Below are 115,343 nucleotides of genomic sequence, written 5' to 3' on the forward strand. Positions count from 1 at the left end.
ATAAAATTGGACATTTCGGTGTTCGAGGCCTAGGAAAAATATTGAAAGCTATTAATTAAAAAAACAAAATGAAGAAAATGAAATCGTGGATATTGGCTGTCAGTTTATTGATCACCAATATGGCAATGGGACAAACTATCGCAGAAGGATTACACTTTATTGATCGCGATCAACCTACAAGAGCTAAGCAAGTTTTTGAAGGTTTAGTGACTGCTTCTCCTACTGGTGAAAACTACTATTATTTAGGGTATTATTATTTATCTCGTAGAGATTGGGCTGGTGCAGAAGATGCATTCAAAAAAGGCTTAGCAGCAGATCCGAAGAACTATTTGAATCAAGTAGGGTTGGCTGCGATTAAAGTAGGTCAAAACAAGGTAAATGAAGCGAAAGTAGATTTCGATCGTATTTTATCTGAAACGAAATACAAAAATGGGGATGTTATTCACCGTATTGCTGAAGCGTATGAGATGTTCTACAAATTAGGACGCGATCCAGAATTCAATGCAAATAATAATGATCCTGCAGAGGCGATTCGTTTGATCGATTTAATGTTAGAGAAAACGAAGAAAGGTCCTAACGCAGAGCAAATGATCGTTCGTGGAGATGCCTTCTTAATCAAGAATGATGGTGGTAATGCAGTTTCTTCTTACGAGCAAGCATTAATGCAAGATCCTAAGAATGTAAAAGCGAAAGTGAAAATTGGAACGGTATTCTTGCGTGGTAAAAACTACCGTGAAACACAATCTCGTTACAAAGAAGCGATTGACCTGGATTCAAACTATGCACCTGCACACAAACGTTATGGTGAGTATTTGATCGTGGGTAGCCAATACAAAAATGCATCTCGTTACTTCAGAAAGTATTTAGAGAAAGCGGAAGCAACTCCAGAAGTAACTTTGGAAACTGCTAAATTATTATTCTTATCTCAAGACTATGAGGGTGCGATGAAGTACACAGATGAGGCGGATAAGAAAGGGGTGAAAGACAACGATATCTTCCGTATGCGTGGGTATTCAAACGTAGAAATGAAGAACTACCAACAAGGTATTGATAACTTAGAAGGTATGGTTCGTTCTGGTGTGAAACCATACTACATGGATGATTTGTACTTTGGAAAAGGATACCAAGGCTTAGGTAAAGATTCAGTTGCTTTAACTTATTTAGAGCGCGCTGCACCTTTAGATACAAACAATAACGTCTATAACATTATTCACGATATTCGTTACAAGCAAAAGCGTTACAATGATGCGGCGACCGCAGCTTTGAAAGGAATCGAGTGGAAGCAAAAGAAAAACCAAGCGGTGGGTTCTGGAGATTACTTTAAGGCAGCAATGGATTACTATTTTGTAGCAGCCTTCACTCCTAAAGCAGATACATTGAATCGTCCATTAATTGCAATGAAAGCTGATACCTTATTTGGAAAGGCAATTTCTGTGAACGAAAAATGGCCTCCATTCTATATTAACCGTGCTCGTGCGAACAACCTAGTGGACTATACAGGGACGAAGTGGTTAGGGGTTCCTCATTACGAGAAGTTCTTAGAGACGGTGATGAAGTTGAGAGAAGAAAAATCAACGACGTTAAAAGAGGATAAGAATCAATTATTTGAAGCTTATAAATATTTAGGAGGTTATCATTTAACTGTAACGAAGGATGAAGCCAAAGTGAGAGATTATTTTACCAAAGCACAGGAGATAAAGGCGGATGACAAAGAAGTCAACGATTATTTGAATCCTGCTCCAGCCGCGGCTCCTAAGAAATAATTAGTTATTAATCATCGAAAAAAGCTGCTCTACGGGCGGCTTTTTTCATTTACACAAGCTTATGTCATACGCAATCATTACCGGAGGAAGTAAAGGAATAGGCAAGGAAATTGCCTTGCAATTAGCAGAGAGAGGGTATAACCTATTACTAGTTGCTCGTAATTCGTATGAGCTTCAGCAGGTAAAAGAAGAGATTCAGAAAAAGTATTCGCTGGACGTTGATTACCTAGTGGCGGATTTAGCAGATTCATCTGCTGTTAACACCTTGTATGAGTGGGTGCTGGCAAAGCAGATTGATTTACGTATTTTGGTGAACAACGCGGGTTATGGCTTAGTGGGAGAATTTGAAAAATATTCTTTTGAGGAGACCCAAAAGATGATGCAAGTAAACATGAATGCATTAGTGGAATTGTGTTACCGTTTCTATCCGATGCTTTCAGGTAAAGGCCAAGCCTACGTATTGAATATTGCAAGTTCTACGGCCTACCAGGCGATTCCTTTGATGAGTGTTTATGCTGCTTCTAAAGTATTTGTCTTGAACTTCTCTCGTGGCTTATTCCACGAGTGGAAGGAGAAAGGAATTAGCGTTACGGCCGTTAGCCCGGGTGCTACTACTACAAACTTTAATGACCGAGCGAACTTGCCAGCTAAGGCTAGTAAGGCGGCAGAGAAAGTAACGATGACTCCCGCTGTTGTGGCAAAGTTAGCCGTGGATGGTATGTTTGCTAAAAAGCAAGAAGTGATAACGGGTCTCATCAATAAGCTAGGAGCTTTCTTGGCTTGGATAGCCCCTAAAGCGATTTCAGAGAAAGTGGCTAAAGGTATTTACGAATAGTTTTTTCTTGGCTGATTCCATCAAAGATCAGTCTGACTACATAGGTTCCAGCAGGTAAACGGGAAATATCCCAGTCGATTCTCCTGCTGGAACTTTTTATTTTCATAGAGTCAAGTAATTTGCCCTTCAAATCGAACAAGTGGACTTCTGCGTCTGCTATTTCATACGCGATTTCGATGGACAGTTGCCCTTGGTTTGGATTAGGGTATACAGCGAATTCGTAGGTCGCGGGTTTATCTACGTAATACACATTGGAATAGGTAGAAAAGCAGGAAAGACTTTTATACATCCATTTAGCGCGGACGTAGAATTCGCGTCCTTCGGTGATCTTTCGAAAAGAGGTTGTGTCAGTTGATCGGGTTTGATCGATGAGCCATTCGGGGATGCCGATTGACAAAGATCTCACACTCACAAAATAGGCTCCCATTTTTTCTAAACGAGGAGCTGGGGGATTGGCTTTTCTTGCTAGATTGATTTTCTCCGAGCGGTAGAAACAGCCATTTTCTTCAAAAACGGATTGGTATTCTCCAGAGGGAAGTAAGCCATTTATTGTTTTTTCAGTGGCAAATAGATGGCCGTTCATTTCCCAACCAACGAAATGAATGCTAGGGTCCAATGTAAGGCTGAAGCTTGCGCTGTCCGCTTCACAAATGGGTCCTGTGAAGGATTTGCGAACCAGAGCGCTTGGTTGCTTTAAAACAGGCAAATTTAGCATTAGCGTGTCTGTCTCCCCATCGTTGCAGAGGAATGTGTAATTTCCTCCTGTTAGGATAAAATCTGCTAATGCGGATTCATAGCGTTTGGAAGTACCTAATGCTGATGTTTTCAATGGACAGCCATTGATTCGAATACGGTAGTTATTTGTTAGGCAATTCGTTTCAGAGCGAGCTGTTAATCGATGAATAATGGGGCCGTTTCGCACATAATTTACTCCTGTCGTGTCTTTCGTACTACAGCCCAGCGAATCTGTTGCAGTTCTCAATAGGAATCCATTGCCAGTAAAAGGACCGAAAGTGCTTTTTGCTGAGGAGCTATAAGTGACTTGGTAGGGTGGTGTTCCATTCAACGGTAGTGTTTCAGGTACACTTATTGTTCTTTCGCCGGTAAGTGAAATAGGATTTAATGAGCGTATAATGAGTCGTGGCTTGATCCGAATCGTTACTGGAATTCGTGTGCTTTCGCAATCGTTTATTTTGACAGAAGCAAATCGGACGAATAGAGAATCTTCATTGCTTGTATTTCGAATAGCTTTCATAGCTAAGGCTGTTGCGGTGCTTAGGCTAGACTTAGCTGACTCCGATTCATACCAGATGTTGTTTAGCCCTCCGCTGGCTTGTAAAGAAAAGGCAACATCTGAGCAAAAGTAATTGGAGGAGGTATTCAGCGGCGGCGCTGGAATAGGGTAAATAGCCGTTTTTACCCCTGATGATAAAGGTCCCTCGCAACCAGATTTAACACAAGTTGCCCGAAAAATGGCGCTGTCGGAGGCGATCAGTGGTAATCGACTACCTTCGCCTATTTTGCGGCCATCGGAATTATACCAAAAAGTAAGGGAAGGCGAACAGCCTGTCGCATTGAGCGAAAAGGGTAGGCCTTCGCAGGCTTTGACGAGTTTTACGGAATGGGAGGGAGCAGCAGGGAGCGTGGTGATGCTCAGTGATACCTCATTGGAGGCCATCACGCAAGTGCCAGCTGGAAGAGTGGAGTATCGGGCGAATGCCTTTATTTTTGCTCCATTCAGTGTGGGTGTAGCAATAATAGAATCCACAGCTTGACCATTGAGTGTCCAGGAATAAGGGAAAGAAATAAGCGCCTTTTCGCAAACCGTAACACTTGAAATCACAGGCGCTTTTCGGAGCACCACTAAAACAGAATCAGAATAGCTGTTGCATTTGCCAGACGTGATTTTTAATCGATAATAAGATCCCGCGGGATGCGTGGCTCCGCCGGAAAGAAAACTGTAGCGCGCTGCGCGCGCGTTTGTAATGCTCGTGAATTTCGTGTCCGAGGGTCTGCGCTTTTCCCATTGAAAAGTGCCGCTCGAACTGACAACAATGAGTCGAATGGAATCTCCCTCACAGGTAATTTGTGAGAGAGGTTGTGTGCTGATGGTAGCGCATTGTGTGAAGGCAACGAAACTATAGAAGAGAAAAAAGAGCGTTTTCATGACTCGAATTAGAGCAGAAAACGAAGGCTAAACAAGCTGAAAAAAATCAATATTGAGAACCTGATAAATAAAAAACGCAAACGACTCGAAGCGAGCTGTTTGCGTTTTTATCAAGCTGTTGGTATTCTTAAATATCGCAGATTTTTACCGCTTGTTCTAAGGACGCCATTTTGTCTTTACGAGCTGGAATGAATTCCTGTCCGATAAAGCCTTTATATCCTGTATCGTAGATAGCACGAATGATAGCCGCATAATTTAATTCTTGCGTCTCGTCGATCTCGTTACGACCTGGAACACCACCTGTGTGGTAGTGAGAGATGTATTGGTGGTATTTTTTGATGGTAGCGATTACGTCCCCTTCCATGATTTGCATGTGGTAGATATCGTAAAGCAATTTGAATTTATCAGAACCCACCATCTCACAAAGTGCAGCACCCCATTCAGTTGTGTCAGCTTGGTAGTCTTTGTGGTTTACTTTGGAATTCAATAACTCCATGGAGATCGTTACATCGTAACGTTCTGCGGTTTTCATGATACGTTGTAAGCCCTTTTTGCAGTTGATTAGTCCGTCTTCATCGCTCATACCATCTCTGTTTCCGGAGAAGGTGATGATATTTTTAACGCCGGCTTTCGCTGCTTTAGGGATGATATCTTCGTAGAAACCGACTAAAGCGTCGTGGTTTTTCGTACGGTTAAAGAAGTTCGGGATGTTCATGCCGTCTGGGTATTTTCCCCAGCCAATTGCCGCAGTCATATCGTGTTTTTTCAGGATTTCCCACTCATCGGGACCTGTTAATTCGATGGATTGCAAGCCGATTTTTTTGGCGTTAATGACTAATTCCTCAAACGGGATATCGTTATAGCACCAGCGACAGGCTGAGTGATGTACCTTTCCTTTTAAGTCAAGGCCCGCTTGGATGTCTGCTTCCTGAAAACGATGTCCCATCATTCCAAGGCCTGCGAACCCAGCAGAGCTTTTTAGAATGTCTCTTCGGCTGAATTTGTTTTCCATAGGTTTATATGTTAATAGGTTTATTTTAGTAATCCGGTGACGAATTTTTCACTGAGCTCAAATAGTAAGCCCGGATAAACGCCTAGCAATATACTGATAATTCCTAGACCAAAAAGGCTTAGCAATTCTAATTTATTCAAATCAGGTAAAGACCAATGGGCATTTTTTTGGTAGTGTTTTCCCAAATAGATTTTTTGGAAAGTCCATAATAGGTATCCAGCGCCTAATAATAAGCCCAAAGCGCCAAAAACCGCTATCCCTGGATGCACAAAGGGACTCGTGAATGCGCCCATCAAGCTGAAGAATTCTCCGATAAATCCAGAGAATCCGGGAAGGCCTAAAGAGGCAAAAATGGCGATGCCTGAGATAACCGTAAACCGTGGCATCAAGGTAACTAAACCGGAATACGAATCGATTTCGCGATTTCCCGTTCGGGAATACAATACACCTACTAGTAAGAATAACAAGGCTGATAAAACACCGTGGGAGATGGTTTGGAAGATGGCTCCTTGCCATCCTTCAGCCGTAAAGGCTGCGATTCCGATCAGCACGAAACCCATATGTGAAACGGAAGAATAGGCCACTAATTTCTTTAAATCCGTCATCGCTAGTGCATTGTAGGCGCCGTAAACGATAGATAAAGCTCCTAAGCCTGCCAAGATATTCGCCGCTTCAATTGCCTCTGCTTGGAAGAATGGAATGGTGATTCGCAACCAGCCGTATGCTCCGATTTTCAACAAGACACCTGCTAATAAAACGGAGATTGGTGTAGGTGCTTCTACGTGTGCATCGGGTAACCAAGTGTGCAAAGGAACCATCGGTAATTTGATGGCGAAACCGATGAATAATAACCAAAAGCCCCATTCACGCGCGCTCATTCCCGCTAATTGACAGCCTGAGCTGATGTGTAGGATGCTGGTGATTTGGCAATTATTATAGTCTTCTAAAGCCTGCATATCAAAGCTATGCACTAAAGAAGACGTAGCTAATTCTTGTGACTGTATTAGTTGCTGTACTGTTTTCAAGGCCTCTAGGTTGAAGCCTTGTTCTGGGCGAATCAAGCCATTTAATAAAGCTGTTTCATAAGGATCCACATAAGCAACTCCCATTCCTAGCATCACGATCAGGATCAAAAGGGAGCCAACTAGCGTGTAAATAAAGAACTTCAACGATGCGTAATTTCTGCGCGGTCCACCCCAAATTCCAATCAAGAAATACATAGGGAGCAACATAAACTCGAAGAAGACGTAGAAGAGGAAGAGGTCTTTGGCCATAAAACAGCCCATAATCGAGGCGTTCAAGAGCAAGACCAAGGCATAGTAGCCACCCATTTTTTCTTTAATGTCTGTCGAATTCCACAGCGCCACCCAGGTAATTAATCCAGTTAACAGAATCAGGGAAATGCTCAAACCATCAACTCCTAACGTGTATTTAGACATAAATTGTCCCATCGATCCGAGTGAAATGGAGAACCAATTGTGCGTTTCGTTGAATTGAAATAAGCCGGAAGTTTTATCGAATGCGCCATAGATATAGCCCAAAAGCGCTAATTGGAGTGTCGAAAGACCGATGGCAATGCTTCTCGCTTGTTTTTTCAATTGACCCAAACCAAGCGCTAATGCACCAAGCAAGGGCAATCCAATTAAGAGCGATAAAAGAGGTAAATTCGTCATTTAATAAATAGCGCGTAAAGTAAAAATAAGGCAAATGTCACAATAATCATAGCCCAATAGCTTTGGACTTTAGCTGATTGCCAGCGACTTAAAATTTTTCCAGTGCCTGCACTTAGGCTGGCACTTCCACCTACAAATATGCCATCGATGATGTGTCTATCAAACCAAGCGGATAGATGGGCAATAATCACTTGCAAAGCGGCAATCCCATTCACGAATCGGTCAATGAATTGCGTTTCGAAAACCTGAGCAGATCTGCTCTTCCATCGAATAAAGCGGAATAAGGATGGCCATAAGCCAGGTAATAATTGGTAGTTCCCAGCTGGAATCCAGTTTCTTGTTAAATAAGCTCCCGCCATTCCCAGCACCCAGGTGGCAGCCGTGATATACAACCAGAATGATGGAATGTGGTAAATGGTGACCTCGAAACGCTCTAACAAGGCAGAATCGTGGATTTCGATGGGATTCCAAGAAATCCAAATGAAAAAGCTCGCTATAATTAATAGCCTGATCGGGGTTTCTAAACTGAAATCCTTATTAGGGGAACCTTCTTTCACAGGCCCCATAAAGATCAAATAAAATTGGCGGCTGATATAGAAACTGGTTAACACCATACCTACACCTAGGACGCCTAGGAGTTCGAATTGTTCGTTTGAGTACAAATATCCGGCGATATTCTCCTTGCTTAAAAAACCGCCCGTAAGTGGCAATCCTATCAATCCAGACCCGAATACGAGGTAGGCCAAAGCCGCTATTGGCGCTTTTTTGCGAAGCCCACCCATGTCGTTTAGGCTTTGGGAATGGACGGTATGAATAACAGCGCCAGCCGCTAAAAATAGACCAGCTTTAAAAATCCCATGGGTTAGTAAATGAAATAATGAAGCGTCAGAACCCATTCCCATCCACATTAAACCCAGCTGGGAAATGGTGGAATAGGCCAGTGTTTTTTTGATGTCGTTTTGGAAAATGGCGAATACTGCTCCTGTTAAAAAGGAGATTGCACCAATGATTCCCATAAAAAGATGGGTCTCTGGTCCCGTGATATCGAAAACGCGAACGCCCACAAATACACCCGCGGCCACCATCGTAGCGGCGTGAATCAATGCGGAGGCTGGCGTAGGACCCTCCATCGCATCAGGTAACCAAGACATTAACGGGAATTGGGCAGATTTAGCTATTCCGCCCGCGATTATTGTGATTCCGATAAGGGCAGGGGCGATGCCATGCATCGCTGAAAATTGCCAGGTATTGAAGTGCAAACCGAGGGAAATTAAACCAAACAGTAAGGCAATATCCCCTAAGCGATTAATTAAAAAGGCTTTTTTAGCGGCTTGAATGGCGGCCGTTTTTTGATGCCAAAAACTGATCAATAAATACGAACAAGCCCCCACTAATTCCCAAGCCCCATAAAAAACAAGGATAGAATCGGTCAGTAGCAAAAGCGTCATCGAACCCACAAACAGGTGCAAATACAGGTAATATCGACCGATGGAGGGGTCTTCTTTCAGATATGATTTGGAAAACAGTTGTACACAAAAAGATACTATCGCCACTAATCCTAGGACCAATTGCGCCGAGGCATTCGCCCAAAAACTTAGATTCAGCTGCTGCCCACCCAGATTAAACCAAGGATAAGCGATTTTGAAATCAAGGGGTGCGGTGTTACAAAAATATAACGCGGCAATACTGAATACAGCCGAAAGGGAAATCGAAAAAAGAGGTTTGGGAAAAAGAGCCACCAACAGCGCGGACGCCCAAGGCAACAAAAGCACTCCAAGAAACAGGAGATTTAATCCCATATAATTGTGTAGATTTAAAAACAAATATACGGATTATCCGCCACTCACGGGTGGAATTAAGGCAATTTCCATCGTTTCAGAGAGGATAAAATCAGGTTCTTGGAAGCGATGTTCCGCCGCGAGTCGCAGCGAAGGTAGATTTTCCAAAGCCGGATGCTTCGAACGCAAGGTCTGCAACATCTCCTGCACGGTTACTGAGCCCTCTTTTTCGATCGAAATGGTGGACGATTTTAATAAATCTCGGCAAATACCGAACAGCAAGATGTGGTAGGTTGACATCGTTTTTTGTACCTTTGGTAACTATTGAACAAATATATTGGATAATCCTCAGCTTTTAGATAATCACGGCCGCGAATTGACGTATTTACGTCTCGCGGTGACGGATCGTTGTAATCTGCGCTGCACCTATTGCATGCCGGCGGAGGGGATTAACTATATGCCTGAGCGCGAGTTGTTGAGCTGGGAGGAGATGTTTCGCTTAACCCGGATTTTGCACGAAATGGGGATTAAAAAGGTGCGCATCACGGGAGGAGAGCCCTTTGTTCGGAATGGTTTGCTGGATTTCTTAACGAATTTAGCGGGCTTGAAAGACCTCGAAATTTGTTTGACGACGAATGGCGTTTTCGTTGGGGATTACATAGATGCGCTAAAAAAGCTAGGTGTGCGCCACATTAATTTAAGTTTGGACTCCCTCAATCGGGATCGCTTTCAGCAGATCACGCGTCGGGATGATTTTGCCAAAGTCTATGAAAACCTCCTTCGCTTAATAGACGCCGGTTTTCAAGTCAAAATGAATGCGGTGGTGATGCAGGGCAAAAATGAAGACGATATTATTGCTTTGACGGAGTTCGCTCGTGAACATCCGGTATCGGTGAGATTCATCGAAGAAATGCCGTTTAATGGTTCCGGACTGGTAGAAGAAAAGCTATTTTGGGATCACGCCCGTATTTTAGAACGTATCCGTTCGCAATTTCCGGATCTAAAAGCGAGACCCTTTTTGTTCGGGGAAACGGCAAATACCTATGATATTCCAGGGTTCAAAGGGAATGTAGGAGTTATCGCGGCATTTACGCGGACCTTTTGTGGAAGTTGCAATCGCATTCGTTTGACTGCCAAAGGTCAAGTCAAGACTTGTCTGTACGATGATGGCGTTTTTGATATGAAGCCGTATCTTCGTAGCGAAGTGAGCGATGAGGAGGTGAAAGCACAATTTTTGAAACTATTTAAATCGCGTCCGTTGGATGGATTTGAAGCAGAAAATAAACGAAAAGGAGTCATCACCGAATCGATGACGACTATTGGAGGTTAAATATTAGCATCTTTATGAATCCATTATCTACCCTGATTGAGAAATTTTCTAGCCTACGCGTTCTCGTGATTGGCGATTTAATGGTGGATGCCTATACCTGGGGAAAGGTGAATCGCATTTCACCAGAAGCACCAGTTCCGGTAGTGAACGTGATAAAGCGTGAATCTCGCTTAGGCGGTGCTGGAAATGTAGTTTTGAACATCGCGAGCCTTGGTGCAAAACCCTATGTTTGCTCGGTTATCGGTGACGATGCCACAGGCGAAACCTTACAAGGAATTCTACAAGCAGCTGGTCTTTCTACTTCAGGGATTATCACTGAAAAAGGTCGTCCTACTACGGTTAAAGAACGTGTTATCGCCGGATCTCAACAATTGATTCGCGTGGATTCGGAAACGGAGGCACCTATTTCAGCAGCTTCGTCTAAAGCCTTATTGGAACAAGTCAAAGCTTGGTTACCAGAGGTCGATGTGATCCTTTTTGAAGATTATGACAAAGGGGTTTTGAGTGCTGAATTGATTCAAGAAATTATTACGCTGGCGAAAGCACGTCAAATTCCAACTGTCGTTGATCCGAAGAAAAAGAACTTCTTCGCATACAGCGGCGCTACTTTGTTCAAGCCTAATTTGAATGAGTTACGTGATGGTTTAGGTTTAGAGGCTGCAGCAATTGCACCCGACGCCATCGCAAAAACAGTCGCTGATTTTAAGGCAGCACAATCCTTCACGGGGTTATTTGTAACGATGTCAGAACGCGGTGTGTATATGGATTTCGCAGCAGACCAAATTCAAATCCCTGCTCACATTCGCCAAATCGCCGATGTTTCAGGAGCCGGAGATACCGTTATTTCGATTGCTGCTTGCGCGCTTGCCGCTGGTGGATCCGCCGCACAAATTGCTGAGCTTGCTAACTTAGGCGGAGGCTTAGTCTGCGAATTTTTAGGGGTTGTTCCGATTGATGTTAACCTACTGAAAAAAGAAGCTGCAAAAATATAAAAAAAGCCCCGAACGAAAATTCGGGGCTTTTTTATGCATTCAGATTTCTTATCCAACCCAAGCCGTAAACTCAATCTCCACTTTATATTGCGGAGCGATCAAGGCTGAGATTTCGTAAATTCCTGTCGTTGGTTTAACATCGCCAAAGAAATGAGCATGTGCACGAGCAATGTCTAAATTCTTTGAAATATCCGTCGTGAAAATACGGGTACGGACCACATCCTTTAACGAAGAGCCAGCCTCTTCTAAAACCACCGCGATTCGTTCGATGATGTTATAGGTTTGGGCATATAAATCGTCAGCCGTTATTTTTTCGCCATCCACCAAGGCAACTGTGCCCGAGATTTCTAACAAATTTCCTGTCTTTACCGCGCGGCAGTAGCCGAAAGTATCTTCGAAGGGAGAACCGCTGGAGATATTAATTCTATTGCTCATTTTCTTTACTGATTTTCGTGATTTTTTGCCATAATTCCGGCTTTGCGTGACGCACCACTTCGCCGATGACGATGACTGCCGGATTAGTCAAGCCCTCTTTGGAAGCCATGGAGGCTAATTCTGCTGCCGAAGATACGCCAATGCGTTGATTTTTCATCGTGCCGTTTTGAATAATAGCTGCTGAGATATCGCCTTTACCGTATTTTTGGCATATGGTAGCGATCTCCTCTAACTTATTCATTCCCATGAGAATAACCAAAGTCGCAGAAGATTGTAAGCCTAAGGCTAAGTCTGCCGTCAAAGAGCCGTCCGATTTCGTGCCCGTCATCACCCAAAAGCTTTCGTTCACTCCACGAATCGTCAACGGAATCTCAGCTGAGCCCGCCGCCGCATAAGACGACGAAATGCCCGGAATGTAATCCGTCAATAAGCCGAACCCGCGCGCGTATTCGATTTCTTCTTGGCCACGGCCAAAGACAAAGGGATCTCCACCTTTCAAGCGGACCACGTGTCCTAAAGCATAAGCTTTTTCTACGATTAATTTATTGATCGCCTCTTGGGAATGGCTTTCACCCGCACGCTTACCCACATAAATCTGCTCGCAGGTAGGGGAGCAATGTGCTAACAAGCTTTGGTTAACTAAAGCATCGTATAAAACGGCCTGCGCAGACGCAATGGCTTTAATGGCTTTCAAGGTGATCAACTCCGGATCGCCTGGGCCAGCACCCACCACCGATAATTTCGGATGGGGCTCTAAAGATCTGAAATGGCTTAAGTTCTTCATACGATTAAGAGCGGGCTACTTTGGCTGATTGTAAAAAGGCATAGGCTTGCGCTGTATAGCGAGTTGCAAACTCGGCAGATGGCTCGTTTTGGTTAATCTGCAACACTAATTCAGCGAATGAAGGTGCTTCCACGGTAAAATCGCCGGTTGCCACAAAGTTTTCATCGAACTTCGTAATCACCGAATGTTGCGTAGGAACTGAAATCGATTTATCTAATAAAAGGGCTTTTGCTGCCGAAATAAACACGCTGTAGGCGTGGTAGATCGCATCCGCATAGCGTTTGTCTTCTAGCGCAGCCGCTGTCCATTCGTATTTCTCGTCTGATTCAAATAACAAAGTCGCCACTAAGTCGATCACGACACCTGCACATTCTCCCACGCCGATTTCGGTAGCGAAGTTTTCTGAAGCGCCCCAGTCGATGAAATCATCGTCCACTAGCGTGCTTAAATCTGCTATGGGCTTCAATAAATCATAGAAATATTTCTCGCCTTGGCGATCGTAATAGCTGTGGAAATATTCTCCCGCTTGTGCGTTTTCTTCGAAGTTATTCAATAAGGTGCGCAAGACTTGTGGACCTCTTTTCGACGGAACTTTGATTACTTTGTCTGCGATTTTTCCTTCGCCATTGCCTAATGTCGCGCCGCCTAATAAGACTTGCAAGGCTGGTAAAACGCGTTTGTCCGCGGCCTTTAACGAAGATCCGTGGAAACCGATCGATGCCATACTATGTTGTCCGCAAGCGTTCATACAGCCGGAGATTTTGATCTTCATCGCACTATCGTGGATCAAAGACGGAAATTCTTCCGTGATGACCGCCTCTAATTTTGAGGTGATATTCGTCGAATCAGAGATCGCTAAATTACACGTGTCTGTTCCCGGGCAAGCCGTGATATTTGCGATGGAATTCGCTCCCGGAGCCGCTAATCCGTGTGCGTCTAATACGGAGTAGACGTAGGCCAAATTCGCCGTAGGAACATATTTTAGCATCAAACCTTGGTTGATCGTGATGCGAATATCATCGCCTATGTAACCAGTTAATGCCTCGATTAAAGAACGAGAAGTAGTACTTGAAATATTACCGTTCAGAATCCGAACATAGACCGCGTGGAATCCTTTTTGCTTTTGTTCAAAGGTATTGGTTGCTAACCAAGTGGCGTAAGCCTCTGAGTTAGGAGTTACCGTCGAAGCCACTAAAGTAGGCGGAGTAACCTCCCAAGCTGTTGCCGGTGGAATTTCGAAAGAGTGATTTTTTAACGCTTTCGATTCCGCTTTTACTAAATCCATAAAGGCCTCGAAGCCGATCTTTTGGATCAAGAATTTCATACGTGCCTTGTGGCGAGAATTGCGTTCGCCGTGGCGATCAAAAACACGCAAAATAGCTTCGATGAATGGAATAACTAGGTTTTCTGCTAGGAATTCGTGAGCTACGTGAGCCAGCATCGGTTGGGCGCCTAAACCACCACCCACGACTACTTTGAAGCCGCGTTTGCCGTCCACGATTTTGGGAATAAAACCTACATCGTGTAAATAGGCTAAAGAAGTATCTTCATCTGTGTTCGAGAAAGACATCTTAATTTTACGACCCATTTCTTGGCAGATAGGGTTGCGCAAAAAGTAACGGAAAGCTGCATCTGCGTGCGGGCTTACATCAAATAATTCTTTCGGATCAATCCCAGAAGTAGGGGAGGCCGTAATGTTACGCACCGTGTTTCCACAAGCCTCGCGCAAGGTGATATCGTCCTGCTCTAATTTTGCCCAAAGTTCTGGCGTACGGTCCAGCGACACGTAGTGAATTTGGATATCTTGACGTGTTGTTAAATGCAGGTTTCCGGTAGAGTATTCGTCTGAAATGTCTGAAATTCGCTTCCATTGGTGGAATTGAATCTTGCCATACGGCAATTTAATGCGGATCATTTGCACCCCCTGTTGGCGTTGACCGTAGACACCGCGCGCCAGGCGAAGACTTCTGAATTTTTCCTCGTGAATCTCTCCAGCCTTGAATTGAGCGATTTTTTTCGCTAAATCCAGGATGTCTTTTTCGACTACGGGGTTTTCTATTTCAGAGCGGAAACTTTGCATAATAAAATCTTGAAATGTTTATAAAGTCTATATAATATATAGATTAGGTGCAAATCTACGAAATAACCTTTTATTGCCAAAGAATTTTTATATTCGTTTTCATAAATCTTCAAACGATGAAAAAACTATTGACGATTCTTTTTTGTGCACTTACGCTTAGCTTGAACGCGCAAACAATTGCGCAAATCGGGAAAGACCCGGCTGGCGTGCAAGTCGTTAAGACGAAACACTCCATTACGATCGCCGGCAAGGTGATTAATTACACGGCGACCACCGGTTATATGCATATGAAGGCAGATACGGGTAAGGTTTTGGCCAAAATCTTCTTCACCTACTACTCCAAAGACGACGAAGAAGGCGCCAAACGCCCAGTCACTTTCACCTTCAACGGTGGCCCAGGCTCTGCCTCTTTATGGTTACACATGGGCGGCGTAGGCCCTAAACGCGTAGTCTTGAAAGACGACGGAACCGCCACTGCAGCCCCTTATTCTTACGTTCCCAATGAATTTTCTTGGTTAGACAAAACGGATTTAGTCTTCATCGACCCCGTTTCCACCGGCTATTCCCGCGCTGTGGGCGAGTCCGCAAGCAAATACCACGGTTACGTAGAGGACATCAAATCCGTAGGCGATTTCGTGCGCAACTTCTTGAGCCGCTACGATCGCTGGGCTTCTCCTAAATTCCTAGCCGGCGAAAGCTACGGAACCACGCGTGCCGCAGGATTATCGAAATTCTTGCAAGACGAACACCGCATCTATATCAATGGTGTTATTTTAATCTCGGCGGTATTAAACTTTGGCACAAACGATTACAACATCGGAAACGATCTACCTCGCGCGCTTTACATTCCATCGTACACCGCTGCCGCTTGGTATCACAAAAAATTAGCCCCAGCCTTACAAGCGAGACCTATCGCAGACGTATTGAAGGAATCCGAGCAATGGGCGATCGGACCCTATGCTACCGCATTAATCAAAGGCGGCTGGATGTCTGACGCAGAAAAATCGACTATCGCTGAAAAGATGGCCTATTATACTGGCCTTTCCAAAGAGCTTTGCCTGCAAGCCAATTTACGTCTAGAGGAAAACCGTTTCTACAAAGCCCTACGCCGTGCAGACGGACTTTCGATCGGTCGTTTAGACGCTCGTTTCACAGGTCGTAACCTAGACGACGCTGGCGAATACGTGGATTTCGATCCATCATTCACAAACATCGATGGACCTTTCACCGCCACGATTAACGATTATTTATCCAAAGAATTGAAGTTCACAGAGGAGAAAGGCTACAACGTCTTCGGCGAAGTATACCCTTGGTCCTATAAAAACGTCCAAAACAAATACTTGAACGTTGCAGAAAGTCTTCGTGATGCGATGGCCAAAAACCCGAACCTGAAAGTCTACCTCGGCTGCGGCTACTACGATTTCGCGACCCCGTACTTCACGGCGGTCTACGACATCGAGCATATGTTCTTGCGTCCCGAACAACGCTCTCGCGTAGACATTAAATACTACGAATCTGGACATATGTATTATATCCACAAACCATCCTTGATCCAATTCAAGAAGGATATCGATTCGTTTTTCGATTCGTCGAAATAATTTGCTATTTTTGCAACCCCACGGGCGCTTATAGAGGGGTGTCCGAGTGGTTTAAGGAGCACGCTTGGAAAGCGTGTGTAGGTCTCAAGCTTACCGAGGGTTCGAATCCCTTCCCCTCTACGAAGCCTCTCAGCGTTAGCTGAGGGGCTTTTTTATTTTCAATTGCGAGTCAAGCTTGCTTGGGCGAGCAAGGGAAAATGAAAAAGCTTCATCCTGAGCGCAGCGCAGGATGTCAGGCTTTGTGCTAGATGCCCTGCGGGCTGACAGCGGAATGAAATGGAGCTGTCACTCCCATTTAAATTCAATTAAGTAACTCTCAATTTTTTTTACGGTTTTATTCTTTAATATCAAAATCTCCATCTATTGATAATATTGATTCGATGTGTGCAAGTCTATTGCATATATAGTTCTGAAATTTGTATCAACAAACAAAGGCAGCAATTATGGTAATCAATACAAACATGTTAAAAAGTAGCCCTCAAGAAATTGTATTTCAAACTGAGAGCGATGGTAAATTTTTAGAATATGAATTGCATCATTCAAGACATTCCCTTCAGCGTTCAAAACAGAGAGGGATATCTAATGAGCAAATTGCTATAGTAACAGAATATGGAAGTTGTATTTATGGTCAGGGTTTGACTTACTACATACTGGGAAAAAAAGATGTTCCCGCCAATCTAAAAAAACAGGCGAGTAAGTTTGAAAATACTATAGTAATAATTGGAGCAAATGGTGACCAAATTGTTACATGTTACAGGAATCGAAATCCGTATCAATGGATTAAGCATAAGCCAAAAGAATTATCACGAAGACAAGCAGCTTAGGTATAAAATATGATAAATACGAAAAAATATAGGATTGCGAAACTAATTATGTTTTTACAATCAAATGGATGGCAGCCCGTTTCAAAACGGAGAATATGCTTGCATTTAAAAATTTCAGAAAGAACGCTCTATCGATATGTTTCATCTGAAATACTTTCTGTTCAAATTAACAATGGTTTTGTTTCTATAATAACTTCTAAATAAATTATGAAAAACTACGAATTAAATTCAATTTTTACTTTTGGTAAATATAAAGGATCGTCACTTCAGCAAGTTTATGGTCAGAATCCTAGTTATATAGAATGGTGTATTCTAAACTTAGAACACTTTAATATTGAAGAGGATGTGTTTTATGAACTTCAAAGTTTAAATTCGTCATACCAATTTTCAGATGATTCTTTGAATAAACTACAAAGTAATTGGCAAGCAGAACTAGATGAGGTTGACTTTGACGATTATGAAGAACCAGATTACGACCCTTATTCCGATTGGGAAAGAGATTCATTTGATGCATTAACTGATGGTCAATGTGGAAGCTATGATGATTTTAATGAAAATGGGGGGGATTGGGATACTATGATGGCTGGAATGGGACATTAATATTTATTCTAAATAATTTTGATTATGCTGAAATTGACAAAAAATAGTGCTTTTGATAAAAACAACGTGCCTTTTGGATTATTTTTGGAGGAAGTTGCTGGAGTAGATTGGGGTATCACTACGGAAAGAGGATTTCGGGAGTTACTAATTTTTAATAGTTTTGAGCAAGTAGTTGCAGCGATAACTGTTCCCCGGAAAATTGATGAAAACTTAAATTTGGAATTACTCAACAAAACTACTGTTATAGGTAAGCATAACGTTGATGTCGGAGGTGATATCACTTTAACTTATGTGGTGCACAAGCATAAAGAAGGAGGTTTTAGTCTTTGGGAGCAGGAGGTAATGATTTTTTCATTTGATGATCTGAAAAAGTATTAGAGAGTTAAATTTATGAACAAATTTATTTTTCAATTTAAAATTGAATTATTTCAATTTGTGAATAAATTTCATTTAATCTCTTTCTAAGCGATTCATTATTATTTTTAAGTTCAGTTCTTGTATTTTCATTTGAGTTTTGAATTTCTAAAATATTTTTTAACGCTTTATCAGAATCTGAAATTGTATTAAATTTTGTTTCATTTAATTTTTTAAAATTTCTTGTATCGGTTTCATATAATTCTATTATTCTACTGTTGTTCTTATATATCATTCGTAGTGTTTCATCTTTTTCTATAATAATATTTGAAAATTTTATTACATTTTCTTTTTGGTTAGATATGTAAATTATTTTGTTGACTTCTTTATTATTCCATTTTCCGCCAGTCCAAACTTCTTTTACAAACAAAATGTAAGAGGGGTTTCTATCTATTATTTTTTTGAATTGAATTTTCAATTGTTTGACTAAACTATTTATAGCAAAATATTCATTGTTTAATTCATCGTAAGCTAATATACTTCCAGTTTGGAGTTTTCTCGCCTTGCAGACTGTTGTTATAAACATCTTATCCGTTCCGTTCATTTGAGATTTTATTTTGAAGTCAAGAGTTGATTAACTTTTTCAGCCAAGTTCTTTACAATTGATTGTATTGAATCAAATGTTGCTTCAGCAATAAATTTGTGAAGACGAGGATTTTCATTTTCAATTTTTGAAATTCGAGTGCATCTGTGCAATCCTTCATTTCGAATTAAACGTAAACTATCTATATTAAAGCCCTGTGATCCATTTTTTGAATTATAAAAAGTCCGATTGAAAGTAAATATTTTAGTAGCAATCGAAATATCATTTATATTTCGATGGTTATCTGTTCTTTTGAAATGGGTACCTTCAATCGACTCAAAATGGTATAGTAAATCTTCGATTTTCTGATATTTTTCGAAGTAATAATAGTTTAAAAGATTTTCAATTTGGTAAAATGCATTTACACTAAAATCAAATAATCTTTTGATGTGATCTTTTTCTTTGAGATCGTATCTTACATTTTCCATTCTCAAGTTATCTAATTCGAGGCGAGTTCTAAGGAGTTTATGAGGAATAAATGAATAGTCAATACTGCATTCTGGGCTAATTTCTAATAATTCAATAACTTTATTTGTGTCTTTTTTTATGTCTACAATCAATGAACTACCACCATTTGAGGTTTCTATTGTGGTTGGATTATTAAATTTTTCGTTTAACGATCTCCTTACCCATTCATTCCCAGGTTGATTAGCGATTTCAGTAACCAATTTGATTAATGATTCAATTTGTTCTTTTGTTGCCATACTAATTATTGCGGTTGATAGAATGCCATGGCATCATTAATTCCATTATTTAAAAGTAACTCTAAAGTTTTTTCGATGTGAGCTGAACGATCTTCCGTATGTATTTTGATAGTGGGTTTTAGTGTACGAAATCGATTATTCAACTTTACGTAGGTAATGTTATTTAGACCTTTCACCATACTTAAATAGTTTAATTTCCCTTCTAGCGTATTTCGTAATTCTGCTTTTTTTATTTTCGCTGTGGTATTGAGTAGTGGGCCATTTTCATTAAGGAAAATGTTATTTGCTTTCTCGTACCCGTATCGTTCCCATAAATTCAACCACATACGCAAATCTTTGATAAAACTTTTTTGAACGTTAACTTGGCCATGAACCAAAAGTCCTGTTACTTCTTTTTTATAACCATCTTTTTGTAATCGTGTCTTTTTTTCATTAATTCTGAAACCTTGATCTAATATAATTCTATATAGCTCTTTTTTGAATTCACTGTCAACTTGAAATACATTATGAAGCGAACTAAATGTGATATCATCAGCATATCGGCTATATAGTAATCCAAATCGCTTTGCCACTCCAGCGAGACGAAGATCTAGTTTTTGGCAAACAACATTACTCAATATCGGTGAGGTAGGTGCACCTTGTGGCAGTACATTTTTCTTTATTTTTTCAACCGAACCATCTGCAAGAATACTCTCTACTTCCATTTCTGTGCAACAGATTGCCGCCAACATATTGGCTAACTCTAATCTTGCAGCTTTTGGTATTCGATTAGTCGCTTTGAAATAATTAGAATCTATATCACTGATTACAAATTTCTTGTTTGGGTGTATTTTTTTTGATTGTTCAGGATATTTAATTTTGAACTCATCTATAGCAAATGTTTCAAATACCTTTGAGGTTGCTTGATTTAAATTAAATGGGGCTTGCTGCAAACATTTCCATACGCGTGCTTGGTCGACACTTGGAAAAAAGTCTTTTAAATCAATATTTAATACATAATACGAATTAATATGTAATTGCGCATTATGTACAATTGATCTTTCTTTTGTGAATCCCATGGTTGATTTGTGTGGCTCGAAAATGCATTGGAATACGAACGCAATTGAACGCTGAACAGCTTTCAATCCTTTCTTGGGAGCATAAATTGTTCTTGTTCCTCCAGATTTTTTTGCAATGGTAAACTCTTGATATTGATGGAAAAATTTCCACTTATGATCAATCGTTCTTTTGGGGTTACAGTAAAATGTGATGTCTTTTAACTTGAAAGGAATTACTTTTTCTCCGTAAATTATGGACTTTGAGAAATTCAATAAATCGAGCAAATCTTCAGTTGTTTGCATTGCTGAAAATTTTGTTTTGATCGAATCGATTTGCTCTTTAGTAGGCTTCATAGTTGAGAATAGCCTTTGAAGTCTGCCGTGAAATTCTTTGTATATGATCTAAATATTATTTTCCCAAATAATATTAAAATAATAAAAATAATAATATTCTTAATTTTTAAATATTATATAAAAACCAAGAAACATTCATCCTGAAATATCCAGAATACCATCCGATTTGAGATTTATACAATCTCCAAATGGCGAATTTCAATTTGTTACGGCAGACATTCAAAGAACTTATTTAAATTAATTTTTTTTTGATTGCTTTCCAAATTGCTTGTGAGGCAAAAAGCATTTGTCTCTTTCGACGATGTAAAATTGCGATGTATGTGTGCAGCTTATTTGCATAGATAAAATTATTTTTTAGATTGCTGAAAATATATTGAACATGGTTAAAAATCAGTATCAACGTTATCAAGTATTAGACAAATGTTTTTCAAATCGGATTATCAAATATACTTTCAAGGATTTGGTCAAAAAGGTTAATCAAGAATTGGTTGACTTTGGCTCAATAAGTGTTCGAACAGTACGTGCTGACATTAAGTACATGGTTGAAAACTATGAAGTGGAGTTTGATGAAGATTTACAACAAGGCAAACAGTATTATTATCGATATAAGGATCTTGATTTTTCAATTAATAAGGTTTCCATCAATGATCGAGAAATTGAAAAGTTAAAGGAAACATTTCTTGTCCTTCAACGAATACAAGGTCTTGATGATTTTGGATGGGTGAAGGATGCTTTGCCCAAATTTCAAAATTTGCTTGGCGACCAAAAACCAGTAGTTGAGTTTAGTAGAAATGAACAAGATTGCAAAGTGCAAGATTTGTTTTTGAAATTATATGATGCGATTGTCAATCAAAAAGTATTGCAGGTGGAATATAAAGATTTTAAAGTGGAAGAGTCTTATACCATTCTATTCCATCCATATTATATTAAAGAATACAATCGGCGATGGTTTGTATTCGGCTTAAATCAGGAATTAGGGATCGAAACATGGAATCTTGCATTTGATCGGATTCAAGGACTTGAAGTTTTTAAATCTGGAAAATACGTTGCTTCTAATATCGAATGGCAAATGGATTATTTTGCGGATGTGATCGGTGTAACTCGGTTCGTAGATGCTGAATCTCAAATTATAAAAATAGAAACGGATTCCTTGACCTATAAATACATAGCATCCAAGCCCATGCATCCGAGTCATAAGCGGATTAAGGAAGAAGAAGGCAAGGTTATTTTTCAAATGGATGTAATTTTAAACAGAGAGTTGAAAAATCAAATTCTTTCTTTTGGTGCGAATCTGAAGGTTTTGGAGCCTATAACATTTGCTGAGGAATTAAGGCAAGAATTTCAAAAAGCGAGTTTATTGTATTTGTAACATAAAGTATGCAGATGTCTTGCATATATAGGTATTTACTTTGACCATTGAAATTAAATCAAATTATGATGACGGTAGAAGAAATGTTAATAGCAGAAAATTTGGAAATTCTTACAATTGTGGCTGGCAGATTTAGTGCTGCGGGTAACTATTTGGGAATTTGCAAAGAGAAGGAAAATGGACACGACCCTCTACATATCTACAAGGCACAAATGGCTTATTTAGACTGGACAATAGATCTAGATAATGTAGAATTGCCATTTGCCGCATTAGGTAGGTGGCAGGAAGTTGCAAATCGACCAGGTAATATACGGTTTACAGCAACCGCTATATTTAAAACTATGGGTGAATTAAATAGGATTTTGCAAATTGAAGTCAATTTGCAAAATCAGATCAATGCAATTAATAGCGGGGTCATTAATGACAAATTGAAAGACTAAAATCCCCCTTGGTTTAGAGTGTCAAAGCTTTAAATATCGGGTTAATTAGCATCTGGAATAATAATTTATAACCTACTTAAGCCTTAAAAATATTATATATAATTTGATTGCTCTTTGCAATTTTAATTAAAATTTGCTTTTCAATCACTAGATTCTGAAGGTCTTTAATTAGGCTTTCTTGCCACCATAGGAATTGATGAAATGTAACTATAATTGCTTTAGGAAAATATGTAATTGTTCTGTGTTTATTGTAGGTGGGTTTTGATTTTTTCAATCAACTGAACAAATGTCATTCCATTTGTATTTAGCTCATTTTTTGAGATGTTTAACCTAATAGCCTCTCTTAAATTTAAATACAAATTATTGTCATTTGTAATCTGATTATATTTTTCAAAATCAGCTAAACCTTTTGATAATATTTCAGTAATATTTGTTTTAGCCTTTAAATTAATTTTAATATAGTCTTCAGTTACATCTTCAATAAATAAAGGTCTTTCAATAGCAGCTAGGCAGTAATTTAAAGGACGGGAATAAGCAAATTTAGCTTGACTAGGAGCCACATGGAGTGGCCCTATTGATAATTTACTGTATGATTTTAATTCAATGTAAAATTGTTTGCCATTAATCAAATTACGGATTTCAAAATCATGAGAACCTATGCCATTGTGATCAATTTTAGTGCAATCAGTGTTTAGTCCAGAATTAATTAGAGCCTCTTTTAAGACATGTTCGACTTTTTCTCCAATTTCTAATTTGAACTTAAAATCTTCATCGTCTTTTTGTAATTGTTCAGCATATTGAATTAATATATTCAACCCACCTGGAATATTTTCGAGTATACTTGCCAAATGAACAACACCCTCAACATTGGCTGTTATCATATTTAGTTCTTCTTTTGAAATATTGGATTCTGCTAGCTTAGACAAAGAATTTAATTTTCCACTTTGTGCTATTGATAAAACTTTATCCCTATCATAATCCGGAATCGTTTCTAGAAATAATTGTGGTTTTTTTTGTGAAAACCATTTGAATAGTTCTTTAAGTTCTTTCTCATCTTTACCACAATCTGCTAACCATTTAAAAATTAACTGTAGACCTACATGGAATTTTGAACTGGTCCTCTCGTTTTCTGGAAATGCACTAAAGCAATCATCAATTGCTTTACAAAGGATACTTTCATTTTTTATTCTTTCTTTTGGTAATAAACTAATTAAACCCTCTAAAGATTTATGAAGTAAATAAGTCTTATACGATTTATCATTTATAGCATCAAATATTTCAATAAGTTTAGGTTCTAGGTCCTGATCATAAAAAATTTCATCTTTTCTAAATAGAAAATTGCCGACTTGATTTGGTATAATTGCATACTGATCTAATAAATTTTCATCTACATTTAAAACTAGGGAAATCAATGAATTCAACCATAATATTGGTTCTGCGATAGTACGACTTAAGTTTTCTAAACTGTTTAAATTATGTATTTCGGACAATAGATCTTTTAACTCATACTTTGTTTGAGCAAACACAGTAAAATCAATGTTGTTATACCAATGAGGAAAATCTATTTCTTGTGGAATATAATCTGGATTATGAATAGATGCTATTTCATAAAAGTCATTTAAATATTTGAGGCTTTTATCATCATTTGGAAAATAAGGGATTTTAACATCATCGAACTTAATTTTAATTCCACTTTTAGAAATGACAATTTTTTGTTCTAATAAAAATTCTTTCAGTGGTAATAAAATTGTAGAACTGTACCATTTTCGTTCATTTTCGTCATCTGAATTATGTCTTTGCCACTTAATTAAATTATAAAAATCAAAGTAATTTTCTTGAATCAATTTGGAAATAAGAATTTTATATGCGTCTACTGCAAAAATTAATATTTCCCTATTTGACTCTTCAACAGGAGATAGTCGAATTCCATCGCGTTCAGTTTTAGGATTAAATTTTAGACTATTAATTACAACTGAAAAGGCAAAATTTTCAGTGCCTATCATTGGTAGTGAACAGAATAATTTCGTCAATTGATTCGGGTATGGCAATATTTTTTTATCATTTACACTTACAATTACGGTAGTGTTATTTATAGATGATAATATGAATTCCTTAGTTTCAACTTCATGAATCCCGCAATTATTGACATCTGTAACAATCGAGACGTAAAATTTATCACCTGTTTTTTGGGTATATTCTCGCTTATAAAATTTTAAATGTTTTGTGTTGTGATTTAAGATGGTTACCTTTTTTATTTTGGGCATAAATGCCAATGTGTAGGGAAGTACCTCATTAACATACTCAAGGCCAGAATTAATAACTTCATCAATATTGATTCCAGGTAATGGTCTTGTAATATCATAACTGAAAATTGTATTAAAATTATTTGAATGATATACCACAAGGCTTTTTTCTTCTTTAAGCTGTTTACTTGCATTACTTAAAGAAGATTTTAATAATTCTTTGTCATTATACCCTGTTCTATCTAAATCAAATTTAAATGGCGCATATTGATTGTTAACTTTAACAATACCTTCTACAGTAATAATTGAAGACAATACATGAGTGGAAATAAAACCTGTCCCAAATTGTCCTATAGTATCTTCTGATCTCAAATCTGTGTTATCTTTGCCTGAATCTGGTGCAATTAAATTTCTTGCATCCATTGGTGAAAAAGGGAGGCCATTATGTTTAAATATAATTTTATCGGAATAGAGCTCTAAAATCACATGTACCTCCTCATTGTAATCAGAGGCATTTTGTAATAACTCCCAAAACCATCTTCTTTTTAATTTATTTGCGTCAGATGGAATATCTTTTGTCTTTTCTAAAATACGTTTTGCTGGGATATTTAGCAGTTGTTCCTCTTCTGCTTGTTGAAAAGCATTTTGAATGTTGTTATGTTCAGACATAATTAAAGTTGTTACATTTAATGAAAAGCTTAGTGAGTTCAGCATTTTTATAATCTACACTAAGTCCCCAAACTTGTACAAAATTGATATTTGGGTATTGAAAATTATTATTGCCGTTTTTGTGTTATTTACATTCGTCCAAAATAGCAAGTAGTTCGTCTTTTATCTCCTTCGGTAATTTTCTTAATAATTCTTTTTTCATATAAAATCTGTCTGAAGCTATGGAATATGTTAGAGTAGGTTGCACAGTTGTGAAAATATGTTCGTACCCGTTTAAAAGATTCCATATCTTTTCTTCTGTCTCAAGTTTTTGCTTTTCTGTCATTTTTTTGAATAATTAATTTTCATTCCCGCTACTCTTTTACCTTAAAATATTTTTTTGGAGAGATAACTCTAAATCTAGTTGTTTGGTTTATACTTAAATTACCGTTTTAAAATACAATTTAAATAATATAAATTGTGACTCGTATTTATTTAGTTAAACTTATCTAACGGTCAACCACCCTTACCCACATCTTCATCGGATACTCCCCAAACACATACTCCGTTACCGGGCACAACCACAAGGGATGCGAAAAGTTCTTCCCATCTAATTCATTGACCTCATAATACGCACCATATTCCACTGGCTCGTGCCCCATAGCATCCAATAATTCTTGATTTTTCCCCATCACTACCTTTTCCAATTTGGCATAATACCCTTCGAACTCCACTAGACTAATATCAAGTGTAATCCTATCCCCGCCTCTACTCAATAAATCCAAAAACGTATCAGCCCCATCTACCATCAATAAATTATTCTTCGTCCCTAAGCCTTGCTCTAGAAACTCAGGGAGATCGGCATACCATAAGCCGATCTCCTTTATAAAACTAATCCTCTTCATTCTTAAATATTTCTAATAAACTCTTCAACGCCATCGTCGATCTCCCAAAAGCATCCTTGTCCATATTCTTCTTTTCAAACGCAAAACTATTCTCTTCCTTAATGTTCATACTCCTTGCAATCTCCACCGCATCCAGCGTAGCCCCTAAATAAGTAAATGACCATTTACCCGTCGCCTCTTTAGCCTGAATTAAATTCTTAATCTTCTCGTGAGTATATTCTTTCGAAGCATTCTCATACCCGTCTGTTAAAATAATCATCACAGCAGAATCTTCATTTCCCATCAAACGCTGTGTATCTGCCACGCTCATCCCGATGGCATCTAATAAAGCAGTCTGACCATTCGGTCTGTACTCAAAACCATCCATCTTTGATAATTCCATGACAGATAAATTGCGGTATTTAATGTTAATATGATGGTCAAAAACAGTCAAACCCACTCGAATTTCTTGCTCGGGAAACTCATTCGCAAGTGCTAAAATTTCTTTCCGCTGATTCGCCAAACCGCTAAGTGTTTGATTGACGCAATCTGACATAGATCCGCTTTGATCTAAAATAATGTGGTAAAATGTCTTTGACTTTTTCATAAGAATTGGATTAAATTTTTTAGATGTTTTATTCGTTAATACCACAATTTTCAAAACGTCACCCAAAATTTTTTCTTGATGAAAAATAATCTAATTTCGATTCTAATACGATCCCTCAATGCCCGATAGATTACCTGAAACAGACAATGAAATTTTAGCGCTCTTCCACATAGATAGGGAAGGAGCCTGGCGAATCATTTATGAGCAATGCCATTCCAATGCGATCCGCTTTATGCGAACTCATTTTCGAGCTGGTTTCGATCTAGAAGATGTATTCCAAGATGCCTGTTTGGTCTTATTAAATCGAATGGAAAACCCTGCCTTCATTTTGACCTGTTCTATACAAACCTTTTTAAATGCGATCTGTAGGAATATTTTATTAAGACAGTACAGGCGGCAACCCATTAATACTTCGATCAGCTCAGAATTCGAACTAGACCTAGCCATTGAAGTCGAGATAGACGAGGACGAACACGCAAATCGACAAACCATCTTTTTAGAAGTGGTAGAATTAATGCGAACGCAAGCAAACCGTTGCTACGAAATTTTTCAACTCTTCTATTTCCGAGAAATAGGCATGCAACAAATCGCTGACCGCTTAGGCTACACCTCTGCAGCGAATGTTCGGAATCAAAAATACCGTTGTTTAGTCAATGCCCGCAGAGAAATAGAAAGACGTTTAAACCTTAATTCTTCTAGACGATGATATACCAAGAAATGTATGGGTATCTAACAATAGAGGACCCAAGAGAACGCGATAAAGTGTGGCAATCACTTTCGCCACAAGTACGTGACTATCTCAACGTTTTTTTAGACTTGATGAATCAAGCTCAAGAAAATGTCTATTATGAGAAATCTAAATTCTACCGATTAATCACTGAGGACGAGTTTGAAAATTTAAGACTTGTCTATCTCAAGATACAGTCGAAAGATATGGTCATCGACGCCGCTTTCGAGGAAGAATTCAAACAAGCCTTCATCACCTTTGAAAAGAAGGCTGAAATGAAGGCGAAAATGAATGAATGGCGGGCCGATATGGAGACTAATCTTATTTCAGCGCCCACCTCCGTGCAAGAAAACGTATTCTACAGTAAGCAACGTAAAATGGTGGATTCTGACGAAATGCTGTATACTGCACAACATAGTCCCCCAAAACATTCTATAATTCAAAATGAAGGTGCGGCTTTTGGTTGCATCATCGCCATCGTCGCTAGTATTTTAATCACGATCGCACTTTATTTCTTGTTAAGATGATAGACCTAACCTTCGATCGTACCATCGACCCGTTCGAATGGCTTCCAGGCTTAGACGCCGCACCAGATTTTATTCCCGATGCAGAATATACTGATCTACTCCAACGATGTGATGCGGCTTATGCTGACATTCTATCAGGAGAAGTACTGAACTATCGAATGGTAGAATTAAAAGCCGTAGTAAATCAATACACCGAGCTCTTCCATGAAGTAGAAAAAGAACTCAAATATTACGAAGGATTTGATCGATTCTTCTACCTATTCGATGCCGTCTTCACTGCTTATCTTTTCATGGACCAAGAAGGCTGGAACGCCTTCTTCGCACTAGACGATTACAGCAAGTTTGATATGAGCGAAGAACGCAATTTAACTAACTGGCTATTCTCGTATCAAGCCCTAAATGAAAAAATAGCGGAGCACCTTTTTTACAATTCTGATTGCGATTGCAACAGTCAAGAGTACTACCGCATTAGCCATTTGGGAATTCACATTCACAAAGAAGACCTCACGAAAATCTTTGAATTCTCTACGCTGTATACCGAACACTATGCTCAATTATTAAAGCAATATATGGACATCACTTGGGAGGATTTCTTCTCCTATACAGAGGAAGATCAGATGTATTACCTACGAGATAACCTGTTTTATTATATTTTAAAATCACGTAATAAGAACTGGTCGCCCATATTTGACTTATCATAACTACCCCCTTTTAACCCCCTCATGAAAAATACCCTACTCATCCTCCTTCTAGCACTAAGCTTCAACACCTTCTCCCAAACCTATAACCTGCAATCCGGGATCAATTATTACGGGGAAGAAAAATACGACGAAGCTTTGGCATTCCTAAAAAAAGAAATCGCCCAAAACCCGAAAGAAGGAAAAGCCTACTATTACCTCGCTTTAATCAACGTGGAAAAAGAGACCTACGCCCAAGGCTTATCCCAGGTCAACTTAGCCATCACACATCTTACTCCCTCGGACACCCTAGTCGCCTACGCCTGGAAATTAAAAGGGGATATCTATTTTCACCTGGATGATTTGGAAAAATTCGAAGCCAGCTATGCCAAAGCCATTGAATTAAACCCCTCAGAAATCTCCATTTACTATGGCCGTGCGTCCGATTACTATGGACTCGAGAAATACGATAAAGCCATCGCAGACTTAAATAAAGTGTTAGAATTAGACGAAGGAAATATCAAAGCTAGAGACTTGATGACAAGCGTGTATATGGCACAAGACAAATATACTGAAGTGATCAAAGTCTCGGACCGGATCATCAAATTAGACCCCGCCTTTGCCTCAGCCTATGACAATCGATCCTATGCAAACTTTAAATTAGGCAAATATGATTTAGCCATCATTGACTCCTACACCGCATTAAGCTTAGACGAAAAAAATTCCCGTATTAGAGGGAATTTCATCACCTTCTCGAAGAAAAATTTCACCCTAGGACTCGCGAAAATTGGCTCATTAATTAAAGAAAATCCCCAAAAGGACATTTGGGTTTACGTTCGCTCTCAACTCTATCGCTATAAAAAGGACTACAAAAATGCCCTAGCTGACTTTACTAGAATATTTGAAATGGTCCCCGATAACTACCGCAGTGCTATTTTAACATCCCGTGCAGAACTATATGGCGAAATGGGATTACACGATAAAGCCATCGCAGATTTCACTGAATCGATTGAATTAGACTCGAGCTCTGCCCTTGATTTTGGGAATAGGGGAGATGAATACCGCCTAATCGGAAATTATGCCGCCGCCATCAAGGATTTTGACAAAGCCATCGAAATGGATCCAGAACAACCTTGGTACTACTACCGCCGCGGATGGGTGAAGGATGAATTTTTGAAAGATCCTGAAGGCGGACTCGAAGACTATACTGCAGGCATTGAAATCGACCGCAATTACGCCTACACCTATTTGCATCGCGGAAGACTGTATGCAAAACACTTTAAAGACACATTACGCGCGAATGCCGATTTTAGGAAAGTAGTGGAATTAGATACCATTGTAGGCTCTGGCGGAAATTCGCGCCACTACGGCTATTTCGAATTAGGCAAATATGATCAAGCCAAAGCTTGGATGACCAAAACCCTCATTCAATTCCCAGAAGAAGGCAATTATTACGATGCTGCTTGCCTGTATTCCTTACTGAAACTTTATCCGCAATCCATCGCCTATTTAGATACCGCCTTTACAAATGGCTACCGTGATTTCGAACACCTAGCGAAAGACGATGATCTAGACAATGTCCGTAATCTTCCAGAATTCAAATCACTCATTACCCGTTGGAAGGCAAAATTTGCCTCCACGAAGCCTATAGGGGTTGCCGGCGAAAAATCAGCCAATATGATCGTGGGTACCTATATTATTCCTTTTAAACCCACCGGTGGAGGAACCTATGAAGTGCAAAGTAAAATCAATGGTTTGCCTTTAAGTATGCTATTCGATACTGGCGCCAGCGATATTTCTATCTCTCAAACAGAGGTTGACTTTATGATCAAAAACGGATTTCTAAGCGATCAGGATTACATAGGAACGGCCACGTATATATTGGCAAATGGCGAGAAAGAAAAGTCGCGTACCATTATGTTAAAACAAGTGGAAATAGGCGGATTGGTATTGAAAAACGTGCGCGCCTCTGTCACTAAAAACCGCACAGCTGGTATGCTTTTTGGCCAAAGTGCTATGAGCCGCTATGGTAAAATCACGATTGATAACCAGAAGAGACAAATTATTTTAACCGGAAATAATAAGTAACATGTTGACCATCCCCTCAAACCACAAAGTTCTCTTTCTAGGCCTAATACCCTTGCTCTCCTTTGCGCTTTGTTATTTCGTTTTCCCTATCATTTTAAAAGATTACTATGGAAACGCATTTCCCCCTTATGTATTATTAGATATGGAAATTGTGTCAAGAAACCTATTTTGGTTATTTCAAACAGCCGTGTTTTTCGTAAATCTATGGGTATTCTCATGGAAGATAAACACCTTTTTGCGCAACTCTTTAATGATTTTCATCTTCTTACTAGGCTGGCTGGCTACAATAGCTGATTTTCGGGCACCTTCTGCAGGGATTGTCTGGGGGACATTCAGTATGTGTGCGATTTATTATGTGTTAGTTCCTGTATTTAAATACTTTCTAAAAAATGATCTCAAAAATTAACTGGAAATTAGTGGGCCTATTTTGCTTGAAGTTATTTCTGTATCTCCTAGTCATTCCCATATCAGCATCTATCTTCCAAACAATTGCCTTTAGTATCGCCTTGCCTTTGCTTTTTAAAGTGAAACATATTACCGGGGGAACTTCCATTGGACTTCAAATTTGGGCAATATTGGCTGTTGTAATATATAGTGCATTATTTTATGTCTATGTATTGATTAACCGCTATATCAAATCAAAACGCCGTCGTCGCTGGATGTTATTTCTCTTTATTTTCATTCCCGCATTATTTGGTGGTGGGCAATTCACGATGGCTTTTTATTGGGCCATTTTGGGTAATTTAATCTACAACGGTTATTACTATGCGATGTATTATGTAGCAGAATATTTTCTTCCCTCTTTTCGCGGACAATTGAAATAAGACTTAAATGAATCCCAAAATGCTACCCTCCATCTTCCTTCTCTTTTTTGCCTGTATGGGTGCTTTAGTTTGGTCTCAGCTCAAAGATAAAAAAGCTGTTAATCCTTGGGCATTAGGCAATGCCTACGAGGTGCGCGGCATAGATTTGTCCCATCATAATGGAAGAATTAAATACGACGAATTAGACTCGCTAGATTTTGTGTTTCTGAAGGTGACAGAGGGAATTACTTTAACGGATAGAGACTTTTCAAAGCACTACTCCGCCTTTCGCGAAAAAGATATCGCCATAGGCGCGTACCATTTTTTCAGATTTGACTTAGACGGTAAATCACAGGCACGACATTTTTTAAACCATTTGGAAGGTAAAGAATTCCAAATTCCCTTAGTAGTAGATGTGGAGCACGAAAACAATCCAAGTGTGCCACGCGAAAAAGTGATTGATCGTCTGCGCGCTTTTGTAAAAGAAGTCAAACGCCAAACCGGTTTGAAGCCCATCATCTACACCAATGGGATTGGCTATTCAGATTTTATCAGTGACGACTTTGACGACCACACCCTTTGGTTAAGCTCGACTAATTCTTGGCGACCAGCCATGATGGACTGCACTTTTTGGCAGTTTAACATTAAGGCAGACTTATCCGCTATTACCCACGATGTCGACCTCAATGTCTTTCGCGGTTCACGCGAGGAATGGGAGGGGTATCTGAAGGAGCATAAGCCGTTTAAGGTATCAAGTAATTGATAATTCTCTCATAATATCATCTCTATTCTTGTAGTTAGCGATCTCATCAGCTACTTTCAAGACAGATTAATTTAATCTTTTAAACGAGCGTCTTTTTGAAAATTATACGTACAAATTAATTATATTTGCACGTATAAAATTTAAAAGCTATGGATGCTAAACTAACTTTAAAGCTAGATCAAGACATAATTGAGCAAGCAAAAAACTATGCTAAAATGAAAAATACAAGTCTTTCTCAGCTAATTGAGTCTTATCTAGGGATGTTAGTGGAGCCTCGACCTATTCACGAGGTCACCCCCTTTGTCAAAAGTTTATCAGGAATAGTCAATCTTCCTGAGAATTTTGATTCAAAAGAGGCATACAAAAAATACATACAAGACAAATATTCGAAATAGTATGACGAACGTATTTGTTGACTCGGATGTATGTATCGACCTCTTGTCTGGGCGGCAACCCTTTGCTAAACCGGCAGAAATTTTATTTTCACTTGCCGATTTAGGTAAGATAAAGTTACATGTATCCTCTCTTACTTTCTCCAATATTGATTATGTCTTAAGGTCTCAATATTCAAGTAGTCAGTCTCGACTCACTTTGTTGAAATTTAAAACACTTGTTCATGTTTTGCCGGTTGATAGCAAGACCATTGATTTAGCCATAGCCTCTGATTTTATTGATTTTGAAGACGCGATACAATATTGTTGTGCCTTGGATAATCACCTAACAATCATCGTGACTAGAAATTTGAAGGACTTTAAAAAGGCAAACATCCAGGTAGTAAATCCCGAAACATTTATCGCATTAGAATTATAATTTACCTTTCATTTTTAAACTTTTAAGTTAATATTTACCTCCATAAATTAAACCTATAAGTTAACATGAAAAACCTCTTCATTCTTCTACTCTTATTAAATTTCTCCGCCCGCGCCCAATGGGTCGAACTATTCAATGGCCGCGACTTAACAGGCTGGAAAGCCAGCGAAAATCCGAATTCGTTTCAAGTAAAGGACGGCGAATTACGCATCGAAGGCCCTCGCGGGCACCTGTTCTATGATGGATCAGTAGGAGATCATTCCTTTAAAAACTTTGAAGTAAAAGCTCTCATTAAAACGTATCAAGGTGCGAACTCCGGTTTATATGTTTGCACGGCATTTCAACCCAGCGACTGGCCATCCCAAGGCCACGAAATACAAGTCAACAATTCCCACACGGATTGGCGCAGAACGGCGAGTCTCTATGGCATTATCGACACGGCAGAAAAATTAGTGCACGACGAAGAATGGTTTGAATTATACGTAAAAGTGGAAGGGAAACACATCACTACGAAGATCAATGGTAGAACAGTAGTCGAATACGATGAACCAGCAGACAAGAAAAGAATTCAACCCGGAACCATCGCCATTCAGGCACACGATCCGAAGAGCAGGATTGCTTATAAAAGTGTTCAGGTAAAATTGAACTAAAAAAAAGAGGAGCCTTTTGAGCTCCTCTTTCTTTTTAAGTCAATCTGAAGATTACAAATCTACTGCTTCTCCATACGCCGCTTCTGTCGCGCCTTTGAAGGCTTCTGACATCGTCGGGTGAGGGTGAACCGTTTTCATAATCTCGTAAGCCGTGCTTTCTAACTTGCGAACCACCACCGCCTCAGCGATCAATTCCGTTACGTTGTAACCGATCATGTGCGCGCCTAATAATTCACCGTATTTGGCATCATAAATAACTTTCACGAAACCATCACGAGCACCTGCTGCCGTAGCTTTTCCAGAAGCCACGAATGGGAATTTACCCACTTTGATATCGTAGCCAGCCTCTTTTGCTTTTTTCTCTGTCATACCAACTGACGCGATTTCTGGTGAGCAATACGTACAGCCTGGGATGTTTGTGTAGTCCAAAGCTTCGGTCTTGTGACCAGCCATTTTCTCTGCACAAATAATCGCTTCTGCTGAGGCAACGTGTGCCAAAGCCGGACCCGGAGTCACATCGCCAATCGCGAAATAACCAGGGATATTCGTTTCGTACCAAGCATTCACCGGGATACGACCTTTGTCTACAATAATGCCTACTTCTTCTAAACCGATGTTCTCTAAATTACAGATCACACCCGCCGCTGAAAGAACGATATCGCATTGGATTTCTTGGTTACCCGTCGGCGTTTTGATGCTCACTTTGCAACCTTTTCCTTTCGTATCCACTGACTCCACGCTCGAAGACGTCAAGATGTCGATACCCATTTTCTTGTATTGCTTCGCTAATTCTTTGGAAACATCTTCGTCCTCTACAGGAACGATGTTTGGCATGAATTCTACGATCGTTACTTTCGTCCCCATCGCTGCGTAAACGTACGCAAATTCAACGCCGATAGCTCCTGAACCGATTACGACCATTGAATCTGGACGTTTCTCTAAGCTCATCGCCTTGCGGTATTCGATCACCTTTTCGCCATCGATAGGCACATTAGGCAATGCACGAGCGCGAGCACCCGTAGCAATCATGATATTTTTTCCTTCGTAAACGGTTTTCTTGCCGTCTGCATCAGTTACTTCGACTTTCTTACCAGGTTGGATTTTACCAAAACCCATAATCACGTCAATCTTATTTTTCTTCATCAAAAACTGAACGCCTTTGCTCATGCTATCTGCCACGCCACGAGAACGGGAAATAACTGCAGAGAAATCTGCTTCAGCACCTTTTACGGTAATTCCGTAATCAGCAGCGTGCTTGATGTATTCGAAAACTTGGGCAGATTTCAAAAGGGCTTTAGTAGGAATACATCCCCAGTTTAGGCAAATACCACCTAAGGATTCTTTCTCTACAATTGCACATTTTAAACCTAATTGAGAAGCTCGGATAGCTGCTACATAACCCCCTGGGCCTGAGCCTACCACGATCAAATCGTATTGTTGCGCCATTTTATTGCTTGATTTAAATGAATGAGGCCGCAATTTAGCACAAAATCGGGTATATTTGCACTTTATTAAGTAGAAAAACACATGACTAGAGACAGGTTCAATGACCTGAAAGCCAGAATAGAGGCTTTAAGGAGGTATCTTTGACTACGATCACAAGAAATATTTAATCTCTGAACTAGAGACGGTCACCTTGGATCCCGAATTTTGGAACAATCCTGACAAAGCCGAAGGCACGATGCGCGAAATGCGCGGGCTGAAGTTTTGGACGGATGGATTCGATAAACTCGCGAATACGCAAGGTGATTTAGAAACCATCTGGGAATTTTACGAAATGGGTGAAGCCACCGAGGCGGAAGTGGATGCAGAAGGCGAAAAGCTGGAGGCAAACCTGGAGGCTTTGGAATTCCGCAAAATGATGTCGGACGAAGGCGACAACATGAGCGCCGTATTAGAAATCAACGCCGGTGCTGGTGGAACCGAATCCCAAGACTGGGCCGCCATGTTATTGCGCATGTACCACATGTGGGCAGAAAAGAACGGCTTCAAAGTGCGTTTAGTGGATGAAAACCCTGGGGACGTAGCTGGAATCAAATCCGTGACCATCGAAGTTGACGGAGAATTTGCTTATGGTAATTTAAAATCAGAAAATGGAGTTCACCGCCTCGTGCGTATTTCTCCTTTTGACTCGAATGCACGCCGACATACCTCTTTTGCGTCTGTTTATATCTGCCCTTTGGCAGATGATACCATCGAAATTGAAATCAATCCAGCCGACATTGAATGGGATACCTTCCGTTCAGGTGGTGCTGGGGGCCAAAACGTGAACAAAGTGGAAACCGCCGTTCGTTTGACCCACAAACCTTCCGGAATTATTATCGCTTGCCAACAGGAGCGTTCACAATTAATGAACAAAGAGGTGGCATTACGCTTATTGAAGTCCAAATTATACCAAATCGAAATCGATAAACGCAACGCTGCTCGTGCCGAAGTGGAGGCAGGCAAGAAGAAAATCGAGTGGGGTTCGCAGATCCGTTCCTATGTATTAGATGATCGCCGCGTGAAAGATCACCGCACGAATTACCAAACATCGAATACCGATGCGGTCTTAGACGGGGAGATCAACGAGTTTATTAAGGCGTATTTGATGGAGAACTAGTAGTCAGTATCCAGTAGTCAGTAGACAGTGGACAGTAGTCAGTAATCAGGGGTTGACGGTGGAATCTTCCACTGTTACCGCGGTTTCGGTTTCCTCTTCTAATGACGCTAGGTAATCTAGTAATAAGTCTTTAGCATAAGAAAGTGCAAGCGCCAGGGCGTAAGATTTAATGGCATCGCTAACAAAAGAGCCTTTCTTCTTCGAGCCAGAGAACATGGAATAAAGCAAATATCCTCCCGCTACAATGCCTCCAGCTATCAGCATCTGATTGCCTATTTTTTTGTATTCAGTAACTGTCTCAGTTAATTGCTCTTGAATCTCTGCCGCTTGGCTTTCTAATTCAGCTCTCTTTTCTTTATTCTGACTCATTGTTCGTAGGCTTTAGGGATAAGAAAAGAAATAGGCTGGCTACACCGATGATGGCAGCCACAATGAAATAACCGATGAAGCGACTTTCTAATGCCTCGTTTATCCATTCTGATCCTCCCAAAAGAAGGAAAAATAGGGTTATCCCGAAACCTGTCGCGACAAGGAAAAGTTTGAAAATCCGGATAAAGATTTCTTCTAGTTTTTCCTGAATATCTAACTTGATTATCTCAAATTGAGTTTTGAGATAGTCTGTTATTAATTCAACTAGGCGATTGTTTTCGAAAAAACCCATGGTTTATTTTTGCTTTAACTTCGCTTCAATCGAGTGTTGTGTGTGCGGTACTAGACGCAAACGTTCTTTGGAAATTAACTTGCCTGAATCAATACAAACTCCGTATGTCCCATTCTTTATGCGCATTAAGGCATTTTCCAGGTTCTTAGCGAACTTTTGCTGACGAACAGCTAATTGATTTAAGTTTTCTTTCTCCGCGGTGTCAGCACCATCTTCCATCACTTTCGAGTTTCCGGAAGTTGCGTCTGTCCCTGTGTCGTTTTTCTTGCTTAATGATTCTCTTAAATACTTTAATTCAGCATTCGTATCATCTAATTTAGCACGGATAATTTCTTCAAACTCTTTTAATTCTTCGGCAGAGTATCTTTGTTTTTCTTCGTTTGCCATAAATCTATCTAAATTGTAGTCTTTTACCTTTATACAAATATAAAAAGGCTAAGCTTAATAAGGTAATGATTCGGATAAAATCTGTGACAAATTTTTAGTCTCTGTCTTTCAGGGGCTTAAGCCAATCTATATAGCCTTTTAGGGCCAAAACTATAAATACTCCGTAGAGCGCAGCCGTCCCATATAAGCCTTTGTTTAAGTACATGCCTACGTAAACGATGTCCACTCCAATCCAGACAATCCAGTTTTCGATTTTGCGTCTTGTTGCCAGCCAAGTCCCCAAAATACTTAGGCCGGTTAGGGTAGCATCTAGAAAGGGAAAACTCACAGAAGGGAAATACTGCAGATGCAAAAAGCCAGATCCTGCGCCGAAAAGCAAAGCCACCACTAATCCTACCAATAAGGCTTGTAGGTTCGATTTCTCTGGCATCCAATTTTGCTCCGAACGCGACCAAGTCCACCAGCCATAAAGGGCCATTAGGATGAAGAAGCCCTGTAATTCCATATCGGAATACAGACCATTTTGATAAAAAACGTACCCGTAAAGGCCTGAGGCAATGATGTTGCACGCCCAAGCCAGACTTTTCTTCGCCATACTGAGAAGTACGCCACTTAAAGAAGCGATGATGGCTAAAATTTCGACAGCGCTCATTTCTTCTGGTTTTTCTCGTAAAAGGCGCAGAAATGGGTGATATCGCATTTCGTACACTGTGGAGTTCTAGCTAAACAAACATAGCGACCATGCAAAATCAACCAATGGTGAGCCGCCGCGATCACTTCGTCTGGCAAATTTTTAATCAAAGCCATCTCCACTTTCAAAGGGGTGTTAGCTGTCTTAGGGACTAATCCCAGTCGCTGAGATACCCGAAAAACGTGGGTGTCCACCGCCATCGCGGGTTGGTTGTAGATGACGGAGGCAATGACGTTCGCGGTTTTTCTGCCTACGCCGGGTAAACTTTGCAAGTCTTCCATCGTTTCAGGTACTTCGCCGGCGAATTGGTCGGTAATTTTTTGGCCTAAACCTAGGAGGTGTTTTGCCTTATTATTCGGATAAGAAACTGAGCGGATGTAAGAGAAAATCTCTTCTACGCTCGAATCTGCGAGGGATTTAGCGTCAGGAAAACGTTTGAATAGGGCAGGAGTGACTTGGTTGATGCGTTTATCCGTGCATTGAGCAGAAAGAACGACCGCGACTAATAATTCAAAAGGGTTCGAATAATGTAATTCGGTTTCCGCCTCGGGAAAACGAGTGGAAAAATGTTCTACAAACGCCTTAAATCGTTCCTTCTTTACCATTATAAGCCTTTATATATCGTCCAAAACCAATTTAAAACTACCAAACCTATCAAAAAAGCGGCGACCATGGGCTGGCGACACTTTTTCTCCACCCAAAGATACAGTCTAAATACGCGATCGCCACGCGTCAATAGGTCTAAAATAACAATAATCGGCAATAACATGGCTGCACCTACGATGATTCCAAGAGGGTTTCCATGGTTGAAATCCCCTACTATAAAGCGCGTCGTTCCGCAAGCGGGACATGGAATGCCTGTGAGGGTTTTGAAGAAACAAGTAAACTCAAATCCGGTCCAAAGGTACAAATAGCCGGTAAGGCAAGCGAGTAAAATCGTAAAATAGAGCTTATTGCGGCTCATTAGGCAAGGTAAGGTTGCATTCGCTTGAAATTTCGATCACGTGTAGCATCCATGATTAAAAACCAATCGACGACTGTCCAAACTCCTAATCCACCACATGTAAGCAGTTTTGCAATCCCAAGACCAGTGTCACCAATCAAAAACCGATCAATTCCAAAATGGCCACCCACGATGGAAACGATCAATGAAACGGTTGGGTCTTTTAAGTTGACATTTAGTAACATACCCCAGTTGGAATCATCCAATGCGAGTAATTTTTCTCTAATGAATGACAAATGATGCGTTTCGAAACTCTTCGCATGAGTCATGATGAATAAGTCAACTTTAGCTGCGTCCATAGGATTTGATTTTTTTTAAAATTAGCGAGATTTTTCGAATAAAAAAGCCCCTAGTGCGCTAGGGGCTTTTTGCTTTTTCGAGCATGCTCGATAATTTTTTCTAAACTCCTTTCGGAGGGCTCAGTATAAGCCGAGTTCAGCAAGTTCTGGACCTGTTTTAAACGAGCAAGCTCTTGCTTCTCGTCTTCATTTAATGTTTGCTGGAACCCTATTTCAGGTTCATAAAGGTGTTTAATCAGGTCATTCGGGGTAGAGTTTTTTGTCATAGGCAAGGTTTTGTTTCTCTAACATTTTTCGCAGGTTAATGAGCGCATAACGCATGCGCCCTAGTGCGGTATTGATACTAACGTTGGTTAAATCGGCAATTTCTTGGAAGCTCAATTCTTCATAATGACGCATGACAAGCACTTCGCGCTGCTCAATGGGAAGTTTTTTTATCAAGTCCCTGATATTAACGATCAAATCTTCTTTTAATTGTTTATCCTCCGAACTTTCTTCTGCAAATTGAAAACTGTTCCACAAAGGCGAGCCATCGTCTAACACAATTTTGGGATAACGCTTCTCCTTTCGGAAGTGATCAATCGCCATATTGTGTGCAATGCGTACGATCCAAGGAAGGAATTTCCCCTCTTCGTTATACTTGCCTTGGTTGATGACGTCCAAAGCTTTGATATAGGTTTCTTGTAAAAGATCTTCCGCGATGTAGCGGTCCTTTACAATTAAATAAATAGTCGTGTATACTTTTGATTTACTACGATTTAGTAGCGTTTCGAATGCCTTAGAATCACCTTGTATGTAGGCAGAAATTAACGCTGCATCATTAACGGGTATTTTGCTCATAAAAAAGTAAAATGGTTAATGTAGAGGTTTATCTCATGCAGTAGGGTCTAAATGGGCGAATTGATTGTGACGCAATATGATAGAAATCTTTTTTACATCCAAAATTTTAATCGATTTTGAATAAAATTGAGTGACAAAATTTGGAAGCTCATTTTAATCCTTAATTTTGGATTCCTAAACTTTAAAGAAAAAATGAAAAATCTACGTTCTGTTGTGTCAGCTTTGGCCCTGACTTGTTTGGCCTTCGTTTCTAATGCTCAAAAAGCCGCTGATTATGCTGGTGAATACACCATGAGCGATAATCCTTACGTGAAAGTCTTGAAATTAGCAGACAAAGAAGGTAAGTTAATTATGTCCGCAGAAGGTTTTCCTGATACAGAATTAACGGCTGGTTCTAAGCCTGATGCCTTTGTATTAGGTGGAATGGGTGGCGATATCACTTTTACACGTGAAGGTGGTGCGGTAACTAAATTGAAAATTGAAGCCCAAGGTCAAACATTAGAAGGTGTAAAAGCAGGCGCTGCGGCAACTGGAGCATCTGAATATGCAGCGACTTTCAAAATGGCTGATAACGAATACGTGAAGAAAATGATTGTCGTTTCTAAAGATGGCAAATTATTGATCTCGTCTGATTCGAATCCATCTGAAGGAGCGGTTTTAACACCGGCATCTACACCAGATACGTTTGCTGCTACTTTGCAAGGTTATGAGGCGGAAATTACGTTTGGCCGTGCGGCTGGAAAAGTAAAAACCATCAAATTATCTGTAGCTGGTGGTGCAGTCGTATTAACTGGAGATGTAGAGTAATTTATTCTCCATTCATAAAAAAGGGCTTCGTTATGTAACGAAGCCCTTTTTTTATTTCAATTGTCTGCGGTAGAGTTGAATCGTATTCTCTAAGCCGTAATACAAGGCATCACAAATGAGTGCATGTCCGATGGAGACTTCGTCCAGTGGATTTACGTTTGCCTGGAAAAAGGCTAGATTCTCTAAACTTAAATCGTGGCCTGCATTAATGCCTAATCCTATTTGGTGGGCTTTAAAGGCTGCTTTTCTGTAAGCTGCAACGGCTTGCGTTGGATTGTTAGGAAAATCATTCGCATACGGTTCCGTATATAATTCGATGCGATCTGTGCCTGTCGTTGCAGCGGCCTCAACCATTTCCAAAACTGGGTCCACGAAAATGGAAGTGCGGATGCCGGCTTCCTTAAACGGCGCTATCAATCGTTTCAATAACTCTTGGTGTTGAATGGTGTCCCAGCCGTGGTTGGAGGTGATTTGGCCTAAAGCATCAGGAACTAAGGTCACTTGCTCCGGTTTAACCGCTAAAACCAATTCCACAAAAGAGGCTTCCATCGGATTTCCTTCTATGTTAAACTCCGTCGTCACCGCTTCTTTCAAGGCGTACACATCTGCATAGCGAATATGACGTTCATCTGGACGCGGATGCACCGTAATACCCTGTGCGCCAAAACGTTCGCAATCCAACGCCACCTGGATCAGATCCGGGTTATTACCACCTCGCGAGTTACGCAAGGTGGCAATTTTATTAATATTGACGCTGAGTCTAGTCATTAGATCAAATGGTGTGCCGCTAGGTATTCTGCGATCTGAACTGCATTCGTAGCCGCTCCTTTACGCAAGTTATCAGCAACGATCCAAAGATTCAAGGAGTTCTTTTGAGATTCATCGCGGCGAATACGTCCTACAAAAACCTCGTCTTTTCCGTGTGCCGTGATTGGCATCGGATACAATAAGTTTTTCGGGTCGTCTTGAACGATAATTCCCTCTTCTTTTTCTAAGATAGCACGAACTTCAGCTAAATCGAAATCGTTTTCGAACTCGATGTTTACTGCTTCTGAGTGTCCACCGATCGTAGGGATACGAACCGTTGTAGCTGTCACCTTGATGGAGTCGTCCATCATGATTTTGTTCGTTTCTAATATCATCTTCATCTCCTCTTTCGTGTAGCCATTATCTTGGAAAACATCGATGTGAGGAAGAACGTTCAAGTCAATTTTATGTGGATACACTTTCGCATAATCCGTTTTTCCAGCGCGCTCATCGAATAATTGATCGACCGCCGCTTTTCCTGTTCCCGTTACGGATTGGTAAGTGGAAACGACCACACGCTTGATTTTGTATTTTTTGTGCAAAGGATTTAACACGACTACCATTTGGATGGTCGAGCAATTCGGGTTTGCAATAATTTTATCTGCTGGAGTTAATGTGCTCGCATTGATTTCAGGGACGACTAATTTCTTAGTAGGGTCCATACGCCAAGCGGAGGAGTTATCCACTACGGTGATGCCGGCCGCCGCAAATTGCGGAGCTATCTCTAATGAACTGCTTCCACCTGCAGAGAAAATGGCCACGTTTGGTTTCATCGAAATCGCTGTTTCGTAACCTACCACCGTGAAGTCTTGGCCTTTAAAATTCACCTTTTTACCGATCGAACGCTCGGATGCTACCGGGATTAACTCCGTAACAGGAAAATTTCTTTCCGCTAATACTTTCAAAATTTCTCCGCCTACTAGTCCAGTGGCGCCTACAACTGCAACTTTCATTCTATTTATTTTATAATGGATATGTGATTCCTACTGATACTCCTGTTTGCCCCGAGGAGCTTAATTTTAGGCCCATTTGAGCCTTACTTAATTCATTATATCGTTTTAACGCTTTGTTGAAGTGTCTATTACTAACGGTTCCAATGTAGACGTTTGCTAAGGCCACGCCGCCCACCGCTGACCAGTAAAAGCCTTCTGATATGCTTCCTTTACTCAAATAAGTAGAAAAAGCGAACACAGTGGAGAAACCGGCTAACCAGCTAGAAAGTTTACGTTGACGTTTGAATTTCAAGAATTCGACGTTGACTTCTGGGTCTCTGGCCTCCATTAAAGGTATTTGTAAGGCCAAAGGATGGTCAACCAATTGCCTGTCATACATAAATCTCCTCGTCCAAATTCCTTGCACTTCTTCGATCGGGAGTAATTTCTTCTCCTGCGCCATAGCGCCGCTAAAGGCGAGTAGAAAAAAGAAAAGTAAGCTCCTGATTTTCAAAGCAAAGCTGGGATTTTAGCCTACAAAATTAGGGCTTAAAATGGGGAAACGAAAGGAAAATTAGCGAAAATCGTACAATTTCGCCGGGCAAATCGCAATATCCAAAGGAATGTCGTGGCTTTCCACCTCCTCAATCAGGTCCACAGGATCGAAAAGACTGATGCCTATTTTTAGGCAATCTGGCCTGCAATTCAAAAGGTATCGATCATAAAAGCCTTTCCCATAGCCCACCCGGTTGCCTTTTAAATCAAAGGCTAAAAGTGGTAAGAGAATGATATCGAAATCGGTCGGTTTTACTACTGCGCCACCCACTGGTTCCGGAATGCCCCAAGCCGAGTTAGCGAACGTTTTCGAAAACGCCATCTCCATCGAACCTTCCGTGGCTGAAATAACACGTGGAAAAGCGAATTTGCCTTCGAGTGAATCTAAACTAATTTCATTTCGGTGGGGGATGGCTTTGAAACTGGCGATGGTTTTGCCGGGAATCAATAAAGGAGTCAAGGTTTCGATGACGCGCTGGGAGCGCTCACGGAATTCTTTTTCTCCCAGTTGTGTGCGCTGCGCCAACACTATTTTTCGAATCTCGGCCTTCTTCATATTCAAACCTAGTTAATTGCGTTCGGAATACAAATCTTCACGTGAGATGTTCCGTATAATTTTGTATTTTTGCCTCAATTTTGCCAATTTTTTCATTTTAACCCCACACGTCTGTGAGCTTTAAGGAATACAAAAATTTAGATTACGCCGCTTTGGCAGATGAAATTCTAGATTTCTGGAACGCGAATAACATCTTTGAAAAATCTATCTCCACTAGAGAGGGACAGCCTACGTTTACGTTTTTTGAAGGACCTCCTTCTGCGAACGGAACACCGGGGATTCACCACGTGATGGCGCGGGCGATTAAGGATATTTTTTGCCGGTATCAAACCCTAAAAGGGAAACAGGTAAAGCGCAAAGGGGGCTGGGATACCCACGGTTTGCCAGTGGAATTGCAGGTGGAGAAAGAATTAGGCATTACAAAAGAAGATATTGGCAAGACGATTTCGGTCGAAGAATATAACAAGAAATGCCGCGAGACGGTGATGAAATTCACTGATCAATGGAATAGTTTGACGGAGAAAATGGGTTACTGGGTGGATCTTGAAAACCCCTATGTGACCTACCAGGCGAACTATATTGAGAGCGTTTGGAACTTATTGAAGCGTTTATACGATCAAGGTTTATTATACAAAGGCTACACGATTCAACCGTATTCGCCAGCGGCGGGAACGGGTCTTTCGTCCCACGAATTGAACCAGCCGGGTTGCTACCGCGATGTGAAGGATACGTCCTTGACGGCGCAATTTAAGGCGATCAAGAACGCGAAATCCGAGTTTTTATTTGAGGCGTCAGGCGATGCGCCAGTCTATTTATTAGCTTGGACGACTACGCCTTGGACCTTGCCATCTAACACTGCTTTGACGGCTGGAAAGAATATTTCCTACGTGTTAGTGAAGACTTTTAATCCGTACACCTACGTGCCGGTTTATGTGGTGTTGGCCAAAGACTTAGTCAAAAACTACTTCCAATCAGCCGCTGAAAACAGCGACTTTGCGGCTTACGAAGCAGCAGAGAAAAAGCCGCAGGCAATTCCATACGAGATCGTTGCAACTTGCAAAGGATCTGATTTAGAAGGAGTAGAATACGAGCAATTGATGCCGTATGTACAGCCATCGGCGCCAGCGTTCCGTGTGATTTTAGGAGATTTTGTGACGACAGAAGATGGAACGGGCATGGTGCATACCGCACCGACTTTTGGAGCAGATGACTTTAGAGTGGCTGCCCAAAACAACATTCCAGCGCTTTTAATTACCGACGAAAACGGCAAAGAAGTGCCATTAGTAAATCGCCAAGGCCGTTTTGTGGCTCAGGTGACGGACTATGCTTTGGAACCCGTAAAAGAAGCTTACTTAACGGACGAAGAGAAAGAAGCAGAGCGCGTGAAGCAAGGCCGCGACAAATATTTGTCAGTGGATGAGCGCATCGCGATACAGTTAAAGACCGAAAATAAAGCCTTTAACGTACAGAAATTTGATCACCCGTATCCACATTGCTGGAGAACGGACAAGCCGGTCTTGTATTATCCATTGGATTCCTGGTTCATCAAGACGACGGCGGTAAAAGATAAATTAATCGCCTTAAATAAGACGATTCAGTGGAAACCGGAGTCGACTGGAACGGGTCGTTTCGGGAACTGGTTAGAGAATTTAGTGGACTGGAATTTATCCCGTTCTCGCTATTGGGGAACGCCTTTACCTATTTGGCGGACGGAAGATGGTTCGGAGGAAATCTGTATCGGTTCTTTAGAGCAATTGAAAACGGAAATTGAGAAGGCGCAGGCTTCTGGGACTTTAACCTCGACGCAATCAGCAGGTAACGCAGCTTTTTTAAAGGCTTTAGCGGCTGGAGAGGCAGACTTGCACCGCCCATTTGTGGATGAGGTATTCTTGCTTTCAGCGACAGGAAATGTTTTAACAAGGGAATTGGATTTGATCGACGTTTGGTTCGATTCAGGTGCGATGCCGTTTGCGCAATGGCACTATCCATTCGAAAATCAAGACGTATTTAAGCAGAGTTATCCGGCGGATTTCATTTCGGAAGGAGTGGATCAAACGCGTGGTTGGTTCTTTACACTGCATGCGATTTCGAGTATGGTGGAAGATTCTGTGGCGTTCAAGAATGTCGTTTCGACTGGATTGGTTTTGGACAAAAACGGAAACAAGATGTCCAAACGCCTAGGCAACGCCATCGATCCATTCGAGACCTTGAAAGCCTACGGTGCGGATCCAACGCGCTGGTACATGATCACGAATGCGCAGCCTTGGGATAACTTGAAATTTGATTTAGCTGGGATTACGGAGGTGCGCAACAAGTTCTTTGGCACACTGACGAATACCTATAACTTCTTTGCTCTTTATGCTAATCTCGATGGATTCGTTCCGGCGGGCATTAAAGAAGAGGACTTAACAGAATTAGATCGTTGGATTCTATCTAAATTAATGAATTTGATCGCGGAGGTCGATGAGGCTTTTGAGACGTATGAGCCTACGAAAGCAGGTCGCGCGATTCAAGATTTCGTCTGTGATCACTTATCTAACTGGTATGTTCGTTTGTCACGCCGTCGCTTCTGGAATCCGGAAACGGCGAATCAGGCGATCAACGCGGATAAACAAGCGGCTTACGAGACTTTATACCATTGTTTAGAGACGGTGGCACAATTAATGTCGCCGATCGCGCCGTTCTATGGTGAGTGGTTATACAAGAATTTGACGGGTAAAGAATCGGTTCACTTGACGCATTTTGCCAAAGTAAACCCAAGCCTACAAAACCCAGCATTAGAAACGTCGATGGAATTAGCGCAAGGTATTTGTTCGCTGGTTCACTCGATTCGCAAGGTGCACCGCTTAAAAGTGCGTCAGCCCTTAGCGCAGGTATTAGTGCCGGTATTGCAAGAGTCGGTAAGAGACCAAATCCGTCGCGTGGAAGACCTGATTAAATCAGAGGTGAACGTGAAGGAAGTCAATTATTTGAATGACGCTTCTGGGGTATTGAACAAGAAAGTGAAGCCTAATTTCAAGGCTTTAGGTCCTAAGTTTGGAAAAGATATGAAAGTGGTCGCGGAGGCCATCACGGGAATGTCATCGGACGATTTAGCAGCAATCGAGTCAGCTGGATCTGCGAAGATTCAAGGATTTGAGATCGCAATAGCGGACATTGAAATCTTGACGGAAGATATGCCGGGTTATTTGACGGCGAGTGAGGGTGGATTGACAATCGCGTTAGATAATACGTTAACGCCAGAATTAGTTCGTGAAGGGAATGCACGTGAATTCGTGAACCGTATTCAAAACCTACGTAAAGATTCTGGTTTCGATGTGACGGACAAAATAAATATCCAAGTTCAGCGTTCGGACGAAGAATGGACGGCCAGCTTGAATGAATTCAAAGCCTATATCTCACAAGAGGTACAAGCCTTGAGTTTGGAATGGGTGGATTCGGCTTCGACTGAACTTACTTTTGAGGAGTCTAATTTGTTCGTGAATGTCACGGTAGCCTAAAAAGATGCGAAAACTCACTTATTTGATTTTACTTTTAGGTGGGTTTTTTTCTGTGGCTGCGCAGTCTGAAGAACTCATGGTGGACGGCATGCGCGCCTACATGAGGGAGGATTTTGGTGAGGCGATCTTGGTTTTCGAGAAACTCGCTAAAGTACAGACGCAGGAGCCGGCGGTCTTTTATTATTTGGCCAAAAGCTATCTTGCCGACAAACAACTCACCTCAGCAAGAACTAACGCAGAGAAAGCACACATCTTATCGCCTTATTCCTTCGATTATGGCCTTTTATACGGAGACCTTCTTTTAGCGAACAAGGAATACAAAAAGGCATTAGCCTGTTTCGAAAATCTGCTAGCCTACGATGATCACCGCTTTGATAACGAGCCTGATATGATTCGGGTAAAGCAATTTGTCTTTTTGTCGAAAGGCGATGAGGCGAAAGAGCTGGCCGATAAAAATGCTTATTATCTACAAGCGGCGAATCTAGGACCTGTTCAAGAGGAACTTTGGGTTCGAATTATCCAATTAGATTGGGAATTAAATCGAAAAGAGGCGGTGGTGGAACACGCCCTGGAAGCATTGGAAAATTACCCTCGCATGGCGCCATGGTGTTATCCGATTTTAGGGGATGCCTATCAGGCTTTAGGGAATAATTCTGCGTCGGATGCAGCCTTTGATAAGGCTTTGGAGGCGAATCCGAAGGATGATCACGTGCTGAACAATTACAGTTATTTCTTGTCGATCCGTAAAGAAAAATTAGCGTTAGCAGATTCTCTTTCCGCTCGATTAGTAGCAGATCATCCGAAAAATGGCACCTATTTAGATACCCGGGCATGGGTATTGTTCGAACTAAAACGCTATTCAGAGGCTCGAGTGGCGATGGAGGCCGCTCTAAAAGACAAGGAAAATGCATCTGCTACCTTGTGGGAACATTATGGCGACGTGCTTTTTCGATTGAAATTAGTGGATAAAGCGATGGAGGCTTGGAAAGAAGCGCTTCGCTTAGATCCGGCTCGCGAATCTGTAGATAAAAAGATTCGATTGCGTCAAATTCCCGAAAATTGAGCTATTTTTGTTACCAAAATTCCTCCTTATGCGGATTCTTTTCAGTCTTGTTATGCTTTCCATCTTAGGTGCCTGTGCTCCTAAGGCGACGGTAGCTCCGACGAATTCCGTACAAGTAGATACCATTCAGGTAGATTCTACTCCCGCAGTTGCCCCAGTGGCTCCTGTTGAAATAGCGGATCAACAGTCTGCTTCTGATGATTTGAATTTCACTTATCTGAAGGCGAAATCGAAAGTGATGTGGAAAACGCGCTCGAACACGGACAACTACATTGTGGACATTCGGATGAAAAAAGATAGTATCATCTGGGCGAACATTTCCGTATCGATGATTTCAGGCGCGGCGGTTTTATTCACCAAAGACCGTGTTCAATTTTACCACAAGATTAATAACGAATACACGAATCTAACCTACGATAGTCTGAGCACGAGTTTAGGCTTCAAAGTGAGCTATGATTTGATCCAAAACATGATTGTGGGGAACCAACCTTACAAGAAAAACAATACGCGTCGCGTAGTTCGCGAGAATGAAAATTTCTTGATAAAACAGCAAGAGGGGCACGTGGAGGTCAATAATTGGGTGGGACCTAACCGCAAACTGAAGAAATTGTCAGTTAGTGATTTGCCTTCTTCGAACAAAATGACCTTGGATTATGAGGATTTTGCGAACTTGAATTCAGCCATATTCCCTTTCTCGAGTTCGATCACGCTAGATGTGAAAAACAAAGAAAATCAGGTGAACCAGACCTTGATTACAATTAAATATTCTAAAGTGGAGTTGTTAGACACGCCCTTGGAGTTTCCTTTTAAAGTACCCGCCAAACTATTAAAGCATTGAAATACCTTTTCCTTCTATTCGCGTTCCTTTTAACAAGTTCATCTTTCGCACAGTCAGATAAGAAAGCTGCTTTAGAGCAGCAGAAGAAAGATAATTTGTCCAAAATCAAGGAACTTAATTCCATCATTTCCCGTACTTCGAAGAAGAAAAATGCGTCGATTGGAAAGTTAAACGTATTGAAAGAGCAGATTGGCGTTCAGAAAAAACAGATTAGCGTTCTTGAGCAAAACCAACAGATTCTTGCGGAAGAAGCACAAAAACTACGCGAGGAAGGGGATGTGCTAAAAGCAAAATTAGAGCGATTAAAGAAAGAATATGCTTTGATGATTTATGAAGCTCAAAAAACATCTTCAGTGTACAACAAGATGAGCTTTCTGTTGCTATCGAATGATATTGGTGAATTCGTACGCCGTTTTGACTACCTGCGTCATTATTCTGCCAATCGAAAGAAACAGGCTGACTTGATTTACAAGACCCGTCAAGATTTAATGACGCAAGAGCAGAAGGTCGTTTACAAAAAGCAAGAGGAGAAGAAAGTGTTAGTGGAGAAGGAAGGGGAGAAGAAGAAATTAGAGGTATTAAAGACCAAAGAAGATAAGGTCGTGACCGTGTTGACTCAGCAAGAGAAGAAGCAGAAAACGGAATTAGAGCGAAAGAAATTAGCCGTTCGCAAATTGGATAATTTGATTGCTGGTATCGTTCAAAGAGAGATCCAAAAAAGTATTGAGCGGGAGCGTAAACTTCGCCAAGCCCGCCAAGTTAAAAAGGTAGAAGTGGCTAAACCTGCGTTGCCTGAGTTGAAGAAAGGAGAAACGACTAAGATCTTAGCTGAAAAACAACCAGAGAAAAAAGAGTCACCTAAAGAAGAGAAAAAAGCGGCAGTTGCTGAAGCTAAGAAGCCTAAAGCAGAGCCAGCTCCTGCTCCTGTAGAAGAAAAAAAGATTGAAAGTAATACCTATTATATGAATGCGGATGAGGCGAAATTAGCGAGCTCTTTCGCTGCTTTGCGTGGTCGCATGCCATTTCCGGTTCCATCGGGATTTATTTCGGATCACTTTGGCGTACATAAACACCCTTTGTTAAAAGGGGTGATGATCAATAATAATGGGATTGATATCCAAACCTCACCGGGTTCACCTGTACATTCCGTTTATGATGGGGTTGTGCAATCGGTCGTGAATATTCCAGGTATTAATATGGTAGTAGCTATTCAGCACGGGGATTATTTCACTGTGTATAGTAAACTAGCGAATGTTTCTGTCAGTGTGGGAACTCGGGTACGAACGGGTCAACGCATTGGTTCTGTAGCCTCGGATGAGGATGGGACGGCGGAGATAAATTTCCAGGTTTGGAAGAATACGGTACGTCAAAACCCAGAATCCTGGCTTCGTCGCTAAATCGAATACGACACTTTTAGGCTAATGTTGCGACCTTGGTCGTCTGCATAATAACGGAAGCGATTCAAGTAATCGCGGTATGCCGCGTTCAATGCATTCGAGACGCGCAGGTTTACATCAAAACGACGCATTTTAATTCCCCAATTTAGGTTTACTAAAAAATAGCCGGCAGGCGGTTCTGCATAATCGGATCCTTTTTCCACCCGCTTCTGCTTGGATACTTGAGTAACACCTCCACTTATATAGGCATTATTTTTCTTGAAAGCATAGCGAACGAGATACTCAAATCGATCTGCCGGAATATTGACCATATACTGATCATTTTGGGTGTCAAATGCCCGGACTAAACTTGTCTTTTGTTGGATAGAAATGCGAGAGCTTACCGCATAGCTTGCTTGGAAGTCAACACCTTGGAATCGAGCGTCAATTTGCTGATAAGTAAAAATAGGGAAAACACCCCTAACGGTTGTGGCATAAACGGCGACGCCATTCACAACTTCAGGTCTCAGGTAAATGAAATTGTGAATATGATTCGAATATAACCCGAGTTCAATATCCCAACGTTCCGGTTTAAAATTAGTGCTTAGGCTGAAGTTTGTTCCCGTTTCTCCCTTTAAGTTAGGGTCTCCTATCTCGTAGGCCCCAGCTCCGTGGTGAACCCCGTTTGAGAATAACTCATTTCCACCAGGAGCTCGGAAAGCTCGAGAAATGGTTAATTGAGATTCAGTTAATGGATCCCAGTGGTATTTTAATCCAATACTGCCCGAAAATCCACTAAATATCTGTTTATTCCGTAAAATGGTAGGAGAAAAATTAGCTTTAGGGCGATGCGTTTCAATTTCTTTTGCATCAAATCGAAGCCCTGCTTCTAATTCCCATTTTTCAGTGGCTCTTCTTTCTATCGCAAAAAAGCCGATGTTTTGAAGGGAATAATTTGGTAAAAGACTGGTGGTTAAGGTAGGGTTAGGGACTCTATTGCCAGAGGTGATGTTTCCCTGGTCTAGGTAGGTGAACCCTATTTGGCCTTTCCAACTTTTATTTGAGTTCGTTTCATCATAGAGGAATTCACCACTATGGGTATTTAAATTGAAACGAAGGGTATTAATATTTTTTCCTGCTCTTAATACATCTAATTCCCAGCGTTCGTCTGACTGTGCTGCAGCCGTAGCGCGAAGGGTAGCGCCGTTTGGTAGGTGGTAGTAGGCTTTGATTTTGGCCATATCATGCCAGACATCCTGGTTAGGGCGATCAATTCTGCGGATAAATTCATCAGGCGTAAAAGCCTTTAAAGGTCTATCCCGCGCAATAGATCGTTCTAAATCTGATATATTACCGATATGAGACCCTTCATAGATACCTATAACCGTGTGGAAGCGACTTACAAAAGCTTCGGCTCCCCATAAATTCGATTTATAGCCTGCTGCAAGGGACACATTTTCCTCTTTTAAACCGGTATTACTTAAATAGTAATCTGCTGTATGTACATTTCCGCCATCTTTCAAGGTGCCTTGTACACGCCAGCCCCAGCCCTTTTTACGCGGGATACCGCCTTCTAAAAGACCAGATAAAACCCCTTGTCTGCCATTGCTGAAATAAATACTTTGCAAGGAACCGTGAATAGCGGAGCTGTCCGGAAGCGCATCAGGTTCTAACATCACGATGCCACCTATTGCATCGCCACCGTATCGAAGTCCACCTGGGCCTTTGATTACTTGGATGTTTTTAGAAACAAATGGGTCAATTTCTGGAGCGTGCTCACTACCCCAGTTTTGGCCTTCTTGTCTAACACCTTGATTTAAAATAATGACTCGACTCGAATGTAGTCCATGAATCACCGGTTTTGAAACGGAGCTGCCTGTTTGCAGACTTTGAACGCCTGTTAGGCCTTTTAACATTTCTCCCAGGGATAAACCGTCCTTCTGAGAGCGTTCCTCCACACTTAATGACGTTCTAGATTGTGAAGTAATTTCTTGCTTTCTTCCTTGTACGAATACCTCTTGTAAATGTTCATCATGTGTGCTTAAAAGGAAATCTTCCTCTTTTTCATCCTCCAGATTGATGATTGTCTCTATCGGATCAAAGCTAGCCATTTGACAAACTAGGGTGTAGGTACCTGGACAAAGATCGCTTAAAATGAATTGGCCTTTTGCGTCCGAAATAGTCGCTTTGTTTAATCCTTTAATGTAAACATAGGCGCCAGGAACTTTTTCTTTATTCTCTTTAGAGGCTACAATGCCCTTTAATGTACAGTGGCAATTCGTTTGTGCGAAGCCATTGAAAGAAAGGAATGCCAGAAGAATAAATAGGTGTTTCATGTAGTTAATAGGGTTTAAAGATAGGTTAAATCCCCCTTTTATGCGAATCTTCTTTTACCTAAACGATTAATCGTTTTTGTGTGGCGATGAACAGGGTTATTTTGACTATAAAATTTTTTGTTTAATCTTTTTTAATTTTTTTTGAACAAATTATTTGTTTTGTTTAATCTTTTTATAAATTTGTTGAACAAAATAGATGATCAATATGACAGCTCTTGAGTTTACTTACCAAATAGGCACTTTTTCGAAGTTTTTGCGCCCTTTCGCGTTGCGTTTGACCAAAGACGGAGATGATGCAAACGACTTAGTTCAAGATACCTTAGTAAAGGCTTTTACAAATCGGGATAAATACCAGGACGGAACAAACTTGAAGGCTTGGTTATTCACTATTATGAAGAACACGTTTATTACCCAATACCAACGAATGGTACGTCGTAATACGTTCATTGATACAACAGATAATTTACACTTCATCAACTCAATGGAATCACTGCAGGAAAACACTGCAGTGAACTCCTTTATCAGTGAGGATATTCATTCCGCCCTGGCAAAAATCGACTCTATGTACCGCGTACCTTTCATGATGTATTTTGAGGGGTTCAAATATCATGAAATCGCGGAAGAGTTAGATTTGCCAATAGGGACGGTTAAAAATAGAATTTTTATGGCAAGACGTGATTTGAAGAATCATCTTCACATGTATGCATAAGAGTTTATAATGGTTTTGATTAGTTTTTTGGTTAACAGAAGGAAGTTAAAAAGCCAGATTTTATCTGGCTTTTTCTTTTTAGGCTTTGGGCCAAAAGAAAGATCGGTATATTTGTTAAATTAGAAGAATTATGAAGAAGGTTATCGTCATAGGGGCAGGGTTTTCGGGCCTATCAGCAGCAACTGAATTAGCTTCGAAAGGATATGAGGTCCAAATTTTAGAAAAGAATGATCACGCAGGTGGTCGCGCACGTGTTTTCCAATCGGATGGATTCACCTTTGATATGGGGCCATCCTGGTATTGGATGCCGGATATTTTTGAAACGTATTTTAATCGTTTCGGGAAAAAACCATCAGATTATTATGATTTAGTTCGCTTGGATCCATCGTATTCTGTGATCCTTTCGGAGACAGAAACCATCGATTTGCCAGCGAATTATGCTGATTTAAAAACCTTGTTTGAGTCCTATGAACCTGGTGCCGCGGCGCAATTAGATGCGTTTATGGAGCAGGCGGCCTATAAATACAAAGTGGGTATTCAAGATTTTGTGTGGAAACCATCCCGTAAAATCACCGAATTTTTAAGTCTTAAATTACTCATCGACGCGATTCGCATCGACGTCTTTTCTTCGTTTTACAAGCACATTCGCAAGTTCTTTACCTCGCCTACTTTATTGAAATTGATGGAATTTCCCATCTTATTTTTAGGCGCGATTTCACAAAATACCCCAGCGATGTACTCGCTGATGAATTATGCGGAAATCAAATTAGGTACTTGGTATCCAATGGGAGGTATGCACCACATCGTCAAAGGGATGGTGGCGCTTGCAGAGGAAAAAGGGGTGAAGATTACGTATAATGCGGAAGTGCAAGGATTCGAGATCGTCAAAGGAAATGTAGTCGGAGTTAGGACGGCTGCCGGCTTGCAAGAAGCAGATGCTTTCGTAGCTGGGGCAGATTATCATCATGTCGAAGAATTACTTGGAGATGGCTTACGTAATTATGATGAAGCGTATTGGGATAAGCGTGTGATGGCGCCTTCATCGCTTCTGTTTTACCTAGGAATTTCAAAACGCTTACCTAATTTAAAGCACCACAACTTATTTTTTGACCGTGATTTTACTGTGCATTCGCACGAAATTTATACGGATCCGGCTTGGCCTTCTGATCCCTTATTCTATGCCTCGGCACCTTCAGTAACGGATCCATCTGTGGCTCCTGAAGGATGTGAAAACGTGTTTTTATTGATTCCGGTGGCACCTGATTTGGAAGATACCGAAGAAGGAAGAGAGAAGTATTTTGAACAATTAATGGATCGTTTAGAAGCGCATTGCGGCGTTTCCATTCGTGACTCTATCGTATATAAGCGTTCCTATGCACACCGAGATTTTAAATCAGATTACCACGCCTATAAAGGGAACGCCTATGGATTAGCGAACACGCTGATGCAGACGGCGATTTTGAAACCAACCTTGAAAAATAAGCACTTGGATAATTTATATTACACAGGTCAATTAACGGTTCCAGGGCCAGGCGTACCGCCATCCTTGATCTCAGGAATTGTGGTAGCAGGCGAAGTCGATAAAGAATTAAAAGGATAATATGGATTTATACTTACAAGTTTCCCTTGCCTCGAGTAAGTTATTGACGAAGGCCTATTCGACATCCTTTTCTCTAGGAATTCGAACATTGGATGAAAAAGTGCACGATCCCATTTATGCTATTTATGGTTTCGTTCGTTTAGCCGATGAGATTGTCGATACGTTTCACGATCAGGATAAGGCTGCTTTATTGCAGCGTTTTCGCGAGGATACTTACCGCGCGATTGAAGAGAAAATAAGTTTAAATCCCATTTTGCATTCCTTTCAATGGGCGGTGAATAAGTTCGGGATGGAACGCGAATTGATTGATGCGTTCTTGTATTCGATGGAGTTGGATTTAACAAAACGGGATTACAATCCGGAGGAATACAAGCAATACATCTATGGTTCAGCTGAAGTAGTAGGTTTGATGTGCTTGCGTGTTTTCTGCGAAGGAGATCAAGTGGAATACGAATCTTTGAAAGAAGATGCCTGTGCCTTAGGTTCAGCTTTCCAAAAAATCAACTTTCTCCGCGATATTCGCTCCGATTACGACGAACGCGGGCGGGTTTATTTTCCAGGCGTCGATTTTACGACTTTCACGGATGCGGAGAAAAAAGAAATTGAAGCAGATATTCAGTTGGATTTCGATGCTGGTTTACGCGGTATTCACCGCTTGCCTGCCGTTGCTCGCAAAGGCTGTTTGTTAGCCTATGAATATTATATCCGCCTTTTTGAAAAGATCAAATCCTTGCCGGCCTCTCGCATTAAAGAGGAACGTATTCGCGTCGCAGACTGGGAAAAGATGTTCATTTATTTTCAATTAGCCCTTCGTAAGTAGCGTGGAATTAATTGCCTTATTAGCCATTATGGCCTTTCTATACGCTTCCGTAGGACACGGTGGCGCGAGTGGCTACTTAGCGGTTATGGCACTCTTTGCGATCGCTCCACCGGTGATGAAGCAAACAGCGCTTTTGTTAAATCTAGGTGTTTCGCTGATGTCATTCATTGCTTTTTACCGCCAGAGCTACTTTAAATGGAATTTGTTTTGGCCTTTTGCGCTCGGTTCCATTCCGGCAGCTTTTCTAGGCGCCCGAATACCATTAACAGATTCAACGTATAAGCAGATTTTAGGGGCCTGTCTCTTTTTAGCGGTCATTCGGATGGTGATCTCGTTGAAAGAGGGAACACGAAGAAGTTTGCCTGCTGTCATAGGTGTTATTACGGGAGCGGTCATCGGTTTACTCTCCGGAATGATTGGCATTGGTGGAGGAATTATCCTGAGTCCACTTTTATTACTTTTCCGCTGGGCTTCATTGAAGGAAGCGGCGGCTATTTCGGCCTTGTTTATTTTCGTGAATTCCGTTGCTGGTTTGGCTGGTTTGAAAACCTGGATTCCCATGGATCAATCTCAAATGTTGTACTGGCTAATTGCTTCCCTAGTAGGAGGTTTTTTAGGTGCCCGTTGGGGTGCTGGAATTGCGTCGAATACAAAGGTGAAGTGGATTTTGGCTTTGGTATTAGTTATTGCATCGCTTAAATTGTGGTTCGTATAATAGCAATAGAATGGAAAATGTAAATCAGGATACTGGTTTTGGAGAGAAAACCTCGGACATGGGTGGCCGAATGGTCAACAAGGATGGGAGTTTTAATATCAAGCGAATTGGAATTAGCGTAAGGGATCGAGCTAGCGGTTACCAAAGTATGCTGACGATGCCGCGTTGGCGTTTTTTGGCGATTATCTTTATTTTCTATTTCTTAATCAACTGCTTTTTTACAGCCTTGTATTGGCTGGCTGGACCAGCTGGATTAGAAGGTGTGGAGAAGGTGAAGTTTTGGGGAAGAATCAAGGAATTGTTCTTCTTTTCCACGCAGACCTTTACGACGGTAGGGTATGGTCGGGTAAACCCGGTGGGGGAATTAACGAACTGGATTGCAGCCATCGAATCCTTGATTGGATTCCTTTCTTTTGCGATCGCAGCCGGTCTTTTGTATGGTCGCTTTTCGCGTCCGAGGTCTTTTATTCGTTTTTCGGATAGCTTAGTCTATGCGAACTACCGCGAGGGCAAGGCCTTCATGTTTCGCCTGGTTTGCTACAAAGATGATCACTTGTTGACGAATGCAGAAGTGAAATTAAACGCTCGAATTGTCACGAAGAATCAGGGTTATCAATTCTTTAATTTGAAATTAGAGCGGAGTCACGTGGATAGTTTAGTCTTAAACTGGACTGTCGTTCATCCGATAGATGAAGACTCCCCGTTTTTTAATTTATCCCAAAAAGAAATCGTCAACCTCCAACCCGAAATTTCAGCTTACCTGACTGGCTTCGATGAAGTCTATTCCAGTGTTGTGGTGGCGCGAGTATCTTATGCCATTAAGGACTTTAAGTTTGGTTTTAAATTCCTTCCTATGTATTTCAGTCGGAACCAGCGGACGGAATTAGATCTTTCAAAATTAAACTTGATAGACCAGGAATAAAAAAAGCCCCGAGTGATCGGGGCTTTTTAATTTAATTCTTAGATCCGGTTACGGCACCTGCCTTTTTAGCGTTTTGTGCTTCTTGCATCGGATTAGGTCCTCCGCTATACGTTCTGCCTTGCATCTTGAATAATTGCACCTTCGTAGGTTGAGCTGGCTCACGTGGGAAAGCGTTGTCTTCCGTATCGATATCAGCGATTTCGTAGAATGGATCTAGTGTCCACTTTACGACTTTCTTAGATGTAGGGATGATTTTCTTCGCCGTCACATCGTTCAAACGCCAAACCTCCGCCGGGAAGCGCAATACCTCTTCCGTGCCATCTTCATAATTCAAGCGAACAATCACAGGCATGGGTAAACCACCTTTGTTTTTGAAGTTCACCACGTAGAAGTTTTTACCCTCCGAAACCAATTTCTTCTCGTCGTCATTTAAGGACGCCATGTAGTCTTGGTATTTCTTCTTATCTGCTTCCGTAGGAGCGAAACGATCGTAGGTATTGTAGAAGTCCGTCAAATCCGGATTTTCTTCCACCACGGTACGCTTGATATCTGTTTTGTTGCGAATTGCTGAGATGGTTTTTGCTTTCGCCTCTACTACTGCTTTATCTCCGGCTTTTTTAATCGCTGGATCTTGTGTATCAATTCCGAACCATTCCACTGTCTCAATCGACTGGTTTACTGGCTCCGTTCCATAGAACCAACCTTTCCAGAACCAATCTAAATCAACTCCTGACGCATCCTCCATAGTACGGAAGAAGTCAGCTGGATACGGTTGTTTGAACGCCCAACGACGCGCATATTCTTTAAATGCGTAGTCAAATAATTCGCGACCCATGACGGTTTCACGCAGGATATTTAAGGCCGTAGCAGGTTTGGCATAGGCATTATTCCCAAAATCCATAATATTCTCCGAGTTCGCCATAATAGGCACCTGGTTCTTCGAATCTAAACGCATGTACGGAACAATAGTCTGTGGTTCACCACGACGCGCAGGGAAGTTGCGATCCCATTCTTGCTCCGCTAAGTATTGGCAGAAGGTATTTAAACCCTCATCCATCCAAGACCATTGGCGCTCATCCGAGTTAATAATCATCGGGAAGAAGTTGTGACCCACTTCGTGGATAATCACACCAATCATCCCGTTTTTCACGTTCTCCGTATAGGTTCCATCTGCCTCTGGACGACCGCCATTAAAGGAAATCATCGGATACTCCATTCCACCACCCGCTGTGGCGTGGCAAGAAATCGCTACTGGATACGGATAAGCCACCGTTCTCTTCGAATACGAACGAAGCGTGTGCGCTACGACCATCGTTGAATACTTACCCCAAAGTGGATTACCCTCTTTCGAATAATACGACATTGCCCATACTTTTTTGCCTTCAACCTCTACCTGCATCGCATCCCAAATGAATTTACGCGATGCGGTAAATGCAAAGTCACGTACATTATCAGCCTTGTACACCCACGTCTTCTTCCCCGTAGGAACACTTTTCTCTGCTTTGATGGCTTCGTCTTGTGTTACGATTTCTACTGGGCGAGTGGCTGTTTTCGCCTGCTCCCAACGTTTCAATTGGGTAGCTGTCAATACCTGATTAGGGTTTAATAATTCGCCACCTGCACCCACAACGATGTCATTAGGCGCCGTGATTGCTACTTTGTAATTTCCAAAATTCAACGTGAATTCACCCTGTCCCATAAACTGCTTGTGCTGCCAGCCATATACGTCGTTGTATACTGCTAAGCGGGGGAACCAGTGCGCGATGAAGTAATTCGCGATATTCTCTTTTCCTAAAATTTCATAGCCAGAACGACCATAATAAGCCGTGATCAAATAATTCCAATCAATGCCAAAGCTAACCGAAGCACCCGATTTCAACGGTGCAGGTAAGTCGATGCGCATCATCGTTTGGTTGATCGTGTGACGTAAAGGGTTGCCCTTTGCATCTTTTACAGCTGTGATTTTATAGCCATAATCCTTAGGGTCTGTTAATTCTTGAAAAGCTCCAGCGCTGATGCCATTCTTGATTTCACCTGTTTTTGTGGTTTTACCAGGGGAATTTTTTTCAAATAGATTTTGGTCCAATTGAATCCATAAATACGGTAAATCATCCGGAGAATTGTTGTAATAAGTGATCGTTTCTGATCCGATGATCTTGCGATTAATATCATCTAGTTCCACTTTGATGTCATAGTCCGCACGTTGCTGCCAATAATCCTTACCTGGAGAACCACTCGCGGTCCGGTAGGAATTAGGCGTGGGTAAAGTCGATTCTAATTGCTCGAATCGGTTGTTTGCGTTAAATGAGGTTTGAGCTTTCGCGGGTAACAAGAAGATCGTTAACGCGACTAGCGTGAGTAGTTTTTTAAGCATGTTGAAAATGTTATTTTATGCAAAATAGTAATTTTTAGGGAAAAATGTAGCTGTGCTAATCTGTGCTAAAATATATTTGTATATAATAGGTATAATATGTAGTTTTGGGACTTTAAGAAGAAACAACATTAAGCATTATATATCATGAGTGTAATCATTGGTCAAAAAGAGTATTTCAAAGGCATCGGGCAAATCAAATTTGAAGGTGTAGAATCAGACAATCCTTTCGCATTCCGTTACTACGACGAGAATCGCATCGTTGCCGGTAAGAGCATGAAGGAACACCTTCGTTTTGCGATTGCCTATTGGCATTCGTTCTGCGGAGATGGCGCAGATCCTTTTGGACCAGGAACACACCACTACCCATGGGATGTGGCTTCAGATGCACGTCAGCGTGCAGCGGATAAAGCCGATGCAGCATTCGAATTCATTACGAAGATGGGTGCGCCTTACTATTGCTTCCACGATGTGGATGCGATTGATGGACATAATGATCCCAAAGAATTTGGTGATCGTGTGAAATTCATCACGGATATTTTTGCTAAAAAACAAGCAGAAAGCGGTGTAAAGTTGTTGTGGGGAACTGCGAACTTGTTCTCAAACGAGCGTTACATGAACGGTGCTTCTACGAACCCGAATTTTGAAGTGGTTGCCCACGCAGGTGCGCAATTAAAAGGTGCTATCGATGCTACGATTACCTTAGGTGGAGAAGGCTATGTGTTCTGGGGAGGTCGTGAAGGGTATATGAGCTTATTGAATACCGATATGAAGCGCGAACGCGAAAACTTCGCTCGCATGTTACACACGTGTGTGGAATATGCACGTCGCAATGGTTTCAAAGGTAAGTTCTTCATCGAACCGAAGCCTTGTGAGCCTACGAAACACCAATACGATTACGATGCAGCAACGGTGATTGGATTCTTACGCGAGTTCGATTTATTATCGGAATTTGGCCTAAACTTAGAAGTAAACCACGCTACTCTAGCTGGACACACCTTTGCGCACGAATGCCAAGTGGCTTCTGATGCTGGTATGTTAGCTTCTATCGATGCAAACCGCGGAGATACGCAAAACGGCTGGGATACGGATCAATTCCCGACGGACATTTACGAATGGGCGGAGGCGATGTCCATCATATTGAAGCAAGGCGGATTAGCGGGTGGAGGAATTAACTTTGACGCAAAACGTCGTCGTAATTCAACGGATATGGCTGATTTATTCTATGCGCACATCGGTGGTATGGATACGATTGCTCGTTCATTATTGATCGCTGAGAAAATTGCGAAACACGGCGAGATGGATCGCTTGAAAGCGGAGCGTTATGCAAGTTTCAACTCGGGTAAAGGAGCTGATTATGCAGCGGGCAAATTGAAATTAGAAGATTTATACAAAATCGCGATTGAGGTAGGGGAACCTGCTCAGATCTCCGGCAAGCAAGAATACTTAGAGAATTTGTTAGGCCGTTTTGTTTAAAAATACGTAATTCGAGGTATGAAAAGAATTATTTTTCTCCTCCTGTTATTTACCTCTAGATTTATAGCGACAGCAGGGTCATCTGATCCTGCTGTTTTTTCTACCGCTAAACCCTGGGCTTATTGGTGGTGGCCGGGGAGCGCGGTAACAGAAAAAGGAATCACACATAATCTGGAGAATTTTGCCAAAGCAGGTTTTGGCGGCCTCCACATCATTCCCATCTACGGGGCGAAGGGCTCAGAAGCCTTATTTCAAAATTATTTAAGTCCTGGCTGGCAAGCGAAATTTTTCTTTACGTTGAAAGAGGCGAAGCGTTTAGGCATCGGAATTGATATGACGATGGGTACGGGCTGGCCTTTAGGCGGACCTACGATCACAGAAAAAGAGGCGGCGAAAAAATACCAATTCGTGGATGGCGTATTTACGACAGGTTTAACCGGCCAAAAAGTCAAACGCGCCGCTCCCGGCGGAGAAGGCCTCGTCCTCGATCACTTCGATATGAAGGCCTTTGCCAAATACAGCCACACCTTTGTTCCCCTTTTAAAGAAATCCCATTCTCCTTTGCGGGCCATCTATAACGATTCTTATGAGGCCTATGGGTCGAATTATACGCCGGATTTATTTCCCGCTTTTCAACGATTGAACGGATATGACCTGCGTAAGCATTTCGATGTATTATCAAAGAAGAAGGCGGAATCAGAAGAAGAAAACCAGATTTTCGCGGATTACCACCGGACGATGTCGACGTTGTTGCAGCGTAATTTTGTCTTGCCTTTTGATCATTGGATTAATTCGATGGGCTTTACTTCTAGAAATCAGGCACACGGTTCTCCCGGTAATTTGCTAGACATTTATGCGGCGGCGGATATTCCGGAGGCGGAATTTTTTGGTTCGAAACCCTTTGATATTCCGGGTTACCGAGTGGATCCAGAATACGATTCAACGACCTTTGGAATACCCGATATTCGGGCGTTGAAACTCGCGAGCTCGGCGGCGAATTTGACCGGGAAGAAATTGGTTTCTGCGGAAACGGCGACTTGGTTAGGGAATCACTTCAAGGTTTCGATTGCACAGGTGAAACCGGTATTAGATCAGGTTTTTGTAGGTGGGGTGAATCACGTCTTTTTCCACGGCGCGACCTATTCGCCACCAGAAGTCGCTTGGCCGGGTTGGTTGTTTTATGCGAGTACGAACTTTAATCCCCAAAGTCATTTTTGGGAGGCGATGCCGGCGCTGAATAAATACATTGAAAATGTGCAAACGATGTTGCAGGCGAATCCGACGGATAGCGATGCACTTTTGTACTTCCCGATGGAGGATGTTTGGCATGCAAACAATGGTTCAGGTAAATTACATACGCTAGAATTGCACGCGAATAGTCGTTTTTGGCTGAAGAATACCTCTTTTGGTCATTGGGCGGGATTATTGCAAGATAAAGGTTTCTCGGTGGATTATATCTCGGATGAATTGTTGTCTGATTTGGAATTGACGCCTGCGAAGACCTTTAAAACACGCGCGGGCGGGAACTATAAAGTCTTGTTAATTCCAGCGGCTCACTACATTTCGGTGGAGACATTAGAGCGTTTGGCGAAATGGGTGAAACAAGGCTATCCGGTTTATTTCTTGGAACATTTACCGCTACATTTGAATACCTATAACCAAACTAAAGAGGCCAAAGAACGTTGGGAGGCTGCCCGCAGCGCCTTATTAATGCGCGTGCTTTCAGACCCGGCAGATCAGCTCACTCGTTTAGGCGTTTCTGTCGAGCCGATGGCTTCAAAGGGCTTGTCTTTTATTCGAAAGAAGACTCCGAAGGGTGCCGCTTATTTCGTGACTAATTTAAACTCTCGATTCACAGAAGGAAGTATTTCATTGAAGAAGTTGTCGGGTAATGTAGAGATCTGGGATCCTTTGACGGAGGTGAAAAGCTATGGTAAAAAAGGTTCGGATGTCTGGCTTTCGTTAGCACCCGGGCAAAGTGTGATTATTCAGCCTGTGGCTAAAATTCCTTCTTTAGTGGTATCAGCAGCTCTTAAAGTTCGAACAGAAATCGAACCGAAGAATCTTCGCGTTCAGATAGATTCTAAAACAATAGCATTGTCAGATTTTACCTATTATACCTCACTAGATACCTCGCTGGCTGCCACTCCATCTGCACGGTATACATTTGATGTAACCTTATCAGCTGATCAAATCGCTAACGCGAAAGTGCTTCATTTAACTGAATTGAGGGATATGGCAAAAGTTCGCATCAATGGGAAAGATATTGGGATGATCTGGTCACTTCCATTCCAACTCGCCATTCCAGACGGAATTTTGAAGGAGCAAAATCAAGTGGAGATTGAGGTGGTTTCGAATGCCGCGAATCGAATCCGGAAGATGGATCAGCAAGGGGTGGTTTGGAAGAATTTCTATGAGATTAATTTTGTGGATATTCGATACAAGCCTTTTGATGCATCCAAGTGGGTAATCGAGGAGGGTGGAATGCAAGGTAAACTCTATTTTACGAATCGATGAAGCCCTTTGTTAAAGCCATAACAGAAGCCTTGCGCGACCTAGCGGATGCGGATAATGCGTTTTGGATGCGCAAATACATGCGTGAAAAATACCCTTTTCTAGGGGTGAAAAAACCAGAGCGTCACGAGGTTTTCAAAGCTCTTTATAAGCAATTTGGATCTTCTGAAGATTGGTTTGAGGTTTCTACTGCCTTGTTCGCCATGCCAGAACGCGAATTTCAATATGTCGCGATGGAGTATGTGAAAAAGGCCAAAAAATCTTGGGATGCTCGATTGCCTGCTTTATTCGAAGAATGGATAGGCGAGGAGCCTTGGTGGGATGTGGTGGATTTTTTAGCTCCACAAATTTTAGGACCTTATTTCCTGCAATTCCCTGTCGAGAGAGACCTGTGGATTAACAGGTGGATGAATTCTGGGAATTTCTGGTTGCAGCGTTTTTGTTTGGTTTTTTCTCTAGGTTATAAAGACAAGACGGATACCATTTTGCTGGCGAAAACCATTCAGGCATTGAGCTCTTCAAAAGAGTTTTTTATACAAAAAGCCATCGGCTGGGCGCTTAGACAATATGCGCGAACGGATGCAGAATGGGTGTTGGATTTCGTCGAGAACAATGCGTTGGCCCCGCTGAGTAAACGCGAGGCCTTGAAGCATTTGTAACTATCTCTTCTTTTTAATGATCGCAAGCTCGTGCGCCGTATCATAATACGAACGCAGGTTTGACCAATCGAATGTATCCGCAATACTTTCCACGCGGTTACGTTGGGTGATGCGATCACGCTGCGATTGCTGAACGAATTTGAATAATAGATTCGCTAATTGCTCCGCCGCTTCTTGGTACGATTGCGTCTTGCGATTCACCACGCTCACGCCCCATTGTTCGTAATCGCGCATAATCTGCATCATATAATCGCCAAAACCCGAAAGATCCGACGTCACCGTAGGTACCCCGCGCGCCATACATTCCAGCGGCGTATATCCCCAAGGCTCGTAGTAGCTAGGGAAAACCCCTAAGTGGCAACCGCGCACAAATTGGCCGTAATCCAAACCGAAAAGTGGATTCGTAGAAACGATAAAGTCGGGGTGGTACACCACTTTTACTTTGTCGTCCGGGTTATTCAATAGGTTTGTCCGGTGTAAATTTCGGATGATATCGTCTTCTTGTTTTAGCAGGTGCGTAACTACTTTTGGTCGCGCATTCGTCTTCCAAGTTTGCACGGTTCTACGTAAACGCATCCGCCAATATTCGTCCACAAACGCGTTTAAATCCGGCATCTGCAGATCGCTCGAAGATGCGGAGGCCTTGAATAAATGTTCGCCTACTTCTTTCTCTATGGCGTGGCAGTTCTCTCTGATTTCGTCTAAAACTGCACGGGAATGCAAGACCTCTGGATCAATCGAATGATACGGTTGCTTTGTTACGAAGAACATGACTACCGTTTTCTTCGATCCCGCCTCTTTCATCTTGCGATTCAAAATAGCCAACGCATCTAGCGTAATATCGTATCCCTTATTCGAATATTCGAAACGTCCGGAGGTAAATAGATATAAGGTTTGATCTAGGTCAAAGGGCTGGCTTTGGAAGAAATGCCCCATCACGAAGTTGGAGATGCTCTCTTTGTATTTTGAGTGCAAGTTCTGGTGTTCGTGCAAAGCGGCAAAACGTTGAATGTTTAGGCCGTTTGGCAAAATTAATTCTGGAATGCGGCCTAAGAAATACTGGCATTCTTTGGCGGTAATATCGCTGACTGTGGTTAACACATCGGCTTTTTGAGCAGCGGCGCGCTCGAAACAAGCCTGTGCCTCGATGCCATAATGCTTTGCTTCTTTGTACCAGTCAAAGTTTTCAATGACATCGTAGAAGTTCGGCACATTACCCGCTAAATAGCGGCCCAGCATTGTGGCGTGAGTCGTAAAGACGGTCGAAATTTTGACCTTATCTTTCTTCAAATCCGGCAAGCCAGTGGACGCCATCCATTCATGGAAATGTGCCACCAGTTGCGTTTTATTTTTATTTTCTTCGGCCACCTCGGTTAAAAGGAGGCGAATCATTTCACCAAAAACAATTGTTTGGTCCACTAAATCCTCCACCCCTAAGGTCGAAATCTTGTGATTATCCCAAATACGTCCTTTGATCTCATTGACTTTAGGTAACAAGGTTTCCAGTTCAAAAAGCACGATTTTAGGCTTTCCCGTGATCAACCAATAACCATAATGAATGCCTAAACCTTTCTGGCGCAAGCTGATAATCGCGCGACCTAGCGGCGTTTCATCGGTAACCGGAATGGGTTCAAATTCAGCGGAGGCGGTTTGAGGGAAATAGGGGCCTAATAAGGCATAATCATCGCCCCATTTTTCGACCATCGAGGGTACTTTGGTCCTAATAACCGTATAAATTCCACCCACCTGATTACAGGTTTCCCACGCAATCTCAAATAAATATTTCTTCTTCTCTACTGCCATAATATCGCTTACATATAGGACGCGCTCTCGATTACCTGCGTTTTCCCGTTTTTAGTGATGGTGTAATTAAATCCTTTTTGGATGGCATAAGCGCCATATTCTCCTTTTTTATTGAGGGCCAAATACCCGATTTGGAATTCCTTGTATTTATAACGTTTCACAATCCGCATCACGGCCTCTTCACAGGCCTTTTGTGGTGACATGCCTTGTCTCATTAATTCAACAATTAAGAAAGATCCTAAAGTCTTCATGACGAATTCTCCCAATCCCGTCGCACAAGCTCCGCCTACCTCATCATCGCAAAAAACAGCTCCGCCGATGATAGGGGAGTCACCAATACGACCGTGCATTTTAAACGCCAAACCACTCGTCGTACAAGCGCCGGCAATTTCGCCTGCTTTTCCAATGCCTAATAAACCGATCGTATCGTGTCGTTCAATATTAATAACTGGCTCGTATTTGGATTCTTTTTTCCATTCTTCCCAGGCTTTTTTAGAGCTCTCCGTTAACAGATTCTCTACTTTAAATCCTTGCTCTAAGGCAAATTTTAACGCGCCTGCACCTGATAGCATCACATGCGGCGTTTTTTCCATCACCGCTCTTGCCACTGAAATAGGGTGCATAATACCCTCTAAAAAGGTTACAGAACCTGCATTCCCCAAATGATCCATGATGCAAGCGTCTAACGTAACGTGGCCATCGCGATCAGGATAACCACCGTAACCCACCGAAGTGTCGTTTGGATCTGCTTCCGGGATGCGTGCACCAGCTTCGACGCCATCGAGCGCTTTGCCCGTTTCCATCAATTTATTCCAACCCGCGATGGTCGCTTTTTCATTTTTCCAAGTCGCTATAATGAGCGGTTCGGAAGTTTTTGCCTGGGCGGTTGCGCCTAGGCTGGCGCCTAGCAGGGTGGATGTTTGAAGGAAGGTACGTCTTTTCATATAGCTTTAAAGATAATTTATTTGGGTGTAATGCAACAATTTTGTAAAATTGTCTTTCTAAAATAGAAAAAAATCTTCGGATATTTCATTTATCTACCCCTATTTCATCAATGAAAATCATTAAATCTGCTTTTCCTTTGGTAATCGCCCTGTTTTTAACCTATGCGATGAACCAAAGCTGGGGAACTATTCCTCCCATTGGAAAAATATTCAGTCCTTTTCACGGCTTTTGGATGAATGCCGAAAGCCCAGATTCAGGCGAACCCACAGAAGAAACCTTGCAAATCGAGGGATTACATCAACCCGTTCAAGTCGTTTATGACGAGATGGGCGTGCCGCACGTTTTTGCGCAAGATGATCACGATCTTTATTTAGCTCAGGGTTATTTGACGGCCAAAGACCGGTTGTGGCAAATGGAATTCCAAACACACTTCGCGGGCGGTCGCATTTCTGAGATCGTAGGCGAAAAAGGAGTTGCTTCTGATCAGTTCCAACGCAGAATGGGTTCTGTATATGGCGCAGAAAAATCATTTGAGGGTATGAAAGAAGATCCAGCAGCCAAAACAGCTTTGGAGGCCTATGCAGCGGGAGTTAATGCCTATATCGGTTCTTTGTCTGATCGTGAATTACCATTGGAATACAAACTATTAAACTACCGTCCTGAGCCCTGGACGCCTATCAAGAGCGCCTTGTTCTTGAAGAATATGTCCTTTGTCTTAGCTTCGGGAACGGATGATTTGAAGATGACGAATATCTTGCGCAAATACGGTCGCGAGGTAGCGGAAGATCTTTTTCCGAATTATCCTTTCCAAGAGAGTCCGATCATTCCCGTGGGATCACCAGTCGATTTCAAACCAGTACCTATTCCAGCGGCACCCGCAGACTTTACAGGTTTAGGCAGTTCGATGTCTACGCCTGAAAAGGATCTGAACATTGGTTCGAATAACTGGGCCGTTTCAGGAAACAAAACAGTTTCGGGATTACCTATTTTAGCTAATGACCCACACTTGACCTTGTCATTACCATCGATTTGGTACCAAATGCAATTAGTCGCTCCAGGCGTCAACGTGTATGGTTCGACGATGCCAGGAACGCCTAACGTGATCATTGGATTCAATAAAAATGTGGCTTGGGGTGTAACGAACGTAGGTTCTGATGTTTTGGACTGGTACCAAGTGAAATTCAAAGACGCCTCGAAACAGGAATACTGGCACGATGGTAAATGGAAGAAAACGACCATGCGCATCGAAACCTTTAAGGTCAAAGGAAAGAAGGATATGGTCGATACGATCTTCTTTACACACCATGGTCCGGTCGTGTATTTATCACACGAAAAACCATTCCGTTCAAATATTCCGGTAGGGCACGCCTTGCGTTGGATCGCCCATGAGAAATCTCAAGAATTAACGACGTTCTATCAATTGAATCGCGCGAAAAATTACGAAGACTACAAGAAGGCTTTGACCTTCTATTCCGCTCCGGCTCAAAACTTTGTGTTTGCTAGTAATGAAGGCGATATCGCTTTATGGGTGAACGGTAAATTCCCTTTGAAGTCGAAATTGCAAGGAAAGTATTTATTAGATGGAACGGACGCGGCGGCTGATTGGCAGGGATTTATCCCTCAGGCGCACAATCCGCACGTAAAGAACCCGGTTCGAGGTTTCGTAAGTTCGGCGAATCAATTCTCAACAGATCCCTCTTATCCGTATTATTTAGGCTGGCAATATGCGCCATCTGAGCGTGGTCGTCGCATTAATGAGCGTCTAGCGGTGATGGAAAAAATTACGATGGATTCCTTGCGAGGTCTCCAAAACGACAACTTCAACATCCGTGCTCGTGAATTATTGCCTTTGCTTTTCGCTCAGGTGAAATCACCTACTGCGGCTCAATCGAAAGCATTAGCTGCTTTGAAATCTTGGAATTTAGTGAATAGCCCTGAGTCTGTGGGAGCTACTATTTTTGAAAACTGGGTAATGACATTGCAGAGCTGTCTTTGGGATGATGAATTCTCCGCAGATGAAAAAGTGCCTATGAGCCGTCCTTCGATGGATCGCACGATTCAACTGATCAAATCGGAGCCAACAGCGCGCTGGTGGGATGATACGAAGACGCCTGCTAAGGAGTCGATGTCAGATATCGTGATGAAGTCATTGCAAGCGAACGTGGACACCTTGGTGAAACAACACGGTCCGCAGGGGCCAGAATGGGCTTGGTACAAACACAAGCAAACGGGTGTTCGCCACTTAATCCCAGGTATGGATGCCTTATCTCGCCTGAATATCCCGATTGGTGGGGGTGGAACCATCGTGAATGCAACTACGACGAAAACAGGGCCATCTTGGCGTTTAGTAGTGGAGCTTTCTAAAGAGGGTAAGCCTAAAGCTTATGGTGTTTACCCAGGTGGACAATCAGGTAATCCAGGAAGTAGCCATTATGATGATTTGATTGATACCTGGGCCAAAGGAGAGCTTAAGCCTCTTTTATACCTAGAATCACCGGATCAAAAATCGAATCGTTTACGTAAGAAAATCACTTTATCGAAATAAGCATTATGAGCAAGTTAATCTATAGTATCATTTTAATTGTTATCGGTGCTTTGGTGGGAATTTACCTGCCTTGGTATGCGATGGGTGTGGCCTTTGGGCTAATTGCCTTTGTGTTAAATATGCCCTTAAAGTCAAGTTTTTTGACGGGATTTCTGGCAGGTTTTGTTTTATGGGTAGTATCAGCCTTATGGCTTGATATACAGCACCCTAGTACATTACCTAGTCGCATGGCTCAAGTTTTCCCTCTAAAGGGGAATGTGTTTGTTTTATTTGTTCTGACTGGCTTGCTAGGAGGCTTATTTAGTGGCATTTGGACCTGGGCTGGGGCTAGATTAAGACAGAAATAATAATTTTTTAGGACAAACGATATAGACCTTGTATATTTGCCGACAATCCAATAAATAAAAATAATACACGTGAAAAATTTACCATACGCTTGGTTGGGCGTTTTAACCATCGCAATTGCTTTTTTATTTTACCAAAATTCAGGTAGCTCATCGACAGGCTTAGGTGCTTCGACAGCTGATGGAAAACGTATTGTATTCGTAAACTCGGATTCGTTATTAACGAATTACCAGTTTTACAAAGACGCTCAAAAAGAGTTTGAGAACAAAGGATACCGTTTACAAGTTGATTTAGGTCAAAAAGAGCAATCACTTCAAGCAGAATTACAAGCGATTCAACAACGTGCTTCAGCCATGACTCAAGCGGAATTGCAAGCAGCTGATATGACTTTGAAGAAAAAAGGTGCTGAATTGCAACAATATTCTCAACAAAAGCAAGCAGAGTTAGGTCAAGAGCAAGCAAAGAAAAACGAAGAATTGTACAACAACATTCGTGACTATATTTCTAAAACAAACAAAGCAAACAAATATGAGTTTGTGTTAGGTTATTCTAAAGTGGGCGGCGGAATTTTATTCGCAGATCCTTCTGTAGATGTAACTCAAAAAATCATCGAAGGATTGAACAAAGAGTACGCTGCAACGAAAGGCGACAAAAAAGAAGATAAATAATAGCTTTTAGCTACATTTAGCCACGCAGTGTTTCGCTGTGTGGCTTTTTTTATTCCAATGGCAAAAGAAAAAATCCAGAAGACTGTTGAAATCAAGAACCGTAGGGCTTCCTTTGAATATGCATTCATTGATACCTTCACGGCTGGCTTGGTATTGACAGGTACCGAGATTAAATCGATCCGCCAAGGGAAAGCCAATCTAACCGATGCCTACTGTATTTTCTTTCAGGACGAACTCTTCGTTCGCAATATGCACATATCGGCCTATGACGAGGGTACGCATTACAATCACGACCCCTTACGAGATCGCAAGTTGCTTTTATCTAAACGCGAATTAGGTAAATTACAGAAGGAGTTGAAGAATGTGGGTTTAACAATTATTCCTACTCGTCTATTCATCTCAGATAAAGGCTATGCCAAACTAAACATCGCACTATCGAAAGGTAAAAAAACCTTTGATAAACGAGATGATATTAAAGAAAAAGATGTGAAACGGGATATGGATCGCTCGATGTCCTAATTAAGCCTTGTTTCTGATTTTCTTCACGATGGTGACTGCCGCCATAATCACAATGGCGAAAATCACAAATCCTCCCAATCCATACATCCAGTCCAAGGTATTTTTAGCCACCACTAAGAAAACCACCGCGACTAGTAAAATCGTGGCAATCTCATTATAAAGCCTTAGTTGTGTTCCGGAAAGGATAAAATTCCCCTTTCTGAATTGAAGAATCAGGTATCTACAAACAAAATGGTAAACCGTAATGGCTACCACGAAACCTAATTTCAAATGCAGCCAGCCTTGAGATCCAAAGCTGCTTAGCCAAGCCACATAAATCAACGATAAACCAGTTATCCACGTCAAGAACATTGCTGGAATCATGATGGCATTGAAAAGGATTTTCTCCATCTTCTCGAACTGCATCGATAAAATACTTTTTTCGGGCTCTCCTTTGTCTTGTGATTCAGCGTGGTAAACCAACAAACGGGGAAGGTAGAATAGACCAGCAAACCAGCTGACAACAAATATGATGTGAATGGATTTTAAGACCGTATAGCTCATATTAGGCTTGGTAACGCTTGAACAAACTATTGACTTTCATTTGGATTACGCCAAAAATCGCTTCTTTAAAAATATTCGCCGACATCTTACTCGTTCCTTTCGTGCGATCTGTAAAGATGATAGGTACTTCTACGAGTTTGAAACCATATTTCCAGGTGGTAAATTTCATTTCCACTTGGAAGGCGTAACCGATGAACTTGATTTGGTCTAAAGGTAATGTTTCCAAGGTATTTCTTCGGTAGCAAACGAATCCAGCGGTTGCGTCTTGCACTTTCATTCCCGTAATGAAACGCACATAAAAGCCAGCGAAGTAGGACATCAACACACGGCTCATAGGCCAATTGACTACGTTCACGCCATTAATGTAGCGGGATCCGATAGACATATCTCCGTTTCCAGCTTCTTCTTCCGGCAAGTTTTCTTCTTTTAATTCGGCGGGTGTGGCGCAGGCTTTGAACAGGCGAATTAAATCATCCGGATTGTGGGAGAAGTCTGCATCCATTTCGAAGATGAAATCGTAGCCTTTATCTAGGGCGATTTTGAAGCCTTCAATATAAGCGGTGCCTAATCCTAATTTACCTTTTCTCTCCAGTAAGTGAATACGGCCTTCATTCACCTTTTGAAGGCGTTTTACTTCCTGCGCAGTTCCATCAGGCGAACCATCATCCACGATTAAGACATCGAAAACGGGATCCAAGCTCAAGACCTTCAAAAGGATGGCTTCGATGTTTTCAATCTCGTTGTAGGTGGGGATAATGACTATCCTTTTGTTCATTTAGCTATTGTTAGGATGGCGAAAGCAGTCAATCGTATGATCGTTCACTAATCCAGCGGCCTGCATCAACGCATAACAAATGGTAGGGCCGACAAATCGGAATCCATTCTTCTTTAGAGATTTGCTCAAAAGGACAGAAATTTCTGTGCTAGCGGGTAATTCTCCGTGATGGGCAAAGTGGTTTAGGATAGGCGTATGGCCCACAAACTCCCAAATATATTGGTTAAAGCTACCAAATTTTTCCTGAATTTTAATAAATGCCTGCGCATTCGTTCGGACGGCGCTGATTTTTAGTCGGTTTCGGATGATTAGTTCGTTTTGCATTTGAGCTTCTAGTTGCTCATTCGACCAGGTGGCTAAGGCGTGGTAATCGAGTTGCGCGAAGGCTTCTCTGAAGGCTTCGCGTCGCTTCAAAATGGTGATCCAAGAAAGTCCAGCTTGGAAGCCTTCTAGGATGAGGAGCTCAAAAAGCGCTTCATCGCGGTGTTCTGGATTACCCCATTCGAGGTCGTGGTAGGTTTGGTATAATTCATCTGTACCACACCAGCGGCAGCGTATTTTTGTGTCCATCGTTTGAGTTTCTTTTTACAAAATAGGAGAATATATTTCGAAACTTTGGCCCAACAAATTGATAAAATAGAAATTGAACTACCTTTGTGGTAGCGAAAGGTTCTGCGCCGCTTCGAACGGCGTTGATTAATAGGGAATTTGGTGAAAATCCGAAACTGTCCCCGCAACTGTAAATTTTCAAAAAGCTTTTCAATCTAGGGTCACTGGCGTCGCTGGGAAGGCCGAAAAGCAAGGGAAATGAGTCAGGAGACCTGCCTTTTACTATTCTTGACCTTGCGTTACGGAGGATGATCCGAGGTCGAGCGTTCGATTACCTTTTTATTTCACAGGCCCGAAAGGGCAAAAAAACATGTTAAACGTAGTAGTTATTGCGGCCGCACTATGGTCGGGCAGTAGTCAGTATCCAGTAGTCAGTAGTCAGTATCCAGTAGACAGTAGTCCGGAGGTCTCCTCTCTTTACTCTCCTCTCTCTACTCTAAAAAGAGATTCCACGCTCGCGGACGTCACCATTTCCGCTCCCAAGTACCCAGAAAAACTCGCAAGATCGGGGAAAGTGGTTTCGGTTATTTCGGCCGAAATGATCCAGGCCAATCAGGGGAAAAGTCTAGGTGAATTACTCCAGCAGAGTGTAGGTGTCGCGGTAGTAGGCGCGCGCAGCGCGCCGGGGACGAATCAGGAAATTTATGTAAGAGGGGCAAATACGGGCCACGTGTTGTTGTTAATGGATGGTTTTCCGCTGAATGATCCGTCGCATATTTCGTCGGTAATGGATTGGAACTTGATTTCTTTGGCCAACATCGAACGAATTGAAATTCTAAAAGGAGGTCAATCTACGCTGTATGGATCGGATGCGATGGCGGCTGTAATTAATTTAGTCACCAAGAAAAATGCGAAAGGATTAAATGTTGTACTACAAGGAGGTGGATTGGGGACTCATCAAGAACAGCTTTCTTGGTCCACTACTCAAGGAAATAATCAGCTTCAAATACAAGCCCAGAATTACGCGACGGATGGTTTTTCTTCGGCTAAAATAGCCCAAGGAAAAGCGGAGGCCGACGGATTTAAGCAGCAAAGTTGGGGTTTGAAATGGGGACGAGATATGGGTAAATTAGGTAACCTAAATTTCTCTTATGCGACACAGTTGTACCAGGGGAATTTGGACAATGGGCCCTTTGTAGATGATCGAGATTATACTTCGAAGGCTGTAAGTCATTCGTTTAGAGCGCAATACCAAGTGAATAATTGGACAGTTCGCGCCTTTCAGGATTTGATTCATCGGGAGTTTCGCAACGATTCGATGGATGTGGCAGCGAATGCGTGGTCGAAGTTTAGCCTATCCAGTTATGCAGGTTTGAACCAAGGATTAGAAGCTTTTGTGAAGATTCCAGTAAAGGAAAATGCTACTTTGCTGATTGGGTCTGAATATAGACGCCAAAAAACGGAGCAAAGCGACCTCTCCATCAGCGACTACGGTCCTTATGCGTCTCCTGATTTAACAGAGAAGCAAAAGACTCAGCAAATTGGGGGAACTTATGCGACCTGGCAGCAAAGCTGGGGTAAACTCGGTTACGAGGTGGGCGCGCGATGGAATTCGCAATCGACTTTTGGGAACTACTTTACCTATAATCTGAATCCGTATTGGGCTATTTCGCAGACGGCTAAACTCTTTGGGAATTATTATACGAGTTTCAAAACGCCTTCGATTTATCAATTAGCGTCTCCATATGGTAACCTGGATTTGCAACCGGAACAAGGGAAAACGATCGAATTTGGGGCAGAAAAGAAAATGAAATCGTGGAAGCTTCGCGTAGTTGCCTTTGAAAATCAAGTGAATCAGGGGATTGTTTTTCAGGCGATGGATATCGAGCCTTTTGGCAAATACCAAAATATTTCTCAGCAGCATACCCGCGGAATCGAATTCGAGATTAGTTATCAGACTTCGAAATTTCAAGCGGATTTCAATTATACGTATTTGAAAGGGGAGATGACTGATCGCGATTCGACTTATTCGTCCTTGATTCGCCGCCCAACGAATGCCTGGAATCTGTATTTGCAGGCAAAATTGGCAAATAAATGGACGGTGGGATTAACGAATCAATTTGTTGGCCAAAGAACGGACTACTTCTACGATGAGTCCACCTATTCCGTTCAACCGAATCCCATGTCAGCCTACGTGTGGACGGACATTTCGGTTCATTACCAACTCAATTCCAAATGGAAGATATCAGCCTTACTAAAAAATGCGCTGAATCAAGAAATAACGGAGATTACGGGGTATAGTGGGCAACCGAGGAATTTACAAATTTCCCTTGTGGGAAATTTGTAGATTAGAGATTATAGAGCATAGATTATAGAGTAGAGATAAGATTTTGAGATTTTTGTCTCCACTCTATAATCTATTATCTCTACTCTACTTTATGGCTTAAACTTCTCATACACATCCTTCCCTGTTACCGGATCTTTGCCAAAAAGCTCGATATAATTCACCGTAGTCATAAACTTAGAATCGTCCACGGTAACAAACACGCGTTTTAGGATTTGCATCTTTCCATTGATGGGAAAAAGAGCAATGGGGTCTCCGGCGGCATCCTGCTTGACCATAAATTTTCGTTTTCGGTAAGCTAAGAAATGTCCTTCATAGGAATTAGGTGCACCTGGTACTGCTGTAGTATATAATCCGTAGGCTAATGTGCGTTGGATGGCGGTTAGTTCCTCTTTTTGGCCCTTTTCTCCAAAACGATACCAATAGGTGTGTACCGGATCTTTGGCATTCAATTTACCTCCCACCAAATTCGCATCATAGACTACCACGTTTGCATTTGTACTCCTTTGGATAAAGAATAGACGATTAGGGGCATCTGGTGGAGTGGGGAAACGGTCACCTCCTTGGCTGTAAAATGTGATAAGAAGAAGGAGCGACGCTAATTTCATTTGGAAATAATTGAAGATGCAAATAACGAAAAAATTCGCAATCTGTTTTTGCATAAAGACTCTATAACGGACCGATTACTTTGTTTTTCTAAAATTATGCGTATCTTTGTAGAGAATTTAAGGAAAAGAAGAGGGGTTTTTGATCCCTCTTTTTGTTTTCATAGCCCAGAAGGAACATGGATTTAACGAGTAAACTGAAAGAATGGACATTGGAGTATATTGGCGATGGCCCTTTGCTTTTAGTCGATTTTTCTGTGTCTCAGGGTGCTAAAAGAACCTTAATTACGATTTTGGTGGATACGTTAGAAGGTGTTACCATTGACCAATGCGCTTTAATGAGCCGTAAATTAGCCCACTTCATAGAAGAGGGCGTGCTGATTGAAGAAGCGTATAATTTAGAAGTGTCTTCACCGGGTTTGGACTTTCCTTTAAGCCAAGGCTGGCAATTTCAGAAGAACCTAGGCCGCAAGGTGAAGGTTTGGATGAAAAATAAAGAGGCGGAAAATGTAGAGGGAACGTTGGTTTCTAATACAGATGAAGCGGTGGAAATCTTAACAGAGAAGACCGTCAAGCATAGAAAAATCGTTGCGAAAGAAGCCACTTGGTTTCCGTTAGCAGAGGTAGATAAAATAAAAGTACAAGTGTCATTTCAATAAACAAAGAAGAGATAGCAATGAACAGTGTTGAATTAATTTCGTCATTTTCAGACTTTGCTCGGGAGAAAAACATTGACAAACCGACGATGATCGCGGTTTTGGAAGAAGTTTTTCGTACGATGATTCGCAAGAAATTCGGGGCAGACGAAAATTTTAATGTCATTATCAATGCCGAAAGCGGCGACTTAGAGATGTGGCGTAGCCGCGAGATCGTAGACGATAACTCAGAAGATATTTGGGATTTCGACAAAATACCTTTGAGCGAAGCGAAGTTAATCGAGCCCGATTTTGAAATCGGTGAAGAGGTAGCTGAGTTAGTGAGATTAGAGGATTTCGGTCGTCGTGTAGTTCAAACCGCTCGTCAAACATTGATCCAAAAGATCAAGGATATTGAAAAAGAAGGTTTGTACGAAAAATACAAAGACTTAGTAGGTGAATTAGTGACTTCAGAGGTATACCAAATCTTAGGTCGCGAATTAATCTTATTAGATAGCGAAGACAATGAATTAGTGTTGCCTAAGACAGAGATGATTTCTAAAGATCGTTTCAAGAAAGGGGAGACTATTAAGGCCATCATTCACAAAGTGGAAATGGCAAATGGTACACCGCGTATCATTTTATCTCGTGTTTCTCCAGTATTCTTAGAGCGTTTATTCGAACAAGAAATTCCTGAGATCTACGACGGTACGATCACCATTCGCAAGATTGTTCGTGAACCTGGTGAGCGTGCGAAAGTGGCGGTAGAGTCATTTGATGACCGTATTGATCCAGTAGGAGCTTGCGTAGGTATGAAAGGTTCTCGTATTCACGGTATCGTTCGTGAATTACAAAACGAAAATATTGACGTGATTAACTTCACTGATAATTTAGAATTATTGGTAGCGCGTACGTTAAGCCCAGCGAAATTAAACTCAATGGCGATTGACAAAGAGCGTCGTCGTATTTCTGTTTATTTAAATTCAGATCAGGTTTCTATGGCGATTGGTCGTGGAGGTCAAAACATCAAGTTAGCAGGTAAATTAGTAGGTTACGAAATCGATGTATTCCGTGATGTACCTAAGGATGAGCTAGATGATGAGGATGTGGAATTGACAGAATTCTCTAACGAGATTGAGGCTTGGATTTTAGATGAGCTTCATAAAATTGGTTTAGATACGGCGAAACAAGTTTTGGCTTTATCTAAAGAAGAGTTAGAGCGCAGAACGGAATTAGAAGAAGGTACGATCGATGAGATCCTAGCGGTTTTACGTTCTGAGTTTGAGTAATTTATAGTAAATAAAAAGAATTTAGTTTTTTGTAATTTTTATGGCAGAAGAAAAAACAATGCGGTTGAGCCTTGTAGCAAAGCAAATAAACGTGGGAACGTCTACGATCCTACAGTTTCTCTCTGCGAAAGGTCACAAAATTGACAATAACCCCAACGCCAAACTGAACTTTGAGCAGTTGACCTTGTTAGCAAAGGAATATGGTGCGAACCATATTTTGGAATCCTCTGTAGAGGCTCCTAAGCCAGCTCCAGCACCAGAACCGGTTGCTGCAGCACCAGCTCCTGCGCCAGCTCCAGCACCAGAGCCAGTGGTCGAAAAGCCAGCACCAGTTGCGGAAGCTCCGAAAGCCCCTGAAGCACCAGCTCCTGTGGCCGAGGCTCCAGCTGAGGAAAAGCAAGTGGGATTGAAGATTTTGGGAAAAATCGAATTGGATAAAAAAGGAAATCCAGTAGCTCCTAAGGCTGAAAAGGCTCCTGAACCAGCGCCTACTCCGGCTCCTGAACCTGCTCCGGCACCTAAGCCTGAGCCTGTGGCAGAAAAGCCAGCTCCAGCACCTACTCCTGAGCCAGTTGCGCCTGTGCCAGCAGCGCCTGAGGCAGTTGTGGACGATATTCAGTTAATTGAAGCGCGCGGAGAAACCTTAAAAGGCTTAACCGTTTTAGGTAAAATAGAATTACCTGCAGCTGGTGATCGCGGAAATAACGCGAAACACAAGCGCAAGCGTATTATCAAGGAGGAGAAAAAACCAGCTCCATCTGTTCCTGGAACAGGCGGACGTCCAGGTGATAAAAAGGATTTCAATAAGAAACCAGCTCCAGGTGCTAAACCAGCACCGAAAGGAGAATTGTCAGATAAAGACATCCAAGAGCAAATCAAAGCTACGATGGCTCGCTTGCAAGGTGCGACCAATAAGCAAAGTTTCGGTGCAGATAAGCGCCGCGAGAAGCGTAAGGGTCGTGCAGAAGCAGAAGAGGCACGTATGATGGCGGAAGATGAGGAAGCAAAAGTATTGAAGGTGACGGAATTTATTTCTGCATCGGATTTAGCTTCTCTAATGGATACATCCGTGAACGAGGTAATATCCGCTTGTATGAGCTTGGGTATGTTCGTTTCGATTAACCAACGTTTGGATGCAGAAGCCATTACGGTGATCGCGGATGAATTTGGTTTTGAAGTGAGTTTCGTTTCCGCAGAAGAGGAAATCGATGTAGTGGAAGTGGAAGTGGAGGATTCTCCAGAAGATTTAGTGCCTCGTGCGCCTATCGTTACGATTATGGGTCACGTCGATCACGGTAAAACTTCCTTACTAGATTATATTCGTCGTGCTAAAGTAGCAGCAGGTGAGGCGGGTGGTATCACCCAACACATTGGTGCTTACTCAGTAGAGACGAAATCAGGCAAGAAAGTTACGTTCTTAGATACACCTGGTCACGAAGCCTTTACAGCGATGCGTGCCCGTGGTGCGAAAGTAACCGATATCGTAATTATCGTTATCGCAGCGGACGACTCTGTGATGCCTCAAACAAAAGAGGCGATCAACCACTCGATGGTAGCAGGTGTTCCGATTGTTTTTGCTTTCTCTAAGATTGATAAAGACGGCGCAAACTCTGACAAAGTACGCGAGGAGTTAGCGGCCATGAATATGCTTGTAGAGGATTGGGGTGGTAAATACCAATGCCAAGAAATCTCGTCTAAGTCTGGTCAAGGTATCGACGATTTATTAGAAAAAGTATTGTTAGAAGCGGAGATGCTTGAATTAACGGCTAACCCTAAGAAGAAGGCTGTAGGTTCTGTCATCGAAGCAGAATTAGATAAAGGACGTGGATATGTTACTACCTTGTTAGTTCAAGCGGGTACATTAAACGTGGGTGATATGATGTTAGCGGGTGATAATTACGGTCGTGTGAAAGCGATGTTTGACCACCACGGTAATAAAATCAAAAAAGCGGGTCCATCGACTCCTGTTCAAGTGTTAGGCTTAAACGGAGCGCCGCAAGCGGGTGATAAATTACTTTGCTTAGAAAACGAGCGTGAGGCACGTGAGATTGCGAACAAGCGTGAGCAAATTCTACGTGAGCAAACATTACGTACCCGTAAGCATATCACATTAGAGGAGATTGGTCGTCGTAAGGCTATCGGTACATTCCGTGAATTGAACGTAATCGTAAAAGGTGACGTGGATGGTTCCGTAGAGGCCCTTTCGGATTCCTTGATGAAGTTATCGACCGAAGAGGTTCAAGTACGTATCATTCACAGAGGTGTAGGTCAGGTTTCTGAATCCGATGTGGCTTTAGCGTCTACTTCTGATGCGGTTATCATCGCTTTCCAAGTTCGTCCATCGCAAAATGCACGTCGTTTAGCTGATACCGAACAAATCGAAATTCGTAACTACTCGATCATCTACCAGGCGATCGATGAAATTAAGGCAGCGATGGAAGGTCTATTAGCTCCTTCATTCGAAGAGGTAATTACTTCGAACATCGAAATTCGTGACGTGTTTAAGATTACCAAAATCGGTACAGTAGCTGGTTGCTACGTATTAGACGGTACGGTGAAACGTGCACACAAGATTCGTGTCATTCGTGACTTTGTAGTGGTTCACGACGGCGAGATTTCAGCCTTGAAACGTTTCAAAGATGATGTAGCAGAGGTTAAATTCGGTTACGAGTGTGGTCTATCTGTCAAGAACTTCAACGATTTAGAAGTAGGTGATATGTTAGAGTGCTACGAAATGAAAGAAGTAAAAAGAACGCTGAAATAATTTTTCAAATCAGAAAATGGCCTTCGGTATATTTTCTATAATTTGAAATCTCATTTCGGTGTCTATCTGAAAATAAGTCAAAAAAGGGAGCAATTGCTCCCTTTTTTGCGTCATATCTCTACTCTCTACTCTCTACTCTACTATCACTGTACTAAAACTTCGGACAAGCGAAGCTTTGGCGGTAGCGTTGGTAGGATTTTCTTTGGCCAAAATCCCAGTATAATACATAAGAGAAGCTTAACTCGTGGGCTCCGCCGGAGCCTGCGCCTAATCCTGAAACCGTAAAATCATAGGAATAGCCAAACGAGTACCGATTATTTTGAATGCCGATGAGTCCGATGATGGATTCCCGACTTGAGGCAGATTTTGCGGTTTGTTTATTTAAAGGTAACCCACGGTACCAAACACCCAGTACAATTGGGTCTAATTGCAGGTAAGTTCCTAAGTCTAATTGGCTAAAAGTACCTTGATTTTTAACGTAGACAGCTGGTTTTAAGCTACTATGTTCTGTTAATGATGTGCTAAATCCTCCCATTAATGCATATTTTGGGGTGATTAGATCATCACTCGATCGAATAAGGGATTGATTAGGTTGATTAAGATGGTGAACAGAGGCGCCAAGCCAGTAATCCACATCATTTATGAGAATACCTGCTGAAAGATCTAAGTAGCTAGTTCGGCTCACAAATTGGGTGGCAAGTGGATCAAAGGTATTTCCAAGCGTACCATTTACTAAAAAAGACCCCAGTTGATCGCCATAGGTTAAATGGCTGTAATCTAAACTTCGAAATACGCCTGAACCTTGTATTCCCATAGAAAGTAAGGTTGTCTCATTCAAATTTGCGTGATAAGCATATTGAAGGCTTAAAGAATTGGTTTGAAGACTTGAAAATTGCTTATCTGAAGAGAAAAGAAGACCTAGCCCACTATTTATTTTTCCCAAACTTAGCTCTAGAGCCGCAGCAGAATATTGGTAATTAGCTGATTGGTTCGGCCATTGGTTTCGATGGGTTAAATAGACTTTGTTTTGATCTTGTAAACCAGCGAAGGCGGGGGAATTAAGTAAGGGGTTGGCTAGGTTTTGAGATAATTGTGGATCTTGCGCTGAGAGCGAAAAAGCATTCAGTGACAATATGAAATAGAAAAAAATGGATAAACGAGTCCACATAGCTCAGCAATTTACATTCATGCAACGCAATAACCAATTTATTGACTTATTTTGTGGGTAATTCCAATACCATGTACCGGATCTTGTTTTTTCTTTTTGTTTCGCTGTCGACGATTGCTCAAGTTCCCAGAATGATTGAGGTTAGAAACAATTGTATCAACCAATGCAATAATTGTACAGATGCGCCTGCCGGAACGGTATTCGAAATTCGGGATGTGTATCCGGCGAATGCGACCTATTTGTGGGATTTTGGAGAGGCGGGTGCAACCTCTAATGCAAGAACTGGAGTGTATCAATATTGTAATCCTGGAACGAAGAAAGTTTCCTTGACAGTGACATCTGGCGGTACAACCACCGTTTATGGACCGCAGGATGTGAAAATTGGAGCCTTGCCTGATTTTATTTTGGGTAAAGATGCAAATGACACGACCCTAATGATTTGTAAAGGTGATCCGGTGGTGTTGAATGCGTTTGGGACTGTTTCTAAGCCCGCATTTCCGATAGGTGTTTCCTGGTTTCCGAAAGGTCAGACGACGGATACTATTCGCGTCTCGGAATCAGGATGCTATTCGGTAGTTGTTACAGACTTAAGTTCAGGTTGTGCAGCAGAGGCTAAAATGGAGGTGAAGATTTGTGGGGAGAAGCCGAAGGCAGGAGGAGAAGATGGTTGGAATTTTGGCACTAATGTTTCTTTGAAATTTACGGGTGGATCATCCACTCCCACGGCAGCTAGAGGTCCCATGAGAACTCCGGAGGGGGTGGCTAAGATGACAGATGAGAACAATGATTTGATATTCTATACCAATGGTTCTAGGGTCTATGCGAAGGATAATTCCTTGGTCGCGCAAGGACTTAATGGGGACACAACCCAGATTCAAGGGGTCGCTATTCTCCCCAAAACGACTTGCAAAGGCTGTCAAGCAGAGTACTACATTTTTACGATGCGCAGGAATGCCGCTGGACAAAACCAAGTGTATTACAGTATTTACGATCGAAAACTGAATGGGGGAAAGGGCGGAGTCTCGATTAAAAATCAATTTCTGAGTCCGGCTCCTGCGGCAGAGCGATTGGGTATTGCGGTAGGTGGCGGGGATTATTATTGGCTACAAACCCAAGACATTGATTCCACCATTTTGCGAACGTTTAAAGTGTCCAAAGCGGGCATTTCAGCCCCTATCGAATCGAGTGCAAAAACTCCTGTAAAGGGACCAACGGCATCCTCCCATTTTTCTCGGGATGGCAAAGTATTAGCTATCGCCTACGTTAGTCCACCTTCGAATCAGGTAGATATCTATGATTTCGATGTGGCTACTGGAAAAACCACCTTTAGGTACCGAATTCCGTTAGCGAATAGTCCTTATGGGGTGGAGTTTTCGGCAGATGGTAAAATAGTGTATGCCTCAGTGAATGCAGGTCCTAATGCCCAGATTTGGCAGTATTCCATTGCATCAAAAGATTCAAGTGCCATGCAAAAGTCGAAGAGTCTCTTGTGGTCTGGTCCAGGAAAAATAGGGGCTCTTCAGGGAGATCCTTCCAGCGGTTCGATTATTTATGCGGCCTTTCAGGGGAGTTCGAGTTTAGGCAAAATTGTGAATCCGGACATTTCGCTAAAGGACTCCACGCGGACGGTTAGGGCATCTTTTGTTCGGAATGGATTGAATCTAGGGACTGGAACTACGAGTGGTTTGGGCTTGCCTTTGTCCATTGTACTAACGCCAAAGCCTTCTTCGACGCCTAGTATTCAACAAAGTTGCGATGGGACCACCTATCACTTCAAAGTGAGTCAGGATCTGTGTGACCCCATTAAGAATGACCGCTTGGATTGGAAAATTTACCGAAGCACATTAGATCCTACGCGGAATGCAGATGGTTTATTAGTTCCATTGAATCCAGCGGGAACCTTGCTCTATTCCTATACAGGTACCGAAATGACCTATGAATTTAAGCAAGCGGGAGATTACGTGGTCACGGTGGCTATTAGTAATGCGTGTTTGACGAATTATATGCTAGACGCATCCGCTTACCATGTGGAGTTATTGGATCCTTTTGTCCTGCCCACCAGTTATACCTTTATCTGCAAAGAGGATGGGCGAATTGGGCCTACTTCGGTCCCTCCAGTTGCCGCATTTACGTATCAATGGAGTACGGGAGAGTCGTCTCGTTTTATTACTGTGCCTAAGCCGAGCGGAAATTACACCTTAGAAATTAAGGAGGAGGCCTCTGGTTGCTCCATAAAAAAGGAAACCCAGGTGAATTTTACGACGAATCCTTTGGCCGTGAAAAAGGCTGATGGAATTATTTGTAATGATCAACCGCTATCCCCTTATATCGTTCCTATTACCCCAACACCTTCGAATTTGCAGGTTTCTTGGCAGGCTAATCCGGGAATTGTGTCGGGTTGGAATTCAAAAGATTTACAAATTAATCGCAGTGGAATCTATCCGTTTACCTTGCGAGATAGCGATGGCTGTGAGCTAAAAGATAGCGTGAAAATTGATGATAAGTGTGACGCAGTGTTGATCGCTCCTACCGTATTCACCCCGAATGGAGATGGGCATAACGATGTATTTGAGCCTTCCTACAATTGGAATGAGCTGAATTCGACCTATCCTAAGTCGAGAACAAAAGTGCTTTCCTTAGAGATTTACAACCGTTGGGGGGAACAATTATATAGCACGAAAGGGCCTACTTTTGCCTGGGATGGTATGTATAATGGGGCCAAAGTTCCTCAAGAAACATACGCCTATATCATTCGCTACCAAGCGATCGATTATCCGGAAAAGGGAGTGCAGGAAAAACGCGGTGCGGTGGTCGTTGTATATTAATACGCGCGAACCTCGATACCTTTCATAAAATTCACAAAGGCTTTATTCACTACTTGGTTACCACCCGGTGTAGGGAAGTTACCCGTGAAATACCAATCGCCTAAGTGATCCGGGCAGGCTACATTCAAATTCGCTACCGTTTGATAAACGATCGAAAGTTCTGCTTTTAGGCCTTTTGGACGCACAATTTCAGCGATTTTATTGGAGATTTCTTCGTCTGTGAACGGCGCATAAATCGCTTTGACGAAGTTTTCTTCCGCGGCAGTTCCATTTTCTAGGGCGTTCAAGCAACGTAAATTCACTTCGTCTAAAATGTTTTCTAAGCCGCGTTCTTGCAAAAGAGCTAAAGCAGCACGGAAGGCAACGAATTCCTTCATTTTCGACATATCGATACCGTAGCAATCTGGGTAGCGAATTTGTGGAGCAGAAGAAACGATAACGATTTTCTTAGGGGATAATTTATCCAATAATTTCAGGATACTTTTTTCCAGAGTGGTTCCGCGAACGATGGAATCATCGATAATGACCACTGAATCGACTTCTTTATGGATAACCTCGTAGGTCGTGTCATACACGTGCGCCACCATATCGTCGCGTTGATCATCAGAAGTGATGAAAGTACGCACTTTTACGTCTTTGGAAATTAACTTTTCCACCCGTGGGCGGAAGGTCAGTAATTCTTCTAATTCTTCTTCGAAAAGGATGCCTTCCATGATGGCATTCTTACGTTCTTTGGCCAAATGGTCCTCTAAGCCATCAATCATTCCTAAAAAGGCAGTTTCTGCCGTGTTAGGGATGTACGAGAATACCGTATTCTTCAGGTCGTGATTAACTTCACTCAAAATTTGAGGAATCAATAGCTGGCCTAGTTTTTTACGCTCGTGGTAGATATCTGGATCGGATCCGCGTGAGAAATAGATGCGTTCGAATGAACAGGATTTTTGCTCCAAACGGTCGATGAAAGGTACTTCTTTTACATTACCATCTATGTCAATGATCAGGGCATGGCCCGGAGTAATCTCCTTGATTTGATCGTAGGCGCAGTTGAAGGAGGTTTTAATCGCTTGCTTTTCAGAAGCCACCACCGCTACTTCCTCATCTACATAATAGTAGGCTGGACGAATTCCCGCAGGGTCACGCGCCACAAAAGAGGCGCCATAACCGGTCATTCCTACCATCGCATATCCACCATCAAAATCTTTGCAAGAACGCTCTAAAACGCGTTTCAAGTCAATTTCTTGGGCAATGATGTCAGATAATTCTGGGTTCTCGTATTGGTCTTTGTATTTGCCAAATTGGCGTTGATTCTCTTCGTCTAAAAAGTGACCGATCTTTTCCATCACGGTAACCGTATCCACTTTCTCTTTCGGGTGTTGACCTAGGGAAACCAATTTATCGAATAAATCGTCCACATTCGTCATATTGAAATTACCCGCCATGACGAGGTTACGGCTTCTCCAATTGTTTTGACGCAACATCGGGTGGCAGTTTTCGATCTCGTTTTGACCGTGCGTTCCGTAGCGCAAGTGTCCTAATAGCACTTCACCCGTGAAAGCGACATTTTCTTGCCACCAGTCTGCGTCGTGAACGGCATCAATGCCAGTTTCGCGCTTGACGGATTTTGCGAGTTTGTGTGCTTTTGCGAATTTCTTATTGATTTTTCCAAAAATATCTGCCACTGCTTGCGGCTCTACCGAACGGTATCTGGAAATGTAACGATGCCCTGGTTTTACGTTGATTTTGATGTTTGCCACCCCGGCTCCATCTTGTCCCCTGTTGACTTGCTTCTCCATCATCAGATAAAGTTTGCCGAGGCCGTAAGTAGGGGAATTGTATTTGTCTAAGTAGTACTGAAAAGGCTTTCGTAGGCGGATGAGGGCAATTCCGCATTCGTGCTTAATAGAATCAGACATGGAAACGTGGGGCTATTTTTAAATCAAGCCCAAAATTAGCCAAAATAAATGACCAACAAGCTGATTTTTTTATTTTTTTATCGACTATTTCCAAAGGATTGTCAAGACCGCTGGGAATAAGATAGATGCGATCAAAATCGCTGTTAATAATCCGTAAGAGTAGATTTCAAGGGAAGTCAAACCCTTCCAAAGATTCGATTTTTCGCTTGATTTTTTGAAATACATTTGGAACGGAATTTTCAAATAATAAAAGAGTGAAATGGCCGTCACTATAATGGCTACAAGGAGTAAAACCAGCAGACCTATAGAGGTCGTCATTTCATAATTTGACCACAATAAACTGAAGTAGGTCATTTTCGCAATAAAGGTTCCGGCTGGTGGTAATCCCACTAAGGCCACTAGTCCTGTGAGTAAGAAAAAGGAAGGCAAGGGTTTCTCAGAACCCAGCCCAGCAAAAGACTTCACTTCGTCCGCTCCGACTTCGTCGATCAGATAAAAAACCAATAGGCTGGCAATGCTATACAAGAAACCGTAAAAAAGAATCGCATCTAATGCCTGAATAGGTTGGAAGAACCAAGCCATCGCAAGGAAACCACCGTGCGCGATGCTGGAATAGGCGAGGAGGCGTTTGGTGTTGTTTTGGCCTAAAGCTCCTAAATTACCTACTAACAGGGTCAGGACGGCTAAAACGGCTAATTCATTCACAAAAGAAACCGGTAAAGCAGGTAACAAGCGCACGCCCACAAAGGCTATCGCTAGCTTAGGTGCGGTCGAAATCCAAGTCATCCAAGAAGCCGGTAAATTCTCCATGACGTCTGGATTCCAGGGATGAAAAGGCGCCCAAGACATCTTAAACAACAATCCCACGGCAAAAAGTCCCAAAGCAAAACCACGCAAATAAGGATCAGCCACCGAAATACCTCGCGAGAAATCTACACTCGTAAAATCCAAGGTACCTGTTAGGCCATACAGAAGAGAAATTCCGTAGATAAACAGTGCTGAAGATCCTAAGCCGAATAAAATATAGGGCAAGCTAGCTCGAGATGACTCTTTTCGAAGACTCACTAACACATAAGTCCCCATCGACATGAACTCAATCGACAAGAATAAACTGAGGGCATTTGAACTTAAACTGCTCAGTAAGGCACCTAATAAAATGGAAAGAAAACCGGTCAGTTCTTCGAAGCTGAGGGATTTTTTGTGGATTTGGTTCATCAAAATGAGCAAAAATCCAATCCCTAAAATCAGCGTATTGATGGCATTCGATCCTAAATTGGCTTCAAACAAGCCGGAGGCAAAGGAGCCGGTTGAACCTAGTTCAGATCGTTGAAAGCTGAGTGATAAGGCTAACAAAAGGGGGATTTGGCAGGTGAAATAGCGCCATGAGGTGCTAAATCTTTCTGTTTTGCCATGTAAAAATAATTCAATCAATAGACTAAATAAGATCGTTCCCGCCACGATCAATTCAGGAATCGCTAGGTGTAATCCGGCCGTGATGGACTGGATTCTTTCTGCGAGCTGAGTGATGTTTGTGAACGATGACATGGTTAAAATTACAGTTTTTGGCTTAAATAATGAGCGGTCGGGTTGTTTTTCAGGCCTTTCATCTCCTCGGGAGTACCTTGGAAGGTAATATAGCCCCCATTTTCGCCTCCCTCCGGACCTAAATCAATGATGTGGTCAGCGCATTTAATCACCTCCATATTGTGCTCGATGATCACTACCGAATCTCCTTGTTCCACTAAATCATTCATAGCCTTTAACAGCTTTTTAATGTCATGGAAGTGAAGACCCGTGGTAGGTTCGTCAAATATAAATAAGGTTTTGCCTTTGTTCGGGTTCCCTTTGCCTAAAAAGCTGGCTAATTTCACGCGCTGCGCTTCGCCGCCCGAAAGCGAGTTCGAAGATTGTCCTAATTTGATGTAGCCCAAGCCTACTTGGAAGAGCGGATCGATTTTATCAGCAATGCGCGGTTGTTTATCGCGGAAGAACTCCACTGCCTCTTCGACGGTTAAATCGAGGATTTCTGAGATATTTTTATCCTGGAATTTGACGTCCAAAATTTCCTGCTTAAAGCGCGAGCCTCCACAAGATTCGCACGGCAGCTTGATGTCTGCCATGAATTGCATTTCAATGGTGATTTCTCCCTCTCCTTGGCAAACTTCGCAGCGTCCACCTTCTACGTTGAAAGAGAAATGGGCGGGTTTGTAGCCACGCGCTTTAGCCACGGGTAATTCCGAATACAAGGCTCTGATCGCATCGTAGGCCTTAATATAGGTCACGGGATTCGAGCGAGACGATTTGCCGATCGGCTGTTGATCGACCATTTCGATACTCGCAATTTTGTTTGTACTACCTTTAATTTCGCGGAATTTACCGGTTTCCTCTGTGCCTTGTTGCAATAAACGAAGCATCGCCGGGTACAAAATTTTCCGTATCAACGTTGATTTTCCAGAGCCACTGACGCCCGTCACGACGGTCATAATGCCTAATGGGATCGCGACGTCTACATTCTTTAAATTATTCTCTGAAGCACCCGTAATTTCGATGTGGGCCAAAGGCTTGCGTCTAAAGTAGGGCACCTCGATTCGATCCTGGCCACTTAAGAAACGCAAGGTATGGCTGTCGGTAGTTTTGTCCGCCAAAGCCTCTTTTAAATTCCCTTGAAAGATCAAATTGCCACCGTGGCGTCCTGCCTCCGGACCGATGTCAATAATCTGATCCGCTGCACGCATCACTTCTTCTTCGTGTTCCACGACGATGACCGTGTTTCCCATCTCTTTCAACATCAACAAGACCGAAATCAATCGTTCTGTATCCCGTGGATGCAAGCCGATGCTCGGTTCATCTAAAATATACATCGAACCTACCAGGGCGCTGCCTAGTGAAGTCGCTAATTTAATGCGTTGAAATTCGCCACCGGATAAGGTCGAGCTGAGGCGATTTAGTGTCAAATACCCTAAGCCCACTCGGTCCATATATTCCAAGCGGTTGTTTATCTCGATTAAAATACGTCTAGAAACTTGTTGGTCATGTTCGTTTAGCTCCAATTTTTCGAAGAAAGCCTTCGTTTTTGATAAGGGCCAAAGCACCAAATCAACTAAGGATGTGCCCGCAATCTTAACATAACCCGCATCCATCCGCAAACGCGAGCCTTGGCATTCCGGGCAATTTGTTTTGCCACGGTAACGCGAAAGCATCACCCGGTATTGGATTTTATAGGTCTCTTTTTCGAGGTGGTCGAAGAATTGAGTCAGTCCCGCAAAATACTTATTCCCAGTCCATAATACTTTCTTCTCCGCCGCACTTAAATCCTTGTAGGGACGGTGGATGGGAAAATCGAATTGTACCCCATTACGTAATAGGGGACTTAACCACTCGCTCATTCGCTCACTTCGCCAAGGGGCAATAGCTCCTTCGTAGATTGATAAGTCGTGATCAGGGAAAACCAAATCCGGATCTAAACCCAGCACTTTTCCGTATCCCTCGCAATTACGGCATGCGCCGTAGGGATTATTGAAGGAGAACAAGTTTAAACTCGGCTCCTCAAAAACCATCCCATCCAATTCGAATTTATTCGAGAAGACATCCCTTTTCCGTCCCTCGATTTCAATCCAACAAACGCCTTCTCCTTCGAAATAAGCTGTTTGTACCGAATCACCTACGCGGAATTGCGTTTCTTCGTCTTCTTTTTTAGAGACCAAACGGTCGATCAAAATCGCGATTTCGGCAGGTTTTTTCGCGAGCTTTTGTAAATGAGCCGAATCCTCCACTAATTCCTCCAAAGCAATAATCTCTTCTTGGAATTTTAGACGGGAATAGCCTTTCTGGATAAGTAATTGACATTCGTTTTCTAGGCTTCTGTCTTCGTGGTGAACGAGCGGAGCTAGAATAAGCACTTTCTTGCCATCGTTTTGGGCAATAAAATCTACAATATGGGAGACCGAATCTTTGCGTACTTCCTGTCCGGAAACCGGAGAAATGGTGCGGCCAATGCGGGCAAAAAGTAATTTTAAATAATCGTAAATCTCCGTCGTAGTACCGACAGTGGAACGCGGGTTCTTTGTGTTGACCTTTTGTTCAATCGCGATTGCCGGAGAAACACCTTTGATATAATCCACCGCTGGCTTTTCCATCCGCCCCAAGAATTGGCGTGCGTAGCTGTTGAGGCTTTCCACGTACATTCTTTGGCCCTCTGCAAAAAGCGTATCGAAAGCTAAAGACGACTTCCCGGATCCCGACAAACCTGTGATGACAACAAGTTCATTTCGCGGAATTGCCACATCCACTCCTTTCAAATTGTGCACGCGCGCACCTTTAATGATGATATGCGTTTTCGGATCACAATTTTCGATGTTATGCTTAGCCTGTGGGGAGTTCATTTTACAAAAATATCCTTTAATTTTGGTAATCAATTTAAGCCAAATGAAAAAACTACTTTTATTCTTTTCACTCCTGACTTTTGTCGGAGTTTCTGAGGTATTTGCACAAGAACCGGTGGTCATTAAAGAGGAAGGAGCAGAAGGAGATCTGGATGTCGAAAAAGACGTGCGTGATTTGCCTTTTCGTCAAAGATTGAATTTTGGAGGAGGTATCAGCGGTTTAAGTTTCGGAAATCCGACCAGTATCGGGGTTTCGCCTATGGTGGGTTATTCGCTGACGAATAATGCGATTGTGGGGGTGGCTTTGACATACCAGTATTATTCAGATATGTTTAGAACATATAATCTGTTAGGGGAGCGCCTATTTATACGTCAGCATGTTCCTGTATTGAATCAGTTGATTGGGCAAGGATATTTAATAGGTCAGATAGAAAACTTCCATACTCCGGCAAATAGCCTAGGTCCAGATTACTCCAATCCAGTCTTGGTAGGCGTAGGGATCGGCTCTAAAATCGGGCTAAATTTCAACGTGATGTATGACCTAAATTACACTTCTGGACGCTCTCCGTATGGCTCAGCGCTAGTTGTCCAAATTGGCGGATTCTTCTTTTAATTTTTAAAACAATTTTACCCCTTTATCAGTCTTGTATATCAGGTAGAATTTCTTAATTTCGAGTTCAATTAAATTTATATGTCAACGATAGCAGTAGAACCCTTATTGGTTGAGGATCCCAACCGTTTTGTGCTTTTTCCGATTAAGCACGATGATATTTGGCAATTTTATAAGAAGGCGGAAGCGTCTTTCTGGACAGCAGAAGAAATCGATTTATCGCAAGATATCGCTGACTGGAAAAAGATGAACGATGGCGAGCGCCACTTCGTATCACATGTTTTGGCATTCTTCGCTGCATCGGATGGTATCGTGAATGAAAATTTAGCGAATAACTTCCTAAAAGAAGTTCAATATGCTGAGGCTAAGTGTTTCTACGGTTTCCAAATCATGATGGAAAACATTCACTCAGAAACCTATTCTCTTTTAATCGATACCTACATTAACGACCCGAAAGAAAAAGATCATTTATTGCGTGCCATTGAGACTATCGATTGCGTAAAGAAAAAGGCGGATTGGGCGTTGAAATGGATCGAGTCAGATAATTTCGTAGAGCGTCTAATTTCGTTCGCAGCAGTAGAAGGTATTTTCTTCTCAGGTTCATTCTGCTCTATTTTCTGGTTAAAGAAACGCGGTTTAATGCCAGGTCTTTCGTTCTCGAATGAATTGATCTCGCGTGACGAAGGTTTACACTGTGATTTCGCTTGTTTATTATATGCAGATCACATCAAAAATAAATTATCTCAAGAGCGTATCTACGAAATCATTTTAGATGCAGTAGAGATTGAAAAAGAATTCGTAACGGTAGCATTGCCCGTTTCCCTAATCGGTATGAATGCAGAAATGATGTGTCAATACATTGATTTCGTGGCTGACCGCTTATTAGTATCTTTAGGATGCAAGAAGCATTACAATGCGACAAATCCATTCGACTTTATGGAGATGATCTCTTTACAAGGAAAAACAAACTTCTTCGAGAAGCGTGTGGCGGAATACCAAAAATCAGGCGTAATGTCTGACAAGGATTCGATGTCATTCTCATTAGATGAAGACTTTTAGTCTTCTGAAATTTCTGGAAAAGGCCTCGATGAAAATCGGGGCTTTTTTTATGGCCAACGCTCAAGAATCATGGGTAATACTAATCCGATGGTGATGCCTGAAATGACTTGTATATATGCCCTTTGCTTCCATTTAAACACGTGAAGAGAAAGGATGGAGGAGGCCAGTATTAGGGCAACTACGACTAATTGGCCTAATTCTAGTCCTACATTAAAGGCTAGGAGTGGAGTAAAAATCGAGCTTTCTGCGCCTAACAAGCTTTGCAAATAATTCGAGAAGCCTAGGCCGTGGATTAGTCCAAAGAAGGCAACTACACCATACTTATACCGTTGCTCAGTTTGAATTAGGTTACTGATAGCGGCCACTAAAATGGTACAAGGAATCAAGAATTCTACCCAAGCGATATTTACTTGAATGAAGTGAAGGGTCGCTAAAGCTAAGGTAATCGAATGGCCCAGCGTAAAAGCCGTAACCAGCCAAAGCAATTTTTTATAGTCCGTGACTACATAAACGCAAGTCAGTGAGAGGATAAACAAAATATGGTCTAATGCGGCCCAATTCAGGATATGTCCGAGACCTAAAGAAAAGTAGACAGAAAAATTGCTCACGGTTCGTTGTTTATTGGTCAAAAATAGGGATATTCAAAGAGAAAATGGTAGACCTATTCTATGAAATATGATTACATCATTGTGGGAGCCGGTACAGCGGGCTGCGTTTTAGCATACCGTTTATCGGAGAATCCTCTAAATCAAGTCCTTTTAATCGAAGCTGGAGGGGATTTTCGTGATCCACGTATCTCGATGCCATCGGCCTATTCCTTGTTAAATCACACCTATCTAAACTGGAATTTTTTCACGGAACCGCAGCCGCATTTAGGGGGTCGTCGAATCTACCAGCCTCGCGGTAAAACTGTGGGCGGAAGTTCTGCGATTAACTGCATGGCGTATATTCGGGGGAATAAAGCAGATTATGATCAATGGGCGGCTTGGGGTTGTGACGGTTGGTCCTATCAGGATGTGCTGCCCTATTTTAAAAAGTCAGAGGATAACGAAGATTTTCAGAACGAATACCATGGAAGTGGCGGCCTACATCGGGTGGCGAAGAATCGGCATTTAACGGTTTTTGGAGATGCTTTTATCGAAGGCTGTGCCTCCCAAGGAATCCCTGCTAATCCCGATTTCAATGGGGCGAAACAAGTGGGAGCCGGCTTATTTCAGTTCAATATTCAAGACGGAGAACGAGCTTCCGGTGCGAAGGCTTTTATCCAACCGGCACTTTCAAGAAAGAATTTACATATTCAAACTTCATTTCAAGTTGCCTCATTGGTGATGCAAGGAGAAAAAGTGACCGGGTTGAAAGGCTATAAAGCGGGTTCGAAGAAAGCTATTGAATTCGAGGCGTCTGAAGTTATTTTATCAGCAGGAGCATTCCAAAGTCCGCAAATCTTACAACTATCCGGCATAGGCGATGCGGCAGAATTGCGCGCACTTGGAATCGACTCTCGCCTAGACCTACCAGGCGTGGGCAGGAATTTATCGGATCACTTGTTTGTGAATATGAATGCGCAAGCTAGTACGAAGGGGCAGTCGTATAATGTGGCTTTGGGGGTGAAAAATTACTTGGATTATACGTTTAAGAAGCAAGGACCACTGGCTTCGAGCCCTTTAGAGGCCGCGGCTTTCTTCGATTCGGTGAATCAATCGGATGTGCCAGATTTGCAATTCCATTTCTCTTCGGCTTGGGCCTATGATATGTATGATTATGGCAAAATGCCGCTAAGTGATGGATTCACTATTTTACCAACCTTATTAAAGCCCAAAAGTCGTGGCACCGTTAGCCTTCGTTCTGCAGACTTTCACGACGCACCAGTAATCGATCCACGGTATTTGTCGGAGAAAGAAGACCTCGAAACCTTGAAGCGCGGAGTGCGCATCGCACGAGATATCGTCTTGTCTACAGCGTTTGACGGATTAAGAAAAGGGTCGGAATTGAATTATCCAGCCGGTCCGTGGAGCGAGGAATTAATCGAAAAACATATTGAACAGGCGACTGAATGCGTATACCATCCAGTGGGAACCTGCAAGATGGGAACGGATGCGGAGGCAGTATGTGATCCTGCGACTTTGCGCGTTCGCGGTTTGCAAGGGTTGCGAGTGGCGGATGCTTCGATTATGCCGGATGTGATTTCCGGGAATACGAATTCCGCGGTGGTGATGATTGCGGAGAAGGCGGCCAATTTAATTTTGAGTAAATAAACCGCGCGAAAGCGTTTTAAAAGAAAAAAAAACTATGAAAAAAGTATTGATTTTATTGTGTCTTTTGGCACCCATAATCAGCTTCGCTCAAAACGAAGAATCCTTGAAAGAAGCGGAATTAAACCGTTTTAAGGTGATGGTTGCGAAAGATATCCCTGGATTACAAGCCGTTTTACACAAGGATTTAGTGTATTTCCACTCGAGTGGCGCGCAAGACACAAAAGAATCGTATATCGCTTCCATCGCGTCTGGGAAATCGAGTTATGTGACGATTACGCCGGAGGAAATGCAGCAACGTGTTTATGGCAAGACGGGAATAAATACCGGGATTGTATCCATTTTGCAGCAAGCAGCGGATGGCGTTCAGACAACGATTCGCCTACGCTTTACAGATGTATTTGTTTACGCGGATAAGCGTTGGCAAATGGTTTCTTGGCAGTCGACTAAATTAGTCCCTGCGCAAAAGCCGTAATTTTTCCGTAGATATACGCTAGATCCTCGTCCTCGATACAATAGGGGGCGAGGATGTAGATCGTATTTCCTAAAGGACGCATCAAAATCCCTTGCTCCAAGAAGTAGCGGTAAATATCATCCCGTATGGAGTGTAAATAGCCATCTGTTTCTCCTGTTTTTACTTCCATGGCTAAAATCGTGCCGTGAATTCGTACATTTTTTAGGATGGGATGATTCGAAATCGTTTCCGCAAATGCTCGATGGCGTGATTCCACACGGGCAATAGACGTCCATGTTTCTTCTTTTTCCATCAAATCCATACTCGCATTTGCCGCAGCGCAGGCTAATGGATTTGCCGTGAACGAGTGCGAATGGAACATCATTTTTCGGCGATCATCCGATAGGAAGGATTGAAATATTTTCTCGCTGCAAAGGGTTAAACCCATGGCCATCATGCCGCCTGTTAGACCTTTGGAGAAACAAACGATGTCTGGTTTTTCAGCCAAATAATCCATCGCAAACCACTTCCCCGTACGACCAAATCCGGTCATGATTTCATCAGCGATGCAGAAAATCCCTTTTTCATGTGCCATGCGAATCAATGAATCCAAGGTCGACGCCTCGTACATTTTCATTCCTCCTGCCCCTTGAATCAAAGGCTCAAAGATGAAAGCTGCGTAGTCGTCTGAATTTAAAGAGGACATCGCCGCAAGACAAGCTTCCGTGTCTTGAGGACTTGGAAGGAATTCCACCTCGAAAAGCATATCCTGAAAGGGGTCATTGAAGGAGCTTGGTGCTCCTAAACTCATCGCCCCAAAGGTATCCCCATGGTAAGCATCTGCAAAAGCAAGAATTTTTCTGCGTTGCGTATTCCCTTGATTATGGAAGAATTGCAAGGCCATTTTAATGGCTACCTCCACTGCCGTGGAGCCGTTATCTGAGAAGAAAACGCGTTCGAAATTAGCCGGTAAATGACTTAATAAACGTTCTGAAAGTCGAACCGCCGGTTCGTGGGTAAAGCCTGCGAAGATGACCTGTTCGAGCTGGAGGGCTTGTTCGTACACTTTTTGGGCTAAATAGGGATGCCCATGACCGTGTGTATTCACCCACCAAGACGAAATCGCATCGATGTATTTATTACCCTCCGTATCAAATAAGTGCGCGCCTTTTCCGCTCGCAATTGGAATCGAAATAGGTTCGATTTGGTGTTGCGTGAAAGGGTGCCAAACGACCGCCGCATCCCGAGAAGACAAATTCGAATTAGACATTAATTTTATCGGCATAAGAAGCGATAACCGCCTCGTTGATTTCAGATTCTGAATGTACTCGCAAAATAAGTGGCAAACCCGTATGGTTCAAAATAAACTTTTCACCTGATGGATTTTCGGGTCCATTGAGCACGATTCCGGCCATAGGAATTCCGTGTTGCTTTAAAATCTCGAAGCTTAAAATCGTATGATTAATGCTGCCTAAATAGTTTTTGCTCACTAAAATGATCGGTAAATTCAGGTGTTTGATGAGGTCTAAATTCGTCTGCTGATCATTTAATGGTACCATAATTCCACCGGCTAATTCGACAATTAAGGTTTGGTCAGTGGGAATTTTAAAACTCTCTAGAGTGATGGTAATTCCATCAATTTCTGCTGCTGAATGCGGAGAAAGTGGTTGAGTTAGGGCATAAGTGGACGGATGAACGGTGGCCGATGGAACCCAGTTGCGAATCCAGTAGGCATCTCCCGTTGCTATATCCCCAGATTGAACGGGTTTCCAATAGTCTGCTTTTAAGCCAGCCGTTAGGATGGCTGATGCGACTGTTTTTCCGATTTCTGTACCGATTCCGGCGACGATAAACTGTTTCATTCAAGTGTTTTTATTAGTGATTCTATTTGTTCCTTTGTATGGTTTGCGCTTAACGTGATGCGAATGCGTTCTTTGCCTTTCGCTACCGTGGGGAAAACGATGGGCTTGATGGCGAATTCGCTGGCGGAGGCTGCTTTGGCCCGCACGGCTTCGTTTCCGGTCACGAAAAAAGTTTGAATGGCGGTTTGGCTATCTCCCCAGGCATCAGAATGGCAGTTTGCGTGGAAGAAAGCGATGTTTTCTTGCAGTTTTTGTCTGGCTTCGTTTTGAGAAGGCAAATAGTGCAAGGTGCTTAAAAGTGCAGAAACATGAGCCGGTGTGGGTGCGGTGGAATAAATGAATGGTCTAGCGAAGTTCACGAGGTATTCTTTGAGGGCCAAAGACCCCAAAACCACAGCTCCTGCATTTCCCCAAGCTTTTCCGAAGGTGATTACCCGGGCAAAAACGTCCTCGCAAAGACCCAACTCATACACTAAACCTTGTCCTTCAGGACCATAAACTCCGCCGGAATGCGCCTCATCCACGATGAGCTCGGCCTGGTATTTATTTTTTAATTCGACTAAAGCGCGCAATGGAGCTACATCGCCATCCATCGAATAAACTGATTCCACTACGATCCACTTACGTGTTTCTGCGGGGTATTGATCTAAAAGATGAACTAGGTCATCTAGGTTATTGTGCTTGAAGATTCGTCGTTCGGCTTTGGAAAGACGTAAACCATCGATCAAACTCGCGTGTAATAATTTATCGCAAAAGATGACGTCACCTTCTTGTGGAAGAGAGGAGATCAAACCGATGTTTGCATCATAGCCTGAACTAAACAGCAAAGCGGCTTCTGATCCGTGAAAGACGGCACATTCTTTTTCGAATTGCTCGATTAAAGCGGAGTGTCCTGAAATGAGTCGAGATCCGGTAGCCCCATTTTTGCGTGCCTCTACAGGTAAAGCCTCGAAATCGCGCGCGATGGATGCTGCGAGAATGGGATCACCTGCTAATCCGAGGTAATCATTAGAGCAGAAATCAGTGCGGCCATCCAGCACGGATAATTGCCTGAATAAACCCTCTTTACGACGGGATTCCAAAAGGTCAATAAGCTGCTGCTGAATGTTTTCCATAGATTCTTGTGCTGCAAAACTACGAAATAATCGCTGTGGACGTGTATTTTATCATTTAATTGATTTTCAAGCCCAAATTTTGGCCTAAAACCTTGACAATTCCCCGCGAATACCGTAGTATTGCATGTCGATTCTGACAATTCAACGAGTAAACGTCCCCTAATTTTCTCATTTGACACACATTCTGACAGAACTGTCTGTTGTCAATCTTAATTAATCATTCCCCCTTTATGGAAGATAAGCCTATCAAAAGAGTAAAAAAAGCACAAGAAGAAGATTCATCATCAAACGAACGACCTAAACGTCAACGAATTAAGAAGAGCAACGAAGAAGCCCCTTTATTACCAATGGAGGCAAAAGCTTCGTCTGAAGAAGCACCTATCGAATACAAAGAAGTAGCGGCTCCTGAAGAATTCCTAGTAGATACATCCTTCATCACAAGCACTGAAAACACGAAAGACGAGGTTTCTCCTACGGATGCGCCTGTCGATGTAGATAAATTACCTAAAGAGGAGGCACCGGCACCGGTTCACCACCACAATAAACACCGTTCGAATTATAACCAAGTCATTAAAGAATTAGATGGTTTGATCGAAAACGAAGGGGTATTAGAGATTATGCAAGAGGGCGGTTACGGATTTATGCGTTCGTCAGATTATAATTATTTAGCATCACCAGATGATATTTATGTGTCGCCGTCACAAATCAAAATGTTTGGTTTGAAGACGGGAGACACCATCTTAGGTAAGATTCGTCCACCGAAAGAAGGGGAGAAGTATTTCGCTTTGTTAAAAGTGGAATCAGTGAATGGAAAGACGACGGATGAGATTCGCGACCGGATCAATTTTGAATATTTGACGCCTTTGTTCCCAGAGGAAAAGTTGAATCTGTCTTCGACGCCGGATAATTATTCGACGCGTATTTTGGACTTGTTTGCGCCTATTGGTAAGGGCCAAAGGGGTATGATTGTTGCCCAGCCTAAAACAGGTAAAACGGTTTTATTAAAAGACATCGCTAACGCGATTTCCCGCAACCACCCAGAGGTGTATTTGATCATTTTATTGATCGATGAGCGTCCGGAAGAAGTAACGGATATGCAGCGTTCTGTGCGTGCAGAAGTCATTTCATCTACCTTCGATGAGCAGGCAGAACGTCACGTAAAAGTGGCTAACCTGGTTTTAGAGAAGGCCAAAAGAATGGTGGAATGCGGTCATGATGTCGTTATCCTATTAGATTCGATTACACGTCTTGCACGTGCCTACAATACGGTGGTTCCATCATCTGGTAAGATTTTATCGGGTGGTGTGGATGCCAATGCGCTACACAAACCGAAGCGTTTCTTCGGTGCAGCTCGTAACGTCGAAAATGGCGGATCTTTAACCATCATCGCGACAGCCTTGATCGAAACGGGGTCGAAAATGGACGAAGTAATCTTTGAGGAATTCAAAGGTACGGGTAATATGGAATTACAATTAGATCGCAAACTAGCGAACCGCCGAATCTATCCATCAATCGATGTGACGGCTTCTGGTACACGTCGCGAGGATTTATTGATGGATCCAGCGGTGCTACAACGTGTTTGGATCTTGCGCAAGCACATGTCCGACATGAATTCGGTAGAGGCGATGGAATTCTTGCAACAGCAAATGAAAGGTACGAGGAACAACGAAGAGTTCTTGGTTTCCATGAATAGATAGTATCATGTCAAACATACAGCCAGTTTGGTTCATTGGGCACGGAAGTCCAATGAACGCACTGGCAGACAATCCTTTTACAGCTTCATTAAATTCGCTAGGGGCATCCATTGCGCCTCCTAAAGCTATTTTAGTCGTGTCCGCTCACTGGTTAACGCGCGGTATTACACAAGTACAAGCGTCGCCGATGCCGGAGACGATCCATGATTTTGGTGGATTTCCACGTGCCTTGCACGAATTTCAATATCCTGCACCGGGAAGCCCAGAAACAGCGAAAATGCTCGCGTCTGGCTCTCAAAAAATCCAAGAAACAACTGAATGGGGTTTAGATCACGGTGCCTGGTCGGTACTTTGCCATCTGTTTCCGAATCACAACATTCCCTGCTTTGAGATGTCCATTGACTACTCTCAGCCTTTGGCCTATCATGTCACCCTCGCTCAGGAATTGCAATTCTTGCGGGAAAGAGGTGTTTTGATCGTGGGAAGTGGGAATATCGTACACAATTTACAGGCTAGTATCCCGAATCTCTCGATGGGTCAAGAGCATTTCGCCTATGATTGGGCACAGGAATTTGATGCCTGGACAATGCAGAAATTACAGGATAAGGATATCTTGAGTTTAGTGGATTATGCGCGTGCACCAGGCGGATTAAAATCTGTTCCCACGCCGGATCACTACATTCCGATGTTGTATGCGTTGGCTTTGGCACGTAAAGACGAGACCGTCCGATTCACATACGATGAACTCGTGTATGGCGGAATCTCGATGCGCTGCTTCGAAATCGCTTAATAGCCCAGAAAAACTTTATCGATGATACTGCAAGCTTGATCCATCTCCGCACCCGTTATGGTGAGGGGAGGAGCTAGTCTTATTTTATTGCCGTGAGTCGGTTTCGCTAGCAATCCCTTTTTCATCAGATCTAGACAGATTTCCCAAGCTACGTGGCTATCTTCGTCGGTGTCGATTTCGATGGCACATAAAAGCCCTTTTCCTCTGACTGATTTAATTAAGGCCGTTTTATCACGCAAACTTTCAAGGAAAGTCAGTAACTGTTGTCCTCTAACGGTAGCATTTTCTACTAAATCCTCATCTTCGATGATATCGATGGCTACATTCGTAACTGCGCAGGCTAACGGATTTCCACCATAGGTCGAACCGTGTTCACCAGGTTTGATGGTCAACATAATCTCGTCGTTGCAGAGCACCGCGGAGACCGGCATAAATCCGCCCGAAAGTGCTTTGCCTAACAATAAAATATCGGGATGCACTAATTCGTGGTGGCAAGCTAACCAAGCTCCAGTGCGCCCTAAGCCGGTTTGGATCTCATCCGCGATGAAAAGCACGCGGTGTTTTTTGCATAAAGCTGCCGCTTTTTTCAAATAACCCGGCGACGGAATAACGACTCCAGCTTCACCCTGAATGGGTTCCACCATGAAAGCTGCCACATTCGGGTTTTGTAATTTCTCTTCTAAAGCCGCTAAATCATTGTAGGGAATCCGACTGAAACCCGGAACAAAAGGCCCGAAGTTGTGATAAGACGAAGGATCATTCGAGGATGAAACCGCCGCGATCGTTCTCCCCCAAAAATTTCCTTCTGCAAATATAATTTCCGCTTGATTCGCCGGAACACCTTTCACCTCATACGCCCATTTACGGGCTAATTTGATGGCAGATTCGCCCGCTTCCACGCCCGTATTCATCAATAGGACCTTTTCGTAGCCGAATTTCTCGGCTAATTTTTTCTCTGTCGAACCTAGTAGATTCGTGTGAAAAGCGCGGGAGCTAAGTGTTAATCGCGCGGCCTGTTCTGAAATGGCTTTGACTAAACGGGGATGACAATGTCCCTGATTTACTGCACTATAGGCAGATAGAAAATCCAGGTATTTTTTCCCCGTTACATCATAGACGTGCACGCCCTCACCGCGTTCTAAAACGACCGGCAATGGATGGTAATTATGTGCTCCAAAATCAGACTCTAACTCAATGTACTCTTGTGGGGTCATAGCAATTCGTAAATTCCCGCTACCCCTTGACCGCCACCTACGCAGGCCGTGACCATACCGTATTTTTGGTTGCGTAGACGCATTTCGTTAAATAATTGGATGGACAATTTAGCGCCAGAACATCCTAGCGGGTGTCCTAAAGCAATCGCCCCGCCATTCACATTCACGATGTTTGGATCAATATCGAGGGTTTTCATGACAGCCAAAGACTGTGCCGCAAACGCCTCGTTCAATTCAATTTGTTGGATATCTTTCAGCGTTAAACCCGCTTTTTTCAAGGCAATTGGAATCGCCTCTACTGGACCAATTCCCATCAAACTAGGTTCTACACCCGCAGTCGCGTAGGAAACCATCCGAGCGATAGGCTCTAAATGTAGTTCTTTGACTAATTTCTCAGAAACGACTAAAACGAAAGCTGCTCCATCGGAAGTTTGGGACGCATTACCCGCGGTAACTGTTCCGCCCATCGCGAATGCCGGTTTTAATTTACCTAAAGCTTCGATGGTTGTATCTGCACGTGGACCCTCGTCTTGTGAAACAGTCCAACTGCGGGATTGTTTCTTACCTGATTTGGCATCGAAATAATTCTCCGTTACTTCTACTGGAACGATTTGTGACGTGAATTTTCCGGCTTTTTGTGCCTCTAATGCTTTCATATGAGAAGCAAAAGAGAACGCATCTTGCTCATCGCGCGTCACGTTGTATTTCTTACTTACTTCCTCTGCCGTCAGACCCATTCCGATATAGTAATCGGGATGTTCGTTCGCGATTCCGTAGTTCAAGACCGTTTTGTGGCCCATCATCGGTAACATCGTCATCGATTCAGTACCTCCTGCAATAACGCAATCGGCCATGCCGGAAGCCACTTTAGCGGAGGCCAAAGCAATCGCCTCTAAACCAGAGCCGCAATAGCGGTTGATGATGAAACCGGGAACGTTTTTAGGTAATGATAAAAGGGAAATGTAGCGCGCCATTTGCATCCCTTGCTCGGCTTCGGGAATGGCGTTGCCCACGATCAAATCGTCGACACGTGCCGGATCTAAATTAGGCACTTGCTTCATCAAATGTTTAATGACTTCCGCCGCTAAATCATCTGGACGCATCGTTCTGAAACCTCCTCTTTTGGCTTTTGCAACTGCTGTGCGGTACCCTGCTATGATATATGCATTCATCTTCGTACGATTTAATTTCTGAGTGGTTTACCGCCACCTAATAAACTTTGGATTCTGTCCATGGTCTTTTTCTCACCACATAATGAAAGGAAAGCCTCTCTTTCTAGGTCGAGTAAATACGTTTCGCTCACGACTTGCGGAGCGTCTAAATCGCCACCGCAGATCGCATAGGCTAATTTATTCGCAATTAAGGCGTCGTGTTCTGAGATGTAACGCCCCATTAACATGCCTTGGATGCCTGCTTTGAATAGGGCCAAACCTTGTTTTCCCTCCACCCAGACATCGTTGCGTCTCGCTTTTTGGACATATCCTGCGTCTGCTAAGGCCAAAGCCTCTCTTTTCGCCTCCGATATTACCTGGTTGCGATTCAACACGATGCGATCCTGAGCGCGTAAATAATTCATCTCTCTCGCCTCGTGCGCCGAAGTACTCACGCGCGCCGTTGCGATATTCATAAAGGCCTCTTGCAAACGGTTCAACTCCACATCGCCTGCGCGACGGGCATCGCCCATCCGCAACGCCATCTCTTTCGTTCCACCACCCGCAGGAATCAAACCGACTCCCACTTCGACTAGACCCATATATAATTCCGCATGAGCGACAATCTTATCCGCGTGTAAGTTGATTTCGCAACCACCACCCAAGGCTAACGTATGTGGTGCAACGACTACCGGAATGCCCGAGTAGCGTACGCGCATCATCGTTTCTTGGAATGTCGCGATCATATTATTAATGTCGTCGAATTTCTGTTCCATTGCGAACATGAACAACATCCCTAGATTCGCACCTGCAGAGAATGCCTCGTTTGACTCGTTTCCGATCACCAAACCTTGGAAATCTTTTTCCGCCGTCGCGATAGCCTCTTGAATGCCTTCCAGCACTCCTTGGCCCATCGTGTTCATTTTCGAGTGGAATTCTAAGCCTAAAATGCCATCGCCTAAATCCACGATGTGCATATCGTCATTTGAAGAAACGGTTTTGGTAGGCTTTAAGATCTGCAAATTGATTTGCTTTTCTGCTCCTGCAATTGCTTGGTATTTCTTAGTCGCAATATCGTAGAATAAACGCTTACCACCTTCTACTTTGTAGAATGAGGTGTGTCCTGCTGCAACCATTTCCGTTACCCAAGCTGCCGGTGCAAGACCCTCGGCTTTCATTAATTCGATACCATTCACGACACCGATAGCGTCCCAGGTTTCGAAAATTCCCATTTCCCAGCCAAAACCAGCGCAAATCGCTTGGTCAATTTTGACTAGATCATCTGCGATCTCCGGAATGCGATTCGACGCATAACGGAAACCATCTAAGATGGTTTTGCGGTAGAATTCGCCGGCTAAATCTTTTCCCGCTAATAAAAGTGCGAAGCGATCAGCTAGGTTATCGATCGCTTTCGAGCGATCTAAGGTTTCGAAATTCACGCGTTCCGCTGCGCGGTACTCAAACGTTTTAAGATCCAGGCTCAGGATGACCGTTTTGCCTTTTTCGTCTTTGGTCTTCTTATAAAATCCTTGACCCGTTTTGTCGCCCAGCCATTTGTTTTCCATCAAACGCTGTAACATCACCGGAAGGTTGAAAATCTCTTTGCTTTCGTCGTTTACGAGTGCGGCTTTCAAATTGTTCGCCACGTGAACGGTGGTGTCTAAACCGACTACATCAGAAAGACGGAACGTACCTGATTTAGGGCGACCTACGACTTTAGAAGTTAATTTATCGACTTGCTCTACCGTTAAGCCTAATTCCTCCACCACTTTCATCGTCTGCATCATCGAATAAACGCCAATGCGGTTCGCGATGAAGGCTGGCGTGTCCTTACATAAGACGGCCGTTTTACCTAATTGGGTTTCGCCGTAGCTTAATAGGAATTCGATGATAGCAGCATCCGTTTTAGGACCTGGAATCACTTCGAATAAACGGAGGTAGCGGGGAGGGTTGAAGAAGTGGGTTCCGCAGAAATGTTTTTGGAAATCTTCACTTCTACCTTCTGACATCAAATGAATCGGAATACCCGATGTATTCGAGGTTACTAAGGTGCCCGCTGTGCGGAACTTCTCTACCTTTTCGTAGAGCGATTGTTTGATAGCTAAGTTTTCTACGACTACCTCCATGATCCAGTCGGCTGAACTGATTTCCGAAAGATTGTCTTCGAAGTTGCCTAGCTTGATGTTATTCGCAAAGCCCGCCGCATAGAGCGATGCAGGCTTTGCTTTTATAGTTTGTTGAAATGCTGCGTTAACGATTCGGTTGCGTACCGAAGGGTGTTCTAAACGAAGACCTTTGGCCTCTTCCTCTGGGCTCAAAGTCTGTGGTGCAATGTCCAATAAAAGGACCTGAACCCCAATATTTGCGAAATGACAGGCTATTCTAGAGCCCATAATTCCTGAGCCTAAAATGGCTACTTTTTTAATGGCACGATTCATATCTACGTTTTTAAATCTCGATGCGTAAATATAAATAAAAGGAATTATGTTATGCAAGCATACTAAATTTTATTTGCACAAAAAAGGCGATCCCAAGGGACCGCCTTCAATGAAACGCTTGACGCAAAATTACATATAACTCTCCATCGGCTCGCAAGCGCAAACTAGGTTGCGGTCTCCATAAGCGGAGTCGATACGAGAAACCGTAGGCCAAAACTTGTTCGCCTTCACATATGCTAGCGGGAATACCGCTTTCTCGCGTGAGTAAGGACGATCCCAATCGCCTAGTAAAACAGCCGATTGTGTATGAGGCGCGTGCTTTAACACGTTGTTTGCTTTGTCCGCTTTGCCTTCTTCGATCTCGCGAATCTCAGCACGAATGCTCAAAAGCGCATCGCAGAAACGATCTAACTCGTCTTTATTCTCAGACTCCGTAGGCTCGATCATTAAGGTTCCAGCTACCGGGAATGAAAGGGTAGGAGCGTGGAAACCGTAATCCATTAAACGTTTCGCGATATCTTCTGCCTCTACGCCAGCGGATAATTTGAACGGACGGCAATCCACGATCATCTCGTGTGCGCAACGTCCTTGTGAACCGGTATATAGGATAGGGAATTCTTTTTCCAAACGCGCCTTGATGTAGTTCGCATTTAAGATTGCCGTTTCTGTCGCCGTAGTCAATCCTTTACCACCCATCATCGCAATGTAAGCGTAAGAGATCGCCAAAATACTCGCAGATCCTACTGGAGCCGCAGAAACCGCACCCGAAGTTCCGTCATGAACGTGACCTGGTAAGAAAGGAACTAACTGTGGCGCTACGCCGATAGGTCCCATGCCTGGGCCACCACCTCCGTGAGGGATACAGAAAGTTTTGTGCAAGTTCAAGTGACAAACGTCCGCTCCGATGCGCGCAGGGGAGGTTAATCCGACCTGAGCATTCATGTTCGCGCCGTCCATGTACACTTGGCCGCCATTTTCGTGGATGATTTCGCAAATCTCTTGGATGGTTTCTTCGAATACCCCGTGGGTACTTGGGTAGGTAACCATTAAGCAAGAGAGGTTGTCTTTGTGTTCCAAAGCTTTGGCCTTCAAATCAGCCACGTCAATATTTCCGTTCGCATCGCAAGGGGAAACGATTACTTTCATTCCGGCCATCACGGCAGAAGCAGGATTCGTTCCGTGAGCAGAAGATGGGATGATCGCAATGTTACGGTGGTGATCGCCGCGAGATGCGTGGTACGCACGAATGGTCATCAAACCAGCGTATTCGCCTTGGGCTCCCGAGTTCGGTTGCATCGACATTTTAGCGAAACCAGTGATCTCACATAACCACTCATTTAAATCAGCAACTAATTGCTGGTAGCCTTTCGTCTGAGAAGCTGGCGCAAATGGGTGAATCTTGCCTAATTCTGGCCAAGTCACCGGAATCATTTCCGTCGTCGCATTCAATTTCATCGTACAAGAACCCAAAGAGATCATCGAATGAACCATCGATAAATCTTTTGATTCCAATGATTTTAAATAACGCAACATTCCGTGCTCGGAATGGTATTTATTGAATACGCTGTGCGTTAAGAATGTTGATGTACGCGTTAACGCTGCTGGTATTGCCCAAGTAACGTTTTTCTCTGCTGTTTTCGCGCCTTTCAATGTCTCGAAGAACGAGATGATCTCGATTACGTCTGCTTCCTGCGTTGTTTCATCTAGAGAGATGCTCGTCGTAGTCGCCGTATAACGTAAGTTGCGCTCTGCTTTTTCTGCCAAAGCCCGCAAGTCCGCCGTCTGCGCTCCCGTCTGAATCGTAAGCGTATCGAAGTGGGTCGTATTTTCTAAGGTAAACCCTAGTTTACGTAAGTTAACTGCTAGTAATTCCGTCAAGCCGTATACTTTTTCGGCGATTTTCTTCAAGCCAGTTGGGCCGTGGTAGATCGCGTAAGAAGCTGCCATGATGGATAATAATACTTGCGCTGTACAGATATTAGACGTTGCTTTTTCGCGGCGTATGTGTTGCTCACGTGTTTGAAGCGCCATACGTAAAGCACGATTCCCTTCTGCATCCACCGAAACACCGATGATACGTCCCGGAATGTTACGCTTGTATTTTTCTTTCGTTGCGAAGAAGCCGGCGTGCGGTCCTCCAAAGCCCATCGGTACCCCAAAGCGTTGGGAAACACCCACTACTGCATCTGCTCCCATTTCACCTGGAGGCGTTAATAAAGTCAAGGCTAATAAATCTGCTGCGACTACGACTTGTAAGCCGTTTTCTTTCGCTGCAGCGATTAAAGCACAATAATCAAATACCTCGCCGTTAGAAGCAGGGTATTGTAACATCATTCCGTAGAAACGCGCGTCCGTTACATCGAAAGTGCGGTGATCGCCCACGACGATTTCGATACCAATAGGTTCAGCACGTGTTTTTAATAAGTCGATGGTTTGTGGTAGACATAATTCAGACACAAAATAGGCTTCTGCGTTGTTGCGTTCTGCTGGTCTTTGGCCATATAACATCGTCATGGCTTCCGCTGCTGCTGTTCCTTCATCTAAAAGGGACGCATTCGCTAATTCCATGCCAGTAAGGTCGATAATCATCGTTTGGTAGTTCAATAACATTTCCAAACGACCTTGTGCGATTTCCGCTTGGTAAGGCGTGTAAGCCGTGTACCAAGAAGGATTTTCTAAAATGTTTCTCAAAATGACCGTCGGCACAATTGTGTCCGAGTATCCTAAACCGATGTGTGATTTGAAGATCTGGTTTTGGCCCATTACTGCTTTAAAATCACGCAAGAACGCGAACTCTGATTTCGGTTCTGGCAAGCGAAGCCCTTGAGCTAAGCGAATTTTTTCAGGAACAGTTTGTTGAATAAGTGTCTCCAAGCTGTCTACGCCAATGGTTTTTAGCATAGCGGCGATATCAGCTGCTTCTGCATTGTTATGACGTAAAGAAAAGTCTTCCTGATAAGTGTAATTTGGGGTCATGAATGTTGAGAATTTGGATGATAAAATCGCCACAAATTTAATCTTTTTTTAGCGATTTATTTTTAGATTCTTAACTTCGCTTTCTTAAATTTTGTTTCAACAAATGAAAAAAACTAACATCTACGTTTTAGGGCTACTTTTAGCTGCTAAATTTATCCCGATGAGCGCTATTGCTCAGGGAGATCCAGTTCCTTACGCGTTGTCTATTCGCGCGGATGATCTGAAAAAACACTTGACTTTTATCGCTTCAGATAGCTTGAAAGGTCGTAATACAGGTTCGCCAGAACAGAAAGTGGCTGCGAACTACATTGCAGACTCATTTAAGAAATCCGGTATTGCGCCAGTGAATGGGTCTTATTTCCAAAAAGTGGACTTAGTGAACCGCGCTTGGTCGAACGTTTTTATTTCTTCCAAAGGAAAGAAATACGAATACCTAGGCGAAATGATGGCGAATGCCTTAGCGCCAGTTGCGGCTAATTCAAAATTCCCAGTCGTATTTGCTGGCTTTGGAGTACAACAAGGTGGCTACACGGATTTTGACAAATTAAATGCTAAAGGCAAATACGTATTAGCTTTCGAAGGCGAAGCGAAAGACGCAGCGGGTCTTTATGTACTTTCTGGTTCAAAAGATCCATCTGTTTTCGGAAAAGGCGATGGCTGGAAAGAAAAATTAAAGCGTGCACAAGCGGCTGGAGCGAAAGGTTTGATCTTGATCGCGGATCGCGATACGAAAGCTTTTGGCAATCAAGTACGTCAACGTCAAGTGATGATGAAGCGTTTCGGTAACGAGCGTATGGCCTTCGCTGATGCAGCCTCTGCAGCAAACGAAGCTCCGGTATTATTAATTTCTTCTGAAGCGGCTGCTGAAATCTTAGGCACAACGGAAGCTGAATTATTAGCGTACAAGGCTTCTTTAGCAACAGCAAAAAAATCTGTTGCCTCTAAATTCAAAGCGGCTCCTATCGAAGTAACCATCGAAAGAACAGAGAAGCCAGTTGATACTTATAATGTCGTAGGTTATTTAGAAGGAACAGACAAGAAAGAAGAATTGGTTGTTTTAACAGCTCACTACGATCACATCGGTGTTTCTGCCGATGGCCAAATCAACAATGGCGCAAACGACGATGGTTCTGGTACCGTGACGGTGATGGAATTAGCAGAGGCTTTTGGTAAAGCAGCAGCAGAAGGAAAACGTCCACGTCGTAGTATCTTGTTTATGACGGTGACAGGTGAGGAAAAAGGTCTTTTGGGTTCTGAGTGGTATGCAAATCACCCTTTATTCCCATTAAAGAACACAGTTGTAGATTTAAACACAGATATGACTGGTCGTTATGATGACGAGCATAAAGGTAAGCCTGATTATATCTACGAGATTGGTTCTGATAAATTATCGTCTCAATTACGCGAGGTGTTAGTAGAGCAAAACAAGAAGCACGTAGGTTTAGAATTAGACTTCCGTTTTAATGACCCGAACGATCCGAACCGTTTCTACTATCGTTCTGATCACTATAACTTCGCTAAGCATGGTATTCCAGTGGCTTTCTTCTTCAATGGAGTTCACGACGATTACCACATGCCAGGTGATGAGGTAGACAAAATTGAATTTGACCAAATCCAAAAAGTAGGCCGTTTAGTGTTCTACATGGCTTGGGAAATTGCGAATAGAGAGCAGCGATTGGTGGTGGATTCTAATAAGCCATAGGCTTAGAGTAGAGAGAGGAGATTATAGAGTATAGATTTTGACTTTTATATTTCTAAATTAGTAAAAAAGGGGCCTTGGCCCCTTTTTTAATTCCACATCTCTGCTCTCTTCTCTATACTCTCTTATCTAACTTTTTAAGCTTCTCTCTAAACACCACCTGCTTCGCCTTTGCCTCCTGAATAAACTCATTCTCCTTCACATCACCGATCACCGCATCCAGTTCTGCTGCGTTTCCGAACATTGCTAAGCGGAACGGATCCTCGTAATCTTTTGAACGTGATCGTTCGATACCTGCCGTTAAGAAATCGGCTGTGGCGATGGCGCGATCAATCCAAGCCGGGATGTCTGACATAGCATTTGGATTGATTTGTAATAGGCCGTTTAAGGCATTTTCGAATTTCTGCTCTGGGTATAGAGCCGCTTGTTTTTCGTAGAATTCGTGCACTTGTTTCCAACGGGTAATTTTACCTGATTTGACGTTTTCTTTCATCTCGTGGATGACGCCTGATGGAATTAATTGTCCACCAAGGTTTTCCCAAACTTGGATCGCTGTTGCGTTCTTTAATGTTGCTTGCAAAAGCGCCGATGGAGAATCTGTAGGGTGACGCTCGGAAGTGGCTAACCATTCTTTGGCCGCATGGTAATACAATAGATCGTGGAAGATTTGGTAGGCTTTATGGGCCTTCGCGATGCGCGTTCTGCGTTTCGTATTTTCGATACCGGTTGCATATATGGCTAATGGATTCGAAGCATTCGCTGGGTCGTTTAACCAGGCTTTGCCGTCTCCACCGCCTAGCGAGTCAGAAACCCATTTCTCTAATAAGTTGATTCCTTGCAAGATTTCCGAAACCGTGTCAGGTGCCAAGAAATCAAACTCGAGTAACATGTCTTTGTCTGTTCTTTGATCTCTGGCTGCGAATTTCCAGGCATTACGGGCTAGGGCATACATATTGTATTGGAACCAGTAGCCGGCGATGATCAATAATCCGCCTTCCGAGTCATCGTTTCCGATTAAGGAGAAGGGGAGTGGATTGTGGATTTCGCCGGGATAATTTCCTTTCGAAATCAGGTTAAATGAGGCGAACTTTGAGTTGTGTTTTAGGGCCACGGATAAGCCAGGCCAAAACCCACGTCCCGCCTGCAATTCCCCATCCGCTCCACGCGAATTGTGGTTCGAGCCGAGAGTAGCGCCAGCGGCCATATTGCTTTGGCCTTTGACGATCGCTGCGCACAAGAACGAGTTATTGTGGTGTTGTTCGTGGGCCGGGAAAATGAGGGCATTTAAAACTTCACAACAAGAGATAGTCGAGTTACTTCCTAAGAAGGAGTTGATCAAACGCGCGCCATATTTCAGTTGCGAGTGTGCCGCTAAAATAAAACGAACCGCTTTTACGCCGTAGAAAATGCGGCAGCCTTCGTGGATGATACCGTTCACGATTTCGCAGCCTTCGCCTATTTGGGTGGAGGCCTCGGCGTTCGAGATGATCGTTAAGTTCTTTAATTTATTCGCGCCTTTGATATAGGTATCGGTACCCATGTTGACGTCTTTAATGATGCCCGTATTTTTGATGACGGTGCGGTCGCCGATTTGGCCATAGAATCCGCGTTTAGACGAGAACTCTTGGATGGTCATTTCTTTGTACTTCGCTTGTAATAAAGTGTCATCACGGTCTTGGGTCCATAAGAATGCATCGGCCGGTTTCATTCCCACGAATGGAATGACCTTGCGGCCGCCATTTTCGTTGCCTAATTCCATCCAAATTCGGATGCGCTCTTCTTCGCCTTTCTTTACAATACCATTACCAAATTTCGCCGTCGCCGTCGTAGCTAATTCGTTCACTTGGAGGATCATTACTTCGTTTCCGATTTGGTAATGAGACAATAAGTTCACGCGATCAATGGCTACGTTATCGCCAAAATCACAGGAAATCAAAGTGCTATTATAAAGCCCCACCGGCATACGCAGGTTTTTGAATTCTAAGTAGCAACTTTCTAAAATACCGATGCGGTTTATTCCAAAAAAGCGGCAATTCTTCACCAAGTACGGATTAAATCCCTCTTTCACCCACACATCTTTCCAGTTCTCTGCCTCGTTCAGGTTCGCTTCCAGAATACTGATTTCACGCGGTGCTAAAGGACGATAAGCCCCTAAGTCGATGTTGGAGTTGCGGTGGTCGAATTCGCTTTGGCCCTCTTCTAAGAAAGCGGGTGTTACGAAATCGAATCCTAGTTTTGAAAGTGGTTTTTTATCAATTCTATTCATATTTCATAAAATTCAAGAGGCAAATCATCCGGGTCCGCGATAAAGGTAAATCGCTTCCCAGTGAACTCATCGATGCGAATGGGCTCCGATGTGATGCCTTTTTTGGTTAATTCCTGCACCGTCAAGTCCAGGTTATTTACTTGAAATGCCAAATGCCGCAAACCACAACTTTCCGGCCTCGATGGGCGAGCTGGCGGGTTAGGGAAAGAGAACAATTCAATCACATAGTGATCGTTCAGTGCTAAATCCAATTTATACGAATCGCGCTCCGCACGGTACACTTCTCGGATGATTTCAAGTCCTAAATCCCTCGTGTAAAAGGCCTTAGAACGCGCATAATCCGAGCAGATGATGGCAATGTGGTGGACGCTATGTAATCCTAATGAGCTCATTTTTTGATAGAAACAGCGATTTTAGAGTCTGCGGTTCCATAATACAGGAACCATTTTCCTTTAAATGGCACTAGGCCTTCTACGAAACATACTTCGTTTACCTCACCCACTTTTTCATAAGGCTGGTTTGGCCAAATAAAGGGTTCATTCGTTCTCGCAATCACCTTGTATGGTTTCAGTGCATCGAACAAGACTTGTCCGGCTGCATAGGTAAATTTAGGAAAACGCGACTCGTTATAATTCGCTGCGTTTGAGCTATTGTAGATTAATACAATTCCTTCTTTCCGAAGCAGCGCATACGGCCCTGGCTCTACTAAACGGCTGTCAAAATAACCCGCGCGCGGTTTTAATACGGATAAACGAACATTCGTTTCTGCATTTTCTAGGATGTCCCAATGACGTAAGTCTTTCGAAGTCGCTAGGAATAAATCGGTGTCCCCAAAATACATGTAATAGAGTCCATCGATCTTTTTGGCTACGATTTTTGTACCGTTTTGAACCGAAACAAGAGCTCCTGATTTAGACCAAGTGTTTAGGTATTTTTCAGACGTAAAAAGAGGTCCTATTTTCTCCCAAGTTTGTAAATCTTTTGAAAACGCGCCGCAAAGTCGTGCGTATTTGCCGTCATAAGAAGTGTAGGTCAAAAAATACCCTCCGTCTTCTGTTTCTACGATTCGAGGGTCCTCGATTCCGCCTGGCCATTCAAAACTACGGAAGGCATCATTAGATGGAAATAAGATAGGTTCAGGATTCTTTTTGAAATGAATACCATCTGCGCTGGTGGCTAAACCGATGCGGGAAGTACCTACAGAATCTTGTGCGCGGTAAAATAAGTGAACGAGGCCATCTCGAACGAGGGCCGTGGGATTTAAGACATTTTTGTTTTCCCAACCTACTTTTTTTCCGGTGATGGGATCGAGGAAACGCGCCTCAAGGGAAGGAGAAAGAATCGGATTTTCTGCGTCAGCCTTTTTAAAGCCATTCAGCTGCCAGTTTTGTGCGTTGCTTGTTAATGACAAACATAAAAGCACCCAACTTAAGATTCGTTTCATTTTCGACTCGATTTAGACATCTAAATTACGAAAAAAGAACGAAAGCTACCGGTAATATAGTACAAGAAAGGAGACTTAGTCTTTGAAGATTTTGTCTTCGATTCCTTGGTTGATGACGTAGTTAGTTAATGACAGGCGAATTTGGCCTGTTTTGCGCGTATTTACCGGTGCGACCGCGGTGCGGTTGATGTCGACTACGACGCCTTTCGGAATCTTGAATTTTTTCACGTCGACCGTGATATTCAATTCGGAAGGTAGGCCAAAAGCTTTTTCAGACCCATACACATAGGTGGAAAGGACGGTTCCGTTGCTGCGGGAGGTGATTTGGGATTTTAAGATCAGATCTAGCGTAGGGTCGACCCAGATTTTAGCTAACACAATTTCACCGGAATCGTCCGTGGGAAGCAAGGTAATCGACTCTGTTTTTACACCATCAATAACCTCGAAACCAGTGAATAAAGCAT

General features: G+C 42.6%; 100 protein-coding genes, 1 tRNA gene and 1 riboswitch (1 of these 102 running past the window's edge). Of the genes, 50 read left to right on the top strand and 51 right to left on the bottom strand.

Annotated features, from left to right (window positions below):
* Positions 1–77: 77 nt before the first annotated feature.
* Both G9X62_RS07050 and G9X62_RS07055 read left to right on the top strand, forming a co-directional pair.
* Entirely contained in the window at positions 78–1,763 is a 1,686-nt protein-coding gene (locus tag G9X62_RS07050) for a tetratricopeptide repeat protein (protein WP_223130028.1), read from the top strand.
* Positions 1,764–1,824: 61 nt separating this feature from the next.
* A complete protein-coding gene (locus G9X62_RS07055) occupies positions 1,825–2,598 on the top strand; it encodes an SDR family NAD(P)-dependent oxidoreductase (protein ID WP_223130029.1) in 774 nt (257 codons plus the stop codon).
* Here the strand turns inward: G9X62_RS07055 and G9X62_RS07060 are convergent.
* The 5 genes from G9X62_RS07060 to G9X62_RS07080 all read right to left on the bottom strand — a co-directional run bounded on the left by G9X62_RS07060 (position 2,579) and on the right by G9X62_RS07080 (position 9,528).
* Positions 2,579–4,765, bottom strand: coding sequence for a T9SS type A sorting domain-containing protein (locus G9X62_RS07060; protein WP_223130030.1), 2,187 nt, complete (start codon positions 4,763–4,765; stop codon positions 2,579–2,581). The genes G9X62_RS07055 and G9X62_RS07060 overlap by 20 nt on opposite strands.
* Before the next feature lie 127 nt (positions 4,766–4,892).
* Positions 4,893–5,777, bottom strand: coding sequence for a hydroxypyruvate isomerase family protein (locus G9X62_RS07065; protein ID WP_223130031.1), 885 nt, complete (start codon positions 5,775–5,777; stop codon positions 4,893–4,895).
* A 20-nt stretch (positions 5,778–5,797) separates the two neighbouring features.
* Positions 5,798–7,450: a complex I subunit 4 family protein gene (locus G9X62_RS07070; RefSeq protein ID WP_223130032.1), complete on the bottom strand. Its 1,653-nt coding sequence runs from the start codon at positions 7,448–7,450 to the stop codon at positions 5,798–5,800.
* Positions 7,447–9,249 carry an NADH-quinone oxidoreductase subunit 5 family protein gene (locus G9X62_RS07075; protein ID WP_223130033.1) on the bottom strand — a complete coding sequence of 601 codons (1,803 nt, stop codon included), beginning with the start codon at positions 9,247–9,249 and terminating at the stop codon, positions 7,447–7,449. The genes G9X62_RS07070 and G9X62_RS07075 overlap by 4 nt, the downstream gene beginning before the upstream one ends.
* A 33-nt stretch (positions 9,250–9,282) precedes the next feature.
* Positions 9,283–9,528: a MoaD/ThiS family protein gene (locus G9X62_RS07080; protein WP_223130034.1), complete on the bottom strand. Its 246-nt coding sequence runs from the start codon at positions 9,526–9,528 to the stop codon at positions 9,283–9,285.
* A 37-nt stretch (positions 9,529–9,565) separates the two neighbouring features.
* Here G9X62_RS07080 and moaA point away from each other — a divergent pair, with 37 nt between their 5' ends.
* Complete coding sequence (gene moaA, locus G9X62_RS07085) at positions 9,566–10,558, top strand: GTP 3',8-cyclase MoaA (RefSeq protein WP_223130035.1); 993 nt, start codon at positions 9,566–9,568, stop codon at positions 10,556–10,558.
* Positions 10,559–10,572: 14 nt separating this feature from the next.
* Positions 10,573–11,550 carry a bifunctional heptose 7-phosphate kinase/heptose 1-phosphate adenyltransferase gene (locus G9X62_RS07090; protein ID WP_223130036.1) on the top strand — a complete coding sequence of 326 codons (978 nt, stop codon included), beginning with the start codon at positions 10,573–10,575 and terminating at the stop codon, positions 11,548–11,550.
* A gap of 48 nt (positions 11,551–11,598) precedes the next feature.
* On the opposite strand, the gene G9X62_RS07095 is transcribed toward G9X62_RS07090, so the two are convergent.
* The 3 genes from G9X62_RS07095 to G9X62_RS07105 are packed head-to-tail and all read right to left on the bottom strand — an operon-like array spanning position 11,599 to position 14,849.
* Positions 11,599–11,985 (bottom strand): RidA family protein, encoded by a 387-nt coding sequence (locus G9X62_RS07095; RefSeq protein WP_223130037.1) that lies wholly within the window; start codon positions 11,983–11,985, stop codon positions 11,599–11,601.
* Complete coding sequence (cobA, locus tag G9X62_RS07100; protein ID WP_223130038.1) at positions 11,975–12,769, bottom strand: uroporphyrinogen-III C-methyltransferase; 795 nt, start codon at positions 12,767–12,769, stop codon at positions 11,975–11,977. The genes G9X62_RS07095 and cobA overlap by 11 nt, the downstream gene beginning before the upstream one ends.
* Positions 12,770–12,773: 4 nt before the next feature.
* Positions 12,774–14,849 carry a HEPN domain-containing protein gene (locus G9X62_RS07105; RefSeq protein WP_223130039.1) on the bottom strand — a complete coding sequence of 692 codons (2,076 nt, stop codon included), beginning with the start codon at positions 14,847–14,849 and terminating at the stop codon, positions 12,774–12,776.
* Positions 14,850–14,965: 116 nt separating this feature from the next.
* Here G9X62_RS07105 and G9X62_RS07110 point away from each other — a divergent pair, with 116 nt between their 5' ends.
* From G9X62_RS07110 to G9X62_RS07130, 5 genes are all read left to right on the top strand, one after another.
* The gene (locus G9X62_RS07110; RefSeq protein ID WP_223130040.1) at positions 14,966–16,447 is read left to right on the top strand and encodes a S10 family peptidase; all 1,482 of its coding nucleotides are present in this window, start codon (positions 14,966–14,968) and stop codon (positions 16,445–16,447) included.
* Between the two features lie 32 nt (positions 16,448–16,479).
* Positions 16,480–16,567 (top strand) — tRNA-Ser (locus tag G9X62_RS07115).
* Positions 16,568–16,908: 341 nt separating this feature from the next.
* Positions 16,909–17,271, top strand: coding sequence for a hypothetical protein (locus G9X62_RS07120; protein ID WP_223130041.1), 363 nt, complete (start codon positions 16,909–16,911; stop codon positions 17,269–17,271).
* A gap of 207 nt (positions 17,272–17,478) precedes the next feature.
* A complete protein-coding gene (locus tag G9X62_RS07125; RefSeq protein WP_223130042.1) occupies positions 17,479–17,871 on the top strand; it encodes an exodeoxyribonuclease X C-terminal domain-containing protein in 393 nt (130 codons plus the stop codon).
* Positions 17,872–17,895: 24 nt separating this feature from the next.
* On the top strand, positions 17,896–18,249 hold the full coding sequence (locus tag G9X62_RS07130) for a hypothetical protein (protein ID WP_223130043.1): 354 nt from the start codon (positions 17,896–17,898) through the stop codon (positions 18,247–18,249).
* 34 nt (positions 18,250–18,283) lie between these two features.
* Here the strand turns inward: G9X62_RS07130 and G9X62_RS07135 are convergent, their stop codons facing one another.
* Genes G9X62_RS07135 through G9X62_RS07145 form a run of 3 tightly spaced genes read right to left on the bottom strand, consistent with a single transcriptional unit; the run spans position 18,284 to position 20,963 of the window.
* A complete protein-coding gene (locus G9X62_RS07135; RefSeq protein ID WP_223130044.1) occupies positions 18,284–18,829 on the bottom strand; it encodes a hypothetical protein in 546 nt (181 codons plus the stop codon).
* Between the two features lie 8 nt (positions 18,830–18,837).
* Positions 18,838–19,572 carry a hypothetical protein gene (locus G9X62_RS07140; RefSeq protein WP_223130045.1) on the bottom strand — a complete coding sequence of 245 codons (735 nt, stop codon included), beginning with the start codon at positions 19,570–19,572 and terminating at the stop codon, positions 18,838–18,840.
* 5 nt (positions 19,573–19,577) lie between these two features.
* A complete protein-coding gene (locus tag G9X62_RS07145; protein ID WP_223130046.1) occupies positions 19,578–20,963 on the bottom strand; it encodes a reverse transcriptase family protein in 1,386 nt (461 codons plus the stop codon).
* A 379-nt stretch (positions 20,964–21,342) separates the two neighbouring features.
* Between G9X62_RS07145 and G9X62_RS07150 the strand changes: the two genes are divergently transcribed.
* Positions 21,343–22,332 (top strand): helix-turn-helix transcriptional regulator, encoded by a 990-nt coding sequence (locus G9X62_RS07150; protein WP_223130047.1) that lies wholly within the window; start codon positions 21,343–21,345, stop codon positions 22,330–22,332.
* 65 nt (positions 22,333–22,397) lie between these two features.
* Positions 22,398–22,772, top strand: coding sequence for a hypothetical protein (locus tag G9X62_RS07155; RefSeq protein ID WP_223130048.1), 375 nt, complete (start codon positions 22,398–22,400; stop codon positions 22,770–22,772).
* 245 nt (positions 22,773–23,017) lie between these two features.
* On the opposite strand, the gene G9X62_RS07160 is transcribed toward G9X62_RS07155, so the two are convergent.
* From G9X62_RS07160 to G9X62_RS07170, 3 genes are all read right to left on the bottom strand, one after another.
* The gene (locus G9X62_RS07160; protein ID WP_223130049.1) at positions 23,018–25,684 is read right to left on the bottom strand and encodes a sacsin N-terminal ATP-binding-like domain-containing protein; all 2,667 of its coding nucleotides are present in this window, start codon (positions 25,682–25,684) and stop codon (positions 23,018–23,020) included.
* A gap of 488 nt (positions 25,685–26,172) precedes the next feature.
* Complete coding sequence (locus G9X62_RS07165; RefSeq protein ID WP_223130050.1) at positions 26,173–26,568, bottom strand: DUF6717 family protein; 396 nt, start codon at positions 26,566–26,568, stop codon at positions 26,173–26,175.
* Complete coding sequence (locus G9X62_RS07170) at positions 26,555–27,154, bottom strand: vWA domain-containing protein (RefSeq protein WP_223130051.1); 600 nt, start codon at positions 27,152–27,154, stop codon at positions 26,555–26,557. The genes G9X62_RS07165 and G9X62_RS07170 overlap by 14 nt, the downstream gene beginning before the upstream one ends.
* Before the next feature lie 118 nt (positions 27,155–27,272).
* On the opposite strand from G9X62_RS07170, the gene G9X62_RS07175 reads away from it, so the two are divergent.
* The 9 genes from G9X62_RS07175 (at position 27,273) to G9X62_RS07215 (ending at position 34,199) form a co-directional block, all read left to right on the top strand.
* Entirely contained in the window at positions 27,273–27,860 is a 588-nt protein-coding gene (locus tag G9X62_RS07175) for an RNA polymerase sigma factor (RefSeq protein WP_223130052.1), read from the top strand.
* Positions 27,857–28,408 (top strand): hypothetical protein, encoded by a 552-nt coding sequence (locus tag G9X62_RS07180; RefSeq protein ID WP_223130053.1) that lies wholly within the window; start codon positions 27,857–27,859, stop codon positions 28,406–28,408. Before G9X62_RS07175 ends, G9X62_RS07180 begins: the two co-directional genes overlap by 4 nt.
* On the top strand, positions 28,405–29,109 hold the full coding sequence (locus tag G9X62_RS07185; protein WP_223130054.1) for a hypothetical protein: 705 nt from the start codon (positions 28,405–28,407) through the stop codon (positions 29,107–29,109). Before G9X62_RS07180 ends, G9X62_RS07185 begins: the two co-directional genes overlap by 4 nt.
* A 21-nt stretch (positions 29,110–29,130) precedes the next feature.
* Positions 29,131–31,173 (top strand): tetratricopeptide repeat protein, encoded by a 2,043-nt coding sequence (locus G9X62_RS07190; RefSeq protein WP_223130055.1) that lies wholly within the window; start codon positions 29,131–29,133, stop codon positions 31,171–31,173.
* 389 nt (positions 31,174–31,562) lie between these two features.
* Positions 31,563–31,997, top strand: a complete 435-nt coding sequence (locus G9X62_RS07195; protein ID WP_223130056.1) for a hypothetical protein — start codon at positions 31,563–31,565, stop codon at positions 31,995–31,997.
* Between the two features lie 7 nt (positions 31,998–32,004).
* Positions 32,005–32,739 (top strand): glycoside hydrolase family 25 protein, encoded by a 735-nt coding sequence (locus G9X62_RS07200; RefSeq protein WP_223130057.1) that lies wholly within the window; start codon positions 32,005–32,007, stop codon positions 32,737–32,739.
* Between the two features lie 149 nt (positions 32,740–32,888).
* Positions 32,889–33,134: a DUF6364 family protein gene (locus G9X62_RS07205; protein WP_223130058.1), complete on the top strand. Its 246-nt coding sequence runs from the start codon at positions 32,889–32,891 to the stop codon at positions 33,132–33,134.
* A 1-nt stretch (position 33,135) separates the two neighbouring features.
* On the top strand, positions 33,136–33,549 hold the full coding sequence (locus tag G9X62_RS07210) for a type II toxin-antitoxin system VapC family toxin (RefSeq protein ID WP_223130059.1): 414 nt from the start codon (positions 33,136–33,138) through the stop codon (positions 33,547–33,549).
* 65 nt (positions 33,550–33,614) lie between these two features.
* Positions 33,615–34,199 (top strand): 3-keto-disaccharide hydrolase, encoded by a 585-nt coding sequence (locus G9X62_RS07215; protein ID WP_223130060.1) that lies wholly within the window; start codon positions 33,615–33,617, stop codon positions 34,197–34,199.
* A gap of 51 nt (positions 34,200–34,250) precedes the next feature.
* Here G9X62_RS07215 and lpdA read toward each other — a convergent pair whose 3' ends face one another.
* Positions 34,251–35,645: a dihydrolipoyl dehydrogenase gene (gene lpdA, locus G9X62_RS07220; protein ID WP_223130061.1), complete on the bottom strand. Its 1,395-nt coding sequence runs from the start codon at positions 35,643–35,645 to the stop codon at positions 34,251–34,253.
* Between the two features lie 81 nt (positions 35,646–35,726).
* On the opposite strand from lpdA, the gene prfB reads away from it, so the two are divergent.
* A protein-coding gene (gene prfB / locus G9X62_RS07225; RefSeq protein WP_223130062.1) for a peptide chain release factor 2 occupies positions 35,727–36,801 on the top strand; the annotation gives its coding sequence in 2 pieces (ribosomal slippage) (positions 35,727–35,786 and positions 35,788–36,801; 1,074 coding nt in all).
* Between the two features lie 45 nt (positions 36,802–36,846).
* On the opposite strand, the gene G9X62_RS07230 is transcribed toward prfB, so the two are convergent.
* The 8 genes from G9X62_RS07230 to G9X62_RS07265 form a co-directional block, all read right to left on the bottom strand.
* Complete coding sequence (locus G9X62_RS07230; protein WP_223130063.1) at positions 36,847–37,170, bottom strand: hypothetical protein; 324 nt, start codon at positions 37,168–37,170, stop codon at positions 36,847–36,849.
* Positions 37,157–37,462, bottom strand: a complete 306-nt coding sequence (locus G9X62_RS07235; protein ID WP_223130064.1) for a hypothetical protein — start codon at positions 37,460–37,462, stop codon at positions 37,157–37,159. The genes G9X62_RS07230 and G9X62_RS07235 overlap by 14 nt, the downstream gene beginning before the upstream one ends.
* 3 nt (positions 37,463–37,465) lie before the next feature.
* Positions 37,466–37,849, bottom strand: coding sequence for a TraR/DksA family transcriptional regulator (locus G9X62_RS07240; RefSeq protein ID WP_223130065.1), 384 nt, complete (start codon positions 37,847–37,849; stop codon positions 37,466–37,468).
* Positions 37,850–37,943: 94 nt separating this feature from the next.
* The gene (gene pnuC / locus G9X62_RS07245; RefSeq protein WP_223130066.1) at positions 37,944–38,501 is read right to left on the bottom strand and encodes a nicotinamide riboside transporter PnuC; all 558 of its coding nucleotides are present in this window, start codon (positions 38,499–38,501) and stop codon (positions 37,944–37,946) included.
* Entirely contained in the window at positions 38,498–39,145 is a 648-nt protein-coding gene (gene nth / locus G9X62_RS07250) for an endonuclease III (RefSeq protein WP_223130067.1), read from the bottom strand. Before nth ends, pnuC begins: the two co-directional genes overlap by 4 nt.
* The gene (locus tag G9X62_RS07255; protein WP_223130068.1) at positions 39,145–39,504 is read right to left on the bottom strand and encodes a DUF2752 domain-containing protein; all 360 of its coding nucleotides are present in this window, start codon (positions 39,502–39,504) and stop codon (positions 39,145–39,147) included. The genes nth and G9X62_RS07255 overlap by 1 nt, the downstream gene beginning before the upstream one ends.
* The gene (locus tag G9X62_RS07260; protein ID WP_223130069.1) at positions 39,504–39,842 is read right to left on the bottom strand and encodes a TM2 domain-containing protein; all 339 of its coding nucleotides are present in this window, start codon (positions 39,840–39,842) and stop codon (positions 39,504–39,506) included. The genes G9X62_RS07255 and G9X62_RS07260 overlap by 1 nt, the downstream gene beginning before the upstream one ends.
* Positions 39,843–40,082: 240 nt before the next feature.
* Entirely contained in the window at positions 40,083–40,682 is a 600-nt protein-coding gene (locus G9X62_RS07265; RefSeq protein WP_223130070.1) for an RNA polymerase sigma factor, read from the bottom strand.
* Positions 40,683–40,874: 192 nt separating this feature from the next.
* On the opposite strand from G9X62_RS07265, the gene G9X62_RS07270 reads away from it, so the two are divergent.
* Positions 40,875–41,489, top strand: coding sequence for a hypothetical protein (locus G9X62_RS07270; protein ID WP_223130071.1), 615 nt, complete (start codon positions 40,875–40,877; stop codon positions 41,487–41,489).
* Between the two features lie 51 nt (positions 41,490–41,540).
* On the opposite strand, the gene G9X62_RS07275 is transcribed toward G9X62_RS07270, so the two are convergent.
* From G9X62_RS07275 to G9X62_RS07290, 4 genes are read right to left on the bottom strand one after another with little or no spacing between them, the layout of a single operon-like run.
* Positions 41,541–42,257: a pyridoxine 5'-phosphate synthase gene (locus tag G9X62_RS07275; RefSeq protein ID WP_223130072.1), complete on the bottom strand. Its 717-nt coding sequence runs from the start codon at positions 42,255–42,257 to the stop codon at positions 41,541–41,543.
* Positions 42,257–43,249 carry an aspartate-semialdehyde dehydrogenase gene (locus G9X62_RS07280; protein WP_223130073.1) on the bottom strand — a complete coding sequence of 331 codons (993 nt, stop codon included), beginning with the start codon at positions 43,247–43,249 and terminating at the stop codon, positions 42,257–42,259. The genes G9X62_RS07275 and G9X62_RS07280 overlap by 1 nt, the downstream gene beginning before the upstream one ends.
* Before the next feature lie 10 nt (positions 43,250–43,259).
* Positions 43,260–43,742 (bottom strand): hypothetical protein, encoded by a 483-nt coding sequence (locus G9X62_RS07285; RefSeq protein ID WP_223130074.1) that lies wholly within the window; start codon positions 43,740–43,742, stop codon positions 43,260–43,262.
* Between the two features lie 60 nt (positions 43,743–43,802).
* Positions 43,803–44,339, bottom strand: a complete 537-nt coding sequence (locus G9X62_RS07290; protein ID WP_223130075.1) for a 5-formyltetrahydrofolate cyclo-ligase — start codon at positions 44,337–44,339, stop codon at positions 43,803–43,805.
* A 113-nt stretch (positions 44,340–44,452) separates the two neighbouring features.
* Here G9X62_RS07290 and ileS point away from each other — a divergent pair, with 113 nt between their 5' ends.
* Genes ileS through G9X62_RS07310 form a run of 4 tightly spaced genes read left to right on the top strand, consistent with a single transcriptional unit; the run spans position 44,453 to position 51,137 of the window.
* Complete coding sequence (gene ileS / locus G9X62_RS07295; protein WP_223130076.1) at positions 44,453–47,839, top strand: isoleucine--tRNA ligase; 3,387 nt, start codon at positions 44,453–44,455, stop codon at positions 47,837–47,839.
* A gap of 4 nt (positions 47,840–47,843) precedes the next feature.
* Positions 47,844–48,902, top strand: coding sequence for a tetratricopeptide repeat protein (locus G9X62_RS07300; protein WP_223130077.1), 1,059 nt, complete (start codon positions 47,844–47,846; stop codon positions 48,900–48,902).
* A gap of 28 nt (positions 48,903–48,930) precedes the next feature.
* The gene (locus tag G9X62_RS07305) at positions 48,931–49,740 is read left to right on the top strand and encodes a DUF4292 domain-containing protein (RefSeq protein ID WP_223130078.1); all 810 of its coding nucleotides are present in this window, start codon (positions 48,931–48,933) and stop codon (positions 49,738–49,740) included.
* Positions 49,737–51,137: a murein hydrolase activator EnvC family protein gene (locus G9X62_RS07310; protein ID WP_223130079.1), complete on the top strand. Its 1,401-nt coding sequence runs from the start codon at positions 49,737–49,739 to the stop codon at positions 51,135–51,137. The genes G9X62_RS07305 and G9X62_RS07310 overlap by 4 nt, the downstream gene beginning before the upstream one ends.
* Here G9X62_RS07310 and G9X62_RS07315 read toward each other — a convergent pair.
* Positions 51,134–53,452 carry a TonB-dependent receptor gene (locus tag G9X62_RS07315; protein WP_223130080.1) on the bottom strand — a complete coding sequence of 773 codons (2,319 nt, stop codon included), beginning with the start codon at positions 53,450–53,452 and terminating at the stop codon, positions 51,134–51,136. The genes G9X62_RS07310 and G9X62_RS07315 overlap by 4 nt on opposite strands.
* A gap of 205 nt (positions 53,453–53,657) precedes the next feature.
* Here G9X62_RS07315 and G9X62_RS07320 point away from each other — a divergent pair, with 205 nt between their 5' ends.
* The 5 genes from G9X62_RS07320 to G9X62_RS07340 all read left to right on the top strand — a co-directional run bounded on the left by G9X62_RS07320 (position 53,658) and on the right by G9X62_RS07340 (position 58,218).
* Entirely contained in the window at positions 53,658–54,161 is a 504-nt protein-coding gene (locus G9X62_RS07320) for an RNA polymerase sigma factor (protein ID WP_223131829.1), read from the top strand.
* 130 nt (positions 54,162–54,291) lie between these two features.
* Positions 54,292–55,761, top strand: a complete 1,470-nt coding sequence (locus G9X62_RS07325) for a phytoene desaturase family protein (protein WP_390653982.1) — start codon at positions 54,292–54,294, stop codon at positions 55,759–55,761.
* 1 nt (position 55,762) lies between these two features.
* A complete protein-coding gene (locus tag G9X62_RS07330; protein WP_223130081.1) occupies positions 55,763–56,581 on the top strand; it encodes a phytoene/squalene synthase family protein in 819 nt (272 codons plus the stop codon).
* Position 56,582: 1 nt separating this feature from the next.
* Entirely contained in the window at positions 56,583–57,296 is a 714-nt protein-coding gene (locus tag G9X62_RS07335; protein WP_261345502.1) for a sulfite exporter TauE/SafE family protein, read from the top strand.
* 10 nt (positions 57,297–57,306) lie between these two features.
* Positions 57,307–58,218 carry an ion channel gene (locus tag G9X62_RS07340; RefSeq protein WP_223130082.1) on the top strand — a complete coding sequence of 304 codons (912 nt, stop codon included), beginning with the start codon at positions 57,307–57,309 and terminating at the stop codon, positions 58,216–58,218.
* Positions 58,219–58,249: 31 nt separating this feature from the next.
* Here the strand turns inward: G9X62_RS07340 and G9X62_RS07345 are convergent, their stop codons facing one another.
* Complete coding sequence (locus tag G9X62_RS07345) at positions 58,250–60,592, bottom strand: M1 family metallopeptidase (RefSeq protein ID WP_223130083.1); 2,343 nt, start codon at positions 60,590–60,592, stop codon at positions 58,250–58,252.
* Between the two features lie 144 nt (positions 60,593–60,736).
* On the opposite strand from G9X62_RS07345, the gene xylA reads away from it, so the two are divergent.
* The 3 genes from xylA to G9X62_RS07360 are packed head-to-tail and all read left to right on the top strand — an operon-like array spanning position 60,737 to position 65,238.
* Entirely contained in the window at positions 60,737–62,065 is a 1,329-nt protein-coding gene (xylA, locus tag G9X62_RS07350) for a xylose isomerase (protein WP_223130084.1), read from the top strand.
* Positions 62,066–62,083: 18 nt separating this feature from the next.
* Positions 62,084–64,582, top strand: coding sequence for a glycosyl hydrolase (locus G9X62_RS07355; protein WP_223130085.1), 2,499 nt, complete (start codon positions 62,084–62,086; stop codon positions 64,580–64,582).
* A complete protein-coding gene (locus tag G9X62_RS07360; protein ID WP_223130086.1) occupies positions 64,579–65,238 on the top strand; it encodes a DNA alkylation repair protein in 660 nt (219 codons plus the stop codon). Before G9X62_RS07355 ends, G9X62_RS07360 begins: the two co-directional genes overlap by 4 nt.
* Here the strand turns inward: G9X62_RS07360 and G9X62_RS07365 are convergent, their stop codons facing one another.
* Both G9X62_RS07365 and G9X62_RS07370 read right to left on the bottom strand, forming a co-directional pair.
* Entirely contained in the window at positions 65,239–67,041 is a 1,803-nt protein-coding gene (locus tag G9X62_RS07365; RefSeq protein ID WP_223130087.1) for a glycosyltransferase, read from the bottom strand.
* An 8-nt stretch (positions 67,042–67,049) separates the two neighbouring features.
* Positions 67,050–67,985 carry a N(4)-(beta-N-acetylglucosaminyl)-L-asparaginase gene (locus G9X62_RS07370; protein WP_223130088.1) on the bottom strand — a complete coding sequence of 312 codons (936 nt, stop codon included), beginning with the start codon at positions 67,983–67,985 and terminating at the stop codon, positions 67,050–67,052.
* 110 nt (positions 67,986–68,095) lie between these two features.
* On the opposite strand from G9X62_RS07370, the gene G9X62_RS07375 reads away from it, so the two are divergent.
* The 4 genes from G9X62_RS07375 (at position 68,096) to smpB (ending at position 72,063) form a co-directional block, all read left to right on the top strand.
* Positions 68,096–70,531 carry a penicillin acylase family protein gene (locus tag G9X62_RS07375; RefSeq protein ID WP_223130089.1) on the top strand — a complete coding sequence of 812 codons (2,436 nt, stop codon included), beginning with the start codon at positions 68,096–68,098 and terminating at the stop codon, positions 70,529–70,531.
* 5 nt (positions 70,532–70,536) lie between these two features.
* The gene (locus G9X62_RS07380) at positions 70,537–70,878 is read left to right on the top strand and encodes a hypothetical protein (RefSeq protein WP_223130090.1); all 342 of its coding nucleotides are present in this window, start codon (positions 70,537–70,539) and stop codon (positions 70,876–70,878) included.
* Between the two features lie 69 nt (positions 70,879–70,947).
* Positions 70,948–71,544, top strand: coding sequence for an OmpH family outer membrane protein (locus G9X62_RS07385; protein ID WP_223130091.1), 597 nt, complete (start codon positions 70,948–70,950; stop codon positions 71,542–71,544).
* Between the two features lie 57 nt (positions 71,545–71,601).
* On the top strand, positions 71,602–72,063 hold the full coding sequence (smpB, locus tag G9X62_RS07390; RefSeq protein WP_223130092.1) for an SsrA-binding protein SmpB: 462 nt from the start codon (positions 71,602–71,604) through the stop codon (positions 72,061–72,063).
* Here the strand turns inward: smpB and G9X62_RS07395 are convergent, their stop codons facing one another.
* The 3 genes from G9X62_RS07395 to G9X62_RS07405 are packed head-to-tail and all read right to left on the bottom strand — an operon-like array spanning position 72,064 to position 73,951.
* Positions 72,064–72,606, bottom strand: coding sequence for a CopD family protein (locus G9X62_RS07395; RefSeq protein ID WP_223130093.1), 543 nt, complete (start codon positions 72,604–72,606; stop codon positions 72,064–72,066).
* A 1-nt stretch (position 72,607) separates the two neighbouring features.
* Positions 72,608–73,381 (bottom strand): polyprenol monophosphomannose synthase, encoded by a 774-nt coding sequence (locus G9X62_RS07400; RefSeq protein WP_223130094.1) that lies wholly within the window; start codon positions 73,379–73,381, stop codon positions 72,608–72,610.
* Positions 73,382–73,951 carry a DNA-3-methyladenine glycosylase I gene (locus tag G9X62_RS07405; protein WP_223130095.1) on the bottom strand — a complete coding sequence of 190 codons (570 nt, stop codon included), beginning with the start codon at positions 73,949–73,951 and terminating at the stop codon, positions 73,382–73,384.
* A gap of 80 nt (positions 73,952–74,031) precedes the next feature.
* A riboswitch (cobalamin riboswitch) is annotated at positions 74,032–74,224 on the top strand.
* A 76-nt stretch (positions 74,225–74,300) separates the two neighbouring features.
* On the opposite strand from G9X62_RS07405, the gene G9X62_RS07410 reads away from it, so the two are divergent.
* On the top strand, positions 74,301–76,277 hold the full coding sequence (locus tag G9X62_RS07410) for a TonB-dependent receptor plug domain-containing protein (protein WP_223130096.1): 1,977 nt from the start codon (positions 74,301–74,303) through the stop codon (positions 76,275–76,277).
* A gap of 89 nt (positions 76,278–76,366) precedes the next feature.
* On the opposite strand, the gene G9X62_RS07415 is transcribed toward G9X62_RS07410, so the two are convergent.
* Entirely contained in the window at positions 76,367–76,936 is a 570-nt protein-coding gene (locus tag G9X62_RS07415; RefSeq protein ID WP_223130097.1) for a DUF4833 domain-containing protein, read from the bottom strand.
* Between the two features lie 122 nt (positions 76,937–77,058).
* On the opposite strand from G9X62_RS07415, the gene G9X62_RS07420 reads away from it, so the two are divergent.
* From G9X62_RS07420 to infB, 3 genes are read left to right on the top strand one after another with little or no spacing between them, the layout of a single operon-like run.
* A complete protein-coding gene (locus G9X62_RS07420; protein WP_223130098.1) occupies positions 77,059–77,538 on the top strand; it encodes a ribosome maturation factor RimP in 480 nt (159 codons plus the stop codon).
* A gap of 17 nt (positions 77,539–77,555) precedes the next feature.
* A complete protein-coding gene (gene nusA / locus G9X62_RS07425) occupies positions 77,556–78,803 on the top strand; it encodes a transcription termination factor NusA (protein WP_223130099.1) in 1,248 nt (415 codons plus the stop codon).
* 40 nt (positions 78,804–78,843) lie between these two features.
* A complete protein-coding gene (infB, locus tag G9X62_RS07430; protein ID WP_223130100.1) occupies positions 78,844–81,567 on the top strand; it encodes a translation initiation factor IF-2 in 2,724 nt (907 codons plus the stop codon).
* 151 nt (positions 81,568–81,718) lie between these two features.
* On the opposite strand, the gene G9X62_RS07435 is transcribed toward infB, so the two are convergent.
* Positions 81,719–82,735 carry a PorP/SprF family type IX secretion system membrane protein gene (locus G9X62_RS07435; RefSeq protein WP_223130101.1) on the bottom strand — a complete coding sequence of 339 codons (1,017 nt, stop codon included), beginning with the start codon at positions 82,733–82,735 and terminating at the stop codon, positions 81,719–81,721.
* A gap of 71 nt (positions 82,736–82,806) precedes the next feature.
* Here G9X62_RS07435 and G9X62_RS07440 point away from each other — a divergent pair, with 71 nt between their 5' ends.
* On the top strand, positions 82,807–85,560 hold the full coding sequence (locus G9X62_RS07440) for a T9SS type B sorting domain-containing protein (protein ID WP_223130102.1): 2,754 nt from the start codon (positions 82,807–82,809) through the stop codon (positions 85,558–85,560).
* Here G9X62_RS07440 and G9X62_RS07445 read toward each other — a convergent pair.
* From G9X62_RS07445 to uvrA, 3 genes are all read right to left on the bottom strand, one after another.
* Positions 85,557–87,473: an amidophosphoribosyltransferase gene (locus G9X62_RS07445; RefSeq protein ID WP_223130103.1), complete on the bottom strand. Its 1,917-nt coding sequence runs from the start codon at positions 87,471–87,473 to the stop codon at positions 85,557–85,559. The two genes, G9X62_RS07440 and G9X62_RS07445, sit on opposite strands and share 4 nt — an antisense overlap.
* 84 nt (positions 87,474–87,557) lie before the next feature.
* Complete coding sequence (locus tag G9X62_RS07450; protein WP_223130104.1) at positions 87,558–89,018, bottom strand: NADH-quinone oxidoreductase subunit N; 1,461 nt, start codon at positions 89,016–89,018, stop codon at positions 87,558–87,560.
* A gap of 8 nt (positions 89,019–89,026) precedes the next feature.
* Positions 89,027–91,855 carry an excinuclease ABC subunit UvrA gene (uvrA, locus tag G9X62_RS07455; RefSeq protein ID WP_223130105.1) on the bottom strand — a complete coding sequence of 943 codons (2,829 nt, stop codon included), beginning with the start codon at positions 91,853–91,855 and terminating at the stop codon, positions 89,027–89,029.
* Between the two features lie 43 nt (positions 91,856–91,898).
* Here uvrA and G9X62_RS07460 point away from each other — a divergent pair, with 43 nt between their 5' ends.
* Together G9X62_RS07460 and G9X62_RS07465 are read left to right on the top strand one after the other, a co-directional pair.
* Positions 91,899–92,468, top strand: coding sequence for a hypothetical protein (locus G9X62_RS07460; RefSeq protein WP_223130106.1), 570 nt, complete (start codon positions 91,899–91,901; stop codon positions 92,466–92,468).
* A gap of 78 nt (positions 92,469–92,546) precedes the next feature.
* The gene (locus G9X62_RS07465; RefSeq protein ID WP_223130107.1) at positions 92,547–93,524 is read left to right on the top strand and encodes a ribonucleoside-diphosphate reductase small subunit; all 978 of its coding nucleotides are present in this window, start codon (positions 92,547–92,549) and stop codon (positions 93,522–93,524) included.
* Positions 93,525–93,571: 47 nt separating this feature from the next.
* On the opposite strand, the gene G9X62_RS07470 is transcribed toward G9X62_RS07465, so the two are convergent.
* Complete coding sequence (locus G9X62_RS07470) at positions 93,572–94,132, bottom strand: HupE/UreJ family protein (protein ID WP_223130108.1); 561 nt, start codon at positions 94,130–94,132, stop codon at positions 93,572–93,574.
* 60 nt (positions 94,133–94,192) lie between these two features.
* Here G9X62_RS07470 and G9X62_RS07475 point away from each other — a divergent pair, with 60 nt between their 5' ends.
* A complete protein-coding gene (locus tag G9X62_RS07475; RefSeq protein WP_223130109.1) occupies positions 94,193–95,779 on the top strand; it encodes a GMC family oxidoreductase in 1,587 nt (528 codons plus the stop codon).
* Positions 95,780–95,813: 34 nt separating this feature from the next.
* Complete coding sequence (locus tag G9X62_RS07480) at positions 95,814–96,251, top strand: nuclear transport factor 2 family protein (RefSeq protein ID WP_223130110.1); 438 nt, start codon at positions 95,814–95,816, stop codon at positions 96,249–96,251.
* Here G9X62_RS07480 and bioA read toward each other — a convergent pair.
* Genes bioA through G9X62_RS07495 form a run of 3 tightly spaced genes read right to left on the bottom strand, consistent with a single transcriptional unit; the run spans position 96,223 to position 99,207 of the window.
* Positions 96,223–97,500, bottom strand: a complete 1,278-nt coding sequence (bioA, locus tag G9X62_RS07485; RefSeq protein ID WP_223130111.1) for an adenosylmethionine--8-amino-7-oxononanoate transaminase — start codon at positions 97,498–97,500, stop codon at positions 96,223–96,225. The genes G9X62_RS07480 and bioA overlap by 29 nt on opposite strands.
* On the bottom strand, positions 97,493–98,092 hold the full coding sequence (bioD, locus tag G9X62_RS07490; protein ID WP_223130112.1) for a dethiobiotin synthase: 600 nt from the start codon (positions 98,090–98,092) through the stop codon (positions 97,493–97,495). The genes bioA and bioD overlap by 8 nt, the downstream gene beginning before the upstream one ends.
* Positions 98,089–99,207, bottom strand: coding sequence for an aminotransferase class I/II-fold pyridoxal phosphate-dependent enzyme (locus tag G9X62_RS07495; RefSeq protein WP_223130113.1), 1,119 nt, complete (start codon positions 99,205–99,207; stop codon positions 98,089–98,091). The genes bioD and G9X62_RS07495 overlap by 4 nt, the downstream gene beginning before the upstream one ends.
* Before the next feature lie 230 nt (positions 99,208–99,437).
* On the opposite strand from G9X62_RS07495, the gene rho reads away from it, so the two are divergent.
* Both rho and ygiD read left to right on the top strand, forming a co-directional pair.
* Positions 99,438–100,904, top strand: a complete 1,467-nt coding sequence (gene rho, locus G9X62_RS07500) for a transcription termination factor Rho (RefSeq protein WP_261345503.1) — start codon at positions 99,438–99,440, stop codon at positions 100,902–100,904.
* Positions 100,905–100,908: 4 nt separating this feature from the next.
* Entirely contained in the window at positions 100,909–101,691 is a 783-nt protein-coding gene (ygiD, locus tag G9X62_RS07505; RefSeq protein ID WP_223130114.1) for a 4,5-DOPA-extradiol-dioxygenase, read from the top strand.
* On the opposite strand, the gene rocD is transcribed toward ygiD, so the two are convergent.
* The 4 genes from rocD to gcvP all read right to left on the bottom strand — a co-directional run bounded on the left by rocD (position 101,688) and on the right by gcvP (position 109,470).
* Complete coding sequence (rocD, locus tag G9X62_RS07510) at positions 101,688–102,905, bottom strand: ornithine--oxo-acid transaminase (RefSeq protein ID WP_223130115.1); 1,218 nt, start codon at positions 102,903–102,905, stop codon at positions 101,688–101,690. The genes ygiD and rocD overlap by 4 nt on opposite strands.
* Positions 102,902–104,077, bottom strand: coding sequence for an acetyl-CoA C-acyltransferase (locus G9X62_RS07515; RefSeq protein WP_223130116.1), 1,176 nt, complete (start codon positions 104,075–104,077; stop codon positions 102,902–102,904). The genes rocD and G9X62_RS07515 overlap by 4 nt, the downstream gene beginning before the upstream one ends.
* An 11-nt stretch (positions 104,078–104,088) precedes the next feature.
* Positions 104,089–106,494, bottom strand: coding sequence for a 3-hydroxyacyl-CoA dehydrogenase/enoyl-CoA hydratase family protein (locus G9X62_RS07520; protein ID WP_223130117.1), 2,406 nt, complete (start codon positions 106,492–106,494; stop codon positions 104,089–104,091).
* A 129-nt stretch (positions 106,495–106,623) separates the two neighbouring features.
* Positions 106,624–109,470 (bottom strand): aminomethyl-transferring glycine dehydrogenase, encoded by a 2,847-nt coding sequence (gcvP, locus tag G9X62_RS07525; RefSeq protein ID WP_223130118.1) that lies wholly within the window; start codon positions 109,468–109,470, stop codon positions 106,624–106,626.
* 103 nt (positions 109,471–109,573) lie between these two features.
* Between gcvP and G9X62_RS07530 the strand changes: the two genes are divergently transcribed.
* Complete coding sequence (locus tag G9X62_RS07530) at positions 109,574–111,172, top strand: M28 family peptidase (protein WP_223130119.1); 1,599 nt, start codon at positions 109,574–109,576, stop codon at positions 111,170–111,172.
* Positions 111,173–111,284: 112 nt separating this feature from the next.
* Here the strand turns inward: G9X62_RS07530 and G9X62_RS07535 are convergent, their stop codons facing one another.
* The 4 genes from G9X62_RS07535 to G9X62_RS07550 form a co-directional block, all read right to left on the bottom strand.
* Complete coding sequence (locus G9X62_RS07535; RefSeq protein WP_223130120.1) at positions 111,285–113,435, bottom strand: DUF4954 family protein; 2,151 nt, start codon at positions 113,433–113,435, stop codon at positions 111,285–111,287.
* Entirely contained in the window at positions 113,432–113,827 is a 396-nt protein-coding gene (gloA2, locus tag G9X62_RS07540; protein WP_223130121.1) for an SMU1112c/YaeR family gloxylase I-like metalloprotein, read from the bottom strand. Before gloA2 ends, G9X62_RS07535 begins: the two co-directional genes overlap by 4 nt.
* The gene (locus G9X62_RS07545; RefSeq protein ID WP_223130122.1) at positions 113,824–114,879 is read right to left on the bottom strand and encodes a glycoside hydrolase family 130 protein; all 1,056 of its coding nucleotides are present in this window, start codon (positions 114,877–114,879) and stop codon (positions 113,824–113,826) included. Before G9X62_RS07545 ends, gloA2 begins: the two co-directional genes overlap by 4 nt.
* 75 nt (positions 114,880–114,954) lie before the next feature.
* Positions 114,955–115,343 carry the 3' portion of a LolA family protein gene (locus tag G9X62_RS07550; protein WP_223130123.1) on the bottom strand. The gene runs 280 nt beyond the window's last position, so only the last 389 of its 669 coding nucleotides appear in the window; its start codon lies off the right edge, out of view; it ends in the stop codon at positions 114,955–114,957.

It is taken from the genome of Aquirufa lenticrescens, from assembly GCF_019916085.1.
Classification (GTDB): Bacteria; Bacteroidota; Bacteroidia; order Cytophagales; family Spirosomataceae; genus Aquirufa; species Aquirufa lenticrescens.

Bases quoted from the DNA above. Each gene is read 5' to 3' on its own strand.
- G9X62_RS07050 (WP_223130028.1), top strand. From the start codon at position 78: ATGAAATCGTGGATATTGGCTGTCAGTTTATTGATCACCAATATGGCA.
- G9X62_RS07055 (WP_223130029.1), top strand. From the start codon at position 1,825: ATGTCATACGCAATCATTACCGGAGGAAGTAAAGGAATAGGCAAGGAA.
- G9X62_RS07060 (WP_223130030.1), bottom strand. From the start codon at position 4,765: ATGAAAACGCTCTTTTTTCTCTTCTATAGTTTCGTTGCCTTCACACAA.
- G9X62_RS07065 (WP_223130031.1), bottom strand. From the start codon at position 5,777: ATGGAAAACAAATTCAGCCGAAGAGACATTCTAAAAAGCTCTGCTGGG.
- G9X62_RS07070 (WP_223130032.1), bottom strand. From the start codon at position 7,450: ATGACGAATTTACCTCTTTTATCGCTCTTAATTGGATTGCCCTTGCTT.
- G9X62_RS07075 (WP_223130033.1), bottom strand. From the start codon at position 9,249: ATGGGATTAAATCTCCTGTTTCTTGGAGTGCTTTTGTTGCCTTGGGCG.
- G9X62_RS07080 (WP_223130034.1), bottom strand. From the start codon at position 9,528: ATGTCAACCTACCACATCTTGCTGTTCGGTATTTGCCGAGATTTATTA.
- G9X62_RS07090 (WP_223130036.1), top strand. From the start codon at position 10,573: ATGAATCCATTATCTACCCTGATTGAGAAATTTTCTAGCCTACGCGTT.
- G9X62_RS07095 (WP_223130037.1), bottom strand. From the start codon at position 11,985: ATGAGCAATAGAATTAATATCTCCAGCGGTTCTCCCTTCGAAGATACT.
- cobA (WP_223130038.1), bottom strand. From the start codon at position 12,769: ATGAAGAACTTAAGCCATTTCAGATCTTTAGAGCCCCATCCGAAATTA.
- G9X62_RS07105 (WP_223130039.1), bottom strand. From the start codon at position 14,849: ATGCAAAGTTTCCGCTCTGAAATAGAAAACCCCGTAGTCGAAAAAGAC.
- G9X62_RS07110 (WP_223130040.1), top strand. From the start codon at position 14,966: ATGAAAAAACTATTGACGATTCTTTTTTGTGCACTTACGCTTAGCTTG.
- G9X62_RS07120 (WP_223130041.1), top strand. From the start codon at position 16,909: ATGTTAAAAAGTAGCCCTCAAGAAATTGTATTTCAAACTGAGAGCGAT.
- G9X62_RS07125 (WP_223130042.1), top strand. From the start codon at position 17,479: ATGAAAAACTACGAATTAAATTCAATTTTTACTTTTGGTAAATATAAA.
- G9X62_RS07130 (WP_223130043.1), top strand. From the start codon at position 17,896: ATGCTGAAATTGACAAAAAATAGTGCTTTTGATAAAAACAACGTGCCT.
- G9X62_RS07135 (WP_223130044.1), bottom strand. From the start codon at position 18,829: ATGAACGGAACGGATAAGATGTTTATAACAACAGTCTGCAAGGCGAGA.
- G9X62_RS07140 (WP_223130045.1), bottom strand. From the start codon at position 19,572: ATGGCAACAAAAGAACAAATTGAATCATTAATCAAATTGGTTACTGAA.
- G9X62_RS07145 (WP_223130046.1), bottom strand. From the start codon at position 20,963: ATGAAGCCTACTAAAGAGCAAATCGATTCGATCAAAACAAAATTTTCA.
- G9X62_RS07150 (WP_223130047.1), top strand. From the start codon at position 21,343: ATGGTTAAAAATCAGTATCAACGTTATCAAGTATTAGACAAATGTTTT.
- G9X62_RS07155 (WP_223130048.1), top strand. From the start codon at position 22,398: ATGATGACGGTAGAAGAAATGTTAATAGCAGAAAATTTGGAAATTCTT.
- G9X62_RS07160 (WP_223130049.1), bottom strand. From the start codon at position 25,684: ATGTCTGAACATAACAACATTCAAAATGCTTTTCAACAAGCAGAAGAG.
- G9X62_RS07165 (WP_223130050.1), bottom strand. From the start codon at position 26,568: ATGAAGAGGATTAGTTTTATAAAGGAGATCGGCTTATGGTATGCCGAT.
- G9X62_RS07170 (WP_223130051.1), bottom strand. From the start codon at position 27,154: ATGAAAAAGTCAAAGACATTTTACCACATTATTTTAGATCAAAGCGGA.
- G9X62_RS07175 (WP_223130052.1), top strand. From the start codon at position 27,273: ATGCCCGATAGATTACCTGAAACAGACAATGAAATTTTAGCGCTCTTC.
- G9X62_RS07180 (WP_223130053.1), top strand. From the start codon at position 27,857: ATGATATACCAAGAAATGTATGGGTATCTAACAATAGAGGACCCAAGA.
- G9X62_RS07185 (WP_223130054.1), top strand. From the start codon at position 28,405: ATGATAGACCTAACCTTCGATCGTACCATCGACCCGTTCGAATGGCTT.
- G9X62_RS07190 (WP_223130055.1), top strand. From the start codon at position 29,131: ATGAAAAATACCCTACTCATCCTCCTTCTAGCACTAAGCTTCAACACC.
- G9X62_RS07195 (WP_223130056.1), top strand. From the start codon at position 31,563: ATGATCTCAAAAATTAACTGGAAATTAGTGGGCCTATTTTGCTTGAAG.
- G9X62_RS07200 (WP_223130057.1), top strand. From the start codon at position 32,005: ATGAATCCCAAAATGCTACCCTCCATCTTCCTTCTCTTTTTTGCCTGT.
- G9X62_RS07205 (WP_223130058.1), top strand. From the start codon at position 32,889: ATGGATGCTAAACTAACTTTAAAGCTAGATCAAGACATAATTGAGCAA.
- G9X62_RS07210 (WP_223130059.1), top strand. From the start codon at position 33,136: ATGACGAACGTATTTGTTGACTCGGATGTATGTATCGACCTCTTGTCT.
- G9X62_RS07215 (WP_223130060.1), top strand. From the start codon at position 33,615: ATGAAAAACCTCTTCATTCTTCTACTCTTATTAAATTTCTCCGCCCGC.
- lpdA (WP_223130061.1), bottom strand. From the start codon at position 35,645: ATGGCGCAACAATACGATTTGATCGTGGTAGGCTCAGGCCCAGGGGGT.
- G9X62_RS07230 (WP_223130063.1), bottom strand. From the start codon at position 37,170: ATGAGTCAGAATAAAGAAAAGAGAGCTGAATTAGAAAGCCAAGCGGCA.
- G9X62_RS07235 (WP_223130064.1), bottom strand. From the start codon at position 37,462: ATGGGTTTTTTCGAAAACAATCGCCTAGTTGAATTAATAACAGACTAT.
- G9X62_RS07240 (WP_223130065.1), bottom strand. From the start codon at position 37,849: ATGGCAAACGAAGAAAAACAAAGATACTCTGCCGAAGAATTAAAAGAG.
- pnuC (WP_223130066.1), bottom strand. From the start codon at position 38,501: ATGAGCGCTGTCGAAATTTTAGCCATCATCGCTTCTTTAAGTGGCGTA.
- nth (WP_223130067.1), bottom strand. From the start codon at position 39,145: ATGGTAAAGAAGGAACGATTTAAGGCGTTTGTAGAACATTTTTCCACT.
- G9X62_RS07255 (WP_223130068.1), bottom strand. From the start codon at position 39,504: ATGAGCCGCAATAAGCTCTATTTTACGATTTTACTCGCTTGCCTTACC.
- G9X62_RS07260 (WP_223130069.1), bottom strand. From the start codon at position 39,842: ATGGACGCAGCTAAAGTTGACTTATTCATCATGACTCATGCGAAGAGT.
- G9X62_RS07265 (WP_223130070.1), bottom strand. From the start codon at position 40,682: ATGAGCAAAATACCCGTTAATGATGCAGCGTTAATTTCTGCCTACATA.
- G9X62_RS07270 (WP_223130071.1), top strand. From the start codon at position 40,875: ATGAAAAATCTACGTTCTGTTGTGTCAGCTTTGGCCCTGACTTGTTTG.
- G9X62_RS07275 (WP_223130072.1), bottom strand. From the start codon at position 42,257: ATGACTAGACTCAGCGTCAATATTAATAAAATTGCCACCTTGCGTAAC.
- G9X62_RS07280 (WP_223130073.1), bottom strand. From the start codon at position 43,249: ATGAAAGTTGCAGTTGTAGGCGCCACTGGACTAGTAGGCGGAGAAATT.
- G9X62_RS07290 (WP_223130075.1), bottom strand. From the start codon at position 44,339: ATGAAGAAGGCCGAGATTCGAAAAATAGTGTTGGCGCAGCGCACACAA.
- G9X62_RS07300 (WP_223130077.1), top strand. From the start codon at position 47,844: ATGCGAAAACTCACTTATTTGATTTTACTTTTAGGTGGGTTTTTTTCT.
- G9X62_RS07305 (WP_223130078.1), top strand. From the start codon at position 48,931: ATGCGGATTCTTTTCAGTCTTGTTATGCTTTCCATCTTAGGTGCCTGT.
- G9X62_RS07315 (WP_223130080.1), bottom strand. From the start codon at position 53,452: ATGAAACACCTATTTATTCTTCTGGCATTCCTTTCTTTCAATGGCTTC.
- G9X62_RS07320 (WP_223131829.1), top strand. From the start codon at position 53,658: ATGACAGCTCTTGAGTTTACTTACCAAATAGGCACTTTTTCGAAGTTT.
- G9X62_RS07325 (WP_390653982.1), top strand. From the start codon at position 54,292: ATGAAGAAGGTTATCGTCATAGGGGCAGGGTTTTCGGGCCTATCAGCA.
- G9X62_RS07330 (WP_223130081.1), top strand. From the start codon at position 55,763: ATGGATTTATACTTACAAGTTTCCCTTGCCTCGAGTAAGTTATTGACG.
- G9X62_RS07340 (WP_223130082.1), top strand. From the start codon at position 57,307: ATGGAAAATGTAAATCAGGATACTGGTTTTGGAGAGAAAACCTCGGAC.
- G9X62_RS07345 (WP_223130083.1), bottom strand. From the start codon at position 60,592: ATGCTTAAAAAACTACTCACGCTAGTCGCGTTAACGATCTTCTTGTTA.
- xylA (WP_223130084.1), top strand. From the start codon at position 60,737: ATGAGTGTAATCATTGGTCAAAAAGAGTATTTCAAAGGCATCGGGCAA.
- G9X62_RS07355 (WP_223130085.1), top strand. From the start codon at position 62,084: ATGAAAAGAATTATTTTTCTCCTCCTGTTATTTACCTCTAGATTTATA.
- G9X62_RS07360 (WP_223130086.1), top strand. From the start codon at position 64,579: ATGAAGCCCTTTGTTAAAGCCATAACAGAAGCCTTGCGCGACCTAGCG.
- G9X62_RS07365 (WP_223130087.1), bottom strand. From the start codon at position 67,041: ATGGCAGTAGAGAAGAAGAAATATTTATTTGAGATTGCGTGGGAAACC.
- G9X62_RS07370 (WP_223130088.1), bottom strand. From the start codon at position 67,985: ATGAAAAGACGTACCTTCCTTCAAACATCCACCCTGCTAGGCGCCAGC.
- G9X62_RS07375 (WP_223130089.1), top strand. From the start codon at position 68,096: ATGAAAATCATTAAATCTGCTTTTCCTTTGGTAATCGCCCTGTTTTTA.
- G9X62_RS07380 (WP_223130090.1), top strand. From the start codon at position 70,537: ATGAGCAAGTTAATCTATAGTATCATTTTAATTGTTATCGGTGCTTTG.
- smpB (WP_223130092.1), top strand. From the start codon at position 71,602: ATGGCAAAAGAAAAAATCCAGAAGACTGTTGAAATCAAGAACCGTAGG.
- G9X62_RS07395 (WP_223130093.1), bottom strand. From the start codon at position 72,606: ATGAGCTATACGGTCTTAAAATCCATTCACATCATATTTGTTGTCAGC.
- G9X62_RS07400 (WP_223130094.1), bottom strand. From the start codon at position 73,381: ATGAACAAAAGGATAGTCATTATCCCCACCTACAACGAGATTGAAAAC.
- G9X62_RS07405 (WP_223130095.1), bottom strand. From the start codon at position 73,951: ATGGACACAAAAATACGCTGCCGCTGGTGTGGTACAGATGAATTATAC.
- G9X62_RS07410 (WP_223130096.1), top strand. From the start codon at position 74,301: ATGTTAAACGTAGTAGTTATTGCGGCCGCACTATGGTCGGGCAGTAGT.
- G9X62_RS07415 (WP_223130097.1), bottom strand. From the start codon at position 76,936: ATGCAAAAACAGATTGCGAATTTTTTCGTTATTTGCATCTTCAATTAT.
- G9X62_RS07420 (WP_223130098.1), top strand. From the start codon at position 77,059: ATGGATTTAACGAGTAAACTGAAAGAATGGACATTGGAGTATATTGGC.
- nusA (WP_223130099.1), top strand. From the start codon at position 77,556: ATGAACAGTGTTGAATTAATTTCGTCATTTTCAGACTTTGCTCGGGAG.
- infB (WP_223130100.1), top strand. From the start codon at position 78,844: ATGGCAGAAGAAAAAACAATGCGGTTGAGCCTTGTAGCAAAGCAAATA.
- G9X62_RS07435 (WP_223130101.1), bottom strand. From the start codon at position 82,735: ATGTGGACTCGTTTATCCATTTTTTTCTATTTCATATTGTCACTGAAT.
- G9X62_RS07440 (WP_223130102.1), top strand. From the start codon at position 82,807: ATGTACCGGATCTTGTTTTTTCTTTTTGTTTCGCTGTCGACGATTGCT.
- G9X62_RS07445 (WP_223130103.1), bottom strand. From the start codon at position 87,473: ATGTCTGATTCTATTAAGCACGAATGCGGAATTGCCCTCATCCGCCTA.
- G9X62_RS07450 (WP_223130104.1), bottom strand. From the start codon at position 89,018: ATGTCATCGTTCACAAACATCACTCAGCTCGCAGAAAGAATCCAGTCC.
- uvrA (WP_223130105.1), bottom strand. From the start codon at position 91,855: ATGAACTCCCCACAGGCTAAGCATAACATCGAAAATTGTGATCCGAAA.
- G9X62_RS07460 (WP_223130106.1), top strand. From the start codon at position 91,899: ATGAAAAAACTACTTTTATTCTTTTCACTCCTGACTTTTGTCGGAGTT.
- G9X62_RS07465 (WP_223130107.1), top strand. From the start codon at position 92,547: ATGTCAACGATAGCAGTAGAACCCTTATTGGTTGAGGATCCCAACCGT.
- G9X62_RS07475 (WP_223130109.1), top strand. From the start codon at position 94,193: ATGAAATATGATTACATCATTGTGGGAGCCGGTACAGCGGGCTGCGTT.
- G9X62_RS07480 (WP_223130110.1), top strand. From the start codon at position 95,814: ATGAAAAAAGTATTGATTTTATTGTGTCTTTTGGCACCCATAATCAGC.
- bioA (WP_223130111.1), bottom strand. From the start codon at position 97,500: ATGTCTAATTCGAATTTGTCTTCTCGGGATGCGGCGGTCGTTTGGCAC.
- bioD (WP_223130112.1), bottom strand. From the start codon at position 98,092: ATGAAACAGTTTATCGTCGCCGGAATCGGTACAGAAATCGGAAAAACA.
- G9X62_RS07495 (WP_223130113.1), bottom strand. From the start codon at position 99,207: ATGGAAAACATTCAGCAGCAGCTTATTGACCTTTTGGAATCCCGTCGT.
- rho (WP_261345503.1), top strand. From the start codon at position 99,438: ATGGAAGATAAGCCTATCAAAAGAGTAAAAAAAGCACAAGAAGAAGAT.
- ygiD (WP_223130114.1), top strand. From the start codon at position 100,909: ATGTCAAACATACAGCCAGTTTGGTTCATTGGGCACGGAAGTCCAATG.
- rocD (WP_223130115.1), bottom strand. From the start codon at position 102,905: ATGACCCCACAAGAGTACATTGAGTTAGAGTCTGATTTTGGAGCACAT.
- G9X62_RS07515 (WP_223130116.1), bottom strand. From the start codon at position 104,077: ATGAATGCATATATCATAGCAGGGTACCGCACAGCAGTTGCAAAAGCC.
- G9X62_RS07520 (WP_223130117.1), bottom strand. From the start codon at position 106,494: ATGAATCGTGCCATTAAAAAAGTAGCCATTTTAGGCTCAGGAATTATG.
- gcvP (WP_223130118.1), bottom strand. From the start codon at position 109,470: ATGACCCCAAATTACACTTATCAGGAAGACTTTTCTTTACGTCATAAC.
- G9X62_RS07530 (WP_223130119.1), top strand. From the start codon at position 109,574: ATGAAAAAAACTAACATCTACGTTTTAGGGCTACTTTTAGCTGCTAAA.
- G9X62_RS07535 (WP_223130120.1), bottom strand. From the start codon at position 113,435: ATGAATAGAATTGATAAAAAACCACTTTCAAAACTAGGATTCGATTTC.
- gloA2 (WP_223130121.1), bottom strand. From the start codon at position 113,827: ATGAGCTCATTAGGATTACATAGCGTCCACCACATTGCCATCATCTGC.
- G9X62_RS07545 (WP_223130122.1), bottom strand. From the start codon at position 114,879: ATGAAACGAATCTTAAGTTGGGTGCTTTTATGTTTGTCATTAACAAGC.